The organism is Nonomuraea sp. NPDC049400, from assembly GCF_044466425.1.
In the GTDB taxonomy this organism is placed as follows: Bacteria; Actinomycetota; Actinomycetes; order Streptosporangiales; family Streptosporangiaceae; genus Nonomuraea.
On sequence record NZ_JBITMP010000011.1, the window covers coordinates 112,510 to 225,429 of the forward strand.

Consider the following 112,920-nt stretch of genomic DNA (forward strand, 5'->3'; position numbering starts at 1 on the left):
AGATCGGGCTCGTCGGCCGCAACGGCGCGGGCAAGACGACCCTGACCAAGGTGCTGGCGGGCGAGGGCCTGCCCGCGGCAGGCTCCGTCACCACCACCGGCAGCGTGGGCTACCTCCCTCAGGACCCGCGCACCGGTGACCTGCAGGTGCTCGCCCGCGACCGCATCCTGTCGGCGCGCGGCCTCGACGAGGTGCTGCGCAAGCTGCGCGAGGCCGAGCTCGGCATGTCCTCCGCCGACGACCGCACGCGGGAGAAGGCGGTCAAGCGGTACGGCAGGCTCGAGGACCAGATGCACGTCCTGGGCGGATACGCGGCCGAGGCCGAGGCGGCCTCCATCGCCTCCAGCCTCGGACTGCCGGATCGCGTGCTCTCGCAGCCGTTGCAAACGCTTTCCGGGGGTCAGCGCCGGCGCGTGGAATTGGCGCGAATTCTTTTCAGCGGGGCGGAAACTCTCCTTCTAGACGAGCCGACAAACCACCTAGATGCCGACTCAATCGGGTGGCTTCGTGATTTTTTGCGATCCCATCAAGGTGGGTTGGTGATCATCAGCCACGATGTCGGTCTTCTTGAAGCGACGGTCAACAAGGTCCTGCACCTCGACGCCAACCGTTCGGTGATCGATCACTACAACGTCGGCTGGAAGGCGTACCTCGCCCAGCGCGAGACCGACGAGAAGCGCAGGAAGCGCGAGCGCGCCAACGCCGAGAAACAGGCGGGTGCGCTGCTCGCGCAGGCCGACAAGATGCGCGCCAAGGCCACCAAGGCCAAGGCCGCCCAGGACATGATGCGGCGTGCGCACCGGTTGCTGTCGGGCACCGAAGAAGAGCGTAAAAGCGACAAAGTGGCGCGGCTGCGCTTCCCTGAGCCGCAGCCGTGCGGGCGCACCCCGCTCACGGCCGAGGGGCTGTCCAAGTCGTACGGCTCGCTGGAGGTCTTCACCGACGTCAGCGTGGCCATCGACCGAGGTCACCGGGTCGTCATCCTGGGCCTGAACGGCGCGGGGAAGACCACGCTGCTGCGCCTGCTCGGCGGCATCGAGAAGGCCGACACGGGCGAGGTCCGTCCCGGTCACGGCCTCAAGATCGGCTACTACGCCCAGGAGCACGAGACCCTCGACCCCGGCCGCACTTTGCTGGAGAACATGCAGTCGGCGGGCGGCCAGTTCACCGACACCGAGCTGCGCAAGGTGCTCGGCTCGTTCCTGTTCACGGGCGACGACGTCGACAAGCCCGCGGGGGTGCTGTCGGGTGGCGAGAAGACCCGGCTGGCACTGGCGATCCTGGTGCTCTCGAGCGCCAATGTCCTCCTTCTCGACGAGCCCACGAACAACCTCGATCCGGTCAGCCGGGAGCAAGTTCTCAATGCTCTGAGGTCGTATTCAGGAGCAATCGTCCTAGTCACACATGACGAGGGTGCCGTTGACGCCCTGTCACCGGATAGGGTGATCTTGCTACCTGACGGAACTGAAGACGCATGGAGCGACGAATTTTCCGATCTTGTGGCACTTGCCTGATCTTAATTTGAGTGGGTACGGATCTTTTCCCGTGGAGTAGGTAGCCGATCCCGCTGAAATGACTGATCATGGCGGAGTAACGCTGCGGAAGTCCGGCACTACAGGAGGTACTCGTGGCCGAGACACTGAAGAAGGGCACCCGGGTCACCGGGGCCGACCGGGAAAAACTGGCCGGCGATCTCAAGAAGCGCTACGCCGCGGGTGAGAGCATCCGCGCCCTGGCCGCTTCGACCGGTCGGTCTTACGGGTTCATCCACCGCATCCTGAGCGAGTCCGGTGTGACTCTGCGCGGGCGCGGCGGGGCGACCCGAGGCAAGTCCAAGCGCTGACGGCCGCCTCGGAACGTGCGACCGCAGCCGCCCGTCCCAAGTCAGCCACCCGTCGCGCCCGGGCCAGAACGATGTTCTGTAGGCTCGGGCGCGACGGTCAGCTTTCTGGTCGCGCACTCCTTGCGCGGCCAGGACTGAAGGGAGCGGGCGATGGCGGAAGCGCAGGCGCGACAGCGCGGGGGGTATGCGGATGAGGTCTCCGTTGCGGCGGAGAGCGGAGTCCGCTTCGAGGTGGACGGTGAGATAGCGACGATCACGCTGGACCGGCCGGAAAAGCGGAACGCGCAGACGTTCGCGACATGGTCGGCGCTGGCTCGGATCGGCGAGAGCCTGCCCGAGCAGGTGCGCGTAGTCGTCGTGAAAGGTGAGGGACCGTCCTTCTCGGCAGGGATCGACCTGCGAATGTTCACATCTGAGGGGGTGCCCGGACAGGGCTCGTTCGGCGCGGCGGCCAAGAGCGACGACGCAACCTTCGAGCAGCGCATCCGGCAGGCACAGGCGGGTTTCCTGTGGCTGCGCCGCCCGGAGATCGTTTCCATCGCCGCAGTGCAGGGGCACGCGATCGGTGCGGGGTTCCAGCTCGCGCTCGCCTGTGATCTGCGGCTCGTGGCCGATGATGTTTCCTTCTGCATGAAAGAGCCCGCACTGGGCCTGGTGCCCGACCTGACGGGGACGAAGCCCCTGGTCGAGCTGGTGGGACTGGCCAAGGCGATCGACATCTGCCTGACCGCCAGGACCGTGCACGCGGACGAGGCCATGCGCATCGGCCTCGCCGAGCAAGTGGTCGCCGGGGGCGACCTGGATCAAGCGGTACGAGACAAGATCGCGCAGCTGCTGGCCGTGAACCGGGATGCGGCGGTTGCGACGAAGCGACTCCTCCAGGGGGCGCGCGGTCGCACCCTGGAGGAGCAGAGCATCGCCGAGGGCCTTGAACAGGCGGCCCGCATCAAGGCCCTCTTCGGCTGACCCGGATCGGGGTGTCCCGGACCCGCCGTCGTGGCTTCCGTCCCTCGGGGTTTGAGAAAGGGGGATGGGGCAGAGGCGGGGTCGCCGGGGGCTCGGCGCCGGACGGTCGCACGCCGCTGTGGTGGCGTCCGGCCCATTGGGCGCGCCAGGGACGGGAGGGCGCGGCGGTGGGCGGTTTCGCGGTGAGCGGACGGGGGAATCGCCAGGCGCGGTGGCGGCGCTGACTCCGGGGGAGAGGGGATCCCCCATATGACGATGATGGGAGGGGGCTTCGGCCCCCACGTGATGGCGTCGCTGCGGCGCGACGGCTCGGTGACCAAGCAGCGGCTGCGCCCCGGCACGGTCCGGCGCATCGCGCGCTACGCCGGCCCGTACCGCACGCATATCGCCGCGTTCCTGCTGCTCGTCGTGGCCGGCGCGGTGATCGTGATCGCCAACCCGCTGCTGATGAAGGCGATCATCGACGACGGCATCCTGGCCGGGCGGCCGGGCGTCGTGGTCTGGCTGGCCGTGACGATCGCCGCGCTGGCGCTGGTGGACGCCGGGCTGACGCTGGTGCAGCGGTGGTTCTCGGCACGCATCGGCGAGGGCCTGATCTACGACCTGCGCACCGAGGTGTTCGACCACGTGCAGCGCATGCCGGTCGCGTTCTTCATGAGAGCCCAGACCGGCGCGCTGGTCAGCAGGCTCAACACCGACGTGATCGGCGCGCAGCGGGCGCTGACGAGCACCCTGTCGTCCGTGGTCTCCAACGTGGTCAGCCTGGTGCTCGTGCTGGGCGCGATGCTCGCGCTGTCGTGGCAGGTGACGCTGGTCGCGCTGGTGCTGCTGCCGATCTTCATCGTGCCGGCCAAGTTCGTCGGGCGGCGCATGTCGGCGCTGACCCGCGAGCAGATGCAGCTCGACGCCGAGATGAGCTCGGTGACCACCGAGCGGTTCAACGTGGCCGGCGCCATGGTCGCCAAGCTCTACGGCCGCCCGGAGGACGACGCCGAGGTGTTCGGCAGCAGGGCCGCCAGGGTGCGCGACGTGGGCGTGACGGTCGGCATGTACGGCACCGTGTTCAGGGTCGCGCTCGGGCTCGTTGCCGCGCTGGCCACGGCCCTGGTGTACGGCATCGGCGGCGTGCTGTCGGTCTCCGGCGTCTTCGAGCTGGGCACGCTGGTGGCCCTGGCCGCCCTCCTGATGCGCCTGTACGGCCCGCTCACGTCCCTGTCCAACATGCACGTCGACGTGATGACCGCCCTCGTGAGCTTCGACCGGGTCTTCGAGATCCTCGACCTCAAGCCCATGGTGGCGGAGAAGCCCGGCGCCACGGCGATCCCCGGCGGGCCCGTGACCATCGAGTTCGACGACGTGCGCTTCCGCTACCCGGCCGCTGAGGAGGTCTCGCTGGCCTCCCTGGAGTCGGTGGCCAGGCAGGACACCGGCCCGTCATACCCGGTGCTCAAGGGCATCTCGTTCACGGCCGCGCCCGGCCGGCTCGTCGCCCTGGTCGGCCACTCGGGCGCGGGCAAGACCACCATCACGTCACTGGTGTCCCGCCTGTACGACGTCAACGAGGGCACGGTCCGGATCAACGGGCTCGACGTGCGCGAGGCCACCCTCGACTCCCTGCGCGACACCGTGGGAGTGGTCATGCAGGACGCTCATCTCTTCCATGACACGATCGGGGCCAACCTCCGGTACGCCAGACCTGGGGCCACAGATGAGGAGATCTGGGAGGCTCTCAGGGCCGCGCAGATCGGCGACCTCGTGGAGAGCCTGCCCGACCAGCTCGAGACGGTCGTCGGCGACCGCGGCTACCGCCTGTCCGGTGGCGAGAAGCAGCGCCTCGCGCTGGCCAGGCTGCTGCTCAAGGCGCCCCGCGTGGTCGTGCTCGACGAGGCCACCGCCCACCTCGACTCGGAGTCGGAGGCGGCCGTGCAGGTGGCGCTGAAGACGGCGCTGGAGGGCCGCACCTCGCTGGTGATCGCGCACCGGCTCTCCACGATCAGGGAGGCCGACGAGATCCTCGTGATCCACGAGGGCCGCGTCGCCGAGCGCGGACGCCACGAGGAGCTGCTGGCCCGCGGCGGCCTCTACGCCGAGCTCTACCGCACGCAGTTCAATTCTTCTGGTAGCCCAGCCGCTTGAGCTCCTCCCTGGCCACCTTCTCCACCAGTTCCAGGTCGGCCGGCCTGAGCTTGGTGCGCCAGGCGCCGACCTTGGGGACGCCGGTGTCGTACAGGACCACCTTGGACACCCGCGTCTCCAGGAACTCCGCCAGCGTGGCCACCGACTGCGCCGGCTTCTGCACCAGGTCCTCGTAGCGCAGCGTCAGGAGCTGCTCCTCTGGCAGCGTCCGGCGCAGCTCGGCGCTCAGGCGCACGGCGCTGCGCCAGCGCAGCGCGCTCTTGCCCGCCGCCGGCATGCCCTTCCACCGGTCCAGGTGCTCGTCCTTGTTGACGCCGAGGAACGCGTTGGGGAACTCGGTCTCCTCCGACAACATCGCCGGCTTGAACCAGGCCAGGCACGCGGGATCGCCGAGCATGCCGGCCACCACGTCCCTGCCGTCGCGGATGAGCTGTACGAACCGCGCGTCGGGAAAGGCCTGGAGCAGCACGGGAGCGCTGTAGATCAGGTCGGGGCTGCCGTCGCCGAACCTGGTGATCTCGTTCGTGGACACGCAGGGGCCGGTCCCCGTGACGCCGCCCGCATCCCTGCACGACTCGGCGCACCACCCGCAGGATCCGGGCAGCACCTGCCATGACTCGGCGAGCGCGTCACGCATGACGCGCACGGCGCCTGAGGTCTGGCCGATGGACGGCTTGCGGGCGAAGGCGTACACCACGTGCGCCACGCTCGCGCGGCCCATCGTCACGTGGAAACCAGGAGATCGTTTCAGGGCGCGGGCGAGCAGGTCCGTGCCGGAGTGCGGCGCTCCGACCAGGAAGACCGGCCGGCGGACCTTGATGCCGTTGACAACGAGTATGTGGGGCGGAAGTCGCATACTGGACCACAAGTGTGACACCGTTTTCCACGTGGATGAGCCAATCGTTTCCCCCCGAACGAGCCAACCGAGGAGTTGATCGATGCGACCCGGTGACACCGTCGCGGTCGTCTCGCCGTCGGGCCCGCCCAACGCGGTGCTGCTCAGGCGCGGCGTCGAGCGACTGGAGGGCCTCGGGCTGAAGGTCGTGACCGGCGCGCACGCGCTCGACCGCCAGCGGCTCGACTACCTGGCGGGCGACGACGCCGCCAGGGCCGCCGACCTGCAGGCCGCCTGGTGCGACCCGGCCGTCTCCGCGGTGTTCTGCTGCAGGGGCGGGTACGGCGCCGCCAGGCTCCTGGACCTGCTCGACTGGAACGCCATGCGGGCGGCGGGGCCCAAGGTCCTCATCGGGTCGAGCGACATCACGGCGCTGCACAACGCCTTCGCCGCCGAGCTGGGCGTGGCCACGCTGCACGGGCCGATGCCGGCCTGCGACATCCTGGCCGGCGAGCAGGGGCCCGAGCCGCGCAGCTGGCAGAGCCTGCAGGCGGCGCTGTCCGGCGCGCAGGAGCCGGTCCAGGGCGAGCGGGTGCTGGTGAAGGGGCGGGCCGAGGGCGTGCTCGCCGGCGGCAACCTGTCGCTGCTCGCCTCGATGTGCGGCACGCGGTGGCAGCCGTCGTTCGCGGGGAAGCTCGCGTTCCTTGAGGACATCGGGGAGGAGCCGTACCGGATCGACCGCATGCTCACCCAGCTCCTGCAGGCGGGGGCGCTCGACGGGGTGCGCGGGATCGCGCTGGGCTCGTGGGTGGACTGCGGCGACCCGTACGCGGTGCTCGAAGACCGGCTCGGCGGGCTCGGGGTTCCCGTGCTGGCCGGACTGCCGGTGGGGCACGGGTCACCGCAGATGAGTGTGTGGCTGGGGAGACTTGGGGTTATCGATACCGAATCGTGCTCCCTAGCTGCCATTGTCGGTGATGGGGAGCAGGCAAGGTAGAAGGGACGAATCCGACAGAAAGGGACATGGCGCGTGAGCTTTTTCAGGCGACACCGAGAGCCCTCACGCCGGCCGGTCGAGGACGTCGATCTCGACTCGCTGCTCGCGCTCGTCGCCGAATCCCTCGGATACTCCTTCGAATTCGCCCGTGACGGCGGCTCCGTGACGCTCAGGGGCGACATGGAGCTGGTCGTCAGGCTCACGGGGCTGCGCCGCGAGGCGGGGCGCAGGGCCAGGGAGGACTGGCCCATGCTGGTCTCCGAGCACCTCTCGCACGCCGTGGCGACCGCGGGGGAGCGGCTGGACGTCTGCGACCTGGAACAGGCCGGGCCGCTGATCCGGACCCGCGTCGAGGCCGTGGACGAGGTGGCCGACCTGACCCGCGTGGTGGGCCGCCACCTCAGCGCCGACCTGGTGGAGCTGCTGTTCGTGGGCTCGCGCGCCGTACGGCCCGAGCAGGCCGGGTGCTGGCCGGTGCCCACCGCGCAGGCGCTCGAACTGGCCGTCGCGAACGTCCGCCGCGAGGAGCGGCTGGAGGTCGAGTCCATCGAGCTGTCGGGCACGCCGGTGACCCGGCTGACCGCCATGACCCCGTCGGCCGCCACTCATCTGCGGTGGCTGGGCGACTACGTTCCCGTTCCCGCCGACGGGGTGCTCGTGGTGCTGCCCGACCCGTACACGCTGCTCGTGCACCCGGTGGACGGGATCGGCGTGGTACGCGCCATCGAGCGGCTGCGGATCCACGCGGCGCGCACGGGCGGGCTCAGCTCGCAGGTGTACTGGTGGCACGAGGGGCGGCTGACGCACATCAAGGCCGACATCGTCGCGCAGCAGGGCCAGACCCGGCTCGTGGTGACGCCCCCGCCGGAGTTCGCCCGCGTCCTGGCGCGCCTCGCCGTCTGAAGGCTGCGGTCCCGCGCGCCGTCCGGCGTGCGCGCGAGACCGGGCGGCCGGGATCAGGGCTGGGTCACGTAGTCGCGCAGGTGGATCGCCGTGAGCGAGGTGCCGTCGGCGACCAGCTCGCCGGGGGTGCCGGAGAAGACCACCTGGCCGCCGTCGTGACCGGCTCCAGGGCCGAGGTCGATGATCCAGTCGGCGTGGGCCATGACGGCCTGGTGGTGCTCGATCACGATGACCGTGTTGCCGTCGTCCACCAGGCGGTCGAGCAGCGCCAGGAGCTGGTCCACGTCCGCAAGGTGCAGGCCCGTGGTGGGCTCGTCCAGCACGTACGTGGTGCCGTTCTTGGCCATGTGGATGGCGAGCTTGAGCCGCTGCCGCTCACCGCCCGACAGCGTGGTGAGCGGCTGGCCCAGGCCCAGGTAGCCGAGCCCGACCGCGGCCAGGCGGTCGAGGATCGTGCGGGCCTGCCGTTCGGTGAAGAACTCGCGGGCCTCGGCCACCGGCATGGCGAGCACCTCGCTGATGTCCTTGCCGCGCAGCTGGTACGTCAGCACCTCCGGCGTGAACCGCTTGCCCTCGCACTGCTCGCACACCGAGGCCACCCCGGCCATCATCGCCAGATCCGTGTAGATCAGGCCGATGCCCTTGCACGCCGGGCAGGCGCCCTCGGAATTGGCGCTGAACAGGCCCGGCTTGACCCCGTTGGCCTTGGCGAACGCCGCGCGGACCGGGTCGAGCAGCCCGGTGTAGGTGGCCGGGTTGCTCCTGCGCGAGCCGCGGATCGGCGACTGGTCGGCCACGACCACGCCCTCGCGGCCCGCGACGTATCCGTGGATCAGCGAGCTCTTGCCCGAGCCGGCCACGCCGGTGACCACGGTGAGCACGCCGAGCGGGATGTCCACGCGCACGTCGCGCAGGTTGTGCAGCGTGGCGCCCTCGATCGGCAGGTGCCCGGACGGCTCCCGGAACTTCTCCCGCAGGTGCACCCGGTGGCCGAGGTAGCGACCGGTCAGCGTGTCAGAGGCGCGCAGCCCGTCCAGGTCGCCCGCGTAGCAGATCCGTCCCCCGGCCGTGCCCGCGCCAGGACCCAGGTCGACCACGTGGTCGGCGATCTCGATCAGCTCCGGCTTGTGCTCGACCACGAGCACCGTGTTGCCCTTGTCGCGGAGCTGGAGCAGCAGGTTGTTCATCCGCTGGATGTCGTGGGGGTGCAGCCCGGCGGTCGGCTCGTCGAAGACGTAGGTGACGTCGGTGAGGCTGGAGTTGAGGTGCCGCACCATCTTCACCCGCTGCGCCTCGCCGCCCGACAGCGTGCCGGACTCCCGGTCCAGGCTCAGGTATCCGAGACCGATCTCCACCAGCGAGTCCAGCGTCGACAGCAGTCCCTCCAGCACCGGGCCGACCGCTGGGTTGCCGATGCCGCGGACGAAGCCGGCCAGGTCGTTGATCTGCATGGCCGCGCACTCGGCGATGTTGACCCCCTCGATCCTGGCCGAGCGGGCGGCCTCGTTGAGGCGGGAGCCGCCGCAGGAGGGGCATACGGTCAGTTTGATCGCCCGCTCGGCGAACGCCCGCGCCGCCGGCTGCATCGACTCCAGGTCCTTGCCGAGGTAGGTCCGCCTGACCTTGCTTGCCAGCCCCTCGTAGGTGAAGTTGTTGGTGCCGTACTTGAGTTTGACGGGCGGCTTGTGGAGGAAGTCCGCCCACTGCTCGGGGGTGAAGTCCTTCAGCTTGACGGCGGGGTCGTACAGGCCGGAGCCGGCCATGACCTGCCACTGCCAGCTGTCCACGGGGAACCCCGGGACCTTGATCGCCCCTTCGTTCAGCGACAGCTCTCTGTCGACCAGCGCGTCCACGTCGATCTCTGACGCCTTGCCCAGCCCCTCGCACTGCGGGCACATGCCCTCGGCCCGGTTGAAGCTGAAGGCGTAGGCGGGGCCGACGTAGGGCTCGCCGATCCGGCTGAACATGATCCGCAGCATGGTGTGGGCGTCGGTGGCGGTGCCCACGGTGGAGCGGGGGTTGGCGCCCATCCGCTCCTGGTCCACGATGATCGCCGCGCTGAGGTTGTGCAGCGCGTCGATGTCGGGGCGGGCCAGGCTCGGCATGAACGACTGGATGAACGCCGTGTAGGTCTCGTCGATCAGCCGGCGCGACTCCGCGGCGATCGTGTCGAAGACGAGCGAGGACTTGCCGGAGCCGGACACTCCGGTGAACACGGTGAGGCGGCGCTTGGGGAGGTCGAGGGAGACGCCCTTGAGGTTGTTCTCCCTGGCGCCGCGGACCTGGATGAGGTCGTGGCTGTCGGCGGCGGTGTGATCGCGGTGCTGAACGGTGCTGGCCTGGCGGCTGGAGACGGCCACGGAACCCTTCCTCGTCTGAATTTTCCTGCCGTACGGGGGAAAGCCGGGACAGCCTACAACCCGTCCCGGACATTTCTGCGGTTCCGTACATCGTACCGTACAGCATACGGTGCAAATTCAGGCCGACAGGGGATTGACGTGCCGATGGTGCAGTCCGATCACGGGGATCTCGTGGAGACTGCCCGAGTACAGGAACTGCGTCATGCCGATGAGCAGCCGCCGCACGTCGTCCTGCGGCCGCACGACCAGGCGGATGAACTGGCTCGTCGTGCCCAGCTTGTTGCCGCACTCGCGGACGTACACGCCGTGCTCGGTGAGCAGGTGGTCGCGCAGCGGCACCCCGTCGTACCCGGGCGGCAGCTTGATCAGCAGGAAGTTGCCCTGCGAGGCGAACACCGACAGCCCCGGCATGGTGCTGAGCTGCTGGAACATGGCCCGCCTGTCGTGGCTGACCCGCCTGAGGCTGTCCTGGTACTCGGCCATGAACTGCCGCATCATGAACACCACGACCTCGGCGAACGAGTTCAGGTTCCACTTGGGCAGGGCGTCGCGCACGCGGGCGGCCAGCGCCGGGTTGGCGACCAGGTAGCCGAAGCGGATGCCGTGCAGGCCGAAGTTCTTGCCCAGGCTGCGCAGCACGATCACGTTCGGCCGGACCGCCGCCTCCGCCGCCAGCCCCGGGTACGGCTCGGCGTCCACGAAGTCGCCGAACGACTCGTCGACGATCACCAGGTCTAGGTCGATCAGCTCGTCGAGCAGGCGCAGGACCTCGTGCTTGGGCAGGTAGCCGCCGTCGGGGTTGTTGGGGTTGCAGATCACCGCCACCCGGGAGCCGCGCATCCGGATGAACGAGACATAGTCGCTCACGTCCAGCGCGAAGTTGCGGCTCTCCAGCAACGGGTACATGTCCACCCGCTTGCCCGTCTCCAGCGGCTGGTCGGTCCAGCGGCCGAAGGTGGGGATGGGCACCGCCAGGCTCTCGCGCACCAGCAGGTGGTCGATCCAGGTGATCAGCTCGGTCGACCCGTTGCCCATGGCGACCGTCTTGGGGTTGAGCCCGAGCGTGGCGCAGAGCTCCTCGGTGATCGTGCCCGCGTCGCTCGGATAGAACTTGAGGATCGTCTCCAGGTTTCTCCCGAGATGCTCAAATATGTCCGGAGTCGGAAAGTATGGGTTACACGGAATGCAGAAGTCGACCGGTGCGCGCTCTCCCGACGAGGCGCGCATCAGTGAGAAGTACGACGGGCTGTGCGCCTGTGCCCGCAAGAGGCTGAGCTCCACGACACCTCCATGGAACATGTCCGATGTGTGTAGGTACGCGCCGTCGCAGAGGCCGGTTCATGATGTTGTACGGGTGTCCCGCGGCCCGTCGTCCCGCGCCTGCCGCCTGCGCAAGGTGACGATCGCGATGTCGTCGCGCGGGTCCGTCCCGGTGAAGGCCCGCACGTCGGCGCCGAGCGCCTGGGCGAGCCTGCAGGGCGGGTCGGGCGCCCACGCGCGCAGGCGCTCGGCCAGCGGGTAGAACTCGCCCGCGGGGTCGCGGGCCTCGGTGACGCCGTCGGTGCACAGCACCAGCGTCGCGCCCGGCGGGAACACGAACCGCGTGCTGGTCCGCGGCTCCGTGGTCAGCGCGGCCACGCCGAGCGGCACGGACGGCTCCCCGAGGTTCACCTGCCGCGCGACGCCGCCGTGGATCATGTAGGGGGCGATGTGCCCGCAGTCCACCGCTTCGGCCTCCAGCCCCGTGCCGATGTCGAGCAGCAGGGCGGTGACCAGGCGCTCCGGCTCCCCGGTGGTGGCGGCGAACGTGTTCTGTCTGACCACGGAGTTCTCCAGCGCTTCGACGACGCCGTTCAGGGTCTCCTCGCGGTAGGCGGCCTCCCTGAACGACCCCAGCACCGCCAGCGCGGTCCCGATCGCGGGCAGCCCCTTGCCCTGCACGTCGGCGATGAGCACCCGGGTGCCGCGCGGGGAGACGGCGACCTCGTACATGTCGCCGCCCACCATCGGCTCCTCCTGCACCGGCTGGTAGAGGCCGTCGACGACCACGTCGGCGGTGCCCAGTGGCAGCGGGCGCACGATCAGCCGCTGCAGCACGGAGGCCGCCGAGCGCAGCCGGCGCACCTCCTCCTCGCGCCGCACGCGGTAGCGGCAGCCGATCACGGCCAGCGCCCCGAACACGGCGGTGAATGCGCCCGCCAGCAGGTTGTCGTCCAGTTCGCCGCCCAGGTAGGTGGTGATCCCGGCCGCCGTCAGGACCACCCACACCGACGCGAGGACCGTCTGCCGCACTGTGCCCAGCCCGGCGACGATCGCGGGGAGGAAGATCAGCAGCGGGAACAGCCGCACCGCCGTCCCCGTAAAGACGTCCAGCGCGGCCACCGTCGCGGTGATGACGACCAGCCCGGCGGCGAAAACGGGCGTGGAGAGATAGGGCCCTTCGCATCTCCCGCCTTCCGTCACGAGTCCTTCATCCCCCCGCCGGGGAAAAGCGTAACGACCCTTTTCTGGAGTGGCTGGGAGAAATCGTGAGGTGACGGCTGCATGGGCTCTGTGCAGGGACGATAGGGGATGAAGATGGACTTTTTATTTCTCATCTAGATCTCATTGACAAGCAAAAAAGATCTTGTAAGCATTTGAAGTCAAGCGTGCTGCGCGTTAATTCCATTATTCGTGCCGGGGGAGTGCCGCTGATGGAGCTGATCGTCGTACCGCCGCTCACCGACTTCACCACCGAGGTCGTTCCACCCTCCGGGGCCGAGGTGCTCGACCTCAACGAACGGATCGTCGAACGCCTCGCCGACCCCTCCCGTCTCACGGCCGCCGCGCAGCGGCTCGACGGCGGGCCGCTCGCCGCGCTGCCCGAGCTGGCGGCGGCGGCCGTCCTGGAGCGCAAGGCGTTCGACGACGCCCACCTCAGAGCGGTGGGCACGGCGCTGCGGCTGGCCGCCGACCCCGCCGTCCGGCTCGGCATCGACGACCTGGAGCTGGCCGAGGGGAGCATGCAGAGCAGCAGGGACGTGCTCGGGGCGGCCGGGCGGTGCGAGCTGTTCCGTCCCGAGCTCGAGCTGGCCATGGACGCGGCGAGGGGGCGGCGGGCGCACGTCGTGGTTGACGGCCTCCGGCAGCTTCCCGCGGCGTTCGCGCTGGTGGGCGTCTTGGGAGCGGCATGGGTGACGTTGTGCGGGCGGCTGGTGGCCGAGCAGGGCGCGGCGCTGCGGCGCGTGCCCGAGCTGGCCGGGGCCGAGCTGCTGGCCTGGTCGCCGGAGCGGGTCATCCGCCCCCTGTGGTACGACGCCGCGCCGACCGAGCGGGTGCGCCCGCGGCATCGCCACGACACCGCGCCGACCGAGCGGGTGCGCCCGCGGCATTGCCCGGATGCCGCGCCCGCCGAGGAGGCGCGCTTGTGCGACGCCCCGGACACCCAGCCGGGGAAGCGTGTGCGCTGGGTGACCGGGGCGTACCCCCCTCCCGCGAGCGGGCCGTGGGCCGGCCGGCTGGACGCGACGAGGGCGGCCGCGTTCTCCCGGGACGCGCTGGCCCGCTGCCGCGGCCTGACGATCATCGTGACGCGGATCGACTTCCTGGCCGCCGTGACCGGGCTGAACGGCGTGACCGTCGACCTGCGGCGGCTGCTGGCCGGGATCCCGCCCGGCGTGCCGGTGACGTGCGAGCTGGTGCTCGGCGCGCCGGGCATGGCCGCGGGCGTCGTCGGGGAGTCCGTGGAGCTGCTGGCGGAGGGCGCGGGCGGGGTCCGGCTCGCCGGGCTGCGGCCGTACCGGATGGCGATCCGCTCGCAGTGGGCCGGGCAGAGCGTGCGCTTCCCGCCGGCCGCCGGGAACGACCTGGCCAGGTGGATCGAGTTCGACGCGCCGGACACCATGCGGGCGTACGAGGTCACGGCCATGATCAGAGAATGGCTGCGGCGGCTCCCGGGGCTGCCGGCCGGCCGGCTCGCCGCCTGTTCAGTCGCCGTCCCGGGGACCGCTCCCGCCTGCGCGCCCGTCTCCCGGCCGGCGGCCGACGTCCCGCACGCCCTCGACGGCCTGCCCGAGCGCGCCCGCACGGAGCTGACCGCGGGGCCGGCCAGGGCGGGAGTGCTCATGGGGCGCGGGTGAGCCGCTCCCGGCGCCCGCGGGCCCCCTGACGCAGACCGGGCCGCCCGCCGGAGCCCGAAAATGGTTTGCCCCGGCCCACGACGGGCTGCTGTACTCCCTGCAGCAGCCCATCGATGGAGGAGGTCCCGCCATGCGGACAGCGCTCATGTCCACCCAGCGCAGAGACACCTCCTATCCAAAGGGCATGACGCTTCTTGAGACCGTTCGACCAGGGCATTCCACCGCATAGCACCTCCGTCCTGCGCCTGCTGCGCCCAGGCCCCCGCCCCGCCGCCGCGCTCGTCGCGGCCATCGCCGCCGCCACCGCCCTGCCGCTGGCGGCGCCCCAGATCACCCGCCGCTTCGTCGACGACGCCATCGCCGGAGCGAGCACCAGACACCTGACTCTGAGCGCCCTCGGCTACCTCGCGCTCGCCGTCGCGGGCCAGGCCGCCAGGATGGTCACCGCGTGGCTGGCCAGCCGCCTCGCCTGGGACGGCACCAACCGCCTGCGCGAGCGCCTCGCGCAGCACGCGCTCGGCCTGGACCTGGCCTTCCACGGCCGGCACACGCCCGGCGAGATGATCGAGCGCGTGGACGGCGACGTGGTGGCCGTGGCCGACTTCGTCGTCGCGTTCCTCATGGACGTCGTGGCCAGCGTGCTGCTCCTGGCCGGGGTGCTGGTCATCGTGTTCGGCGTCGACTGGCGCATCGGCTGCGCGCTGCTGGCGTACTGCCTGCTCATCGGGTTCGGGATGGCCCGCGCGCAGCGGCTGGCCGTGCCCGCCGCGGCCCGGTCGCGAGCGGCGAGCGCCAAGCTGTTCGGCATGCTCGAGGAGCGGCTGGCCGGCGCCGAGGACCTCAGGGCCAACGGCGCCGGCGAGCACACCGTGCGCCGCTTCCACCAGGTCAGCGCCGCCCTCTTCCGCGCCGAGGTCAAGGACGCGCGCGTCGGGACCACGCTGCTGGCCGGCACGTCGGTGGCGTTCGCGGCAGGCACCGCCATCATGCTCGGCCTCGCCGCCTGGACCCTGAAGTCGGGCACGCTCACGATCGGCACCGCCGTGCTGATCTTCCAGTACACGCTGATGGTACGGACGCCGTTCGAGCGGCTCATCGACCAGATCAGGCAGTACCAGGCGGCGCTGGCCGGCCTCGCCCGCATCGGCGCCCTGCTGGCCGAGCGGCGCACGCTGCCCGAGGGCACCCGCCCGCTGCCGGAGCAAGGCCCGCTCGGCCTGCGCCTGGACGGCGTCGGCTTCGCCTATCCGGACGACGACGAGCAGGTGCTGTCCGGCGTCACCCTCACGCTGGCCCCCGGCGAGACGCTCGGAGTGGTGGGGCGCACGGGGAGCGGCAAGACCACGCTCGCCCGCCTGGTGCTGCGCCTGTACGACCCGGCAGAGGGCGTCGTGCGGGCCGGCGGGCTGGACCTGCGCGAGGCGGACCCGGCCTCACTCAGACGGCGGATCTGCGCGGTCACCCAGGACGTGCAGCTCTTCGACGCGAGCCTGCGGGACAACCTGACGCTCTTCCGGCCCTCGCCGGGGGACGACGTGCTGCGCGAGGTGCTCCACGGCGTCGGGCTCGGCGACTGGCTGGCCACGCTGCCCGACGGGCTCGGCACCCGCTTGACGGGCGTGTCGGCGGGTGAGGCGCAGCTCATCGCGTTCGCCCGCGCGTTCCTGGCCGACCCCGGGCTCGTCGTGCTGGACGAGGCCTCCAGCAGGCTCGACCCGGCCACCGAACGCCGCATCGAGGCAAGCATCGACCGCCTGCTCCGGGGCAGGACCGGCGTGATCATCGCGCACCGCCTGTCCTCGCTCTCGCGCGTGGACAAGATCGCCGTACTCGACCAGGGCAAGGTCGTCGAGTACGGCCGCCGCGCCGACCTCGCCGCCGACCCCGGCAGCAGGTTCGGGCGCCTGCTCGACCTGGCGGGGGTGAGCCGGTGAAGCCGGTGATGCTGGTGGCCACCCGGCTGGCCACGTTCGACTTCCGCCGTTACCTCGTCGGCGCCCTGCTGTGGCTGCCGGTCCACGTCATCCCGCTCGCGGGCGGGCTCGTCCTGCAACGGATCTTCGACGGGCTCCACGGCGACCTCGGCTGGGCGCTGTGGTTGTGCGCGGCGTTCGTGGGCGTGGAGGTCGCACGGGGGCTGATGATCGTCATCGCGTGGACGTACGGCGTCTACTGGTGGGCCGCCGCGGCCACCCTCCTGCGGGCCAACGTGCTGCGCTCCCTCCTCACCTCGCGCGGCCCGGCGGCGGCGCGGCTGCCGCATTCGTCCGGCGAGTCGCTCGCCCGGCTGCGGGACGACGTGGCCGACGCGGTCGACTTCACCGACGAGAGCGTCAGCCTGGCCGGCACGACGCTCTTCGCCGCCGCCGCGCTGACGATCATGGCCCATGTCGATCCCGTGATCACGCTGGTGCTGGTCCTGCCGATGGTCGCGATCGGCGTGCTGAGCCGGGTCATGCGGCAGGCCATCGCGCGGCTGCACCAGCGGGCCAGGACGCTCGGCGCGGCCGTCACGGCGTACGTGGGCGAGATCTTCGGCGGCGTGCTCGCGATCAAGACCGCGGGAGCGGAGGTGGCGGCGCTGGAGCGGCTGCGCGAGCACAACCGGCGGCGGCGCGCCGCCGCCGTCAAGGACCGACTGGCCACCGACCTGCTGGACGCCGCCACGGGCACCACCGTGGAGCTCAGCATCGGGCTCGTGCTGCTCCTTGCCGCGCCCGCGATGCGCGGCGGCGAGTTCACGGTGGGCGATCTCGCGCTGTTCACCAGCTACATCGGCTGGCTGACGGCGCTGCCCCGGACGATCGGCACGGTTCTCTACCGCCTGCCGCAGGCCGCGGTCGCCACGGAGCGGCTCACCCGGCTCATGGCGCCACACGAGAGCGCCGGCGACCTGTCGCGGGGCGCGGACGTCTGGCTGCGCGGCGACCCGCCGGCCGTCTCCCGGGTGCCGCGGCACGAGGACCCGCTGCGGGTTCTGGAAGTGCGCGGGCTGAGCGCGCGCGGAGTGCGGGGGATCGACCTGCGTGTCGAGCGCGGCTCGTTCACGGTCGTCACCGGCGCGGTCGGCTCGGGCAAGACCACCCTGGTCCGCGCCCTGCTCGGCCTGATCCCGCTGGAGGAGGGCGTGATCTCGTGGAACGGCACGCCCATCGGCGATCCGGGCACGTTCCTCGTCCCGAGCCGGGCGGCGTACGCGAGCCAGGTCCCGAGGCTGTTCTCCGCGACCCTGCGGGAGAACCTGCTGCTCGGCCTGCCCGCGACCGACGGCGACATCGGGCGGGCGCTGGAACGGGCGGCGTTCGAGCCGGACCTGGCCGCGATGCCCGACGGGCTCGACACGGTGGTCGGGCCGCGCGGCGTGCGGCTGTCCGGCGGCCAGGTGCAGCGGGCCACCGCGGCCCGCGCGCTGGTACGCGACCCGGACCTGCTCGTCGTGGACGACCTGTCGTCCGCGCTCGACGGCGAGACCGAGCGGCTCCTGTGGGACAGGATCGCCGGTCACGGCACCCTGCTCGTCGTCTCCCACCGGCAGGCCGCGCTCGAACGCGCCGACCAGATCGTCGTCCTCGACCGCGGCCGCCTCGCCGGGCGCGGCCGGCTCGACGAGCTGCTGGAGAGCTGCCCCGAGATGCGGCGGCTGTGGAGCGCGGAACGCATCGCCGAGGCCGAGGAGCGGACGGGCGGCCGGCTGAAGTGAGCCGCGCGGGCACGCAGGGCCGGGGGACGGGCAGGTTCCTAGATCGGGCACCATGGAATCTGTGACAGTGACACGACTGGCCGAGCTGGTCGCAGGGGGAGGCGTGGCCGTGCTCAGCGGGGCAGGCCTGTCCACCGAGTCCGGCATTCCCGACTACCGGGGGCCGACGGGCCGGGCCCGGCGCGCGGAGCCGATGACGTACCAGCGCTTCGTCGGCAGCGCGCAGGCCCGGCAGCGATACTGGGCGCGCAGCCACGTCGGCTGGCGGCAGATCGGCCAGGCCCGGCCCAACGCCGGCCACCGGGCCGTGGCCGAGCTGGAGCGGCGCGGGCTGATCGCCGGCATCGTCACCCAGAACGTCGACGGCCTGCACCAGGCGGCCGGGGCCCGGCGGGTGATCGAGCTGCACGGCGGGCTCGACCGGGTCGTCTGTCTGTCATGCCGGGAGCGCACGCCCCGCGCCGAGCTGGAGCGGCGGCTGCGCGCCGCCAACCCCGGCTGGGAGGCCAGCGGCCGGATCAATCCCGACGGCGACGCCGTGCTCACCGACGAGCAGGTCGCCGGGTTCAAGCTGGTCGACTGCGCGGCGTGCGGCGGGCTGCTCAAACCCGACGTGGTCTTCTTCGGCGAGAACGTCCCCCGCCCCCGCGTGGACGAGTGCTTCGCCGTGGTGGCGGGGGCGCGGACGCTGCTGGTGCTGGGGTCGTCGTTGACGGTCAAGTCGGGGCTGCGGTTCGTCACCAAGGCCGCCGTGCTCGGCATCCCGATCGCCATCGTCAACCAGGGCCCGACCGGCGGCGACGCCGACGCCTGTCTCACCCTGGACGCCCCGCTCGGCGCGACGCTGACCGACCTCGCCGCGCGGCTCACCGGCCGGCTCGCGGCACAATAGGGCGCATGCCTCGTACATGTCCGTGCGGCCTGCCCGCCTCCTACCAGGACTGCTGCGGCAGGCTCCACCGGGGCGCGGCGGCCGCCGCCACCGCCGAGCAGCTCATGCGGTCGAGGTTCAGCGCGTTCGGGGTGGGCGACGCGGCCTACCTGCTGCGGACCTGGCACCCCGCCGCGCGGCCCGCCTCAGTCGACCTCGACAGGAAGGTGCGCTGGGTACGCCTGGAGGTGCTGGAGACGACCGGCGGCAGCGTCGTGCACACCGAGGGCACGGTCCGCTTCCGCGCCCACTACGTCGACCGCGGGCGCCCCGGCGAGCTGGAGGAGAACAGCCGTTTCGTGCGTTTCGAGGGGCGCTGGGTCTACTCGGGCGCGATGTGACCTTCCCGGTCGCCTGCCGTCACGGCTTGCGGGCGACGCCGCCGAGCACGGTGTGATGGGCGAGGCCGGGCTTGGCGCGGTCGCCGGCGCCCGGCCGCCATTCCGGCAGCGGCACCAGGCCCGGCTCCAGCAGCTCCAGGCCGTCGAAACACGCGAGGATCTCCGCACGCGTGCGCCACCGGCCCGTCCCGAGGCTCTCGTGGAAGAGCTTCTCGGCCGCGTACGCCTGGCCGGACGCCTCAGCATGGTCCGCGGGATTGTGGAAGTGGGAGACGGCCAGGTAACTGCCGGACGGGAGGCGTTCCATCAGGCGGGCCACGATCCCGGACGGGTCCTCGTGGTCGGCCAGGTGGTGCAGGACGCCGAGCATCAGCAGCCCGACGGGCTCGCCGAGGTCGATGAGGCGCCTGGTCTCCGGATCGTCGATGATCGCCTCCGGCTCCCTGGCGTCGCCCTCGACGATCGCCGTGCGGTCGTCCACGGCCAGCAGCGCGCGGCCGTGGACCAGCACGATCGGGTCGTGGTCGACGTAGACGACCCTCGAGCCGGGGGCGGCGGACCGGGCGACCTCGTGCACGTTGTCCTGTGCGGGCAGGCCCACGCCGATGTCCAGGAACTGCCTGACGCCCGCCTGCGCCGCCAGGAACCGGACCACCCGGGTGAGGAACTCCCTGTTCGCCAGCGCCGCCTGCGGGGCGTCGGGCATGATCTCGAGCACGCGCAGCGCCAGCCGGCGGTCCGCCTCGTAGTTGTCCTTGCCGCCGAGCATGAAGCCGTAGACGCGGGAGGTGCTGGGTCTGGAGGTGTCGACTTCCCGGGGCGCACGCTTCTGCCGGCGGTCGGCCATGGGCGGCTCCTTCGGGTACGCACTGTGCCGCTGAGGTGGCTGACAGCGATCATACTGAGTGGCTGATCAGATTTCCTCATTAGTCGTAAATTTCGGTCAGGAAAATCTGTCAAGGCAGCGCCCGGCGAACCGGGCCGGACACCAAGGAAAGGACAAGATCCATTCCGGTTGGCGTCTGGGAAGGGGTGTCGCCCTCCCCTCGGGGTGATCGCGGGCGCTACTCGTGTGCCTATGCAAATATTGCGCTCACGGCACACGGCGGTAGCCGCTACCGCTCTGCCGTTCATGCTCATGTCCGTGGCACTGGCGACGCCCGCCGCTGCCGCGCCCACCGAGCCACCCCCGGAGGCGACCGCCTTCACCCAGGTGTACGGGCTCGGGTTCGTACAGCAGCAAACGATCAGCGGCGCTCGTCCCTCCGGCGACCGTTCCTGGTTCCAGGTCAGCCCCTGCCCGAGCCGCGACTCCCTGCTGCTGAACGGGTTCGCGCTCATGAAGGTGGAGGGGTGTGGCGACGTCTTCGGGCAGAAGTCCGGCGCCTACTCCGGATACGGCATGTACGACACGGACGCCGGCTACGCGACGGGAAGCGCGTGCAGCACCGAAGTCCTGTGCGCCTTCCCGTCGGCCGAGTCAGCCCCGGCCCCGGAGCCCGCGTCCGCTGCCGGATGTGGCCTGTCCAGCACGGCCGACGCGTGCGGCGCGTGCGACACGTGCGCGGCCGTCGACGCGCCCGCCGTGGACGACGAGTTCGCCACCCAGACGAGCAGCGTCGCGATCGAGCCCGCGGCGCCGGCGATCGACACGGAACCGGCCAAGTCCGCGATCCCGGCCAAGCCGGTCGTGGCGGTCAAGCCGATCGCCCCGATCAAGCCGATCGCGCCGGCCAAGCCGATCGCGCCGGCCAAGCCGATCGCCCCGGCCAAGCCAGCCATTCCGGCTGAGCCGGCCAAGCCGGCCGTCGCCGACGAGCACTGTGTGCCGTCGGTCACCGCGGGCGAAGGCAAGTCGGCGGGCACGCCGGCCAAGCCCGCCGTCCCCGCCCAGCCGGCTGCGCCGGCGAAGCCTGTCGTGCTGGTCAAGCCGGCTGTGCCGGCCAAGCCTGTCGCGGCGGTCAAGCCCGCCGCGCCGGCCCAGACGGTCGTGCTGACGAAGACTTCCACGAACAAGCCGTCGACCGTGTCGGCGAAGCCCAGGACGGCGGAGACCAAGATCACCACGAAGGTCAACCGCGAGAAGCCGACGGTCGCGCGGTCCGCTGGGCACCGCCCGGCGTGCGCGGTCCGGCGGGCCAACCATCACTCCTGCTGAGCGCGGGCGGACATCTTGAGCGGCCGGGGCATCGCCCCGGCCGCTCGCTTTTCACCGAGGCTCTGCCGCGATGACCGTGACCGCGCCGGGCGCGACGGTGACCGGCCCCTCGTGTCGTACGCCGTCGAACACGCTCGTCCCGCTCACCCCCTCGACCGTCACCGGCTCGTCGCCGTGGTTGATCAGGAAGACGTGATCGCCCCGGCGGACCAGCTCCAGGGTGTCGGGCAGGCCGCGGGGCCGGGACACGTTCGCGTGGTCGAGCACCTGCCCGAGCAGCTCACGCAGGCCCTCCACCGGGGCGGTGGCGAGGTACCAGGCGGTGCCCGCGCCGAGGTCGTGGCGGGTGAAGGCGGGGTGCCCCGCGTCGGGTCCCGTGGCGAAGTCGCGTACGGCGACCGCGCCGGCCGGGCGGACCCGCTCGGACCAGACGCGGGCCGTGCCGCCGCCGTCGCCGCCGGTCAGCGCCACCGTCTCGTGCTCGCGCAGCGGATGGAACTCCTCGATCGACAGTCCCAGCAGCTCGCGCAGCGCGCCCGGGTGGGCGCCCGGGTGGATGGTGTCGCACTCGTCCACGATGCCGGAGAAGTACGACACGAGTAGCGTGCCGCCCGCCTCCACGTACCGGTGGAGGTTCTTGGCGGACGCCTCGGTCAGCAGGTACGAGCTGGGCGCCACCACCACCCGATATCCCGAAATATCGGCGGAAGGGTGGACGAAGTCCACCGTCACGTGCTCCCGCCACAGCGCCTCGTAAAAGGCGTCCACCCGTTCCCTGAACGTCAGATCGACCGAGGGCCGCCAGTCCAGCTCCAGCGCCCAGTACGACTCCCAGTCCCAGACCACCGCGACCTCGGCCCGCACCCGGCTCCCCTGAAGGTCGGCGAGCTTGCGCAGGTCGGCGCCCAGCCGGACCACCTCGCGCCACTGCTCGGAGCCGGTCCCCGCGTGCGGCACCATCCCCGAGTGGAACTTCTCGGCCCCGAAGCGCGAGGCCCTGAACTGGAAGAACAGCACGCTGTCGGAGCCGCGGGCCACGTGCGCGAGGCTGTTGCGGCGCATCTCGCCGGGCCGTTTGGCGATGTTGCGCGGCTGCCAGTTCACCGCGCCCGCCGAGTGTTCCATGAGCATCCACGGCGCGCCGCCCGCCACCGAGCGGGCGAGGTCGGCGGACATGGCCAGGTCGATGTGGTTGTCCGGCCGCTCGGCCTTCAGGTAGTGGTCGTTGGCGATCACGTCCAGCTCGCGGGCCCACTGCCACAGGTCGGCGGACTTGCAGTTCACGGTGCCCGCGAAGTTCGTGGTCACGGGGATGCCGGGGGTGAGCTCGCGCAGGATGTCGCGCTGGAGCGCGTAGTGCTCGCGGTGCTGGCCGTCGCTGAAGCGGGCGTAGTCGAGGCGCTGCGCCGGGTTGACGACCGTGTGGTTGGCGCGGGGCGCGTCGATCTCCGCCCAGTCGGTGTAGGTCTGGCCCCAGAACGTGGCGCCCCAGGCGGCGTTCAATGCTGAAATATCGCGATATCGGGTGCGGAGCCATTCGCGCCAGGCCGCCACGCTGTGTTCGCAGTAGCACTCGCCGAGCGGCGCCCCGTATTCGTTGTGCACGTGCCACATGACCACGGCCGGATGCCCGCGGTAGTGCTCGCCCAGCGCGCGCACCAGCCGCGCGGTCGCCTCGCGGAAGGCCGGGGCGCTGGAGCAGGCGCTCTGCCTGCCGCCGAACCCGATCCGCGTCCCCTCCCTGGTCACCGGCAGCACGTCGGGATGTCTCCGGATGAACCACGCGGGCGGAGCCGCGGTCGGCGTGGCCAGGTCCACCGCGACCCCGGCCGCGTGCAGCCGGTCCACGATCTCGTCCAGCCAGCCGAACTCGTAGCGCCCCTCCGCGGGCTCCATCAGGGCCCAGGAGAACATGCCCAGGCTGACCAGGTTCACCCCGGCCTCGCGCATGAGGGCCACGTCCTCCTCCAGGACCTCGCGTGGCCACTGCTCCGGGTTGTAGTCGCCGCCAAAGGCGATACCGGCAGGACGCTCCGGGTACATCCATCCCCCTTGAAGAAGCTCTGTGAACGTGCACAGTAGCGTGCACCCGGCATCCACCGGAAGCCACGGCTGACCTCGCCCGAGAGCGGCTGATTAACGAGACCATAACGCCCCTTGACGTGCGTTTCATGGGTGTTTCAGTCTGTGCACGTTCACAGAACCTTCTGGAGGTACGCATGCGCGCCAACCGCCTTGGAGCCGCCCTGGCCGTCGTCCTGACGGCCACCCTCGCGAGCTGCGGGTCCGGCGAACCCGCCGAGAGCACCGAGGCGGCGCAGAGCCCCACGGCCGCCGCGAAGGGACCGGTCAAGCTGACGTACTGGACCTGGGCCCCCAACATGGACAAGATCGCCGCGGTCTGGAACCAGGCGCACCCGGACATCCAGGTCACAGTCAGCAAGCAGGCGGGGGGTGACGACGCCTCGGCCAAGTTCCTCACCGCGGCCAAGGCGGGCAACCCGCCGGACCTGGTGCAGGCCGAGTACCAGCACCTCCCGTCGTTCGTGGCCGCCGACGCGGTGGCCGACCTCAAGGCCGAGACCGCCTCGGCCAAGGGCGAGTTCTCCCAGGGCCTGTGGAGCCTGGTCACGCTGGGCACGGAGGGCGTGTACGGGATCCCGCAGGACAGCGGCCCGATGATGCTCTTCTACCGCAAGGACCTGTTCGACAAGCACGGCCTCGCGGTCCCCAAGACCTGGCAGGAGTACGCCGACGCCGCGCGAGCCCTGCGCAAGAAGGACCCGAAGGCCTACCTCGGCACGTTCTCCAGCAAGGATCCGGGAGCGTTCACGGGCCTGGCGCAGCAGGCCGGTGCGCAGTGGTGGTCGATCAGCGGCGAGTCGTGGAAGGTCAACGTCGCCGACGAGCCCACCAGGAAGGTCGCCGACTACTGGGGCGGCCTGGTCAAGGAGGGCGTCATCGACGACATGCCGTACTTCACCCCCGAGTGGAACAAGGCCCTCAACGACGGCAAGCTGCTGACCTGGCCGTCGGCGATCTGGGCGCCGGGCGTGCTGGCGACCAACGCGCCCAAGGCCAAGGGCAAGTGGGCCGTCGCCCCGCTCCCGCAGTGGAACGCGGGCGAGAGCTTCAGCGGCTTCTGGGGCGGTTCGTCCACGGCCGTGTCCGCCAAGACGCCCAACAAGGCCGCCGCCGTGCAGTTCGCCACCTGGCTCAACACCGACCCCGCGGCCCTGGACCTGCTGGTCAAGGAGGCCGCGATCTACCCGGCCGCCACCAAGGCCCAGTCGTCGCTCGGCCAGGCGCCCGACTACTTCGCCAACCAGCCCGACTTCTGGCAGCAGGCCGCCGCCGTCTCAGCCGTCGCGCGCGGCTTCACCTTCGGCCCGAACATCGGCGTGACGTACAACGCCTTCAAGGACAACTTCGACAAGGCTGTGCAGAACAAGACGTCGTTCTCCGACGCGGTGCAGGCCATGCAGGACGCCACGGTCGCCGACATGCGTAAGTCCGGCTTCCAGATCGCCTCATGAAGCAGTCCGCGAGGGGGGCGTGGCCGTACCTGTTCCTGACCCCCGCGATCGTGCTGTTCACGGTCTTCCTGGCCGTGCCCATCGGCTACACGGTCTGGCTGGCGATGCGGCGGACCAAGGTGTCCGGGCTCGGGCTGGGCAGGGGCGCGCGGAAGGAGGTCTTCGTCGGCTTCGACAACTTCTCCGCCGCCCTGTCCGACCCGGAGCTGTGGAACGGGTGGCTGCGCGTGCTCGGCTACGGCGCGCTGGTGCTGGTCGTGATGCTCGGGCTGGCGCTGCTGTTCGCACTGCTGCTGGACTCGGCGCGGGTGCGGCTGGCCAGGTTCTCGCGAATCGCGATCTTCCTGCCGTACGCGGTGCCGGGCGTGGCCGCCACGCTGCTGTGGGGCTTCCTCTACCTGCCCTCGCTCAGCCCCATCAGGGACGTCCTGGACATCGACTTCCTCGGGGCGAGCACCGTCACGTACTCCATGGCGAACGTGGCGGTGTGGGGCGGCGTCGGCTTCAACATGCTCGTGCTCTACACGACGCTCCGCGCCATCCCGCGCGACCTGTACGAGGCCGCGCGGCTGGACGGCGCCTCCGAACTCCAGATCGCGGTACGCGTGAAGATCCCGATCCTGACTCCGGCGATCATCCTCACCACCGTGTTCTCGATCATCGCGACGGTCCAGGTGTTCACCGAGCCCACCACGCTGCGGCCGCTGAGCAACACGATCAGCTCCACGTGGAGCCCGCTCATGAAGGTCTACCGCGACGCGTTCGTCACCGGCGACCTGTACTCGGCCGCCGCCACCTCGATCGTCATCGCGGCGATCTCGCTCGTCCTGTCGTTCGGGTTCCTGCGCGTGGTCCGCAACCGCGCCTTCGGGGAGGGTTGATGGCCACCGCACACCGCAGGTCGGTCGGGCGCACGCCGTGGGGAGTGGCGCCGACCGGGCTGCTCCTGCTCGGCGCGATCTACTGCCTGTTCCCGGTGCTCTGGGTGTTCATCGCGGCGACCAAGTCGCCGGGTGAGCTGTTCAGCACCTCGACGCTCGCCTTCGGCACCGGCTTCGTCGACAACGTGACCCAGCTGTTCGCCTACCGGGACGGGGTGTTCTGGCTCTGGGCGGCCAACACGCTGATCTACGCGGGCGGCGGCGCGCTGCTGTCGACCGCGGTCTCGGCGATCTCGGGGTACGCGCTGGCGAAGTTCCGCTTCCCCGGCCGCAACCTGATCTTCAACCTGCTCATCGGCGGCATCCTCGTGCCCGCCGTGGTGCTGGCGATCCCGCAGTACCTGCTCTTCACCAAGGTCGGGCTGGCCGACACCTACTGGGCCGTCCTGCTGCCGCAGATCCTGCACCCGTACAGCATCTATCTGGCCCGCATCTACGCCACCGCGGCCATCCCCGACTCGCTGCTGGAGGCGGGGCGGATCGACGGGGCGAGCGAGTGGCGGCTGATGTACCGGGTGGCGGTGCCGCTGATGGTGCCCGGCATGGTGACGATCTTCCTGTTCCAGTTCGTGGCGATCTGGAACAACTTCCTGCTGCCGTTCATCATGCTCGGCGACGACGGCAAGTTCCCCCTCACGGTCGGCCTCTTCACGCTGCTGCAGTCCGGGGCCAACCAGCCCTCCCTCTACAACCTGATCCTCACCGGAGCGTTCCTGTCGCTCATTCCCTTGATCGCGCTCTTCCTCACCATGCAGCGATACTGGAAGACCGATCTTTCCTCCGGAGCTGTGAAATGAAGCGCCCCACGATCCACGACGTCGCCGCCGCCGCGGGCGTGTCCCGCGGCACGGTGTCCCGGCTCCTCAACGGCGACAAGTACGTCAGCCCGGCGGCGCGCGTGGCCATCGAGCGGGCCATCTCCGAGACCGGCTACGTGGTCAACCGGGCCGCACGCAGCCTCGTCACCCAGCGCACGGGCTCGGTCGTGATGGTGCTGTCGGAGCCGCACGAGAAGCTGTTCGAGGACCCCAACTACAGCACCACCATCCGGGTCGCCATCAGGATGCTGGCCGAGCGGGACATGTCGCTGGTGATGATGCTGGCGGGCGACGAGGGCGACCGCGAGCGCGTGGTCCGCTACGTCCGCGGCGGACACGCCGACGGAGTGCTGCTGATGTCGACGCACGCCGGCGACCCGTTCATCGACGCCCTGCAGTCGGGACCGCCCGCGGTCTCCTGCGGCGCGGTCATCGGCCGCGAGAGCGTCATCCCGCACGCCGCCGCCGACGAGCGCCTGGGCGGCCGCCAGATGACCGAGTACTTCGTGGGCCAGGGCCGCAAGCGCATCGCCATGATCACCGGCCCGATGGACACGCCCGGCGGCATCCAGCGCCTCGAGGGCTTCGCCGACGTGCTGGGCCGCAAGGCGACCAAGAAGCTGATCGCGCACGGGGACTGGACGCAGGCCAGCGGCGAGCGCGCGATGACCGAGCTGCTCGCCCGCACGCCGGACATCGACGCCGTCTTCGTGGCCTCCGACCTGATGGCCGCCGGCGCCCTGGCCGCCCTGCGCGCCGCGGGACGCAGGGTGCCGGAGGACGTGGCGGTGGGCGGCTTCGACGACTCGTCGGTGGCGCTCTCGACGCACCCGCCGCTGACCACGATCCGCCAGCCGCTGGCGGAGGTGGCGCAGGCGACGGTACGCCTGCTGCTCGCGCTCATCGACGGCGCGGAGCACGTGGACCCGGTGATACTGCCCACGGAGCTGGTGATCCGCGAATCCACCTGATCTCATGTCCCTATGGCGATCAACGAACTGAGCCCGGACGAGCTGCTCACCACCACCCGCAGCGTGCGCAAGCGCCTCGACCTCACCCGCCCCGTGTCCATGGACCTGGTGCGCGAGTGCTTGGAGGTCGCCCTCCAGGCGCCCACCGGCGGCAACCGGCAGGGCTGGCACTGGCTCGTGGTCACCGACCCCGAGCTGCGCAGGGCGATCGGCGACTACTACGGCCGCTCGCTGCGGACCTATTACGAGTCCGGCGCCTCCGCCGCATCGCTGTTCCAGGACGACCAGGTCAGGGCGGCGCAGCAGCAGCGGGTCTCGGACAGCTCCGCCTACCTGGGCGAGCACATGGGCGACGTGCCGGTGCTGGTGATCGGCTGCATCACGCTGCCGGGCGGCGGGCTGCCGGAAGGCAGTCAGGCAGGGCTGTGGGGGTCGTTGCTGCCCGCCGCCTGGAGCTACATGCTCGCCGCCCGGGCTCGCGGGCTCGGCACGGCGTGGACGACGCTGCACCTGGCGTACGAGAGCGAGATCGCCGAGCTGCTCGGCATCCCGGACGACGTCCGCCAGGGCGTGCTCATCCCGACCGCCCACTACCTCGGCGAGACGTTCAAGCCCGCGCGGCGGCAGCCGCTCGACGAGGTGCTGCACGTTGATCGCTGGTAGGCGCACAGCCCGCATCCCGCATGATGAAATGTCCGTGTAAATCGGGGATGCGAATGAGGATCATGGGCCTATTCACCTGACCGAGGAGCCGACAGTGCCCCAGAACGAGCAGGAGCGCGCGCCTCGCGGGATCGACACGACCAAGCCCAGTGTCTCCCGCGTCTACGACTACATGCTCGGCGGCAAGGACAACTATGAGATCGACCGCCAGGTGGCCGCGGCCGTGCTGAAGATCGCGCCCGACGCGCCGGAGGCGGGCAGGGCCAACCGGGAGTTCCTGCGGCGCACGGTCCACCACCTGACGGCGGAGGCGGGCATCCGCCAGTTCCTGGACATCGGCTCGGGCCTGCCGACGCAGGGCAACGTGCACGAGATCGCCCAGGCGGTCGCCCCGCAGTCGAGGGTCGTCTACGTGGACCACGACCCGATCGTGCTCGTGCACGGCCGCGCCTTGTTGGCCGTGGACGCGTCCACCACGATCGTCGAGGCCGACGCCCGCGAGCCGGAGAAGATCCTCGACGACCGGAAGACGCGCTCCCTGATCGACTTCGACAAGCCGGTCGGGCTGCTGATGTTCGGGATCCTGCACCACCTGGCCGACGACGAGGATCCGGCCGGCATCCTGGCCAGGCTCGTGGCGCCGCTCGCCGCGGGCAGCCACGTGGTGATCTCACACTTCCACAACCCCGGCGACGCCCACCCCGAGGTGTCGGCGCAGGCGTACGAGGCGGAGAGGATCTTCAACGAGCACCTCGGCACCGGCCGGTGGCGCACCCGCAAGGAGATCCTCGCCTATTTCGACGGCCTCGAACTGCTGGAGCCCGGCCTGGTGCCGCTGCCCGAGTGGCGCCCGGGCCCGGACGACCGCGCCACGCCGGGCATCACGTACCACACCTTCGTCGGGGGCGTGGGCCGCAAACCCTAGCCGGGCAGCTTGCCGGAGGCGACCACGTCGCGATACCAGTGGGCGCTGTCCTTCCAGGTGCGCTCGAGCGTGCCCGGCTCCACGCGGATGATGCCGAACCGCTTGGCGTACCCGTGCGCCCACTCGAAGTTGTCCATGAGCGACCAGAGGAAGTAGCCGCGCACGTCCACCCCGGCCGAGATGGCCTCGGCCACGGCGGTCAGGTGCCGGCGCAGGTAGTCGACGCGCCGCTCGTCGTGGATCCGCCCGTCGGGCGTCACGACGTCGGCGAACGCGGCGCCGTTCTCGGTGATCATGGTGGGCATGGCGGGGTAGTCGCGGTGCAGCCGCAGGAGCAGCTCGGTCAGGCCGGTCTCGTCGATGTTCCAGCCCATCTCGGTGTACGGCCCCGGCTGCTGGACGAACTCGACGTCCTCGCACGCGATCCACGGTGACGCGGCCCCGTCCTGGTGCCCGTCGGCGGTCGCCCGGTCGGAGGTCCCGTCCCACTGGCGTACCAGCGTGGGGTTGTAGTAGTTGACCCCCAGCACGTCCAGCGGCTGGCCCGCGGTGGCCTCGTCGCCGTCGCGCACGAACGACCAGTCGGTCACCGACGCGGTGTCGGCGATGAGGTCGCGCGGGTAGGCGCCCTCGAGCATGGGGCCGAGGAAGGCCCGGTTGGCCACCGCGTCCACGCGCCGCACCGCGTCGGCGTCCTGCTCGGACATGCCGCGCACGTGGTGCAGGTTGAGCGTGACCGACATCTGGGCGGTCGGGGCGGCGACCGCGCGCAGGGCCTGGACGGCCAGGCCGTGACCGAGGTTCAGGTGGTGCACGGCGGCCAGCGCGGCGGCGGGCTCGGTCCGTCCGGGGGCGTGCACGCCGGAGGCGTAGCCGAGGTAGGCCGAGCACCACGGCTCGTTCAGGGTGATCCAGGTGCGGACGCGGTCGCCGATCGTCTCGCCCATGAGAGCCGCGTACTCGGCGAAGCGGTAGGCGGTGTCGCGGTTGGGCCAGCCGCCCGCGTCCTCCAGCTCCTGCGGCAGGTCCCAGTGGTAGAGGGTGGCGACGGGGGCGATCCCGCGGGCGAGCAGCCCGTCCACCAGCCGCTCGTAGAAGTCCAGCCCCGGCCGGTTGGCCGTGCCGTTCGGGCGGACGCGCGGCCAGGAGACGGAGAACCGGTACGCGCCCACGCCCAGGGCGGCCAGGATGTCCAGGTCCTCCTCCAGCCGGTGGTAGTGGTCGCAGGCCACGTCGCCGGTGTCGCCGCCCGCCACCAGTCCCGGCGTGTGGGAGAAGGTGTCCCAGATCGACGGGCCGCGGCCGTCCTCGTTCCAGGCGCCCTCCACCTGGTAGGCGGCGGTGGCGGTGCCCCACAGGAAGTTCTCGGGGAAGGTGGGCATGGTGCTCCTTACAAATCCTTACAGGGTGATCTCGATGTCGTCGCCCTGGGTGGTCTCCGTCGCCTGGTGGTCTCCGAAGATCCGCAGGCTCCAGGTCGCGGGCGCGCCCGCGACGCGGCGGGCCCTGACGCGCCCGCCCGTGCGGGACACCTCGAAGACGGCTGCGGCGCTTCCGTCCAGGGCGGGCACGGTGACGGTGCGGCGGGCGCCGTCGGGGAGCCGGTAGGCGTTCAGGGTGACGCCGTCGGCGTAGTCGTAGTCGGGCCGGTCCTCGCGGGCGCCCGTCGGCACGACCGCGCCGGGCCGCACCAGCAGCGGCAGGCTGTCGAACCCGTGCCGCTCGGTACGCCACCCGGGCCCGCTCACGCTCTCCCCGCCGAGCAGCGGCGTCCAGATCCCCTCAGGGACGTAGTACGAAATTTCGCCGTCGGCCGACATGACGGGCGCCACCAGCAGGTCGGGCCCGAGCATGTACTGGGCGTCCAGGTAGTCGCAGCCCCGATCCCCGGGGAACTCCAGCCGCATGGCCCGCATCACCGGCAGCCCGTCCGTGGTCGCCTCGACCGCGGCGCCGTACAGGTACGGCATGAGCCGCGCCTTCAGCCGCGTGAACGAGCGCAGCACGTCCACCGACTCCTCGTCGAACAGCCACGGCACCCGGTACGAGCTGCTCCCGTGCAACCGGCTGTGCGACGACAGCAGCCCGAAGGCCACCCACCGCTTGAACACGGCCGGGTCGGGCCGCCCCTCGAACCCGCCGATGTCGTGGCTCCAGAACCCGAACCCGGCCATCCCCAACGACAGCCCGCCCCGCAGCGACTCGGCCATCGCGTCGAACGTCGACTCGCAGTCGCCGCCCCAGTGCACCGGCAGCCGCTGCCCGCCCACCGTGGCCGACCGGGCGAACAGCACGGGCGCGCCCCGCTCGGCCAGCACCTGGTGCACGGTCTCGTTGTAGAGCAGCGTGTAGTAGTTGTGCATGCGCTCGGGGTCGGACCCGTCGGCGTAGACGACGTCGGTGGGGATGCGCTCGCCGAAGTCGGTCTTGAACGCGTCCACCCCCATGCCGAGCAGCCCGCGCAGCTTGCCCGCGTACCACTGCCTCGCGGCGGGGGAGGTGAAGTCCACCAGCGCCCGCCCTGCCTGCCAGTGGTCGTCCTGCCAGACGCTCCCGTCGGGGCGGCGCAGCAGGTGACCGGCCGCCGCCCCCTCGTCGAACAGCTTCGACGCCTGCCCGATGTACGGGTTGATCCACAGGCAGACGCGCAGCCCGCGCTCCTTGAGCCGCCGGATCATGCCCTCGGGGTCGGGGAACACCTCCGGGTCCCACTCGAAGTCGCACCACCGGTACGGGCGCATCCAGAAGCAGTCGAAGTGGAACACGCTGAGCGGCAGGTCCCGCTCGGCCATCCCGTCCACGAACGACGTCACCGTCGCCTCGTCGTAGTCGGTGGTGAACGAGGTGGACAACCACAGCCCGAACGACCAGGCGGGCGGCAGCGCGGGGCGGCCGGTCAGCGCGGTGTAGCGGCGCAGGATGTCCTTCGGCGTGGGCCCGTGGATGACGAGGTACTCCAGGTCGTGGCCCTCGACGCTGAACTGCACCCGCGACACCGACTCCGAGCCGACCTCGAACGACACGCGCCCGGGATGGTTGATGAACACGCCGTAGCCGCGGTTGGTGAGGTAGAAGGGGACGTTCTTGTAGGCCAGGTCGCTGCTGGTGCCGCCGTCGTCGTTCCAGATGTCGACGGACTGCCCGTTGCGCACGAGGGGGCCGAACCGCTCGCCCAGCCCGTACACGAGCTCTCCGGCGCCGAGGCGGAGCTGCTCGACCAGGTAGTGCCGCTGCTCGGCGTCGTGCATGACGCCGAGGCTCTTGCCGCCGCTGCGGGTCAGCTCGCGCCCGCCCGCGCTGAAGGTCATCTCCCACGGCGCGTCCCTGCGCACCCGCACGGTGAGCGCGCCGCTGGTCAGGCTCGCCTGCTCGCCGTCCACGGCGATGTCCACCTCCGGCGCGTCGTCGCGCACCTGGAAGGCGGGGGCGGCGGGGACGGATCCGGCGAAGTGCACCGTACGGACGCGGATCACGTCCGGCATCGGGGACGACAGGTCCACCCGCAGCACCGGGCCGTCGATCGTGTATCCCCGGTGGGTGATTGGCCTGGCCGGGGCCAGGATCCGCAGCGAGGCGGCGTCCGCGGTCACGTCGTGCGCCTGCGCCGCGTAGCCGGCCCGCACCCCGGGACGCAGCCGCCAGTAGCCGTCCTTGAACTTCATGCCGCTCCTTGCACGAGGGCCGCCACGGCCTGCGATGCCAGTGTGATGTGACTGTCCACGGCGGATCCGGTCAGCAGGTCCCTCGCCGGGTGGGGGAGCGGCACCCGCGCCGTCTCCGTGCCGTGGTTGAGCAGGAACAGGACGTCGCCGCGGCGTACCGCCTCGACACCGCGCGGCAGCTCCGGCAGCACCCCGCGCACGCCCGCGTCGGCCAGCACGCGTTCGGCCAGCTCGCCGAGCGCGTCGGGCTCCGGCATCGTCGCGACGTACCAGGCGACGCCCTCCCCGGAGCGGTGCCGCAGCACCGCGGGGCCGCCGTCGGCGAACTCGGCCACCGTCTCGGCGCCCTCCGGGTTGATCAGCTCGGTCCAGGTGTGCGCGGCGAACTCCGCCCCGCCGGCCCACCGGCAGCGTACAGGGCCGTCCACGGGCCGCCACTCCTCGCCGGACGCGCCGAGCACCTCGCGCAGCGGCGCGGGAAACCGCCCGGTACGCACGTTCGCCCGCGGGTCCACGATCCCCGAGAACGGGCCCACGACCAGCACCCCGCCGCCGCGGACGTAGGCGGTCAAGGACGCGGCGTCCGCGTCGCCGATCAGGAAGAGGTTCGGGACCACGACCAGGGCGTAGCCGCCGAGCTCGGCCGACGGGGGCACCAGGTCCACGCTCACCCCGCGTTCCCAGAACGGCAGGTAGTAGGAGAAGAGCTGGTCGGTCGCGTTGAGCCGGTCGCTCGGCCGGCCGCGCTCCTCCAGCGCCCACCAGCTCGGCCAGTCGAACACCATCGCCACCCGCGCCGGCACCGGCTCTCCGGCCACCTCGCTCAGCTCGCGCAGCTCCCGGCCGTGCGCGCGGACCTCGGCGTGCAGGCGGGTGTCCGGGCCCGCGTGCGGGACCATCGCGGAATGGAAGCGCTCGGCGCCGAACCGGGAGGCCCGCCACTGGAAGTAGCACAGCCCGTCCGCGCCCCGGGCGACCGCCTGCAGCGACTCCAGCCTGAGCCGGCCGGGCGGCTTGGGCGGATTGTGCGGGCGCCAGTTGACCGCGCCCGTGGACTGCTCCATCAGCAACCACGGCCTGCCCTTCGCGAGGCCGCGCATGAGGTCATGGGTGAGCGCGGTGCGGGCGGGCGCGAGCGGGTCGGCCGGGTCGGGGTAGTGGTCGTTGGAGACGATGTCCTCCTCCTGAGCCCACGACCAGTAGTCGACCGGTTTGAAGAGACCCATGAAGTTGGTGGTGATCGGGATGTCCGGGGTCCGCTCGCGCAGGACGTCGCGCTCCGCGCGGAAGTGGGCGAGCAGGGCGTCGGAGCAGAAGCGCCAGAAGTCCAGCTGCTGCGACGGGTTGACGATGTAGGGGGCGCGGCGCGGGGTGACGATCTCGGCCCAGTCGCTGTAGTGCTGGCTCCAGAACGTGGTGCCCCATGCCTCGTTGAGCGTGTCCAGGTCGCCGTAGCGCTCCTTCAGCCAGGCGCGGAACGCCTTGGCGGACTCCTCGCAGTGGCAGACCTGGCCGTACTCGTTGCCGACGTGCCACAGGGCGAGGGCCGGGTGGCCCGCGTACCGCTCGGCCAGGTCCTCGACCAGGGCCAGCGCGCGCTCCCGGTAGACGGGCGACGACGGGCAGAACTGGTTGCGGGAGCCGTACCAGAGGCGATGCCCCGACTCGTCGACCGGCAGTGTCTCCGGCCAGCGGTGCCCCAGCCACGGGGGCGGGGAGGCGGTGGGCGTGGCCAGGTCCACCGCGATCCCGGCCGCGCCGAGCAGGTCGAGCACCCGGTCCAGCCAGGCGAAGTCCCTCTTGCCCGGCTCGGGCTCGAGCCGCGCCCAGCTGAAGACGCCGACCGTGACGAGGTTGACCCCGGCCGCGCTCATTAACTCGACGTCTTCCCTCCACACGTGCTCCGGCCACTGCTCGGGGTTGTAGTCGCCGCCGAACAGCAGGCCGCGCCCGGCGGTGAGCGTGTGCATGCCGAGTGTCACGATCTAACTCCTTCACGCGCTGGTCCGGAGCTGTCGCCGATCACCAGGCGGCAGGGCAGCAGCCGGTGCTGGGGCGGCCCGTCGCCCGCCAGCCGGTCGATGAGCATGCGCGCGCCGAGCCCGCCCAGCTCGGCGCTCGGCGGCTCCAGGGTGGTGAGCCGGGGGTGGAACATCTCGGCGACCCCCGCCGAGGACAGCACCAGCAGCAACGTCAGGTCCTCGGGGATCCGCCAGCCGCGCGCCGCCACGGCCGCGATCACGCCGGCCGCCGCGTGGTCGTCCATCACCGCCAGCGCCGTCACGTCCGGATGCGCCGCGACCAGCCGTTCGAACGCCTGCCTGCCCTCCTCGGCCGAGCCCGGCCGGAAGTCGTCCACGTAGCCGATCCCGGCCGCGCGGGCGGCCTCGGCGAACTCCGCCCCGGCCCGGGTCGCGGGACCGTACTGTGCCGCGTACGCGTCGGCGGAGAGGTTGAAGAAGGCCAGTTTGCGGTGCCCGAGCCCGGCCACGTGCGCCACGGCCTGCCTGGCGGTGGCCGCGAAGTCGATGTCGGCGTGGTCGATCGAGCCCGGGTCGCGGGTCCGCCCGATCATGCTGAACGGGACCCCCGCCTCCATGAGGAAGTCCGTGCGCTCGTCGTCCAGCCCGACCTCCATCAGCAGCACGCCGTCCACCAGCCCGAGGCCGGTGAGGTGGCGCAGCTCCTCGACCGGGTCGGCGTGCTCGGGGGAGAGCAGCAGGTGGTAGCCCAGCTCCCGGGCCGCCTCGGCGGCGCCGGTGGCGAACTGCATCTCGGTCAGCCCGAAGCCGCTGCGCGGGGCGGGGTAGAGCAGGGCGAGGATGCGGGTGCGCTTGCTCTGCAGGCCGCGGGCCAGCAGGCTCGGGCGGTAGCCGAGGTCGGCCGCGGCCTGCTCGATGCGCCGCCTCGTGGCCGCCGACACCGGCCGGGTGCCGTTGAGCGCGGCGGACACGGTGCTGACCGCGACCCCCGCCCGCTCGGCCACGTCACGTATCGAAGACATCCCCCTGCCGATTCCCTGGATCGAAACGTTTCGCACAACCTAGGGTCCCGTTTGCGGGGCTGTCAATGGGGTGAAATCGGGCGTCCCAAACCCCCTCAGACGGATCTCACGGCGGGGGAGCGGTGGACTGGCGCTGGATCAGCTGGATCGGCCCGGCCAGCACCTCGGCCACCGTGTCGTCCGGCTTCAGGCTGGCCAGCAGGCTCACGCCGCGGCGGCCCAGCTCGCCCAGCGGCATGCGCACCGTCGTGAGCGCGGGGTGGAGGTAGCTGGCCAGCTCGAGGTCGTGCACGGCGACGATGGAGACGTCCCGGGGGATCTCCAGCCCGGCCGAGCGCACGCCCTCCATCGCCCCGATCGCCGAGGCCACGTTGGCCACGAACACCGCCGTCGGCCGCTCGGGAGCGGCCAGCAGCCGGGCCATCGCCGCCGCCCCGCCCGCCGGCGTGTAGTCGGCCGCCACGATCGGCCCCTCCGGCAGGCCCGCCTCGCGCATCGCCGCCGAGTACCCCGCCGACCTGCGCGTGGCCGTGTCGGCGCGGGACGGGCCCGCGAGGTGGGCGATGCGGCGGTGGCCGAGGCGGACGAGGTGCTCGACCGCCAGCGCGGCGGCCCCCGCGTCGTCGAGGATGACGTACCGCTTGACGCTCCTGCTGCGGTTGTTGAGCATGATCCACGGAATGGCGGCCCGGTCGAGCTGGCTGATGAGCCCCGGCTCGACCCCGGTGCCGGCCAGCAGCAGGCCGTCGATGCGGCCCTGCCCGATCCGGTCCATGTAGTCGCCCAGCGCGGCGCTCGACGCGCTGCCGGTGACCAGCACGTACCCCTCGGCGGCCGCCTCCGCCTCCGCGCCCTTGATGATCTCCGCGTAGACGGGGTTGGCGAAGTCGGGGATGAACAGCCCGAACATGTGCGCCCGGGCCGTGCGCAGGCTCCGCGCGGCCGCGTTGGGCCGGTAGCCGAGCTCCTCGATCGCCGCCAGCACCCGCTCACGCGTCTCCGGCCGGATGTTGAGCGTGGGGTCCTTGTTGATGACGCGGGAGACGACGGCCCGGTCGACCTTCGCGACGGCGGCGACGTCGGTCAGCGTGACCCGGGAGCTCTTCATGCGGGCGATCCTGTCCGCACGCTCTCGCCCGTGTCCATCGAGCGATAAAGGGCGTCGAGCAGGCGCAGCGTGCCGAGGTTGTCCGCGCCGGACGTCTCCGGCTCGCCGCCCTCCGCGACGGCCCGCAGCAGCGACCCCATCGGCCCGGCGACCGCGTCAGGCAGCCAGCGCCGGGTCACCGGGTACGGCAGCCAGCCGTCCGTGGGCAGCGCCCGGCTGTTCACGGACAGGGTGTCGGGGCGGCCGTGCGGATAGTCGTACAGCAGGCCGAGCGTGCCCTTGATCGCGCCTTGCGTGCCGTCGATGCGGAAGGAGGCCTCCTGGTCGCCCGTGCGGTTCTCGTGCGTCACGTGGACGAGTGCCCGCACCTCGCCCGGGTACACCAGCGTGCTCATCGTCCGCGTCTCGCCCTTGGCGAGCTGCCCCGGCGTGCGGCTGCCGGTGCAGAAGACGAGCTCCGGCTCGCCCAGGATCGAGCGGATCGCGTCCAGGTAGTGGATGGAGTGGTAGACGATCTCCAGCCGGTCGGTGGTGACGAGCCAGTCCCAGGCGCTCCAGTCGGTCAGGATGTTCACGGTGAACGTCATCGCCGTCGGCTCGCCGATCCAGCCCGCGCGCACCATGGCGCGGGCGGCGGCGATGCCCTCGTCGAAGCGGAGCTGCTGGTTGACCGCAACCTTCAGGCCGCTGCCCGCGGCCAGGTCGACGATGCCCCGCCCGGTCGCGACGTCCGGCGCGAACGGCTTCTGGCACAGCAGGTGCTTGCCCGCCGCCAGCGCCGCCCGCGCGATGCCGGGCTGCGCCCGCGGCGCGACGGCGATGTCCACGACGGCCACGCGCTCGTCGGCCAGCAGCTCCTCCAGAGACGCGTAGGTCCTGGGCACCCCGTGGCGGCGTGCCACCTCCGCGGCGCGGGCGGCGTCCAGGTCGTACAGGCCGGTCACCTCCAGCCCGGCCTGCCGGTAGGCGGGCAGGTGGGCCACGTCCACGATCGCGCCCGCGCCGACGACGGCGACGGGCAGCCGGTGCCCGGTCGGGATGGTCAGGTCGGCCGCGGCGGCGATGGGCGCGAACACGTCGATCACGCGGCGCCCCCATGGGTCCTGGTCACAGTGCCTCCTGCAGGCCGTAGAAGCGGGTCGCGGTGCCGCCGAGCACGGCCGCCCGATCGGCGGGCGACAGCCCCGAGAGCACGGCGTTCGTCTCCCGCCACACCTTGGCGTAGTCGCCGGCGAGCAGCGCCACCGGCCAGTCGCCGCCGAACATCAGCCGCTGCGGGCCGAACAGCTCGAGCGCGTGCTCCACGTAGGGCCGCAGGTCCTCGCCCGTCCAGGTCTGCGGGTCGGCCGCCGTGTTCAGCCCGGACACCTTCGCATGCACCCCGGGACACTCGGCCGCGCGGGCCAGCAGCGACGCCCAGGGCTCCCAGCCCTTCTCCTTGATCGGCGGCTTGGCGAGGTGGTCGATCACCATCCGCAGCCCCGGCACCCGTTCGGCCAGCACCGGCACGTGCTCCAGGTGCCGCGGCAGCACGGCGACCACGTCGAACGGCAGCCCCGCCGCGGCCAGCAGCCCGAGCCCCTCGATGACCGGGTCCTGGAGCACCCAGTCGGGGTCGGGCTCGTCGTGGATGAGGTGCCGCACTCCCGCGAACCTGGGATGGCGCCGATACCGCTCCAGCGCCCCGGCCGCCTCCTCGGGCCGGTGCAGCGGCACCCACCCGACCACCGCGCCGACGAAGTCGTGCGCGTCGGCCTGCGCGAGCATGGCGTCGGTGTCGGCGTAGGAGTCCATCGACTGCACCAGGACCGTGCGGTCGACCCTCGCCGCCGCGAGCTGCGGGATCAGCTCCTCCGGCTCGAAGGTGCGGTGGATCGGCCCGTGCTCCGGCGTCAGCCACGGGTACGAGCCCGTCTCCAGGTTCCAGAAGTGCTGGTGGGCGTCGACGACGGTCATCCAGCCTCCTCCCTGATCAATCGTTTGAGCGTGCACATATCAGAGCACGTGCGGCGGTTGCACGAGCTCCAGCGTGATGTCGTCGGGGTCGAGGAAGTAGCAGGCGTAACCGCCCTCGTTCACGCCCGCGGTGATCGCCTCGGGCGGGTTGACGAAGCGCACCCCCGCAGCCGACAGCCGGGCGTGCTCGGCGCGGGCGTCCTCGACGGTGAGCGCCAGATGGGCCGCGCCCGGCAGGTGGCGTGCCGGGTCACGGGCCTGATCACTGGGGGCGCCCCTCGGGCGTACGTACTCGACCAGCTCCAGGTCGTGCGTGGAGACGCCGCGCGGCTGGCCGGGCACGGCGAGCTGGGCCACGCGCAGCACGGCGTCGGGGTAGCCGACGAGCCTTCGGGTGTAGTCGTTGTCCTGCTCCTGCCGGTGCACCAGCGTGAACCCGAGCAGGTCGCGGTAGAACGCCACGGACCTGTCGAGGTCGGCGACCGTGAAGGAGAAGTGCCAGACGCCTCTCATGCTCCGATCAACCGCCTGACTTCTTCCGAGATGCGCGCGGCGTCCGGGACCAGGGCCTGCGCGAGGACGGGCGCGGCGGGCATCCGCACGTCGGGGGCGCCGATCCTGACCGGCGGCGCGGCCAGCGGCACTCCGGCTCCCGCGACGCGGGCGACGACCTCGGCGCCGAAGCCGCCGGTGAGGTTCGCCTCGTGGACGACCGCCAGCCTGCGGGTGCGGCGCGCGCTCTCGATCACCGCCCCGGTGTCGAACGGGTTGAGCCACGGCGTCTCCAGCACCTCGGCCTCGACCCCCTCGCGGGCCAGGGCGGCGGCCGCCTCCAGCACCCGGTGCGTCATCGCGCCCCAGGTGACGACGGTGACGTCGGAGCCCGCGCGGCGGGTGCGCGCCCCGCCCATCGGCTGGACGGGGCCGTCCGTCCTGACCGGCTCCTTCGGTCCGGCGTACAGCGTGCGGTTCTCCACCACCAGCACCGGGTCGTCGCAGTGCACGGCCGTCACCAGCAGGTCGTAGGCGTCCTGCGGCGTGCTCGGCATGCCCACCCGCAGCCCCGGCACGTGCAGGAACAGCGCCTCCAGGCACTGCGAGTGCTGCGCGCACGCGCCCGGCGCGTTGCCCTGCTGGGTGCGGATGGTCAGCGGGGCCCGCAGCCGGCCGCCCGACACGTACCGGACGTTGGCCGCCTGGTTGACGATCTGGTCCAGCGCCACCAGGGAGAAGTCGGCCCACATGATCTCGACGATCGGGCGGCGGCCCATCATCGCCGCGCCCACCGCGCTGCCGAGGATCGCCGACTCGCTGATCGGGGTGTCGAACACGCGGTCGCCGTACTGCTTGCGCAGCCCCCTGGTGACGCCGAACACGCCGCCGGGCACGGCGACGTCCTCGCCGTACACCAGGGTCTCGGGCAGCTCCTCCATGAGCCGGTGCAGGGCCGCGTTCACGGCCTCGCCGTAGGACAGTTCACGCATACAGGTGCTCCCTCGCGGTGGCGGGGTCGGCGGGCGGCGCGGCGAGCGCGGCAGCGGCGGCGGACTCCGTCTCGGCGCGCGCCCTGCGCTCCACCGCGTCCACCTCGGCGGCGGGCACCCCATCGGCCAGCAGGCCCGCGCGCAGGCGGGCGATCGGCTCGCGCCGCCTGATCCGCTCCAGCTCGCCGGGCTGCCGGTACGTCTCCGCGTCGCCGATGTAGTGGCCGGCCAGGCGCTCGGTCATGCACTCCAGCAGCGTCGGCCCGCCGCCCTCGCGGGCCACCTCCAGCGCGTCGCGCATGTGGAAGCGCACGGCCTCGGCGTCGTTGCCGTCGATCCGGTGCCCGGGCATCCCGTACGCCGCCGCGCGGTCGGCCAGGCGCGGGTTGCGTACCATGTCGGCGATCGGGGTCAGCTCGGAGTAGCGGTTGTTCTCGCAGACGAACACCACGGGCAGGGAGTACGCGGCGGCGAAGTTCATCGCCTCGTGCACCGCGCCCTGGTTCATCGCGCCGTCGCCGAAGACGCTGACGGCGACCCGGTTGGAGCCGTCGAAGCGGCCCGCCAGCGCCGCGCCGCACGCGATCGGCGCGCCCGCGCCCACGATCGAGTTCTCGCCGTGGAAGCCGTGGTCGGCGGCGGTGAAGTACGCCGAGCCGCCCCTGCCGCCGTTCACGCCGCTCGCCCGGCCCATCAGCTCGGCGAACAGCGGCTGCGCCGGCACGCCCCTGGCCAGCGCCCAGCCGTGCCCGCGGTAGGTGGCGAACAGCGCGTCGTGCGGTTCCAGCACGTCGCACGCGCCGACCGGGACGGCCTCCTGCCCGATGCACAGGTGGACAGACCCCACGATCGGTCCCTCCAGGCGCAGCTCGCGCACCTTCTCCTCGAACGCGCGGATCCGCCACATGGCCAGCAGGTCCGCGAGCCGTCTCTCACTCATCGCCGCTCCAGGCCTCCAGTGCCGCGGCGCAGATCGCCTTGGCGTCGCCGACGTAGGACTCGGGCGGGATGGGCAGTGTGCCCAGGCTCGCGAGGTCCTCGGGCCCCGCCACGTCCCGCAGCGCGTCCGCCAGCGCCCGCCCGCGCTCGCGTGCCTCGTGCGCCGCCTTGTAGACCAGGTCGTGCGCCCGCTCCCGGCCCAGCGCCGGGGCCAGGCGCATCATGTACGCCTCCGCCATGATCAGGCCGCCCTCCGCGCCCAGGTTGGCCCGCATGGCCTCCGGGTAGACCCGCAGCCCGGCGGCGACCTCGGCGGCCGTGGCCAGCGCGCCCGCGGCCAGCTCGGCCAGGAGCGGCACCACGTACCACTCGACCTGCCACTCGCCGGCGGCCCGCTCGTGCCCGGCCTCCATCGCGCGGAACAGGCCCGAGCTGAGCGCCCCCGCGGTGCCCGACATGCCGATGACGGCCTCGCAGCCGATCGGGTTGGCCTTCTGCGGCATCGTGGACGACGCACCCCGGTGGTGGCCGCCCGCCTCGCGCACCTCGCCGACCTCGGTCCTGGACAGGTCCACGACCTCGCGGGCGAAGCGCGCCGCCGTGGCCGCCAGGCTCGCGCAGGTCACGCCGAACTCGGCGACGCCGTCCCTGGCCACGTGCCACGGCACCTCGGTGGCCCGCAGGCCGAGCGTGCCGGCGACGCGCTCGCGTACGCGCCTGGCCTGCTCGCCCATGGCGGCGGACGTGCCGCCCGCGCCGAACAGCGACACGACCCGCACCTGCCGCCCCGCGTCGCCCACCCGGTCGCGCTGGCGCGCCAGCTCGGCCAGCAGCACCGCCAGCTTCGCCCCGAACGTCGTGGGCACCGCCTGCTGGGCGTGCGTGCGCGCGGCGATGACGGTGCCCGCGTGCTCGGACACCAGCCGGGCGAGCGCGTCGCCGAACGAGCCGAGCAGCGCTCCCAGGTGGTCGAGGGCCTCGCCCATCTGCAGGGCCAGGCCGGTGTCCATGATGTCCTGCGTGGTCGCGCCGTAGTGGACGCGGCCGTCGGGGCCCTCGGGGAGCGCGGCGGCGATCATCCGCACCAGGGGCAGGATGGGGTAGCCCACGTTGGCGGCCTCCGACCACAGGCGCTGGAGGTCGATGTTCCCGAGCACGCAGGCCGTCTCGATGGCCTGGGCGTCGGCCTCGGTGATGACGCCCGTCTCGGCCTGGGCGCGGGCCAGCGCGGCCTCCGTGCGCAGCCAGGCCAGCACGGTCCGCTCGGCCGAGAAGATCCCGGCCATGGCGCCGTCGCCGAACAGCTCGGGCAGCAGCTTGAACGTCTGGCGCACGGTCAGTTCATCTCCAGTCCGCCGTCGACGTTCAGCGCCTGGCCCGTCACGAACGACGCCAGGTCGCTGGCCAGGAACAGCACCGCGGACGCGACCTCCTCCGGTAGGCCGGGGCGGCGCAGCGGGGAGCGCTCGCTGACCTCCTTCAGGTAGGTCTCGCCCGCGTCGGGGCCGAACCGCCTGTCGCGGTCGGCGATGATCTCGTCCCACATGGGGGTGAGGAAAACGCCGGGGCAGACGGCGTTCACCCGTACCGGGGCGAGCGCCTCGGCGGCCGACTTCGTCAGGGAGAGCAGGGCCGTCTTGGTGGCCGAGTAGTGGGCGGCGTTGGGCCGGCCCGAGCGGGCGGCGACCGAGGCCAGGGTCACGATCGAGCCGCCGCCCCGCTCGGCCATCCGGCGCCCGACGGCCTGGGTGAGCCAGAACGTGGCGTTGAGGTTGACGTCCACGATCCGCAGCCACTCGCCGGGCTCGATGTCGAGCAGCGGGGTGGTGCGCATGATCCCGGCGCAGTTCACCAGCACGTCGAACCGGTCTCGCGCGCTCGCCAGCGCGCTCACCTGGGCCCTGTCGGTGAGGTCGGCCGCGCGTGCCTCGGCGCCCAGCGCGGCGGCCGCCCCGGCCAGTCGCGGGCCCTCCAGGTCGGAGAGCACGACCTCCGCTCCGGCCTCGGCCAGCGCGCGGGCGCACGCCGAGCCGAGACCGCCGGCGCCACCCGTGACGAGCGCCGTCCGCCCGCTCAGGTCGATCGTGACAGCCATCCCCGATGGACTCCCTTCGGTCAAACGATTGACCAGACCATAACCCGTCCCCACAAACCGGACAAGAGGGAGATCAAGCTCAGTCCCAGCCGAGCTCTTCGTAGAAGGCGTCGCGGGCGCGCCCGAACGAGGCGCGATCCAGCACCGCGCCCCGATGAGGCCCCTCCGTGACGGGCTCGTCGTGCATGCGGGCGGGCAGCTCGTCGGGGCCGCCGGCCTCCCGCGCCGCGTACGCGCGCATCGCGTCGAGCCGTGCCTGACCGGCCGCCAGCAGGTCGTCCAGGGTGAACTCCGCCCCGTGGACGGCGGTGACCAGGGCGGTCAGGCGGTCGATGGTCAGCGGGCGGGTGGGGGAGGAGGCGAAGACACACAGGTTCAGCGCGTCGAGCCCGCTCCACAGCCGCAGCAGCCGGGCGCTGCGCCGCCCCCGCTCGGCGTCGAGCTCGGCGACCGGGGCGGGCTCTGCCCCGATCCGCCGGGCCTCGCCGAAGCTGTAGGCCAGCCCGGCGACGGGGTCGAAGTCGAGGTCGTGCTCCAGCGCGTCGTAGCGCGGCCCGCCCGGCGCGATGGCGTACCCGAGGCCGATGCCGGGCTGGATGCGGGGGTCGAAGCAGGGCAGCTCGGCGCCCTTGACGGTCATCGCGTACGGGGCGGCGCCGGGACCCAGCCTGGCCGCCGCCCGCGCCGCGCCCTCGGCGAGCAGGTCGCCCATGGCGCCGGTGCGCGCCGCGACGTCCCTGATGAGCCCGGGCAGCGCCGCCGCGTCGCCGAACGCGGGCCCGCCGGGCAGCAGGCCGCGCTCGGCGCACTCCATGGCGAACGCCAGCGTCCCGCCGAGGGAGACCGGGTCGAGGCCGAGGTCGTTGCAGAGGGCGTTCGCGCCGAGCACGGCGTCGAGGTCGTCGATCCCGAGGTTCCACCCGAGCGACAGGAACGCCTCCTGCCCCAGCCCGCCGGACCTCCGCTCCGCGGCGCCCGGAGGCGCGTACACCTTGAGGCAGTCGTTCGGGCAGCCGGGGCAGGCGCCGGTGGTCGCCACCGCCCGGCCGTCGTAGTCCCGCGCCTCGGGGACCCGCAGCCCGGACGCGCCGGACACCGAGAAGTTCCGCACCGACGCGTACCCGGGGGCGGGCGGCTCCCCGACCCATCCGGCGAACCCCGGCAGCCCCGCCTGGAGCGCCGCGAGCGGGTTGGTGGTCAGCGCGTCCCGGTAGTAGGCGGCCAGCCGGGCGACAGCCTCGGGATCGGCCACCTCCGCGGGCGCGTCGCCTGCGCACACGATGGCCTTGAGGTTCTTGGCCCCGAAGACCGCGCCGATCCCGTACCGCCCGGCGGCGTAGGCGTGGTCGGTGACCACGCTCGCGTACCGGACGAGGTTCTCCCCGGCAGGTCCGATCGCCGCGACGTGCGCCGCCTGGCCGTGCACGGCACGCAGCGCGTCCGTCGTCGCGGCCGTGCCCAGCCCCCGCAGCCCGGCGGCATCGTGCAAGGACACCTCGCCGCCCTGGACGAGCAGATAGGACAGCCGCTCGGCACGGCCGGCGACGGCCAGCGCCTTGGCGCCCGCCCCGCGCAGCCCCGCCGCGAAAGGCCCGAGCGCGTGCGTCTCACCGGCCACCCCGGTCAGCGGGGACTTGGCCAGGAACACCGCCTTGGCCAGCCCGGGAGCCGCCGTCCCGCCCAGCGTCCCGGCCGCCACGTACAACAGGGCTCGCGGGTCGTACGGATCGAGCCCGGCGGGCGTGCGCTCGGCCATCAGCCGCAGCCCGAGTATCGACCCGCCGAAATGCCCGGCAGAGCGATGCTCTTTCTCCACGTTTCCGCTGGTCAGATCCACGATGAACGGCACGCTCAAGCCTCCTGGACTCGATAAGGGGATCAGGAGCGGACAACATCACATATCACCTTGCGGGCGCAAGTTTTGCCGCAACGTAAACCGCCACTGCCTGCCGGTCCGGCTCCGCCAGACCAGGGATTTGCTGCCATGGATGACATGGCGCTCACTCAGCCGCTTACCCGCCGCGACGCGGCCCGGCTCCTCGGAGCCGCCGTGGTCGTCGCCGCCGCACCCGCAGCGCGGACCGCTCGCCGGGCGGACGTCGACGCCCTGCTCGGGCAGCTGACGCTGGAGGAGAAGATCTCGCTGCTGCACGGCGCCAAGGACCCGGCCGCCAAGGGCCAGGCGGGCTACCTGCCCGGCGTGCCCCGCCTCGGCATCCCCGAGTTGCGCCTGGCCGACGGGCCGGCCGGGGTCCGGGTCACGGCGCGCGCCACCGCCCTGCCGGCCCCGATCGCGCTCGCCTCGACCTTCGCCCCCGACCTGGCCGGCCGGTTCGGCGCGGTCATCGGCCGGGAGGGCCGGGCACTGGGCATGGACGTGCTGCTGTCGCCCATGACCAACATCGTCCGGGTGCCGCAGGCGGGCAGGAACTTCGAGACGCTCGGCGAGGACCCGCTGCTGGCCGCCGTGATGGTCGCCGCCGAGGTGCGCGGCATCCAGGGCGAGGGCCTCATCGCCACGGCCAAGCACTACGCCGCCAACAACTTCGAGCACGACCGCACGACCGTCGACGCCCAGGTGGACGAGCGGACCCTGCGCGAGATCTACCTGCCGGCCTTCGAAGCGGCCGTGCAGGCGGGTGTGGGCGCGGTCATGGCCGCCTACAACCGCGTCAACGGCGTGTACGCCGCCCAGCACCCGCACCTGCTGACCGGGATCCTGCGCGAGGAGTGGCGTTTCGACGGCTGGGTGATGTCCGACTGGTCCGCCACGCACAGCGGCGCGCCCGCCGTCACCGCCGGGCTCGACATGGAGATGCCATCCGGCGTGCACTTCGCCGGCCTCGCCGCCGCCGTGACCTCGGGGCGGCTGCCCGAGTCCGCGGTGGACGCCGCGGTCCGCCGCGTTCTCGTCCAGCTCGACCGGTTCGGCCTGCTCGGCGGCGACAGGCCGCGCCCTTCCCCGGACCCGGCGGCGGGCGCCCGCACCGCGCGGGAGATCGCCCTGGCAGGCGCGGTCCTGCTGCGCAACGAGGGCGACCTGCTGCCGCTCGGCCGCGCCGACCTGGCCGACCTCGCCGTCATCGGCCCCACCGCGGCCAGCCCGCTGGCCGGCGGCGGAGGCAGCGCCCGGGTGATCGCCGCCGGCGCGGACAGCCCGCTGAACGCTCTGCGCCGGCAAGCCGGGACGGGCAGCCGCATCCGCTGGGCGACCGGCGTGGACCTGGAGGGCGTCCCGGTGCCCGCCTCCGCCCTTTCCCTGCGGCGTGCCCGGAAGGGCGGCACGCCGCGGCCCGCCGACCGGATCGACCACACCGGCGCGAACGCCCTGCCCGCCGGCTCCTCGTGGACGTGGACCGGCACGCTCACCGCGCCCGCGACCGGCGACTACGACCTGCGCGTCCAGGGCGCCGGCGGCGTGCCCGCGTTCAACGGCTCGATCTCGCTGACCGTCGACGGCGTCAGGATCGGCTCGGTCGGCGCCCTCATCGGCGGCAACAGCAGCCTCATCGCGACCTCCGGCGGCCTGACCAACGCCGGCGGCGTCGTCCGCCTGAAGTCCGGCCGGCCCACGCCGATCGCCGTCGCGGCCACCGGCGCGGCAGGCACGCCGCTGCAGGTCAGGCTGGCCTGGATCACCCCGCAGCGCCGCCAGGAGGCGCTGCGGGAGGCCGCCGCCCTGGCGGGGCAGTCGCGGGCGGCCCTCGTGTTCGCCTTCAACGAGGGCACCGAGGGCGCCGACCGCGAGAGCCTCGCCCTCCCGAAGGACCAGGACCCGGTCATCGAGGCCGTCGCCGCCGCCAACCCCCGCACCGCCGTGGTGCTCAACACCGGCGACCCGGTGCTCATGCCCTGGGTGGAGCGCGTGCGGTCGATCCTGCAAATGTGGTACCCGGGCCAGGAGGGCGGCGACGCCACCGCCACGCTCCTGCTCGGCGGCGCCGTGCCCGGCGGCAGGCTGCCGGTGACCTTCCCGCGGCGGGCGGAGGACGCGCCCACCGCGGCGGCCGAGCGCTACCCGGGCACGGGCGGCGTCGCCGTCTACAGCGAGGGCGTCCTCGTCGGCTACCGGCACTACGACGCCAACGACGTCGAGCCGCTCTTCCCCTTCGGCCACGGCCTGTCCTACACCCGCTTCCAGTACGGCGACCTGTCGGTGCGGGCCGCGAGCGGCGGGCTGAGCGTGTCCTTCACCCTCACGAACACCGGCCGCCGCGCGGGCGTGGAGGTGGCCCAGGTCTACCTCGGCCCGCCGCCCGCGCCGCCGGTCCCGATGCCGCCGCGGGCGCTGGCCGGGTTCGCCAGGGTGCGGCTGTCGCCGGGCGAGCGGCGCCGCGTCACCGTGCCGGTGGCCAGGCGCGCGCTGCAGTACTGGTCGGACGGCCGATGGGTGCTCGCGGGCGGCCGCCGTACGGTCCACGTGGGGTCGTCCTCCAGGGACCTGCGCCTACGCCAGGAGGTCATGGTTCGATGACGCGCCTCACGACAGCTTCTCGAAGAAGAACTCGTGCTTCAGGAACGACGTGTCGTACTCGTGCCCGGGATACGGCGGGATGAGCTGGGACGCCTGGAACAGCCGCCAGCCGTCCCGCAGCGCATCCACCCCGGTCTCGTACGGCGGCTCGTCCCCGTCGCCCGCCGTCGGGTCGGTACGCCCCGTGCCGTCGTAGCGCGACCAGCCCACCACGGGGGCGTCGAGCGCGGAGGTGGCCAGGTAGAGAACGAGCACCTGCTGCTTCATGCGACCCTCCCGGGGCGGTTGTTCACGCGAGTCGTCCAGTACTCGATGTCGAACGAGGGATCGTTGGTCATGGCCCGCCACAACCGCACCCGGTTGTGCACCTCAAGCCGCCCGGTCGCCTGCTCGTACCAGGGGAAACGCCGTCCCAGCTCGGCCACCACGGCGGGATCGTCCAGGTCGGAGGTGTCCCAGAGCCGCACCTGCGGCACGGTCGGGTTGAAGCGGATCTTGAACATGTAGCGCCGGACGGAGCTGTCGTTGCGCCGCCCGCCGTGCCAGATGCCGTGGTGGAGCAGCATCACGGTCCCGGCCGGGCAGGTCAGCCGGGTCTGGCCGCGCAGGTTCTGGTAGCGGCCGGTGTCGCTCTCGTTGGTCCGGCGCAGATGGCTGCCCGGCACCACGAGGGTGCCGCCCATGTCCGCGGTCACCTCGCGCGGGTAGTACATGAGCTGCACGTCGAACGCGTCCATGCGGGTGTCGATGATGGCGTCGGCGTGCAGCGGCTGCGCGTGGCCCTCGCGCGGCTCCCGCACGTGCACGGCGTGGTGGTCGACGGTCGGATCCGGGCCGACGAGCGAGCGCAGGGCGCCCGCGACGGCCGGCAGCCCGATCAGCCGGCGGGCGAAGGACCCCTCAGGGAAGGCCCGGGCGGCAGGAGTTCCGTAGGGCGAGTGCGGGATGCCCGCCTCCAGCACGTCGATCGCCTGATCGTTGAGCTCGTCCGGCACGACCCCGTCGAGCCGCAGGTAGCCGGCGGCCACGAATCCGGCGACCTGTACGGAGGTCAGCAAAGTGGTTCGCATGCCTCGAAACTAGAATCGGACATCAGCCGTGTCGTGGGTTGTAATCATCAACTACTGGTCCATTCTCCCCGGCTGGTGTAGACAAGGCGCTGTGCGGCAGGTGGAGATCGCGCTCTCCGAGCCGCCCGCGGTGGCGGGGGCGGGGGTGGGCGTGCACGGTGTGGTCAGTCCGCACGACGTGTTCCGGCTGCCCGACCTCTGGCAGCTCCACCTGTACGGGTACGCCGCCGAACTGGTGCTCGAGGGCACCACGCACGCGATCAAGCCCGGCCACGTGAGCCTGATCCCGCCCGGCGCGGAGGTGCACTACCACTACCGGGGCCGGTCAGAGCACCTGTACGCGCACTTCAGGCTGCCCGGCGTGGACGAGCGGCGGGTCGTCGCCGTCATGCGGGACGCGGGGGACCAGGCGCCGCTCATCGCCGCCTCGCTGCGGCAGGCCATCGCGGCCGTCCCCGACACCAGGGCGCGGGCGTCGGCGGAGGTGTGGACGGTGCTGTGGCGGGTGGCGAACCTGCCCGTGGCCGGCAGCGCGCACGCCGTCGTGGCGGCCGCCATGGCGCACATCGACGCGGACCTCGCCGCGCCGCTGACCGTCCCCGGCATCGCCCGCGCGGCCGGCGTGTCGCACAACCACCTCACCCGGCTGTTCCGCGCCCAGACGGGACACACCGTGGTGGCCTACATCCGCCGCAGGAGGATGTCGCGCGCGCTGCACCTGCTGCGCGAGTCGACCCTCGCGATCCCCGCGATAGCGGCGGCGGTGGGGATCCCGGACCTGCAGGCGTTCAACAAGGCGTGCCGGCGCGAGCTGGGCGCCTCACCCCGGGCCCTGCGCGCGGGCAGGCCCGCCGCCTGACCCCGCGGCCCACCGGCCTGACGAGAGATGCCGCAGTTACGCGTGTGTGAGGCGCAGCACGGGCGGCGGAACCGGGTAGGTTGGCCGACCATGGAGGAACGCCAGGACAACCACGCCCGCCCCGCCCGTACGACGCGCGCCGTGGCCGCAGTGGCGCTCGCGGCCCTGTTCGGCGCGGCGGCCTGCGGCGAGCTGGCCCCGCAGTCGGCAGCCCAGTCCGCGGCGGGCCGGCAGACCTCGCCGGCCCCGCCCACGCCCACACCGACCGTCCAGGCCGCGAGCGAGACGCTCCCCGCCCCCGGCGAGCCGATCCCCCAGGACGCCGCCGGGCTGGCCGCCGCGCTGAAGCGGACCAGCGCCGCGCTCGACGCCGCCATCGACGCCTGGCCCAAGACCGGCAAGCCGCCGCAGAACGTCGAGCTTCTGGCCCTCCACGAGCAGCGCATCTACCGCTACGCCGCCCGCCACCCCAAGCTCGCCGCGCAGGCCTTCGCCCGCCTCCCGGCCCCGCTGGCCGCCGAGGCCAAGGACAACACGGCCGCCATCCGCGGGCTGCTCTCCCTGGCCCACCCGGTCAAGCCGTCGGCCACGTTCAAGGTCCAGGCTCCCCGGCCCGCGGCCGAGCTGCTCGGCCACTTCAAGAAGGCCGAGCGCCGGTTCGGGGTGGAGTGGGAGGTGCTGGCGGCGGTGATGTTCGCGGAGACCAAGTTCGGCCGGGTGAAGTCGGACAGCCACACCGGCGCCCAGGGCCCGATGCAGTTCATGCCCGGGACGTGGAAGGCGTACGGCATGGGCGGCGACGTGCAGGACCCGCGCGACGCCGTCATGGCCGCCGCCAACTACCTGCGTGCCTCCGGCGCGCCGCGGGACTACCGGCGGGCGCTGTACGCCTACAACCACTCCCAGGCGTACGTGAACGCGATCCTGCTGCACGCCCGCCAGATCAAGCGGGACCCGCGCAACTACTACGCGTACTACAACTGGCAGGTGTTCGTGATCACCACGGCCGGCGAGCGCCGCCTCACCGGCCCGTAGCCGGGGGCCTACGACAGCGCGCGGGCGGCGTGGATCAGCGGCACGTGGCTGAAGGCCTGCGGGAAATTGCCGACCAGCCGTCCGTAGCGCGGGTCGTACTCCTCGGCCAGCAGGCCCACGTCATTGCGCAGCGCCAGCAGCCGCTCGAACAGGTCCTTGGCCTCCTCCTTGCGACCCTGCATCGCCATCACCTCCACCAGCCAGAAACTGCACGCCAGGAAGGCGCCCTCCCCGCCCGGCAGGCCGTCCACGTCGTTGTCGGCCGCCAGCGGGTAGCGCAGCACGAACCCGTCCGACATGAGCTCCTTCTCGATGGCCGCGACGGTCCCCACCATCCGCGGGTCGTCGGCCGGCAGGAAACCGACGACGGGCATCATCAGCAGTGCCGCGTCCAGCTCCGACGACCCGTACGACTGGGTGAAGGTGTTGCGCCGCGCGTCGAACCCCTTGGAGCAGATCTCGGCGTGAATGGCGTCCCGCAACCTCCGCCATTCCGCCACCGGCCCGGTCCGCCCGAACCGCTCGACGTATTTGACCGCCCGGTCCATCGCCGCCCAGCACATCACCTTCGAGTGCACGAAATGCCGGCGCGGCCCCCGCACCTCCCACAGCCCCTCGTCCGGCTCGTCCCAGTGGTCGGCCACGTAGTCGAGGAGCTGCCGCTGAATGGTCCACGCCCGGTCGTCGGCGGACAGGCCGCGGGTGCGCGAGACGTAGAGGCAGTTCATCACCTCGCCGTACACGTCGAGCTGGAGCTGCTTGACCGCCTCGTTCCCGATGCGCACGGGGCGGGAGTCCTCGTAGCCGTCGAGCCAGTCCAGGCGCAGCTCCGGCAGGCGGCGCTCGCCCGCGACCCCGTACATGATCTGCAGGTCCTGGGGCCGCCCGGCGATGGCCCGCAGCAGCCACGAACGCCAGTCCGCGGCCTCCTCCAGGTAGCCGGAGCTGATCAGCGCGTCGAGCGTCATGGTCGCGTCCCGCAGCCAGCAGAACCGGTAGTCCCAGTTGCGCACCCCGCCCAGGTCCTCGGGCAGGGACGTGGTGGGCGCGGCGACGATGCCGCCGGTCGGGGAGTAGGTCAGGCCCTTCAGCGTGATCAGCGACCGGACCACGGCCTCCCGGTACGGGCCCTCGTAGGTGCATCGGGACACCCACTCCGCCCACATGGCCTCGCTCTCGCGGAGCTGGGTGTCGGCGTCGATCTCCCGCGGCATCGGCTCGTGCGACGGGTGCCAGGTGAAGACGAACGGCATCCGCTCGCCCTCCTTCACCGTGAACGTGGCCCGGTGCGCGTAGTCGCCGCCCTTCAGCGGCACGGGGGAGTGCAGCCACGCCGAGTCGGGCCCGCCGATGGCCTGCAGGTGGCCGTTGCTGCGGCGCACCCACGGCACGATCCTGCCGTAGTCGAAGCGCACCCTGAGCTGCGTGGAGACCTCCACGCTCCCGGAGACGCCCTCGACGATGCGCACGACGTCGGGGTTCCGGTCGCGCGGCGGCATGAAGTCGATCACGCGGACCGTGCCCGTCGGGGTGTCCCACTCGCTCTCCAGGATGAGCGTGTCGGGGCGGTAACGACGCCGCGTGGCCGGCCGCCGGCCCGTGGGCCCGAGCCACCAGTGCCCGTTGCGCTCGCTGCCGAGCAGCGCCGCGAAGCACGACGGCGAGTCGAACCTGGGCAGGCAGAGCCAGTCGATGGATCCGTCTCTGCCGACCAGCGCCGCGGACTGCATGTCTCCGATCAGGGCGTAATCCTCGATCCGCATGCCTTGACGTTACTCGCGCTTGGGGTGATCCGTGACCGGGTTCGATCATGTCGCGTCATGCCCGGCCCGGTCACGGTGATCACGTCAAGGGGAACCAGCGGGTGAACAGCTGGGTCAGCGGGCCGATGGCCAGCGCGAACACCAGGGTCCCCACGCCCACGGTGCCGCCGAGCAGCCACCCGGCGGCCAGCACGGTGATCTCGATGAGGAACCGCGCGAGCCGTACCGACAGGCCGAGGCGCACCAGCCCGGTCATGATGCCGTCGCGCGGACCCGGACCCATCCCGGCGCCGATGTAGAGCACGGTGGCCAGAGCGATGGCGACCACGCCGAGCACCACGTACAGGGCCTGGACGGCCAGGTGCGACGGGATGGGCAGCAGGAAGATCGCGGCGTCCGCGAACAGGCCCAGGAAGAGGACGTTGCTGACGGTCCCGAGCCCGGGCTTCTGCTTCAGCGGGATCCACAGCAGCATCACCAGCGCGCCGATCCCGATGATGACGGTCCCGATGGACAGGCCCATCTTGACGGCCAGTCCCTGGTGGAACACGTCCCACGGGTCGTTGCCCCGCCCGGACTCCACCTGGAGGCCGATGCCGGTGCCGTACAGCGCGAGCCCGGCGTACAACCTGACGAGACGGGCGGGGAGGGAACTGGCCCTGGGCATGGTCGCTTCACTCATAGTGGCCCCAGAGTGGCATCCATCCGATTTGCCAAAACAGGGCCAATCACGAAAAGTGGCCTTCATGAGGCACTTGTCGGCGACTCAGGTGGCGCGGCTCGTCGAGATCGATCCGGCGGCGCGCCCGTACTACCGCGCGCTCGCCGACGGCGTGCGCGCCCGCATCATGGACGGCCAGATCCCGGTACGCGTACGCATGCCCGCCGAACGCCACCTCGCCGAGACGCTCAAGGTCAGCCGCACCACCGTGACCTCGGCGTACGACCTGCTGCGCGAGCGCGGCTACCTGGAGAGCCGCCAGGGTTCAGGCAGCTGGACCGCCCTGCCCGACCCGGCCACCACGGCGGACAACCCGTGGCTCGGCACCGACGGCGACGGCCTCGCCCAGATCCAGTGCGCCGCCCCGCCCGCGCCGACCGCCCTGCGGCAGGCGGTGCTGGAGGCGGTGGAGGACCTGCCGAGGTACGGCATGGGCAACGGCTACGACCCCATGGGCCTGCCGGTGCTCAGGGAGCGCATCGCCGCCCGCTACACCGCCAGGGGACTGGCCACCAGGCCGGAGCAGATCCTCGTCACGACCGGCTCCCAGCACGCCATCCAGCTCGTGCTCGGCCTGCTCGTCGGCGCGGGCGACCCGGTGCTCGTGGAGTCGCCGACGTACCCGCACGCCATCGACGCGGCCCGGCAGCGCGGCGCGCGGATCGTCCCGGTGGGCATCTCGCACGAGGGCTGGCAGGCCGACCTGGTGGCCGGGGCCATGCGCCAGTCGGGGGTGCGGCTGGCGTACCTCATGCCCGACTTCCAGAACCCGACGGGCGCCCTCATGGACGACGCCACCCGCGCCGCCATCGTGGGTGCGGCCCGGCGCGCCGACACGGTGCTGCTGGTGGACGAGACGTGGTCGGAGCTGGTGCTGGACGAGGTGCCGCGGACGTCGCCCATGGCGGCGTTCGACACCGACAGCCGCGTGATCAGCGTCGGCTCGGCCTCCAAGCTGTGGTGGGGCGGGCTGCGCATCGGCTGGGTGCGCACCACTGCCGCGCTGGTGCGGCGGCTGGCCATGTCCCGCGCCGCCGTGGACATCGCCAGCCCGGTGCTGGAGCAGCTCGTGGTGGCGCGGCTGTTCGACCGGCTGGAGGAGACGCGGGCCGAGCGCCGCCGCACGCTGCGCGCCGCACGCGACGCGCTGGTGTCGGGGCTGCGCGAGCAGCTGCCGGAGTGGACGTTCACGGTGCCGCGCGGCGGCGGCACCCTGTGGGTGCGCCTGGACGGCCCCGGCGCCACCCCGCTCGCGGAGGCGGCGGCCCACCACGGGGTACGCCTCGCGCCCGGCCCCTGGTTCGGCCTCGAGGGCACCCTGGAGAACTACCTCCGCCTGCCCTTCACCCAGCCGCCCCAGGTCCTGGCCGACGTGGTCACCCGCATCCGCGCCGCCCGCGACCACGGCCCCACCGGCATCCCGCGCCCGTCGGAGGCGCTCATCGCGATGGTGTGAGGGGGCAGACCGCGCGGGTCACTCGCCGGTGCCCCTGGCCAGCGGGGCGCGCCACTTGCGGCGCATGGCCGCGATCCGCAGCCCGAACGCCAGCACCGCCGCCGCCAGCGTGGCCGGCCACCCGTGCAGCCCGTGCGAGGCCAGCGCGGCCATCGCCCCCGAGCCCAGCATGGCGGGCACCGCGTAGAGCTGCCGGTCGTAGAGCAGGGTCGGGATCTCGCCGGCCAGCACGTCGCGCAGCATTCCTCCGCCCACGCCCGTCATGACCCCCAGCAGGGCGGCGTGCAGCGGGCTGAGGCCGTACTCCAGGGCCTTCTGCGTCCCCACCGCGCTGAACAGCCCGAGCCCCGCCGCGTCCAGCACCAGGATGACCGGCATCACCCGGGCCACGTGCGGGTGCCAGAAGAAGACGATCACCGTCGCCACCAGCGGCACCAGCACGTATCCGAGGCTCTGGAAGGCGGCGGGCCGGACGTTGAGTATCAGGTCGCGTACGACGCCGCCGCCCAGGGCGGTGATCTCCGCCAGCACCCCCATTCCGACCACGTCGAGCCGCTTGCGCACCCCCATGAGCGCCCCCGTCAGGGCGAAGACGAAGATGCCGACGAGATCGAGAAGCTCAGTCACACTGGGAATGTCTATCGCATGGCCGGTTCGTGGTGCTCGGCCATCATCACCCGCAGCTGCCGCGTGAACATGAACAGCGCGAGCCCCGCCACGACCGCCATCGACGCCAGCACCAGGTAGTACGCCGGATCGGACAGCACGCGACCGAGCCGCCCGGTCTGCCCGCCGATCGCGTCGCCCACCGAGAACGCGATGAACCAGACCCCGAGCATCTGGCTCTTGAACGCCTCAGGCGCCAGCTTCGTCGTCACCGACAATCCGACCGGGCTCAGCGACAGCTCCCCGAACACCTGGATGAGGTAGACGAGCACCAGCCACCACACCGACACCCGCCCGTCGCCTGCCAGGGCGGCCGCGACCGCCATGACCACGAAGCTCAGCCCCACCATGACCAGCGCGAACGCGAACTTCTGCGGGGTGCTCACCCGCGTCCCGAGCTTGACCCACAGCGCCGCGAACACCGGCACGAAGATCATGATGAACAGCGGGTTGAACGCCTGCGTGGTGGCCGGTGTGATCGCGATGCCGAAGAGCGACAGATCGGTGTGGTCCCTGGCGAAGAACAGCAGCTTGCTCGGCGCCAGGTCGTAGATCATCCAGAAGATGGACGCGGCCGCGAACAGCCAGATGTACGCCTTCATCCGGATCCGTTCGTCCTCGGTGAGGTCGTGGCTGCCGAGCATGATGTAGGCGAAGTACCCCACGGTCACGAGCACGATGACCACGGTGATCGCCACGGTGAGCCGGTCGATCGTGAGCGTGCCGGTCGCCGCCCAGGCGGCCAGGGCGATCGCCGGCACCGCCACGCCGAGTGCCACCAGGCGGCCGAGCCGGCCGTGCTCCACGCCGGGCGGCGGCTCGCCGATCCCCTGCAGGTCGCGGCCGCCCCGGACGTACTGGATCAGGCCGAGCGCCATCCCGACGGCGGCGGCGCTGAACGCCAGGTGCCACCGGTCGCCGCCGGCGAGCCAGCCGACCACGATGGGCGCGACGAAGGCGCCGATGTTGATGCTGAGGTAGAACAGCGAGAATCCGGCGTCCCTGCGCCCGTCGTCCCCCTCCGGGTAGAGCCTGCCGACCATGGCGGACATGTTCGGCTTGAGCAGGCCGGTGCCGCTGACGATCAACAGCAGGCCGAGCCAGATGAAGAGCGGCGACGTCACGGGAACGGCCATGCTGACGTGCCCGAGCAGGATGAGCGACCCGCCCAGGAACACCGACCTGCGCGCCCCCAGGATCCGGTCCGCGATCCAGCCTCCGGGCAGCGCGACCAGGTAGATGAGCGCTCCATAGACGCCCACGACCGCCTGCGCCGTCTCGTCGGGCAGGCCGAGGCCCTGCTGGGCGGGTGAGGCCGCCATGAAGGTGGCGAGAATCGCCCGCAGTCCGTACCAGCTGAACCGCTCCCACATTTCGGTGCCGAACAGCGTGGCCAGGGCACGTGGATGCCCAAAGAACGTTTTGTCCCGCATTCGTTCCCCCTGTACGAATTTGGCACGATTACTTTACGTGATCGACGTAAGTGTTTTTCCTCGAGCTCTTGCCGCTCTTCTGCGCGTGTGGTGCGATGCAGGCCACTCACGCAAGTGAACACTGACTGGAGGCGGGTGCCATGGCCGAAGTCCTCGAAGTCCGGGCCGAGATCGAGCGGGAGATCGCCGGCCGTACCGTCTGCGGGCAGCTCAGGCACGCCGCCGAGCAGCACCCGGACGCGCCCGCGTACTCCGACCCGGAAGGCGACGGCTGGGCCACGCTGACCTACGCGCAGGCACGCCAGAGGGTCCTGGAGATCGCCGCGGGCTTCGCCGCCCTGGGGCTGCTGCCCGGCGAGTCGGTGGCGCTGATGATGGTCAACCGGAGCGAGCACGTGCTCGCCGACCTCGGCGCGGTGCACGCGGGCGGCGTGGGGTGCACGGTCTACTCGACGTTCGCGCCGGAGCAGATCGCGTTCGTGGCGGGGGACGTGGGCGCCAGGTACGCGGTGCTGGGCGGTCCCGCCGAGCTGGCCCGCTGGCAGCCGGTGCTGGACCGCCTCGACGGCCTCCGCAAGATCATCATGCTTGAGGGGGCGCCTGCCGGCGATCGGTTCATGGCCTGGCAGGACTTCCTGGAACTGGGCCGCGCCCGGCTGGCCGTCGACCCGGGCGAGGTCGAGACCCGCTGGCGCGCGGTCACCTCCGGCGACGTGCTCACCGTGCTCTACACCTCCGGCACGACCGGCACGCCCAAGGGCGTGCCCCTCACGCACGCGAACGTCTTATACGAGGTCGCCGCCACTGACCGCATGGCCGAGCTGCCCGTCCTCGGCACGCAGGTCTCCTACCTCACGTACGCGCACATCGCCGAGCGGATCCTCAGCCTCTACCTGCCCCTGGTCAAGGTCTCCCACGTGCACTTCTGCACCGACCTGGCCAACCTGGGCGCGACGCTGGGACAGGTCAGGCCGATGATGTTCTTCGGGGTGCCGCGGGTGTGGGAGAAGATGATGGCCCGCCTGCTCGCCGTGCTCGCCACCCAGCCCGAGGAGCAGCAGGCCGCCGTACGCCAGGCCATGCAGGCGGGCGCCGCGTACGTGGAGGCGGGCCAGTACGGCCGGACGATCACCCCCGAGATCCAGGCCGCCTACGACCGGGCCGACGCCGCACTGCTGTCGGTGATCCGCGGCATGATCGGATTCGACCGCGCCGAGTGGACCGCCACCGGCGCCGCGCCGCTGCCCGCCGAGGTGCAGCACTTCTTCGCCGGGCTCGGGCTCAAGGTCATCGACGTGTACGGCATGACGGAGACGACCGGCGCGTTCACCGGCAACGGCCCCTCCTGCTACCGCCTGGGCACGGTCGGCAGGGCCGAGCCGGGCGTCGAGATCCGCATCGCCGAGGACGGCGAGATCCTCACCCGCAGCCCACTCAACACCCGCGGCTACCTCAACCGCCGAGAGGCCTCCGCCGACCTGCTCGACGCCGACGGCTGGCTGCACACCGGCGACATCGGCACGGTCGACGAGGACGGCTTCTACCGGGTGATCGACCGCAAGAAGGAGCTGATCATCACCTCCGGCGGCGAGAACATCTCCCCGGCCGAGATCGAGAACCACCTCAAGGAGCACATGCTCATCGGCCAGGCCCTCGCGTACGGCGACAACCGGCCGCACCCGGTGGCCGTGCTGACGCTGGACGGGGAGGTGGCGCCGGGCTGGGCACAGGCGCGCGGCATCGCCTTCGCCTCGCTCGCCGAGCTGGCCGGGCATCCGGAGGTGCTCAAGGAGGTGGAGGCCGCGGTCGAGGCCGCCAACGCGAAGCTGGCCAGGGTGCAGCAGGTGAAGAAGTGGGCCCTGCTGGGCGTCGAGTGGACGGCCGAGACGGAGGAGCTCACCCCGAGCCTGAAGCTCAAGAGGCGGGTCATCCACGCCAAATACGCGGACATCATCGAGGGTCTCTATGGTGGTCCGCGTTCAGCGGGCCGCCACAGGTAGCGGAATCCGCACCTATGGGGGGGCCGCGTGGGGGGTGCCGACTGATCCTGGCTTTGCCATTCGTGGCGTGTGTCGAGGTCCTGGCCATTACCGGGTGGTTCCTACCGTCTCGATCATGATCAGAAGCCTTCTTCTCGTCTCGCTCGCGGCGGGGCCGCTCACCATGCCCGCGTCCCCGCCCGAGACCGAGCTCGCCATCCGCGCCATCACGGTACGTCCCGAGGAGCCCGTGGTGGGGGCGTACGACTCCATCCGCCTGGTGATCGACGTGGTCGCCATGGGGGCGAAGGGCAAGGACGGCGTCACCGTGAAGGTCGAGCCCGGCGCCCCGCCCGGACCCGTACTGGCCGACAAGCTGCCCGACGAGCCGCCGGCGCCGTCCCCGGCCCCCACCCCGAGCGCGACCCCGTCCGCCGTGCTCGCTCCCGAGGCGAATGACCAGCCCGTGGGGGCGGTGCGGCTCGCCCCGTCACTGGCGCTGCACGCCACGGGCGCACTCCAGGCGGCACCGGCCGGCGGCTGGGAGACCTGGCGCTTCCTGCCCGACAAGAGGCTGAACCGCTACTACCCGACCGGCACGTGGACGATCACCGCCACCGCCAAGGGGGCGCACGGCGCGACGGTCACCGAATACGCCTCGTTCCAGCTCAGGCGCGCCACCAAGCTCACGTCGGTGATGGCGGAGAAGGCCGGGCGCTCCGAGGGGGTACGCCTGAGCGGCTCGCTGAGGCGGGTGGATCCGCGCGGCTACACCGGGTACGGTCCGTTCGCCAAACAGCCGCTGGAGATCCTGTGGCGCCCGGACGAGTCCTCCGGCTGGGAGAAGGCGGGACAGACGACGACGGACGCCTCCGGCGCCTTCGAGACGACGGTCACGGACCGCACGGACGGCCTCTGGCGCGTCCGCTACCTCGGAACGGGACACTACGCATCAGACCTCTCTAAGTCCCAACAAATTACGCAATAGCCGAAATATGGCCGTTGGTGTGGTCTTAAACCGTCGTTGCGGGATTGTGATCTTCTTTATCGCAACTTTTCCTTACCCTTACGCGTCATTGGCGTTGACGTGCCCCGACTCGGGGGGCGCGTTCCAGACGGGGAAGGAAATTCGATTTGAAGATGCGACGCCTAGCCGCCGGCCTGGCGGTTGCCGCCCTGGGCGCGACGATGGTGGCCACCGCCGCCTCGCCCGCTCTCGCGGACCCGGGCCTGGACCCGGATGCCGCGGGCTACACCAGCCTGCGGTTCGACGCGAACCCCGAGCCCGCATGGCGTGGCCGGCCCATCAACCTCGAGGGCAAGCTCTCCGTGCAGTGTGACGAGGACTACATCAGCGGCCTCGTCTCGGTGCACCACGCCGACTACTGCAAGGACGAGGAGCGCTGGCACCGCCTGGGCTGGAAGCGGATCGTGATCCTCTTCCGGCCCGACGGCAGCGGCCGCTGGGAGTACGTGGACACGGTCAGGACCAGCGGCAGCGGCTACTTCTCGACCAGGGTGCCCGCCGAGACGTCCGGTACGTTCCGCGCGGTCTTCAACGGCTCCCGCTGGCTCTCCCCCGCGGAGGGCAAGGACTGGGTGCGGGTCGTCGGCCACCGCCACTGACCACATTCGAGAAACGCCCGGCCACTCTCCGGCCGGGCGTTTCCCATGCGAAGGCCCTGTCCAGTACGAGGTCTAGTACGAGACGGCGACCTGGACACGGTGGTGTGCGGGCCGCTCCACCTCGTCCACCACCGCCACCGCCAGGTCGGCGAACGACAGCGGCGGCTCCAGGGCAGGCACCTGCCCGCCGCCGATCCGGTAGCGCCCGGTCCTGGACGCCGAGTCGTCGAGGAACACGGGCGGCGGCGCCAGCACCACCCAGTCGAGCTCCGCCCCCTCGAACACCGCCAGCTCCGCCGCGTGCCCCAGCGAGAACGCCCGGGCGTCGGCAGGGAAGTCCGGCGTGTCCACGAGCCGGACCCCGGGCGAGACCTCCAGCAGGCTCCCGATCCCGAGCGCCACCAGCCTGGACACCCCGGCCCGAGCCAGCCCGCCGGTCAGGGCCCGGGCCGCGGCCGTGTAGAACTCCTCCGACGGCATGTCCATCCGGGCCGCCGCCTGGACGGCCGCATCGTGCCCCGCGGCCGCTTCCGCCACGCCGCCGAGGTCGGTGACGTCCCCGGCGACCACGCGCACCCTCGCGCCCGGCGAATCCACGAGTGCCGGGTATTTCGCGGGATCCCGCACCACGGCCGTCACCTCGTGCCCCCGCCCGGCCGCCTCCGCGACCACCCGCCTCCCGGCCCGCCCGCCGGCGCCGAAAACCACGATCTTGCTCACTCTCACCACACTCCCTCCGCGTGCCGGACTCCCCGGCCACGCGCAGACGGTAAATGGCGAGATGTCGCTTTCCGCAACGATAGTCACCCCACCGCAGGCAGCGGGGGTTCGCGCTTATGGTGGGTCGCGTTCAGCGGCCCGCCACAAGTAGCGGAGTCTGCACTTATGGTGGGTCGCGTTCAGCGGCCCGCCACAAGTAGCGGAGTCTGCACTTAGGATGCCGACATGGCCGAGCCACTCGATCCGGACATGTTCGCCGGATGCCCGCCGGTAGTCGCGCCGGTCCGCATCGGCGACAAGTGGACCGCGAAGATCATCCGCTGCCTGGAGCTGGCCCCGCGGCGCTTCACCGAGCTCCAGGCGACGCTGCGCGGCATCACCCCGAAGGTCCTCACCGAGTCCCTGCGCGCCATGGAGCGCGACGGCCTGCTCACCCGCACCGCGTACGACGAGATCCCGCCGCGCGTGGAGTACGAGCTGACCGAGCTCGGCCGCAGCCTCATCGAGCCGATGAACGCGGGCTGCGAGTGGTCGAGGCGGCACCTGGCCGAGATGATGCACGCCCGGGAGGCCTGGCACGAGGCCGCGCGGTAGGCGGCACCCGCCGCCGCGTGCCCGGGCTGTCCGGTGTGGAATCGATCTATGGGCCGATGCGTTACTCGTGCGAGGAAGGGCGATTTTGAGGGCCGCCCGACGGGCGTCGTAGTCTGGCCCTCTGGCGAACGAACAGGAGGTGACGCCCCGTGTTGCGAGACTCGTTCGGACGGGTGGCGACGGATCTGCGGGTGTCCCTCACGGACAAGTGCAACCTGCGCTGCACGTACTGCATGCCGCCGGAGGGCCTCGACTGGCTCCCCAACGCGCAGCTCCTCACCGCCGACGAGATCGTCCGCCTCGTGACCATAGGCGTCGAACGCCTGGGCATCACCGAGGTGCGCTACACCGGTGGCGAGCCCCTCATCCGGCGCGAACTGGTCGACATCGTCGCCCGCACCACCGCGCTGACCCCCAGGCCGCAGGTCTCGCTGACCACCAACGGCATCGGGCTGGCCCGGCTCGCCGAGCCGCTGGCCGCCGCCGGGCTGGACCGGGTCAACGTCTCGCTCGACACGCTCGACCCCGACACGTTCAAGCGGCTCGCCCACCGCGACAGGCACGCCGACGTGATCGCCGGGCTGGCCGCCGCCTCCGACGCCGGCCTGCGCCCCGTCAAGGTGAACTCGGTCCTCATGCGCGGCCTCAACGACCAGGAGGCGGTGCCGCTGCTGCGGTGGTGCCTCGAGCAGGGGTACGAGCTGCGCTTCATCGAGCAGATGCCCCTCGACGCCCAGCACGGCTGGACCCGCGAGGGCATGGTCACCGCCGACGAGATCCTCGAGCGGCTGTCGGCCGCGTTCGACCTCACGGCCGACGACCTGGAGGAGCGCGGCAGCGCGCCGGCCGAGCGGTTCCTCGTGGACGGGGGGCCTGACCGGGTCGGCGTGATCGGCTCGGTGACGCGGCCGTTCTGCGGGTCGTGCGACCGGGTCCGCCTCACGGCCGACGGGCAGGTGCGCAACTGCCTGTTCGCCACCGAGGAGTCCGACCTGAAGACGGCCATGCGCGACGGGGCCTCCGACGAGGAGCTGGCCGCGCGGTGGATCGCCGCCGTCGCGCGCAAGCGCGCCGGGCACGGCATCGACGACCCGTCCTTCCTCCAGCCGTCCCGGCCGATGTCCGCCATCGGCGGCTAGCGACGTGGCGGCCTCGGCGCCCGGACCGGTGCCCTTCGACGCGGTGATCCTGGCCGGGGGAGAGGCGCGCCGGCTGGGCGGGGCCGACAAGCCCGGCCTCACGGTGGGCGGCAGGTCCCTGGTCGAGCACGTCGTGGCGGCCGTGTCCGGCGCGGGGAAGACCGTCGTGGTCGGCCCGGAACGCCCGATCCCCGGCGTGCTGTTCGCCAGGGAGGACCCGCCCAGGAGCGGCCCGGTTCCCGCGCTGGCCGCCGGGCTGGAGGAGGTTACCGCGCCCTGGGTGGTGCTCCTCGCGGGCGACCTCCCGTTCATGACGGCCGCCCACGTGACGGCCCTCCTGGACGCCGTGGCACGGACGCCCGACGTTGAGGCGCCCCGCGGGGTCGTGATGGTGGACGACGGCGGGCGGGAGCAGTGGCTGGCCGGGGCGTGGCCGGCGGCCCCGCTCAAGGCGGCCCTGGCCGCCTACCCGGGACGCTCGCTCAAGGGGCTGCTCGGCCCGCTGGCCGCCGTCCGGCTGGCGCTGCCCGGCAGGCCGTGGTTCGACTGCGACACAATGGACGACCTGGAGGAGGCTCGCATGAACGTGCTCAACGAATGGACCGTCCTGGCCTGCAAGGAGCTGGGCATCGACCCGGCTCGGGTGGACCGCGACCTGATTCTCGACCTGACCAAGGAGGTCGCCCACGGCGTCGCCAGGCCGGCCGCGCCCCTGACGGCGTACCTGCTCGGCCTGGCCCAGGGCGCCGGCACCGCCCCCGACGACGCCGTGGCGAAACTGATCACATTGGCGAAGAACTGGGGACAGGCCACGGCCGAGACGCTGACAGACAGCTGAGACTCGAACGAACTCTTGAAGTCAAGATCGCTCCCGCCTGAAGATTTCCTGTGAATAACGGGGCGGGTGGGAGCGAAAACGATTTCGGGAAAGCGGCCCTACCGACCGGCCCGGCGGCCGTCGCGCTGATCAATAGTCTGGAGAAAAGGCGACGCCGGGTGGTTACGGGGGCAAACCACCCGGCGTCGCGTCATCGGCGTTCCGACGGGGGCCCGGAACGCCGGCACCAGCACTCCGACGGGGGACCGGAGCGCTATGGCTAAAGCGTACACCTACAACCCATGGGATGCGTCAAGACTTAGTCACGACCCGATCTCGCGTCGATGCAGCGGTATCTCGGTTTGGTTAGCTTCAGGCGACTGAAAGGTAGGCGGAGGGGTGCCCTTCCCCCTCTCATTGGCCCCGATTACGGCTATGTATGGCAAAAAGACGGCGCCGGCGATGAAGAGCAGCCGGTACGGCCACGGCACCGGCAGCACGACGGCCAGGATCAGGCAGAGCGTCCGGATGCCCATCTTGATGAGGTAGCCGATCTCGCGCTTGCGGATGTCGGCCGTCAGGGACGGTTCGGCGTCCGTGACCTGGTGAACGACTGGTCTCTTACGCCATCCCTTCATGTCTTCCACGGTAGACCCAGTGGGAGGAGGGCGCGAAAGCGCCCCGGCTCGGGGAAGGGGTCATGCGATCATGGCCTTCGAGTAAGGAGGATGTGGAGATGACGGATCGTACGTACCGGGTCACCGAGATCGTGGGCACGTCCAAGGACAGCGTCGACCAGGCCATCCGCAACGGCATCAAGCGGGCCTCCCAGACGCTGCGCCACCTCGACTGGTTCGAGGTGACGGAGATCCGCGGCTATCTCGACGCGGGGGAGGTCGCGCACTTCCAGGTCGGCATGAAGGTGGGCTTCCGCCTCGAGGACGCCTGACCCGCTGCGCCTCTCCGCGGCCCTGTGACGGCCCTGGAGGCGCCTGTGACGCATCGAGGGTCAAATCCCCCGTGCGGCGGCTCAGTGAGCGCCAGGGGGACGACTGGCCGGCGCGGGGGACGGCGGACGGACGCACGCAGGCCCGCCGGAGGGCCAAAAGGGGCGCCCGCCCGAGGTGACGACACGGGCGGGCGCGGCCGGAAAAGGGGTGTCAGCTGGCCTGGCTGACTGTGGACATGTTGAAGTCGGGCACCCGGACCGGCGGCATGACGGTGCGCTGGAAGTAGTCGTTCCACTCCCGCGGCAGTGTGCGCTCGGCCGCCCCCACCTCGGTGAGCCGCCCGAGCAGGTCCACCGGGCTCTCGTTGAAGCGGAAGTTGTTGACCTCGCCCACGACCTCACCGTGCTCCACCAGGTAGACCCCGTCGCGGGTCAGCCCGGTCACCAGCAGCGTCTGGGGGTCGACCTCGCGGATATACCACAGACAGGTGACGAGCAGCCCGTGCTGCGTCGAGGCGATCATGTCCTCAAGCGACCCGCCGCCCCCAGGCCCCGACATGATCAGGTTGCCGATCCCCGGCGTGACCGCCAGCCCGCTCAGCTCCGCCGAGTAGCGGGTCTGCAGCAGCGACGCCAGCGTGCCGTCCTTGATCCAGTCGGTCGGCCCCAGCGGCAGCCCGTTGTCGAACACCGAGCTCTCCCTGCTGGAGGCGTGCGCCGTCACGAACGGCGAACACGCGATGCCCGCCGCCCCCGGATCGCTGGACAGCGTGACAGGAAGCGTGCCCAGCCGTTCGCCCACCCGGGTGCCCCCGCCGGGCTTGGAGAACACCGAACGCCCGTCGAGCGCGTCCCTCGCCCCGGCCGACCAGAACAGGTAGATCATCAGGTCGGCCACCGCGCTGGGCGGCAGCAGCGTCTCGTAGCGCCCCGCCGGCAGGTCCACCCGGGTCTTGGCCCACTCCAGCCGCTGGGCCAGGGAGGAGCCGAGCGCCGCGACGTCGACGTCGGTGAAGTCCTGCGTGGACACGCCCGTCCACGCCGAGCGCTTCAGGTCGGCGGACTTGGCGTTGAGCTCCAGCCGCCCGGTCGGCTGGTCGTGGCGCAGCCGCAGGCCCGTGGAAGTGCCGAGGAACGTCGAGGTCAGCGAGTGCTCCGCGAACCCGTACAGCTTCCTGCCGCCGGCCTCGGCCGCCGCGAACGCGTCGCCGAGCGCCGGCGCGAACGCCTCGAACACCCCGATGTCGGTCGGCTCGACAGACGAGCCCCAGTGCGGCGACTCCGGCACGCCCTCGACGAGCGGGCGGGCGTCCTCGGCGGGCTGGGCGTCCCGCGCCGCCGCGTCGGCCGCCGCCACCACGTCCGCGAGCTGCTCATCGCGTACGACCGAGCGCGACACGGCCCCGACGCTCTCGCCGGCGATCGAGATCACGGTCACCCGCGAGGAGCGGGCCACGCCGTTCGTGGTGAGCGTGTTGCCCGCGAAGCGCAGGTTGGCCGTGGAGCCCTCGTCCACGAGCACGATGCAGTCGTCGTTCGCCGAGAGCTCCAGGGCCTTCTCGACCATCTCCTGAGGCGTCACTTCCCGCCCTCCTGAACGGTGTTGAGGATCCGCACGCCCCTGAACAGCGCCGAGGGGCAGCCGTGGCTGACCGGCGCGACCTGGCCCGGCTGGCCCTTGCCGCAGTTGAACGCGCCGCCGAGCACGTATGTCTCAGGCCCGCCGACGGCCTCCATCGACCACCAGAAGTCCGTCGTGGTCGCCTGATAGGCGAAGTCCCTGACCTGCCCGGCCAGCTTGCCGTGGGAGATCTTGTACGCCCGCTGCCCGGTGAACTGGAAGTTGTAGCGCTGCATGTCGATCGACCAGCTCTTGTCGCCGACGATGTAGATGCCCCGCTCCACGCCCGCGATCAGCTCGTCGGTCGAAGGGCCGCCCGGCGCCGGCGCCAGCGACACGTTGGCCATGCGCTGGATCGGCATGTGGCCGGGCGAGTCGGCGAACGCGCAACCGTTGGAGCGCCCGAGCCCCTTCATCAGCGCCATCCGGCGGTCGAGCTGGTAGCCGACCAGGATGCCGTCCCTGATGATGTCGAAGCTCTGCCCCTGCACGCCCTCGTCGTCGTAGCCGATCGTGGACAGGCCGTGCGTGACCGTCCTGTCGCCGGTCACGTTCATCAGCGGCGAGCCGTACACCAGCTCGCCGAGCTGGTCGAACGTGGCGAAGCTGGTGCCCGCGTACGCCGCCTCGTAGCCCAGCGCCCGGTCCAGCTCGGTGGCGTGGCCGATCGACTCGTGGATCGTCAGCCACAGGTTGGACGGGTCGACGACCAGGTCGTAGTCGCCCGCCTCGACCGAGGGCGCCGCGATCTTCTCCGCCAGCAGCTCAGGCAGCCTGGCCAGCTCGCCCTGCCAGTCCCAGCCCGTGCCCGTCAGATATTCGTAGCCGCGCCCGACCGGCGGGGCGAGGGTCGACATGTCGTCGAAGCCGCTCTCGTGCGCCTTCATCGCGTTGAGCTTGGGATGCACCCGCACCCGCTGCTGCGTGGTCACCGTGCCGGCCGTGTCGGCGTAGAACTTCTGCTCCTTGACCTGCAGCAGCCGCGCCGACACGTGGTCGGCGCCCTTCATCAGCCCGGCCGACCAGTCGGCCAGCAGGCTCACCTTGTCGGCCGGGGCCACATCGAACGGGTCGACGTCGTACGACGACACCCACACCGCCTCGGCGTGCACCGGCTCGGGCGCCAGCTCGATGGGCTCCCTGTTGATCGGGGCGCTCACCTCGGCCACCCGCACCGCCTGCTCGGCCACCGCCGCGGCCGCCTCCGGCGTCAGATGGATGCCCGCGGCGAACCCCCACGTGCCCCCCTTGACCACGCGCACGGCGTAGCCCAGGTCGTCGGCGTCCATGGCGCCTTCGAGCCGGGCATCATAGAGGCTGAGCGTCTCGGCTCTGACGCGTTCCAAACGGAAGTCGGCGTGCTCGGCGCCGAGGTCACGAGCGCGTTGCAAGGCGGCGTCCGCGAGCTGCCGCAGTGGCAGCTCCAGGAAGTCGGGATCGATCTGGCGCATGTCCACGATCCTATCCCTGCGATCTTGTCTGACCCGGACAACCGGATACCCGCCGGTAGGAGATACCGTCAGATGCCATGGCACGCTCTGTACTCGTCACCGGGGGCAATCGCGGCATAGGCCTCGCGATCGCCCGTGAACTCGCCGCGGCCGGCGACGCCGTCGCGGTCACCTACCGATCCGGGGAGCCGCCCGAGGGCCTGTTCGGCGTGCGCTGCGACGTCACCAGCATGGCTGACGTCGAGGCCGCGTTCGACAAGGTCGAGGCGGAGCAGGGCCCGGTCGAGGTCCTGGTCTCCAACGCGGGCATCACCCAAGACACGCTGCTGGCGATGATGAAGGAAGATGCCTTCACCAACGTCATCGACGCCAACCTGACCGGCGCGTACCGCGTCGCCAAGCGGGCCATCCGCCCGATGATGAAGCTCAAGCGCGGCCGGATCATCCTCATCTCCTCCGTGGTCGGCCTGTCCGGCCAGGCCGGACAGGCCAACTACGCCGCCTCCAAGGCCGGGCTGGTCGGCTTCGCCCGCTCCCTGGCCCGCGAGTACGGCTCGCGCAACATCACGGTCAACGTGGTCTCGCCCGGCTTCGTCCAGACCGACATGACGGCCGACCTCGACCACGAGGCGATCGTCTCCCAGATCCCCCTCGGGCGGCAGGCGGCGCCCGCGGAGGTGGCACGCGTCGTACGCTTCCTGGCCGGCGACGACGCCTCTTACATCACCGGGGCCGTGATCCCGGTCGACGGCGGACTCGGAATGGGGCACTGACATGGGAATTCTCGAAGGCAAGCGGATCCTCGTGACCGGCGTGCTCACCGACTCCTCGATCGCGTTCGCGGTGGCCAAGCTGGCCCAGGAGGAGGGCGCCACGGTGGTCCTCACCGGGTTCGGCCGCCTGAGCCTGGTGGAGCGCATCGCCAAGCGCCTGCCCAGCCCGGCGCCGGTGCTGGAGCTCGACGTCCAGAACACCGAGCACCTCGACACGCTCGCGGCGCGGGTGGGCGAGCACGTGGACGGCCTCGACGGGGTGGTCCACTCGATCGGCTTCGCCCCGCAGACGGCGCTCGGCGGCAACTTCCTCAACACCTCGTGGGAGGACGTCGCCACGGCCCTGCACGTGTCCACCTACTCGTTCAAGTCGCTGGCGGTGGCCTGCCTGCCCCTGATGAAGGAGGGCGGGGCGGTCGTCGGCCTAGACTTCGACGCCTCCAAGGCGTGGCCGGTCTACGACTGGATGGGCGTGGCCAAGGCGGGCCTGGAGTCGTGCAGCCGCTACCTCGCCCGTGACCTCGCCCAGCACAACATCCGCGTCAACCTGGTGGCGGCCGGCCCGCTGCGCACGATGGCGGCCAAGTCGATCCCGGGCTTCAAGGAGTTCGAGGACAGCTGGCCGGAGAAGGCCCCGCTGGGCTGGGACCTGACGGACACGGCCCCGACGGCCAAGGCCTGCCTGGCACTCCTGTCCGACTGGTTCCCGGCCACGACCGGCGAAATCGTCCACGTGGACGGCGGCGTCCACGCCATCGGCGCCTGACGCCCGGCACTCTCGGGCATCGCCCCGGCACGGTTTCCGGCTGACGTCACCCGACTCTGGCGCCCCAAGGGGCCAGGGTGCTCAATGGGAGGTTCGGCGCCATTGAGCACCGTTCCCGGTGCTCCTTGGCGCGCCGCGTCGGCGGCCCCCGGGGTCAGGCCAGGCGGTGGCGGCCGTTGTTGGCGCGGCCCGGTTCGAAGGGGATCGATTCCGTCGGCTCCGTGCGGTGCCGCCGTTGCTGGACGATCCGCGTGGCCAGCACCGCCGACGCCAGCAGCGCGATCGTCAGCACCGTCCCCAGCACGTCCGAGGCAGGCGGGCTGGGCCGAACCACCCGCTGGTCCTGCATCGGCACCGTCAGCTCATGAGCGAACGGATTGGGCCACAGCAGATCCACCCGGGGCTCGTCCGTGTCCACCGTCTTCTCCTCGGAGACCGGCCGCCCCGTGTCCACGAGCTCCGGCCGCTGTTCCGGCGGTGTGGGCGGCGTCGTGGGCAGGGACTCCACGCCCCACTCCCTGGGCCGCGACGTGCGGCCGGGGGAAGGCGAGGGCGTGGGCGACAGCCGCTCCACCGTGCCCTGGTCCTGGCACGCCAGCACCGGCAGGCACACGCCGTCCAGCGCGCTGTCCAGCCCCGTGGGGGAGGGGGAGGGGGTGTGTGAGGACTTGGTGCCCGGTGAGGACTTGGTGGTCGGCACCGCTTCCCCGACGCGGCCGAGCACCTCGCCGGTGGTGTCGTCGACGCCGTCGGTGACCTTGTCGGTCGTCCCGCCCGACAGGGTGTCGACCGTGTTGGTGATCCCGTTCACCACGTCGCACAGCGTGTTGGTCACCCCGGAGAGCAGGCCCCCGCCGCGCGTGCAGTCCTGAGGCGCGGCTGAGGCGGCAGGCGCCGCCACTGGGACGGCCACCAGCGCCACCGCGAGGACTCCAGCCGAGATCGCGGTCCTGCTCCCCATCCATCCCCTCCTGCGTCGCTTCCAGGGGAAATCTTTATGGACATCGCACATGGGACGCAGGCGTTTGCCGGGTAAAGTTGCGATTCGGTATCGACTAGTGATACGCGAGAGAGCCTCTCGTTCCAGGGGCGAGTGGTCAGTCGAGTGACGACACGTCATCGAGGGCCTCGCGGATCTCTATGGGCAGCACCACGTCCTCGGCCGGCAAGGCCCCAGTGAGCTGCGCGTGTGTACGGGCCCCGACGATGGCCGAGGCGATCCCCGGCTGGTCGCGTACCCAGGACAGGGCGACCGCCAGCGGCGACACGCCGAGCCCGTCGGCGGCGGTCATGACCGACTCGACGACCCGGCGGCTGCGCTCGTCCAGGTAAGGCCGGACGAAGTCGGCGAAGTGCGGGGTCGCGGCCCGGGAGTCGGCGGGGATGCCGGTGCGGTACTTCCCGGTGAGCACCCCGCGGCCCAGCGGCGACCAGGCCAGCACGCCCACGCCCAGGTGGGCGGCGGCGGGCAGCAGCTCGCGCTCGGGCTCGCGGGCCAGCAGCGAGTATTCGACCTGCGCCGAGGTGATCGGGATGCGGCCGGGGATGGTGCGCTGGGTGACCGCGGCCGCGGCCAGCTGCCAGCCGGTGTAGTCGCACACGCCGGCGTAGACGGCGCGACCGGAGGAGACGATCGCGTCGAGCGCGGCCAGGGTCTCATCCAGCGGCACCTCGGCGTCGTACGTGTGCAGCTGCCACAGGTCGACGTAGTCGAGCCCGAGCCGGTTGAGCGACTCGTCGACCGCGGCGATCAGGTGGCGCCTGGAGGCGTCGCGCGGCCTGCGGCCCGACGGCGTCACCACGGCCTTCGTGGAGATGACCAGCTCCGAGCGCGGCACGGAGTCGCGCAGCATCCGCCCCAGCAGCCGCTCGGCGTCGCCGCCGGTGTAGACGTCGGCCGTGTCGACGAGGTTGCCCCCAGCCGCCAGGAACGTGCGGAGCTGGGCGGCCGCCTCCTCCGCGTCGGTGTCACGCCCCCAGGTCATCGTGCCGAGCCCCAGCCGGGACACCGACAGCCCGCTGTGGCCGACATAGCGCTGCTCCATGATCCCGCCAGGGTACCAACAACAAACCTGCTCAGCGGGCTGCCGCTCCACTGTCGTTCGTGGTCAGCGCGGGGGCGGCAGCCCGTCTCGGTCATTGGCCGTACAGCTGGATGAAACGTGGTGATAGCCGCCTGCGACACTTACCGGATGACCACGCTGCTTCTGGCCCGGCATGGGCTGACGGACCTCACCGGCCCGGTGCTGGCCGGGCGAACCCCGGGAGTGCATCTGAGCGAGGCCGGCCGGGCGCAGGCGGCGGCACTTGCCGCCCGCGTCGCGGGCGTCAGGCTCGACGCCATCGTCTCCAGCCCGCTCGAACGCTGCCAGGAAACGGCCCAGGCCGTGGCCGAGGGGCGCGAGCTGGACGTGCAGACCGACGACCGTTTCATCGAGTGCGGGTACGGCGGCTGGACCGGGCGGCCGCTGAAGGAACTCGCCAAGGAGCCGTTGTGGCAGGTGGTGCAGGCGCACCCGAGCGCGGCGACATTTCCGGAAGGGGAGTCGCTGGCCGGAATGCAACATCGGGCCGTCTCGGCGATCAGGGAGTGGAATCAACGCCTCGGGGAGAAGGCTGTCTACCTGGTTTGCAGCCACGGCGACGTGATCAAGGCGATCGTCGCGGACGCTCTCGGGCTCCATCTCGATCACTTTCAGCGGATAACAGCTGATCCCGCGGCCATCACCGTCGTTCGCTATGCCCCCCTGCGCCCCTTTGTTCTCAGGCTTAACGATATGGGGGAATTGAGGCTTCCCGAGGATTCGGAGGAGAAAGACGGGGGAGAAAACATCACCGGGAGCGATGCCGCCGTCGGTGGCGGACCCGGAACCACGTAAGGTCAGCGTATGCCGGTCTTCGACTACGACCCACCAGAGAGGTTCGTCGCCGGTGCCTTGGGGCAGCCGGGCGCGCGGGCCTTTTTTCTGCAGGCCAGGGCCGAGGGCAGACTGACCACGGTGGCGCTGGAGAAACTGCAGGTCGCCGCGCTCGCGGGCAGGCTGGACGAGCTGCTCGACGAGGTGCTGCGGCTCAGCGGAGGCACCGCGCACGTCCCCGCGCTGGCCCCCGCCGACCTGACCGACGACGCGCCTCTCGAGACCCCGGTCGCGGAGGACTTCCGCGTGGGCACGATGGCGCTGGCCTGGGACTCGGAGAAGTCCCAGGTGGTGATAGAGGCGCAGGAGGTCGTCGACGAGGACGACGTCGACGGCCCGGACCCGGCGGTGCTGCGTGTGCGCATCAGCCCGGGAGCCGCCCGCGCCTTCACCCAGCGGGCACTCAAGATCGTCGCGTCGGGCCGACCGCCGTGCCCTCTGTGCGGACAGCCACTCGACGCCACCGGGCACGTCTGCGTGCGTCTCAACGGATACCGCGGGGGTGAGGCGGCTTCATGACCGCTCCTGAGAGCGAACCGGCCATCAAGCCGTCCCGACAACAGCCGTCCATAAAAGACGATGAGGCTCTCGCGCTGCTCCGCGACGGCCGCCTGGAGGTGGCAGGACGGCTCGTCGAGGCCACCAACATGACGCTGTACTGCTCGGTCAAGCTTGGCTCCCGCTCGGCCGCGTGCGTCTACAAGCCGGTACGCGGTGAGCGCCCGCTCTGGGACTTCCCCGACGGCACCCTCGCCGCCCGTGAAGTGGCCGCGTTCGAGGTGTCGCAGGCCACCAGCTGGAACATCGTGCCGCCCACGGTCTACCGCGAGGGCCCCTTCGGTCCCGGCATGGTGCAGCTGTGGATCGACACCGAGCGGGAGATCGACCTCACGCGACTGGTCAAGAGCCGCAACCCGCTGGTGCGCCGGATGGCGGTGTTCGACGCGGTGGTCAACAACGCCGACCGCAAGGGCGGGCACCTGCTGCCCCTGCCCACGGGGCACGTCTACGGGGTCGACCACGGGGTCTGCTTCTCCGTCGAGGACAAACTCCGTACCGTGCTCTGGCAATGGCGTGGCAAGCCCCTCGCGCGTGAGGCGGTGGCCGTGCTGGCCAAGCTCGAACGCGACATCGAGTCGGGCTCGCTCGGGCGCAGGCTGCGCGAACTCCTGACGCTGGAGGAGGTGGAGGCCACCTGGCGGCGGGTCCGCCGGCTGCTCGACACGGGTGTCCACCCGTACCCGTCGGAAGGATGGCCCGCGATCCCCTGGCCCCCGATCTAAGCGCTCATTGCCCGTTTATTACCCTTTGCGCCATGTGCACGCTGATCGTGAGAACCGGGCGGCCGCTGACCCTCATGGGCGTGCGGGACGAGTACACCGATCGCCCATGGGAGGGACCGGGGGAGCACTGGCCGGAATACCCGGGCGTGATCGGCGGGCGCGACCTCAAGGCCGGCGGCACCTGGCTGGCCGTCAACCCCTCGGCCCGCCGCGCCGCCGCACTGCTCAACGGGCGCGGCAAGCAGGCCGAGGAGACGACCAGGATCTCCCGGGGAGACCTGGCGCTGCGGGCCGCGTACACCGGACAGGCGCCCGGCGGCGACCTCACCCGCTACGACCCGTTCCACCTGGTGCTCGCCGAGCCGGCGCGCGTCCGCCTGTTCAGCTGGGACGGCGACCGGCTGACCGTCACCGGCCTGACCGAGGGCACCAGCATGGTCGTGAACACGGGGCTCGACCCGGCGGACGCGCGGGTGGCCGCGTACCTGCCCAGGTTCGAGAGCGAGCCGTGGGGCGAGCTGATCAAGGCGGAGCCGTCCGCCGACCCTGCCGCGCTCATCGTCCGGCACGAGTTGCCCGACGGCCGGATCTTCGCCTCCCTGTCGGTGATGGAGGTCACACTCGCGCAGGACGCGGTGACGTACGACTTCGCAGACCTGACCGCTGATCGGGACGGATAGGCTCAAACACATGAGATCGTGGGCTGCCCAGAACGTTCCAAAGCTCCCAGGTGAGAGCATTCCGCTGAGTCTCTACGACACGTCGGCCAGGCAGGTGAGGCAGACCGATCCGGGGCCGACCGCCAGGATCTACGTCTGCGGCATCACCCCCTACGACGCCACCCACCTCGGCCACGCCAACACCTACCACGCCTTCGATCTCGTCGGGCGGATGTGGCGCGACGCGGGCCACGAGGTCCACTACACGCAGAACGCCACCGACGTGGACGACCCGCTGCTTGAGCGGGCCGCGCAGACCGGCGTCGACTGGCGTGACCTCGCCGAGCGGGAGATCGAGCTGTTCCGCGGCGACATGGAGGCGCTGCGGATCCTGCCGCCCCGCGAGTACGTCGGCGTCACCGAGGTCGTCGGCCGGGTCGCCGACCTGATCGCCAAGCTGTCGGCCAAGGGCGTCACCTACGTCCTCGACGGCGACGTCTACTTCAGCGTGTCCGACGCGCCCAAGTTCGGCCAAGTGTCCGGCTACGACGAGGCCGAGATGACGGCCATGTTCGCCGAGCGCGGAGGCGACCCCGGCAGGGCGGGCAAGCGGCACCCGCTCGACTGGCTGCTGTGGCGGGCCGAGCGGCCCGGCGAGCCGGCCTGGGAGTCCCGGCTGGGCAGGGGCCGCCCCGGCTGGCACATCGAGTGCACCGCGATCGCCGTCGACAGCCTGGGCTCCGGCTTCGACGTGGCGGGTGGCGGCTCCGACCTGATCTTCCCGCACCACGAGTGCGGCGCCTCCGAGGGCCACGCGCTCACGGGCGAATGGCCGTTCGCCAAGTTCTACACGCACGCCGGCATGGTGGCGCTCGACGGCGAGAAGATGTCCAAGTCCAAGGGCAACCTGGTGTTCGTGTCCAAGCTGCGGCTGGCGCACGACCCGATGGCGGTCCGGCTCGTGCTGCTGGCCCACCACTACCGCGCGGACTGGGAGTACGTCCCGTCGCTGATCGCCGACGCCGAGCGCCGGCTGGCGACGTGGCGCTCGGCGGTCGCGCTGTCCTCGGGGCCGCGCGCCGACGACCTGCTGGCCACGGTGCGTGCCCGGCTGGCCGACGACCTCGACTCGCCGGGCGCCCTGGCCGCCATAGACGCCTGGGCGGCCGAGGCCCTCACCGCCGGCGGCCCCGACCCCGACGCCCCCGGGCTGGTCCGCGACCTCGCGGACGCCCTCCTGGGCGTCGCGTTGTGACGGTCGTCGTGCGTGGGGCCGCGCTCTGACGGTGCTTTGGGGGCCGCGCCGGAAAGGGACGCACTGGCCCCCATCTCGCCGACGCGGCGCGCGCGAGGGCAGTGGCGGCTAGAGCGACGCCTGGCGCAGGCCGGGCGCGTCCCTCAGAGCCCGGCGGCCGGCGAGGGCCTCGTCGTAGCGGTGCCAGATCAGCTCCGCCACGTCCGGGTCCGCGCCCAGCGGGTCGCTCACCAGCCCGGCCCCCGCAGCCGCCAGCCGCCCGTGGAAGAACCCGGGCGCGAGGACGTACGAGGCGATGGCCACGCGGGCGGCCGGGGTCGAGCCGAGCCGTTCCATGGCCTCATCGAGTGACGGCGACCCGGCCGAGGCGAAGGCGGCCGTGACCGGACGCGCAAGGCGTACGGCCAGCAATTGGGCGGCGGCGCGGACGTCGGCCAGCGCCGACGGGTCGGAGGAGCCGGCGGCGCCCAGGATCACGGCGTCCGTGGAGCGCAGGCCGGCCCGGGCCAGCTTGCGCGCCAGCGCCGACGTCAGCAGCCGGTGCGGTCCCAGCCAGCCGGCCACCACGGCGTCGGGACGGCACGCGGCGATGACCTCGGGCAGGTCGATGTGGACGTGGTAGCCGCCCGCCAGCAGCAGCGGCACCACGACCACCGGGCCGCGGAGCGCGGTCAGCACGTCGGACAGCAGGGGGGAGCTGATCTCGAGGTAGCTCAGCTCGACGCGCTGCCCGGGACGGGCTCTGCGGACCGTCTCCGCCAGGGCCGACAGGGTCTGCTCCCCGGCCGCGCTGCGCGTGCCGTGCGCGGCCAGGACGAGTGCGGGCCGGACAGGCCCGGCGAGCGAGTCACGGGGGGTCAAAGGCCCGCCTCGTACAGGCAGGCGAGGCGGTAGCCGCGCTTGACCACCGTCTCCACGATCCCGCTCGGCCCGAGCGCGCGCCGCAGCCGCGTGATCGCCATCTCCACCGCGTGCTCGGCCGACTCGCGCGCGACGCTGCCCGGCAGCACGGTACGCAGCTCGGTGCGGGACACCACGTGGCCCGGCTTGTCCGCCAGGCGCTTGAGCACCGCCATCGGGGCCGGGGGCAGCGGGCGCAGCTCCCCGTTCACCACCACGGCGTGACCGCGGATCTCCAGCCGGTGGTCGCCGGCCACGAGCCGGGTGACGCCGTGTTCGGGCAGGTGCCGGGCCAGCGCGCGGGCCAGCGCGCCGAGGCGCGAGCGCTCCGGCTGCAGGGTCGGCACGCCGCGCGAGGTCAGCGGCTCCGCCGTGACAGGCCCCACGCAGGCGGCCACGACCTTCCCGCTGAACGCCGCCAGCAGCGTCTCCTCCAGCCCCTCGGCGCGAGCCGCCCCCAGCATGGCGTGGACGGCGGGCGCGCTGGTGAAGGCGACCGCGTCCACCGAGCCGGAGATGGTCTGGCTGATCAGGCGGCGCAGCGGCGAGATGTCGCGGTACGGCAGCCACCGGTAGACCGGGATCTCGATCACTTCGGCCCCCGCCTGGCGCAGGTCGGTCACGAAGTCGCTGAGCGGCTCGCCGTGCTGCTGCACCGCGATGCGCCGTCCGCGCAGGTCCTGGGCGAGGAGGTACTGCTTGACCTCCTCGCACGACTCCGTGGCGGGCGTCCAGTGGTCGTTCAGCCCGGCGGCGCGCACCGCTCCCCTGGCCTTGGGGCCGCGGGTCAGCAGGCGCGAGTTGGCCAGGTGCTCGCCCAGGTCGGCCGACAGTCCCCAGCCCTCCGCGGCGGCCATCCAGCCGCGGAACCCGACGCCGGTGGTGACCACCACGTCGTCGAGCGGCCCTGCCAGGCTCTCCCGGGTCGCGGCGAGCAGGTCGGCGTCCTCGGCCAGGGGGACCAGCCGGATCGCGGGGGCGCTGACCACGCGGGCGCCGCGCCGCTCCAGCAGCGCGCCGAACTCCTCGCGGCGCCTCGTCGCGGTCACTCCGACCGTGAAGCCCGCCAGGGCATCGGGCGCCGTCTCCGGGGAAGAGCCGCCCTCAAGGGCAAGCACACTCATGCCGGCACCTCCAGGTAGTCGGTGATGCCTGGCCAGGCCCCGAGCACCCGGCCAGGCATCACAGGCACGTGTGACGCAAGTGAGATCACCCTCCGATACTGCTTTGGGGTGGTTTCGCCCACGGGTCTCTTCTGTTACCGCTGTGCTACATGGCAGAAGCTTGGGGATTGGCGAGGGGCGGTCGCGGGAAGCGTTCACCGTGACGACGCCGCCTATCGGGGAGTTGCGGGTGACGGTCCGGCCTATTCGCATGTTCGATGATCCGGTGCTCCGCTCGGTCGCGGCGCCGGTCCATGACTTCGACCGCGAGCTGCGGCTGCTGGTGAAATCGCTGACCGCCACCATGCGCGCGGGCGCGGGCCGGGCGGGCCTGGCGGCGCCGCAGATCGGGGAGCCGGTACGGGTGGTGGTCTACTCGTACGACGGCAAGTCCGGCCATCTGGTCAATCCCCGCCTGGAGCTTTCGGAGCGGCGGGTCACCGCCGACGAGGCGTGCCTGTCGGCGCCTGGGGTGTGGTGGCCACTGGAGCGTTCCTACGCGGTCACGGCGCGTGGCCGCGACATGTTCGGCAAGCCTGTGACGGTGCGCGCCCTGGGGGTGCTGGCCCGGGTGCTGCAGCATGAGGTCGACCATCTCGACGGCGTGCTGTTCAGCGACCGCCTCGAGGCGGCCGAGCGCGAACGCTTTCTCGCCGAGGCCCTGCCGACCTGAGTCACCTGTGGTGCGCCGGCGTCAGGCTCAGCTCTCGGCGCTGGGCGGCGTCGGTGCCGCCCCACACGCCGTACGCCTGCCTGGTGGCCAGCGCGTACTCCAGGCACGGCTCGCGAACGGGGCAGCCGGCGCACACATGTTTGGCCTGCTCGACCTGGGACTGGCTCGGCCCTTCCACGGAGATCGGGAAGAACAATTCCGGGTCCAAGTCGAGGCAGGCGGCCCTGCGGGTCCAGTCGAGCATCATCATGACCTTGGCGCCTACCCACCCGATCAGCTCTCATACCTCGGCCAGGAGCCGATCCCAGTCCGACAGGAACCTGCCGAGCCCGTAGCGGGCCAGCGCCGCCGCCCGCGCGGCCTTGCCCGCCTGCGCGGCGCGCTCCGGGTCCGCCACGAACGCGTGCAGCGCGTCGGCCAGCACGTTCACCTTCGTGGACAGCACGCCGGCCTCCTGCGGCACGGCCTCGATCGCCTCGGTCGCGGCCAGCGCGACCACCGGCAGGCCCAGGGTCATGGCCTCGATGAGGGCGAGTCCCAGCGAGGTCCACCGGTAGGGGTGCAGGTAGACCCGGCGCCGGGCCAGCTCGGCGTGCATGACGTGCTGCGGCAGGTCCTCATGGGTGCCGTACGGCAGCCCGTCCACCTTCATCCCGAACACGTCCAGCGGCACCCGTTCGGCGAAGCGCGGCAGCAGATCGGTCCCGGCGACCCTGGTGCGGCGTACCGGCTCGTTGACCACCACGCCCGCCCTGGGCAGCTCGCCCGTGTACAGGTGGCCGGGGTCGGGGACGCCGTGCTCGACGACGCGGGTGCGCGCCCGGCCGTTGTCCCAGTACAGCTCGTTGAAGTGGGTGACGTGCACCAGCGTGATGTCGCTCTGGTCGGCCAGCGGGTGCCGGGTGCGCGGCACGTCGCCCGCCGGGGTGTTGTGCTCCACGTACACACCGGGCACGTCGCGGCCGAGCCATTCGCGGGCCAGATCGGGCTCGTGCGGGCGCTGGTAGACGGCCACGTCTATGGGCTCATGGCGGAGCCGGTCGAAGGGCACCTCGCGGGCGGTGCCGGGCCAGTCGAACGTCTGGGCGCGTCCCCGGCCGTCGGGACCACGGCCGGGGACGAGCGGAAGGACGTATTCGTGGCCGCCCCTGATGAAGGCGCTGGTCCACGAGCCGTGTACGTGCCAGATGAGGATCCTCACCAGCGGCTCCAGCCCAGAGCCCGGGCCCACGGCGCCGAGGCGGCCGGCACGGGGCCCTCCGCGTCGCTCAGCACGCGCTCCACGACGTCGGTCAGGTCGTCCGCGACCTCGGCGGCCTGATCGATCTCCTCGCGTCGCGTCTGCTGGGTCGGCACCAGGATGCCCCTGGCTCCGGCGGCCCTGGCCGCCTCCATGTCCCTGCCGATGTCGCCCACGACCACGCAGTCGCGGGGGCTGACGTCCAGGATGGCAGCGGCCCTGATCACGAGCCCGGGCGCGGGCTTGCGGCAGGTGCAGCCGTCGGCGTCGTCGTGCACGCAGATCGCCCACGCGTCGAACGGGCCGAGCAGCTCCTCCACCTTGGCGTTCACCTGGTCCATCTGGTCCGCCGACAGCAGGCCCTTGGCCACGCCCGACTGGTTGGTGACCACGGCCACCGGCACGTCGGCGCGTCTGAGCCTGGCCACCGCCTCCATCGCGCCCGGCATGGGCTCGACGAGGTCCGGGTCGCCGTTGTACGGCACGTCCCTGATCAAGGTTCCGTCCCGGTCGAAGAGCACGGCGCCGGGACGTCGCTTTTCGAACACCTTTCACCTCCGTCGCGTGTCCGCCAGCTACCCGGCGCCTGACCCCGCAAACAACTACTCAGAGTGACGAATCCCAGGCGGTTACGCCTGTTTGCGCACCTCCTCGGCCTGGGGGATGTTTGGGCGTCGCTTCTCTCGGTAGCGGTTCTCGACATCTTCTGGGGGAGGAAAGATGAGGTTTCTCGGCATCAACGCGATCTTCCATGACCCGGCCGCCGCCCTGGTGGCCGACGGGAGGATCGTGGCCGCGGCGGAGGAGGAACGCTTCAGCCGCCGCAAACACGGCAAGCGGCCGCTGGCGTTCTCCGCGTGGGAGCTGCCCGAGCTGGCCGCCGCCTGGTGCCTGCGCGAAGCCGGGCTCTCCCCGGAGGACATCGACGCCGTCGCCTACTCCTACGACCCGTCGCTGGTCGTGCAGCGGCCGGAGGGCGACTGGGAGGACCTGCGCACGAAGTACGCCGTGCGCGCCCCGGCGTTCCTGGCCACGGCGCTGCCCGGGCTGGACCCCGGCCAGGTGACGTACGTGCCGCACCACGTGGCGCACGCCGCGTCGGCGGGGCTGGCCTCGCCGTGGCGGGACTGCGCGGTGCTGGTGTGCGACGGGCGGGGCGAGAACGTCTCGCACCTGGCTGGCCGCTACCGGGGCGGCGAGCTGGAGGTGCTGGCCACCCAGGAGCTGCCGCACTCGCTCGGCCTGATGTACGAGGACGTCACCCAGCACCTGGGCTTCCTGCGCTCCAGCGACGAGTACAAGGTCATGGCGATGGCCTCCTACGGCCGCCCGCGGCACCTGGAGGCGCTGCGCGAGGTGATCTACACGACCGGGGACGGCGGGTTCCGCGTCGAGCCGGTCGACTGGAACGGCTACGCCAAGGCGCTGCGCAAGGGCGCGCCCTGGACCTCCGACCACGCCGACCTGGCCGCCAGCGTGCAGGTCCGGCTGGAGGAGGTGCTGCTGGAGCTGGTGCGCTGGCTGCACGAGCGCACCGGCGAGCGGCGGCTCGCGCTGGCCGGCGGCGTGGCGCTGAACTGCGTGGCCAACACGCGGCTCCTGGACGAGGGGCCGTTCGACGAGGTGTGGGTGCAACCGGCGGCCGGCGACTCGGGCACCGCGCTGGGCGGAGCGCTCCATCTCGCGCAGGTCCACGGCGAGCCGGCCGGGCCCATGCCGGGCGCGGCGCTCGGGCGCGGCTTCACCGACGAGGAGCTGGGCGCCTGGCTGGACGTGGCCCGCGTGCCGCACACCCGCCCCGCCGACCTGGCCGCCGCGGTGGCCGCCGAGCTGGCCGCCGACAAGATCGTGGCCTGGTTCCAGGGACGGTCGGAGTACGGGCCGCGGGCGCTCGGGCAGCGGTCGCTGCTGGCCCATCCCGGGCACGCGCACAACACCGAGCGGCTGAACGACGTCAAGGGGCGCGAGCAGTTCAGGCCCGTCGCGCCGATGGTGCTGGAGTCGCGGGCCGCCGAGATCTTCGGGCGCGGGCCGGTGCCCTCGCCGTACATGCTGTTCGTCCACGACGTGCACCCCGGCTGGGCGCCGCGCATCCCGGCGGTGGTGCACGTGGACGGGACCGCGCGCATCCAGACCGTCTCGCCCGGCGCCCAGCCGCTGATGGCGCGGGTGCTGAGCGAGTTCGAGGCGCGCACGGGGCTGCCCGTGGTGGTCAACACGAGCCTCAACACCGCCGGGCGGCCCATGGTCGACGAGCCGCGTGACGCGCTGGAGTGCTTCGGGTCCGCGCCGGTGGACGTGCTCGCCCTGGGGCCGTACCTGGTGCGGCGCGGGGAGGTGTTCGCGGCGTGATCACCGTGGTGATCCCCACGGTCGGACGGCCCACGCTGCGTGACACGCTGGCGGGCCTCGGCTCCGGCGTGCCGGTGATCGTGGTCGACGACACGCCCGCCTCCGACCTGTCCCTGCCCGATCACATAGGACCCGTACAGATCGTCCGGTCCGGCGGGCGCGGGCCCGCGGCGGCGCGCAACGCCGGGTGGCGGGCCGCGCAGACGCCGTGGGTCGTGTTCCTGGACGACGACGTGGTCCCGTCGCCCGGATGGGCCGAGGCGGTCTGGAAGGACCTGGTCGACCTGCCCGACGACGTGGCCGGCAGCCAGGGGCGCATCGAGGTGCCGCTGCCGGCCGACCGACGGCCCACCGACGCCGAGCGGAACACCGCCGGGCTCGCCGGCGCGCTGTGGGTGACCGCGGACATGGCCTACCGGCGGGCGGTGCTGGAGTCGGCCGGGGGGTTCGACGAGCGCTTCCCCCGGGCGTACCGGGAGGACGCCGACCTGGCGCTGCGCGTGTCGCGGGCGGGGCACCGGCTCGTCAAGGGCTCCAGGGTGACGACGCATCCGGTGCGCGCGGACGGCTTCTGGGCGAGCGTGCGCTTCCAGCGGGGCAACGCCGACGACGCGCTCATGCGCCGCCTGCACGGGCCCGGCTGGCGCACCGCCATCGGAGGTGGGCGCGGCCGCCTGCCCGTCCACACGGCCGCCACGGCCGCCGGTCTCGCCGCACTGACCCTGGCCACGGCCGCCGCCCTCCGCACCCGCGAGCGCTCCGGCGGTGCGGGGGTACGGGTGCCGGCCGCGGTGGCGGGTGCCGTGTGGGCCGCGATGACCGCCGAGTTCGCGTGGCGGCGCATCGCGCCGGGACCGCGTACCCCACGGGAAATGTGGCGGATGGTCGTCACCAGCGTCGTGATCCCGCCGGTCGCCTGCGCGCACCGGCTGCGGGGGGAATGGAGGGCGCGGCGATGAGCGGTCGCATGCCAGGAACGCTGTGCGGTCCGAGGCGGTGCAATACGGTGGGCGCCGCCACGCGCGGGCCTGCCGCCGAAGCCGTGCGCGAGCCCGCCACGGCGGCGTCCGCCCAGCCGCAGCGGCGCCGGGACGCCCAGGACCGGGGCCGGGTGCTGGTGGCGCGGCTGGACGACGTGGGCGACGTGCTGCTGGCCGGACCGGCCGTCAGGGCCGTGCGCACGCTGGCCCGCGAGCTCGTCTTCCTGGCAGGACCGAACGGCAGGCAGGCCGCCGAGCTGCTGCCCGGCGTGGACCAGGTCATCGAGTGGCGGGCCCCGTGGATCGACCACACCCCGCCGCCCGTCAGCAAAGGACAGGTCGCCGACCTGATCGCCAAGCTCGCAGACGTGGACGAGGCGGTGATCCTCACCTCGTTCCACCAGTCGGCGCTCCCGCTGGCGCTCCTGCTCCGGCTGGCCGGGGTCCGCAGGATCACCGCCATCAGCAACGACTACCCCGGCTCGCTCCTGGACGTCCGGCACGTCGTGGACGAGAGCGTCGACGTGCCGGAGGCCGAGCGGATGCTGTCGGTCGCCAGGGCGGCGGGCTTCGAACTGCCGAAGGGCGATGACGGCAAACTCGCTGTTCAGCAGCCATTGCCGGATATAGGCCAAGAAATGGGGCACTTGCTCAGCGTCGGCGCCGACGCCGGCAAAGGCGCGTATGTCGTGGTGCACCCCGGGACCTCGGCCCCCGCGCGGACCTGGCCGGCCGACCGGCATCGGCAGACCGTGCGGGAGCTGGTCGAGGACGGGCACCGGGTCGTCGTGACCGGCACAGAACGTGACCTCACCGCCTACGTGGCCGGCGACCTCGCGGCCGACCTCGGCGGCGTGACCACTTTCGCCCAACTGGCCGCCGTGATCGAGCGTGCCGGCGTGCTCGTGGCGGGCAACACCGGCCCCGCGCACCTGGCCGCGGCGGTCGGGACGCCGGTCGTGAGCCTGTTCGCCCCCGTCGTTCCCGCAGTGCGGTGGGCCCCGTACGGGGTGCCCGCGGTGCTGCTCGGCGACCAAGAGGCGCCCTGCCGCGGAAGCAGGGCGCGCATCTGCCCGGTACCCGGACACCCGTGCCTGTCCCACGTGACAAGTGAGCAGGTGGTCAAGGCAGTGAGGGAGCTGGTCCAGTGAAGGTCGATCTCATCTCCGAGCACGCGGATCCGCTGGCGGCGATCGGCGGCGTCGACGCGGGCGGCCAGAACGTCCACGTCGCCGCGCTGGCGCTCGCGCTGGCCGGCCGCGGGCACACGATCGTCGTCCACACCCGGCGCTCATCGGAGCGGCAACCCGAGTCGGTGACCATGGCGCCCGGCGTCACGGTCGAGTACGTCCCGGCAGGTCCCCCGGCCCCCGTCCCCAAAGACGAGCTGCCCCCGTACATGACGGAGTTCACCGAGCGCCTGGCCGAGCGCTGGGCCGCGAGCCCGCCGGACGTCGCGCACGCGCACTTCTGGATGAGCGGGCAGGCCGCGCTGCAGGCGGCGGAAGGCGTGCCGGTGGTGCAGACGTTCCACGCCCTCGGCACGGTCAAGCGGCGCTGGCAGGGCGACGCGGACACCAGCCCCGAGCACCGGATCCCCACCGAGTGCGAGATCGGCAAGCACGCCGACGCCGTCCTGGCGACCTGCGGCGACGAGGTGAACGAGCTGCGCGCGATGGGCATCCCCGAGCAGCGCGTCACGGTCGTGCCGTGCGGGGTGGACCTGCGGGCGTTCTGCCCAGAAGGGCCGATTGCGCCGCGCAATGCGGGCAAGCTGATCCTCTGCATCGGCAGGATGGTGCCGCGCAAGGGCGTCGACACCGTGATCAGGGCGCTGCGCCAGGTATCCGGCGCCGAACTGGTGATCGCGGGCGGCAGCCAGGACGACGACGAGGCGGTCAGGCTGCGCGAGCTGGCGCAGGCGTACGGGCTCGAACGCCGGGTGCACGTGATCGGCAGCGTGCCGCGCGAGCACGTCCCGGCGCTGATGCGCTCGGCCGACGTCGTGGTGACGGTGCCGTGGTACGAGCCGTTCGGCATGGTGCCGGTCGAGGCGATGGCGTGCGGCGTACCTGTCGTGGCCTCGGCGGTCGGCGGGCACCTGGACACGGTCGCCGGCTGCGGCGTGCTGGTGCCGCCGCGCCGCCCGCGCGCCCTGGCCAGGGCGCTGCGCGACCTGCTCGGCGACCCGGACAAGCGGGCGGCGCTCGGCGCGGCCGGGGCGCGCAGGGCCCGCGAGAGGTACGGCTGGCCGCGCGTGGCCGAACTGACCGAGGCCGTGTACACGCAGGTGATCGATGGCAAGGTATGCCGCCTGGCCGCCCTGGGGGGTTGATCGTGGACGCACATCTGGAAAAGCTCTGGACGACCCTGGAGAAGGTCGATGACCAGGCGGTCACCGTCCGGGCCTGGGGCGGGAAACTGGCCGGCGTGCTGTCCGCCGGGGGCAGGCTGCTGGCCTGCGGCAACGGCGGCTCCGCCGCGGAGGCGCAGCACCTGACGGCCGAGCTGGTCGGCAGGTTCAGGGCGGACAGGCAGCCGTACGCGGCGATCCCGCTGCACGCCGACGGGTCGTCGCTGACGGCGATCGCCAACGACTTCGGCGCCGAGCAGGTCTACGCCCGCCAGGTGCGCGCCCACGGCAGGCCCGGCGACGTGCTGCTGTGCCTGTCCACCAGCGGCACCAGCCCGAACGTGCTGGCCGCGGCCAGGGCGGCGCAGGAGTGCGGCATCCTCGCCTGGGCCATGACCGGGCCCGCGCCGAACCCGCTGGCCGACCTGTGCGACGAGGCGGTCGCCGTGCCGGGGGAGGAGACGGCGACGGTGCAGGAGGTGCACCTCGCCCTGATCCACCTGCTGTGCGACGCGGTCGAGGAGGCACTATGACGGCGGCTCCGAACCCGGGCCCGCTCGTCGTCATCGGGGACACGCTGCTGGACGTGGACGTCGAGGGCGACGCCGAGCGGCTCTGCCCGGAGGCGCCGGTCCCGGTGGTGGACGTCTCCGCCGAGCAGGCCCGCCCCGGCGGAGCCGGGCTGGCGGCGCTGCTGGCCGCCCGCGACGGCGCGGACGTCGTGCTGATCACGGCGATCGGCGACGACCCCGACGGCCGCCGCCTGTGCGGCCTGCTGTCGGAGGAGGTCGACCTGGTACGCCTGCCGCTGCGCGGCGGCACCGTGCGCAAGACCAGGGTCAGGGCGCGCGGCCAGACCCTGCTCCGGCTGGACTCCGGCGACGGCACGGCCAGGTACGCCCCCACGGAGGAGGCCGTGCGGGCCGTCGGGCAGGCGGGCGCGGTGCTGGTCTCCGACTACGGCAGGGGCGTGGCCAGGATGGCCCGCGAGCTGCTGCGCGACACCGGCGTGCCGGTGGTGTGGGACCCGCACCCCAAAGGCGCCCATCCCATGCCCGGGTGCGCGCTGCTCACGCCGAGCGAGGCGGAGGCCAAGGTGCTGTGCCGGTCCGGCTACCACGGCCCGGACCAGGCGGCCCGCCGCCTGGTGCGGGAGCTGCAGGCCGGGGCGGTGGCCGTCACGACCGGCGAGCGCGGGGCCGCGCTGGCCGTCAAGGGCGGCCCGCTCACCCAGGTCCCGCCGCCGGTCCTGGCCGGTAACCGGGACGCGTGCGGCGCTGGCGACCGGCTCGCCTCCGCCGCCGCGCTCGCGCTGCGCGACGGCAGCGGCGTCCAGGAGGCGGTCATCATCGGCGTCGGCGAGGCGTCGCGCTTCGTGGAGCGCGGCGGGTCCGCCGGCGTGAAGGTCCAGGAGCAGCGGCTCGGCGACCGGCCGCGCACGGCGGTGGAGGTGGCCAGGCTCACCCGCGCGTACGGCGGCCGCCTGATCGCCACCGGCGGCTGCTTCGACCTGCTGCACGCCGGGCACGTGAGCCTGCTGCGGCGGGCCAGGGCGCTCGGCGACGCGCTCGTCGTCTGCGTCAACTCCGACACGTCGGTGCGCAGGCTGAAGGGCCCGTCCAGGCCGATCGTGGACGTGCGCGACCGGGTCGAGGTGCTGCGGGCGCTGGGCTGCGTGGACGCGGTGCTGGTGTTCGACGAGGACACCCCGGCGCGCGCCATCGAACTGCTACGTCCCGACGTGTGGGTGAAGGGCGGCGACTACGAGGGGGAAGTGCTGCCCGAATCCAAGGTCCTGGCCGCGCTCGGCGCGGAGACCGTCGTGCTGAGCACGCTGCCGGGGCGTTCGACAACGAATCTGATCAGGGAGATCCAATGAACATATTGATCACCGGGGGAGCCTCCGGGCTGGGCCTGGCCACCGCCGAAGCCGTGGAGAAGGAGGGCTGGCGGGCGCTGGTCGTCGACAAGCGCCCGCCCGGCCAGCACTTCGAGCACGTCACAGCCGACCTCGCCGACAGAGGGGAGGCCGAGCGGGCGGTACGCGAGCTGGCCGAGCGGGCCGGCGGGCTGGACGGCGTGGTGACGGCCGCGGGCATCGACGCCTGCGGGCGGCTGGAGGACGTGGCCGCCGACGACTGGGAGCGGGTCATCCGGGTCAACCTGCTCGGCACGGCCTCGGTCGTGCGGGCGGCGCTGCCGTACCTCAAGCACACCCGCGGCAAGATCGTCACCTGCGCGTCCACGCTCGGGCTGCGGCCGCTCAGCGACGCCTCGGCGTACTCGGCGTCGAAGTTCGGCGTCGTCGGCTTCACCAGGGCCCTCGCCGTCGAGCTGCGCGGCGAGGTCGGCGTGACGCTGCTCGTCCCGGGCGGCATGCGCACGCCCTTCTTCGACGGCCGGCCGGAACAGTACAAACCCGGCCCGGAGGCCGGGCTGAACGATCCGGCCGACGTCGCCCAGACCGTGGTCTTCGCGCTGCGGCAGCCGGCCGGATGCGAGGTGAGAGAGCTCGTCGTCTGCCCGTCCACGGAGACGTCATGGCCCTAGAACTCCTCGCGCTGCGCGGGCTCGGCCTGGGCGACCTGCTCACGGCCGTGCCCGCGCTGCGGGCGCTGCGCCAGGCCTTTCCCCGGCACCGCATCACGCTGGCCGCGCCGCGGTCGCTGGCGGCCCTGCTGCCGCTGACCGCCGCCGTGGACGACCAGGTCGACGTGTCGGGCCCGGGACCGGTGCCGTTCGAGCGGCCCGACATCGCGGTGAACCTGCACGGCAAAGGACCGCAGAGCATCGAGGCGCTGCGGCGCACGGACCCGGGCCGGTTGATCAGCTTCGGCACGGGGCCGCCGTACTCGGAGGGCGTGCACGAGGTGCGGCGCTGGTGCGGGCTGCTGGAGTGGCACGGCATCGCCGCCGACCCCGGGGACCTGACGCTCGGCATCTCCGACCGTACGGGGCCCGCGATCGTGCATCCGGGCGCTGCCTATCCCGCGCGGCGCTGGCCGCCCGAGCGGTTCGCCGAGGTGGCGGTGGCACTCGAAGACGTGGTCGTCACGGGGAACGCCGAGGAGGTGCCGCTGGCCAGGAAGGTCGCCGAGCTGGCGGGGCTGCCGCCGGAGCGGATGCTGGCCGGGCGCACCGGGCTGGCGGACCTGATCGACCTGGTGAGCAGGGCGCGGCTGGTGGTCTGCGGGGACACCGGCGTCGCGCATCTGGCGACGGCGTTCTGCGTGCCGTCGGTGGTGCTGTTCGGGCCGGTGTCACCCGCTTTGTGGGGGCCGCCGCCCGGCTGGCGCCACGTGGCGCTGTGGGCGGGCAGGAACGGGGATCCGCACGGGCAACGGCCCGACCCCGGCCTGCTGAAGATCGAGGTTTCCGAAGTCGTCGACGCTGTCTTGGAGGTCACGTCATGAGGGCTCTGGTCACCGGGGGCGCCGGGTTCCTCGGCTCCTACCTGTGCGAGCGGCTGCTGGAGGAGGGTGCGGAGGTCATCTGCATGGACAGCTTCCTCACCGGCGGCCCGCGCAACGTCGAGCACCTGATCGACCGGCCCGAGTTCCGGATCATCGAGTGCGACCTGACCGGGTACGTGCACGTGCCGGACCGGCTGGATCTCGTCCTGCACTTCGCCTCGGCCGCCTCGCCGGCCGACTACCTGCGCTACCCGATCGAGACCCTGCGGGTCGGCAGCGTCGGCACGCTGCACGCGCTCGGGCTGGCCAGGGAGAAGGGCGCCAGGTTCATCCTGGCCTCCACCAGCGAGGTGTACGGCGATCCGCTCGAGCATCCGCAGCGCGAGACGTACTGGGGCAACGTCAACCCGGTCGGCCCGCGCAGCGTCTACGACGAGGCCAAGCGCTTCGCCGAGTCCCTGACCACCGCCTACCGGCACTCGCGCGGCACCGACACCGGGATCGTGCGCATCTTCAACACCTACGGGCCGCGCATGCGCCCGTTCGACGGCCGGGCGATCCCGACGTTCATCAGGCAGTCGTTGAAAGGCGAGCCCATCACGATCACCGGCGACGGCTCGCAGACGCGCTCCATCTGCTACGTCGAGGACACCGTCTCCGGGATCCTGGCCATGGCCCGCAGCGACTTCGCCGGGCCCGTCAACATCGGCAACCCGGCCGAGCTGACCATGTTCGAGCTGGCCACGATGATCCGGGACCTGGCCGGGTCGTCGTCGGAGATCGAGTTCATCGACCGCCCGGCCGACGATCCCCGGGTCCGCCGCCCCGACACCGCGCTGGCGGCCGATCGGCTCGGCTGGCAGGCGCGGGTGCCCGCGGAGGAGGGGCTGCGCCGCACCATCGAGTGGTTCGCGGCCGAGCTCGCCACCGCCGAGCAGCTCGAGCAGCTCCAGGTCTGAGCATGCCGCGGACCGCCATGGTCGTCACGGACATGCTCAACCCCTACCAGCACCGGGACGCCGAGCAACTGCAGCAGGGCGTCGAGCCGATCGTGCCCCGCCTGGCCGAGCTGATCGGCCGGGCGCGGAAACGGGACGACGTGGACCTGATCTACGTCAACGACAACTACGGTGACTTCGCCGCGACCCGGGACGACCTCGTGGCACGGGCACTCGAAGGGGCCCGCCCCGACCTGATCGAGCCGATCGTGCCACCCGCCGACTGCGCGTTCCTGCCCAAGGTGCGCCACAGCGCGTTCTTCGGGACGTCGCTGGAGTACCTGCTGAGACAGCGGGACGTGCGCACGGTGCTGCTGGCCGGGCAGGTCACCGAGCAGTGCGTCCTGTACAGCGCGCTGGACGCCTACATCCGGGAGTTCTCGATCATGGTGCCGCCCGATTGTGTCGCGGCGATCCACGAGGACCTGGGCCGGGCGGCGCTGCGCATGATGGAGCGCAACATGTCGGCCGAGATCGTCCAGGCCCGCGACTGCCTGGCTCAGCGCTCGTTACCCGCGCGCAGCCAGGCGAGGTAGTCGGCGACCGCCCGCTCGGTGTCGTACGCGGGCTCGTACCCCGTGTCCTCGCGCAGCCGGGTGGTGTCGAGCCAGAAGCCGGGCGCCGCGGGGTCACGGCCCTCGGGGAGGTCGGCGCGGGCATCGGGGACCAGCTTCCTGATCGCCGCGACGACCTCGCCGTTGGTCGTCAGCCTCCCTGAGGCCACGTTGTACGTGCGATGCGCCAGCCGGTCGGCGAGCTGGAGCAGCGCGATCGCGCGGCCGCAGTCCTTCACGTAACACATGTCGATGCCGTCGCCCAGGTGCGCGCCGGCGCGCAGCGTGGACAGGTCGGGCTCGGCGCCCCGGGCGGCGGCGTGCACGAGCTGGGGCGCGGCGAAGAACGGCGACGGGGTGTGGCCGAGCGGGCCCCAGATGGCGGCGATGCGGTAGTTGACCACGTCGAGGCCCATGGCTCCCGCGAGATGGTCGCCGAGCAGCTCGCCGATCTTCTTGAACGCCGGGATCGGATGGCCGGCCGTCATCGGCAGCGGCACGTCCTCCTTGAGCGCGCCCTCGCCGGGCACGCCGCCGTACACGCCGATCGTGCTGGCCACGCCGACCCGCGCCACCTGCCACTCGCTCGCGGCGCGGAACACGTTCATGAGGCTGCGCACGGCCTGCTCCGCGCCCTCCAGCGGCTGGTACGCGCCCGGCGGCCACGGGACCGAGCCGGCGAGGTGCACGATGCCGGTGATCTCGTGGCGCTTGCCGAGCTCAAGGAGCGACGACTCCTCGGTGAGGTCGGCCTGCTCGACGACGACGGGCTCGCCGGCGAACGCCTCGGGCACCACGGCGGGCCTGCGCTGGACGAGCAGGCAGGACTCGCCGAGGTCGAGCAGGGCTCGGGTGGTGTGCGTGCCGATGAAGCCCAGCCCGCCGGTGATCAGAATCATGGTCAGCTCCACAAATCATCAGTGCTACTGACGATCAGTCTATCCCTAGAAGAGGTAGTGGAGAATCACGTTGCCTTTCCGCGACAAGGCCGCGCTGGGCGCGGACAGGCGGGTCAACAGGCGCAGGGCCGAGGGAACTCGGCGACCTCGGGCTCCCGCGTCATCAGGATCTCCTTGACGAGCTTCAGCTTGGGGTGCCAGCGTTCGGGCTCCCTGGGGTCGTCGAGGCCGGGGAACTTGGAGACCTCCACGATCTTCTTGGCGACGGCGGCGTGCTTCTGGGCCCAGACGGCGAACTTGCTGTAGCCGTTGAAGGGCAGGGCCTCCAGCCACGCGGGGTCCAGGATGTCTGCGCCGATGTCGTGGGGCCTGGCGCGCTCCGGCAGCAGCCGCTGACGTGCGGTGACGAACTCGGGGAAGTCGACGTCGTGCCAGTCGGCGGTGGGTGGCGGGGCGATGCGAAGCGCCCGGCTGTCCAGCCCGTCCCCGCCTGACGCCTCGCGGGCCGGGGCGTCAGGCGGGGACGGGCTCCAGCCGCAGCTCGCGCACGATCTCCTCGGCGCTGGCGTCGAGCGACGGGCCCGCGTCGCCGCCGATGAACATCTCGATGTAGGCCCGGTGGAAGCAGCCCGCGATCAGCAGCCGCGCACTCGCCTCCGGGTCCACGTCCGGGCCCACCCGGCCCAGCTCCTTCTCGGCCGCCAGGTACGCGGCCAGCGGGGCGGCCTCGGTGCTCGGCCCGAGGCCCGTGTCCCGGATGGCCTCGCGGAAGCGGACCGTCACATTGGGGGAGGTGAAGGCGGGCAGGGCCGCGCTCTGTACGTCGATGTAGTACTCGATACCTGCTCGCGCGACGGGGAGAAGATTGTCCGCCACGCACCCTTTACCGATGCGGTGGGAAAGATCGTGAAGAATGCTCAGCCAGAGCGGGAGCCGGTCCTGCAGTAGTGCGAGGAAGTAGTCCACGGAGCCGCCGGGGCGGTCATCCCGGAGGGAGACGGCCATCTCGAGAACGCGGCGCCGGGTGTCCTGACTTCTTTGGTACGGGTCTACATGGGAAGTCGCCATGGCGTGCCTAACGTGCGCGGTCGGTTGAGCAGGCATCACGGCGCGAAGCCGAGTTTTCAGGACTTCTCGTCGGAATCCGGAGTCCCGACTTGGGACAAATCTTGTTGGCCCCGATTATTACTCGAAATCCCGAAAAAATGGCGGTTTTTGTTTCTGAGGGTTAGCTGTCAGTGTCCCTGTCTCTGCGCCTCAGGTAACGCTCGAACTCGGCCGCGATCGCGTCGCCGCTGGCCTCGGGCAGCTCGGCGGCGTCCTTGCGCTCCTCGAGCTCCTTGACGTACTCGGCCACCTCGCTGTCCTGGGAGGCCAGCTCGTCGACGCCGCGCTCCCACGCGCGGGCCTCCTCGTCGAGGTCGCCCAGGGGCATCGGGATCTCCAGCACGTCCTCCAGGCGGCGCAGCAGCGCGAGCGTCGCCTTCGGGTTGGGCGGCTGGGCGACGTAGTGCGGCACCGACGCCCACAACGAGATGGCGTCGAGCCCCGCCTCGCCGAACGCGTGCTGCAGCACCCCGACGATCCCCGTCGGGCCCTCGTAGCGGCTCAGCTCGAGGTTCGTCGAGCGGGCGAGCGCCGCGTCCGTCGCACCCCCGAGGATGGGCACGGGACGGGTGTGGGGCGAGTCGTTGAGCAGCGCGCCCAGCATCACGGCCAGCTCCACGCCCAGCTCGCGGCAGATCTCGATGATGTCGGCGCAGAACGAGCGCCAGCGCATGTTGGGCTCGATGCCGCGCAGCAGCACGACGTCGCGCTCCAGACCCAGCGGTCGGGCGCGCAGCAGCCGCGTCGTCGGCCACACGATGGACCGCGTCAGCCCGTCGCCCGTCTCCACCACGGGCCGGGTCACCTGGAAGTCGTAGTAGTCGTCGGGGTCGAGCGCGATCAGCGGCTCGGCCTTCCAGGCCGACTCGAGATGGGCGATCACACCGCTGGAAGCCTCGCCCGCGTCGTTCCACCCCTCGAACGCGGCTATGAGCACCGGGTCAACGAGCTCGGGGAGCCCTTCGAGCTCTATCACGTGTCGCCTCCTCTCTTCACCGTCCCGCTTAGCCTATGCGGTCGGGGGGAGTCAGCGTCACCGATCTCCCCGTGAACCCGGGCCTCGTCTTCCCGGCGCACGCGCGAGCCGCGCATTCGCCGTGCCGCCTTCGTCCCCCGGCGAAGGCCCCGGCACACCCGCCGCCCGGCGCGCGTCCGCATCGCGGGGTGAGCACCCAGTGCGCCTCCTCGCACACCCACCGTCCAACCCGCGTCCGCATCGCGGGGTGAGCACCCAGTGCGCCTCCTCGCACACCCACCGTCCGGCGCGCGTCAGCGTCACGAGGTGAGCACCCGTTGCGCCTCCTCGCGCGTGCGCGGGCGCCAGCGTCTCAAGAGGTGCGAGGGGAGCCCAGGGGTGCGGTCAGCGGCCGCCGTCCGTGGTGTGGACGATCAGCACGTCGCAGGAGGCGCGGTGGGAGACGGCGGACGGCACGGACCCGAGCAGCCGCCCCGCCAGGCTGTTGAGCCCGCGGTTGCCCACCACGAGCAGGTCGGCGCGGTGCCTGGCGGCCAGCGAGACGAGCACGTCCACGGCGTCGCCCTGCTCGGCCGCCAGCACGATGTCGGAGGCGCCCGCCGCCGCGGCGTGCCCGCGCGCCGCGCGCAGGGCGTCGTCGGCGGGCGTGGAGCCGCTCACCTTGTACGCCAGCTCGCCCAGCCGTTCGGCGGCCGCGGCGCGCTCGCTCTCCCGCATGGGCAGGTACGCGCAGGCCAGCACGAGGGTGGCGCCGGTCGCCGCGGCCAGGGACGCCGCCGCGGAGACGGCGCGGAAGGAGGAGGCCGAGCCGTCGGTGCCGACGACGACGGTGCGGTAGGCCATGGAGCCCCCCAATTGGACGCGATGTCAATTGATGGTGAGTACGATAGCGTCGGCGGCCACGCGGGCCCCGTCCAGGGTGCCCGAGCCGCGCGCGAGTGGCGCTCGAGGCGCACCCGATAAGCTCTACCCCATGAGCATCTCCTCGTCCTTCCGCGAAGTGTTGTCCCAGCGCGTCATCGTGGCCGACGGGGCGATGGGCACGATGCTCCAGGCCCAGGACCCGACGCTCGACGACTTCCACGGTCACGAGGGCTGCAACGAGGTGCTCAACGTCACCAGGCCCGACATCGTGCGCGGCGTCCACGACGCCTACTTCGCCGTCGGCGTCGACTGCGTCGAGACCAACACGTTCGGCGCCAACCTCGCCGCGCTCGGCGAGTACGACATCTCCGACCGCGTCTTCGAATACTCCGAGGCGGGCGCCAGGATCGCCCGCGAGGCCGCCGACCACTGGTCCACGCCCGACCAGCCGCGCTTCGTCCTCGGCTCCATGGGCCCCGGCACCAAGCTCCCCACCCTCGGCCACCTGCCGTACGCGAGGCTGCGCGACGCCTACCGCGACAACGCGGCGGGCCTGATCGCGGGCGGCGCCGACGCGCTGATCATCGAGACCTGCCAGGACCTGCTCCAGGTCAAGGCCGCCGTCGTCGGCGCCAGGCGGGCCATCGAAGACTCCGGGCGCGACATCCCGATCATCGCGCAGGTGACCATCGAGACCAACGGCGCCATGCTCCTCGGCTCCGAGATCGGCGCCGCGCTGACCGCGATCGAGCCGCTCGGCGTCGACATCATGGGCCTCAACTGCGCGACCGGCCCCGCCGAGATGAGCGAGCACCTGCGCTACCTCGCCCGCCACTCGCGGCTCAAGCTCTCCTGCATGCCCAACGCCGGCCTGCCGGTGCTGACGGCCGACGGCGCGTACTATCCGCTGAGCGCGCAGGAGCTGGCCGACGCGCACGGCACGTTCACCCGCGACTACGGCCTGTCGCTGGTCGGCGGCTGCTGCGGCACCACGCCCGAGCACCTGCGCCAGGTGGTCGAGCGGGTGCGCGGCAAGGAGGTTCCGGCGCGCCGGCCGCATCCCGAGCCGGGCGCGTCCTCGCTCTACCAGACCGTGCCGTTCCGGCAGGACACCTCCTACCTGGCCATCGGCGAGCGCTGCAACACCAACGGCTCCAAGGCCTTCCGCGAGGCCATGCTGGAGGGCCGCTGGGACGACTGCGTCGAGACGGCCCGCGAGCAGGCCCGCGACGGCGCCCACCTGCTCGACCTGTGCGTCGACTACGTCGGCCGCGACGGCGTGGCCGACATGAAGGAGCTGGCGTTCCGGTTCGCCACGGCGTCCACCCTGCCGATCATGCTCGACTCGACCGAGCCCGCGGTGCTGCAGGCCGGGCTCGAGATGCTCGGTGGCCGCGCCGCGGTCAACTCCGTCAACTACGAGGACGGCGACGGCCCCGACTCCCGCTTCCAGAAGATCATGCGCCTCGTGCGCGAGCACGGCTCGGCGGTCGTCGCGCTGACCATCGACGAGGAGGGCCAGGCCCGCACCGCCGAGTGGAAGGTACGCGTGGCCACGCGGCTGATCGAAGACCTGACCGCCAACTGGGGCATGCGGGTCGAGGACATCATCGTCGACTGCCTGACCTTCCCCATCGCCACCGGCCAGGAGGAGACCCGGCGCGACGGCCTGGAGACCATCGAGGCCATCCGCGACCTCAAGCGCCGCTACCCGGGCGTGCAGACCACGCTCGGCCTGTCCAACATCAGCTTCGGCCTCAACCCGGCCGCCCGCATGGTGCTCAACTCGGTCTTCCTCAACGAGTGCGTCAACGCCGGTCTCGACTCCGCCATCGTGCACGCCTCCAAGATCCTGCCGATGGCCCGCATCCCCGACGAGCAGCGCCAGGTCGCGCTCGACATGGTCTACGACCGGCGGCGCGAGGGCTACGACCCGCTGCAGCGGTTCATGGAGCTGTTCGAGGGCGTCGACGCGGCCGTCATGCGCGCGGGCAAGGCCGAGGAGCTGGCCGCGCTGCCGCTGTGGGAGCGGCTCAAGCGGCGCATCATCGACGGCGAGCGCAAGGGCCTGGAGGCCGACCTCGACACCGGTCTCGAGCAGCGCCCGGCCCTTGAGATCATCAACGACGTGCTGCTCGACGGCATGAAGACCGTGGGCGAGCTGTTCGGGTCGGGGCAGATGCAGCTGCCGTTCGTGCTGCAGTCGGCCGAGGTGATGAAGGCCGCCGTCGCCTACCTCGAGCCCCACATGGACCGCGTCGAGGGCGAGACGAAGGGCCGCATCGTGCTGGCCACCGTCAAGGGCGACGTGCACGACATCGGCAAGAACCTCGTCGACATCATCCTGTCCAACAACGGCTACCAGGTGGTCAACCTCGGCATCAAGCAGCCGGTCTCGGCCATCCTGGAGGCCGCCGACGAGCAGAAGGCCGACGTCATCGGCATGTCGGGCCTGCTGGTGAAGTCGACGGTCATCATGAAGGAAAACCTGGAGGAGATGAACTCCAGGGGCCTGTCGGAGAAATACCCCGTGCTGCTCGGCGGCGCCGCGCTCACCCGCGCCTACGTCGAGCAGGACCTGGCCGGGCTGTTCGAGGGCGAGGTGCGGTACGCGCGCGACGCGTTCGAGGGGCTGCGGCTGATGGACGCGTTCATGGCCGTCAAGCGCGGCGAGAAGGGCGCGACGCTGCCGCCGCTGCGCGAGCGGCGTGTGAAGACCGGCGCGGTGCTGCAGCGCACCCCCGTCGAGGAGCTGCCCGCCCGCTCCGACGTGGCCGCCGACAACCCCGTCCCCACGGCGCCCTTCTACGGCGACCGCGTCGTCAAGGGCATCTCACTGGCCGACTACGCCGCCTTCCTCGACGAGCGGGCCCTGTTCCTCGGCCAGTGGGGCCTCAAGCCCACCAGGGGCGGCAGCGGACCCGACTACGAGGAGCTGGTCGAGACCGAAGGGCGGCCCCGGCTGCGCATGTGGCTCGAGCGCATCCAGACCGAGGGCCTGCTGGAGGCGGCCGTCGTCTACGGCCACTTCCCGTGCGTCTCCGAGGGCGACTCGCTGATCATCCTCGACGACAACGGCGGCGAGCGCACCCGCTTCACGTTCCCGCGCCAGCGCCGCGACCGCCACCTGTGCCTGTCCGACTTCTTCCGCGCCAAGGACTCCGGCGAGGTCGACGTGATCGGCTTCCAGGTGGCCACCATGGGCTCGAAGATCTCCGAGGCCACGGCCGAGCTGTTCGCCAAGGACGCCTACCGCGACTACCTCGAGCTGCACGGCCTGTCGGTGCAGCTCACCGAGGCGCTGGCCGAATACTGGCACGCCAGGGTGCGCTCGGAGTGGGGGATCGGCGGCGAGGAGTCGCTCGACGACATGCTCAAGGTCAACATCCAGGGCTGCCGCTACTCGTTCGGCTACCCCGCCTGCCCCAACCTGGAGGACCAGAAGCAGCTGTTCGAGCTGCTCGACCCCGAGCGCATCGGGGTGACCCTGTCGGAGGAGTTCCAGCTCCACCCCGAGCAGGCCACGTCGGCGCTGGTCGCCCACCACCCCGAGGCGAAATACTTCAACGTCTGATCCGCGTCGTGCCGCCCGCCGTTCACCGGCGGGCGGCACGATGGCGGGCACGCACTACGATCGGGGGCAGGTTTGGAAGCGGTCTTCTTCGACATGGACGGGCTGCTGGTCGACAGCGAGCGGGTCTGGCTGGAGATCGAGACCGACGTGATGGCCAGGCTCGGCGCCCAGTGGACGCCCGCCCACCAGGCCCACCTCGTGGGCGGGTCGATGGAGCGCACGGTCGACTACATGCTGGCCGTGTCGGGCTCCGACATGCCCGCCGAGACCGTGCGGGAGTGGATGACCGGCGGGATGGTGCGGCGGCTGTCGGCGGGCGTCCACGTCATGCCCGGAGCCGCTGAGCTGCTCGACGCGCTGCGGGCCGAGAACGTGCCGGTGGGGCTGGTCACCTCGTCGCTGAAGGAGATCGCGGACGCGGTGCTCAAAGGCGTGGGCCGCGACCGGTTCGACGTGGTGGTCACGGCCGACGACGTCGAACGCACCAAGCCGGACCCGGAGCCGTACCTGACGGCCGCGCGGCTGCTGGGGGTGGAGCCGGTGCGTTGCGTGGTGCTGGAGGACTCGCCCAACGGCGTCGCGGCCGCCACCGCGGCGGGCTGCGCGGTGGTGGCGGTCCCGAGCCTGCTGGCCATCGACCCCGCGCCCGGCCGCCTGGTGGTCCCGTCGCTGGAACTGCTCGGCGTCGCCGACCTGCGCGCCCTCATCACGGTCTGAGCCTCGCTCCGCCCGCCACGCGCGCGCCGGAGCACGGCGCCGTCCGCCCTTCCATGTGTGCGCCGGAGCACGGCGCTGTCCCTCCCTTCCATGTGCGACCCGAGACTACGGTGCCGTCCTGCCAGGCGCCGGGAGCGGATGGTGCGAGCCGCGGGAGCGCCGCCACGGGCCGGGTGGCGATCAACAACCCCTAGGGGGCAAGTGGTCCTCGCGGAGGAGGGGTGGGCGGCGTTTCACGTGCCAGGATGGAGATGTAGTCGATACGAGGGGCGGCGTGATGTTCGAACAGATCGCGTGGTTGCCGCTGTGCGCAGGAGTGACCGCGGTGGGCCTGGTGCTCAGTTTCCTGGCCTTCAGGCGCAGGGGAGCGGCCGCCGGCATGCGGATGGCGGCATGGGCGTTGCTGCCGGTGGCGGCCTACCTGACGGGCGCGCTGCAGGCCTTGTGGACCATCGGCGCGACCGCCGTCGGTTTCGTCACCGGGCTGGTGTTCAATCCGCTGGTCTGGGCGGGCGTCGCCGTGACGGGGTTGTCCGTGGTGCTGTTCGTCGTGTCGGGCGTGATCCGCGGCAGAAAGCTCTCGACCGTACGAAAGAAGACCGCCACCGAGGCCCCCGAAATTCAGCCTTCAGCGAACAAATCGCCCACGAAACCACAGCAGCCCGCCGTGGCCGCCAAGCAAAAGCCGAAGAGCGATGACGACTTCTCCGATATCGAAGAACTGCTCAAACGCCGCGGCATCAGCTGAATGCACGGCGAAACCGGCTCTGTCACAGTTCCGAGACGTAAACGGGACGGCTCGTAGACATTCTTCTCAAGATCGATACGAATGAGTTTCTGGTCAATCACAGTTGAGCCACATAGGGCACAGAGGGACTAGTCACACCAGCTCAGGCCATAGATTCTGCCTCCTGGGGCCGCGACACGCGGTTCGCACTCGCATGGGCGCACTACCCTGACCGGGACCGCGCCGACACGGACGATGTCGTCTGGAATCCAGGGGGCTTACTGGCATGACCGCACCGCTCGATGTTCCGGAATCGGCCGTCGAAGCCGGGCCGGAGACCGTTCTTGAGGGGGCGGAGTCTTCAGTCATCCGGGGCCGTTCCCTGGGGCAGATCGCCTGGATGCGCCTCAGGCGCGACCGCATCGCGATGATCGGCGGCATCGTCATCCTGCTGCTCATCCTCGTCGCGATCTTCGCCCCGCTGCTGGTGTCGTGGTTCGGGCACCCGCCGGCGGAGTGGCACCGGGAGAAACTCGATCCCTCCATCGGAGCTCCGCTGGGCTCCTTCGGCGGCATCAGCGGGGACTTCCTGTTCGGCGTGGAGCCGGACACGGGCCGCGACCTGTTCAGCCGCATCCTGTACGGAGCCCGCATCTCGCTGCTGATCGCGTTCTTCGCGACCCTGCTGTGCGTCGTGCTCGGCACGGTGCTCGGGATGATCGCCGGCTTCTTCGGCGGCTGGATCGACACCGTCATCAGCCGGCTCATGGACATCTTCCTGGCCTTCCCGCTGCTGGTGTTCGCGCTGGCGCTGGCCGGCGTCATCCCCGACAAGGCGTTCGGCCTGTCAGGCGACACGCTGAGGATCAGCCTGCTGGTGTTCATCATCGGCTTCTTCAACTGGCCCTATATCGGGCGGATCATTCGCGGCCAGACGCTGTCGCTGCGCGAACGGGAGTTCGTCGACGCCTCCAGGAGCCTGGGGGCGCGCAGCCACACCATCCTGTTCAAGGAGATCCTGCCCAACCTCCTGGCGCCGATCCTGGTCTACTCGACGCTGCTGATCCCCTCGAACATCCTGTTCGAGGCGGCGCTGTCCTTCCTCGGCGTGGGCGTGCGGCCGCCGACCCCCACCTGGGGCGGCATGCTGTCGGATGCCGTACACAACTACCAGGTGGCGCCCAACTTCATGATCTTCCCTGGTCTCGCGATCTTCGTCACCGTGCTGGCGTTCAACCTGCTCGGTGACGGCCTCAGGGATGCCTTCGACCCGAAGGCCCGATAGACCTCGTGATTTTCCGCAAAGTTCTCAACTCCTAGATACAAGGGGTGTGTCAGGTCGATGAAGACAAGATCCAAGGCGTCGGCAGTGGCGATGACCGCCGCTCTCGCCGTGGTCGTGTCCGCGTGTGGCGGCGGCGGCGGCAAGAGCACCGGCGGCGGCGGAAGTGACGACAAGCCCGCCAGCCAGTACAACGCGGGCGTCACGCAGATCATCAACCCGTCGGACAAGACCGGCGGCACCCTCCACATGGGCATGCCGGGCGACTTCGACTCGGTGGACCCGGGCGACCAGTACTACGGCTACGCCTGGAACTTCTCGCGCCTCTACACGCGCGCGCTGACCATGTTCAAGCCGGTGCCGGGCGAGGAGGGCCTGCAGCTCGTCGGCGACCTGGCCGAGGACCTCGGCAAGCCCAGCGACGGCGGCAAGACGTGGACGTACAAGCTGCGCAAGGGCATCAAGTTCGAGGACGGCACCCCCGTCACCTCGAAGGACGTCAAGTACGCCGTGGCCCGCTCGCTGGACAAGGACATCCTGCCCAGCGGCCCGACGTACTTCAACGACTGGCTTGACCTGCAGGGCTACACCGGCCCGTACAAGATGAAGGACAAGCTCGACGACTTCAAGGCCGTCGAGACGCCTGACGACTACACCGTCGTCTTCCACCTGAAGAAGGCTTACGGCGGTTTCGACTACTTCGCCATGCTCCCGCAGACGGCCCCCGTGCCCGCTGCGAAGGACACCGGCTCGAAGTACAAGGAGCACCCGGTCTCGACCGGTCCCTACATGTTCAAGTCGCACGAGCTCACCAAGCGCATCGAGCTCGTGAAGAACCCCAACTGGGACGCGGCCACCGACCCCAACCGCAAGCAGCTCAACGACTCCATCGAGGTGCTGCTCGGCCAGAACGAGGACGACCTCGACCAGCGTCTGCTGTCCGGCAAGATCGACGTCAAGATCAACAGCACCGGTGTCGCGGCCAACGCCCGCAAGACGGTACTGACCGACCCCAAGGTCAAGCAGTACGCCGACTCGGCCCCGATCGACCGGACCTGGTTCACCAACATCAACAGTGACGTCAAGCCGTTCGACAACATCCACTGCCGCAAGGCGGTCATGTACGCGGCCGACCGCTCCGCGATCCAGGGTGCCTACGGCGGCCCCGACGCCGGTGGCGACATCGCGCTCAGCCTCATGCCGGCGAAGATGACCGGCTACCAGAAGATCGACCCGTACGGCGTCGAGGCCAACCCGACCGGCAACGTCGCGAAGGCCAAGGAGGAGCTGGCGGCCTGCGGCCAGCCCAACGGCTTCAGCACCACCATCTCCTACCGCAACGAGCGCGCCGCCGAGAAGCTGACCGCCGAGTCGCTGCAGCAGTCGCTCGGCCGCGTCGGCATCAAGCTGGAGATCAAGGGCTACCCGCAGGGCGACTACTTCAAGCTGTACGCCGGCAAGCCCGACTTCGCCAAGAAGAACGGCCTCGGCCTCATGGTCTACGGCTGGGGCGCCGACTACCCCGAGGGCTTCGGCTTCTTCCAGCAGATCGTCGACAGCCGCGTCATCCGCGACGCCGGCAACACCAACCTGAGCGTCAAGGACCCGAAGATCGACGCGCTCATCGACCAGGCGGCCGCCGAGACCGACGCCACCAAGCGCAACGCCATCTGGGCCGAGGTCGACAAGCAGGTCATGGACTCGGCGTTCATCCTGCCCTACGTCTGGGCGCACGGACTGTTCTACCGGCCGCCGACGCTGAAGAACGTCTTCGTCAGCCAGAACTGGGGCATGTACGAGTACCTCACGCTGGGCACCCAGTAACAGGTCAGGCGACCCCGCCGGACACGTACGTCGAAAGCAGGTGAAGGCTCCGGCGGCCGGGCTCACGAGGCCCGGCCGCCACGGCCGAGATCAGTGTTCACATACATTCTCAGACGGTTGATAGCGGCCGTCATGTTGCTCTTCGTGGTGAGCATCGCGACGTTCGCCATCTTCTTCCTCGTGCCTCGGCTCGCTGGGATGTCCGCTGACGACCTCGCCTCCCGATACGTCGGCAAGGCCGCCAACGAACAGGTCATCCACGACACGGCGATCCGGCTGGGATTCTACGATCCGCTCGTCGTCCAGTACGGCCGGTTCGTGAAGGGCATCTTCGTCGGCGTGGAGCGCAACTACGGCCCTGGGGTCGAGGTGTGCCCGGCGCCCTGCTTCGGCTACTCGTACGTCACCCAGAACCCGGTTCTGCCCGACCTGCTCGACCGCATACCGATCACGCTGTCGCTGGCGCTCGGCGCGGCCGTGGTGTGGGTGGTCTTCGGCGTGGCCACCGGCGTGGTGTCCGCGCTGCGGCGCGGCAGCTTCTTCGACCGCTTCTCCATGGGCATCGCCCTGGCCGGCGTCTCGCTGCCGATCTTCTTCACCGGCATCGTGTCGCTGGCGATCTTCCGAGACCAGCTCGGCCTCGTCGGCGACGTCGCCGACTGGGTCCCGTTCACCGAGGACCCGCTCACCTGGGCCAACAACCTGATGCTGCCCTGGGTCACGCTCGCCTTCCTGTACGCGGCCGGTTATGCCCGGCTCACCAGGGCGGGCATGCTCGAGACCATGTCGGAGGACTACATCCGCACGGCCAGAGCCAAGGGCCTGCCCGAGCGGGCCGTGGTGCTCAAACACGGGCTGAGAGCCACGCTCACCCCGGTGCTGACCATGTTCGGCCTGGACCTGGGCCTGCTGCTCGGCGGCGCGGTGCTGACCGAGAGCACCTTCTCGTTGCCCGGCATCGGCAAGTACGCCAGGGACGCCATCGAACGCAACGACCTTCCCCAGGTGATGGGCGTCACCCTGGTCGCGGCGGCGTTCATCATCGTGGCAAACCTGATCGTCGACCTGCTCTACGCGGTCGTGGACCCGAGGGTGAGGCTGGCGTGAGCAGTTTCCTCGAGGTCAAGGACCTCAAGATCCACTTTCCGACCGACGACGGCCTGGTCAAGTCCGTCGACGGGCTGACGTTCAACCTCGAACGGGGCAAGACGCTCGGCATCGTCGGCGAGTCCGGCTCCGGCAAGTCGGTCACCAGCCTCGGCATCCTCGGCCTGCACAAGGGCAAGGGCGCCAACATCTCCGGCGAGATCTGGCTCGACGGCGAGGAGCTCGTCGGCGCCTCCCAGGAGCACGTGCGCGGGCTGCGCGGCAAGAAGATGGCGATGATCTTCCAGGACCCGCTGTCGTCGATGCACCCGTTCTACACGGTCGGCGACCAGATCATCGAGGCGTACCGCATCCACCACAAGGTCACCAAGGCCGTGGCCAAGAAGCACGCCATCGACATGCTCGGCCGGGTCGGCATCCCCGAGCCGCAGCGGCGCGTCGACTCCTACCCGCACGAGTTCTCCGGCGGCATGCGCCAGCGCGCCATGATCGCCATGGCGTTGTCGTGCGACCCCGAGCTGCTCATCGCCGACGAGCCGACCACCGCGCTCGACGTGACCGTGCAGGCCCAGATCCTCGACCTGATGGTCGAGCTGCAGCGCGAGTTCAACTCCGCGCTGATCATCATCACCCACGACCTGGGCGTGGTGGCCGAGCTGTCCGACGACATCCTGGTCATGTACGGGGGCAAGTGCGTCGAGTACGGCAGCGCCGATGACATCTTCTACCGTCCCGAGCACCCCTACACGTGGGGTCTACTGGGATCGATGCCCCGGCTCGACCGGGAGCCCACCGAGCGGCTGCTGCCGATCAAGGGCTCCCCGCCGTCGCTGATCAACGTGCCGCCGGGCTGCGCCTTCTCACCCCGCTGCCCGTACGCCGAGCGCACCGGGGGCAAGGCGAAGACCGAGGTGCCCGACCTGCTCCAGACCGCGGGCGGCCACCTGGTGCGCTGCCACATGGACAGGACGGAGCGGCGGGAGCTGTGGGAGAACGAGATCAAGCCACTGCTGGAGACTCAGTGACCGAGCCTGACAAGAGCCCCGCGAGCGGCGAGCCGCTGCTTTCCGTACAGGGCATGGAGAAGCACTTCCCTGTCACCAAGGGCCTGCTCAAGCGGCAGGTCGGCGCCGTCAAGGCCGTCGACGGGATCAGCTTCGACGTGTTCAAGGGCGAGACGCTCGGCCTGGTGGGGGAGTCCGGCTGCGGCAAGTCCACCACCGGCCGCCTGGTCACCCGCCTGCTCGAGCCCACCGCCGGCAAGGTGATCTTCGAGGGCCAGGACATCACGCACATGGGGCAGGGCAAGCTCAGGCCGCTCCGCCGCGACATGCAGATGATCTTCCAGGACCCGTACTCGTCGCTCAACCCCCGCCACACGGTCGGCACCATCGTCGGCGCGCCGTTCCGCATCCAGGGCGTGCAGACCGAGCACGGCATCAAGCGGGCCGTCCAGGACATCCTCGCCCTGGTCGGGCTCAACCCCGAGCACTACAACCGCTACCCGCACGAGTTCTCCGGCGGCCAGCGGCAGCGCATCGGCATCGCCCGCACGCTCGCGCTCAAGCCCAAGCTGATCATCGCCGACGAGCCGGTCTCCGCGCTCGACGTCTCCATCCAGGCGCAGGTCGTCAACCTGCTCGAGGACCTGCAGAACGAGCTGGACCTCACCTACGTCGTCATCGCCCACGACCTGTCGGTGGTGCGGCACATCAGCGACCGGGTGGCCGTCATGTACCTGGGCAAGATCGTGGAGATCGCCGACCGTAAGCAGCTCTACGGCTCGCCGATGCACCCGTACACCAACGCCCTGATGTCGGCCGTGCCCGTGCCCGACCCGAGGGCGCGCAAGGGACGCGAGCGCATCCGGCTGACGGGCGACGTGCCCAGCCCGCTCAACCCGCCACCGGCGTGCCGCTTCCACACGCGGTGCTGGAAGGCGCAGGAGATCTGCAAGAAGGTCGAGCCGCCGTTGGAGGAGCTGGCCAGCGGGCACCGCGTCGCCTGCCACTTCCCGGAGAACGTCCCGGAAACCACCGCCAAGGCCTCCTGACCCCGCCTGGGCCCGCCTGGGCTCGTCACCACCCCGTGCGGCCCTCGTGCCACACGGGGTGCGGTCTTTGCGCGTGGGCGGTCCGGAGGAGCGTCTTGGTCAGGAGTAGGTGCCGGGGGTGATCAGCCCGGTCTCGTAGGCCAGCACCACGGCCTGTACGCGGTCCCGCAGCCCCAGCTTGGTCAGCACATTGCCCACGTGCGTCTTGACCGTCGTCTCACTCACCACGAGCTTGGCCGCGATCTCCGCGTTGGACATGCCCTTGGCGATCAGCCTCAGCACCTCCAGCTCCCGCTCGGTCAGCCGGTCGAGCCGCGCGGGGGCGGGCTGCTCGTACGCCGACGGGAGCCGCGTGGCGAACCTGTCGAGCAGCCGCCGCGTCACGCTCGGCGCGACGATCGCGTCTCCGGCCGCCACCACCCGGATCGCCTGCACCAGCTCGTCGGGCGGCACGTCCTTCAGCAGGAACCCGGACGCGCCCGAGCGCAGCGCCTCCACGATGTACTCGTCCAGGTCGAAGGTCGTCAGCACCAGCACCTTGGGCACATGCGCCGTGGGCGCCGCCTCCCGCACGATCCTGCGGGTCGCCTCGATGCCGTCGACCCCGGGCATGCGGATGTCCATCAGGACCACGTCCGGCAGCAGCGCGCGCGTCTGCTCCATCGCGTCCTTGCCGTCGCCGGCCTGGCCCACCACCGTGATGTCGGGCTCGGCCTCCAGAATCAGGCGGAATCCCGTGCGCAGCAGCGGCTGGTCGTCCACCAGCAGCACTCTGATCGTCATTGGCCGTCCTTCAACGGGAACCTCGCCCGCACTTCGAAACCGCCCCCCGGTAGCGGACCGATGCTCAGGATTCCACCATAGAGCGCGACCCGTTCGCGAATTCCCACCAAACCGTGCCCTGGCCGCGAGGACAGCCCGGCCGCGCCCCGCCCGTCGTCCTCCACCCGTACGTCCAGCTCATCGAGGTCGTGGTGGACGGTCACCACGGCCTTCGCCCCCGGTCCCGCGTGCCGCAGGCTGTTCGTCAAACCCTCCTGGACCAGCCGGTAGGCGGCCAGGTCGACGCCGGCGGGCAGCGCCCGCGGCTCGCCCTCCACCAGCAGCCGCGTGGGCAGCCCGGCCTCGCGCATCTGCTCGATCAGCGCCGGCAGGTCCCGCACGCCGGGCTGCGGGCCCAGCTCGGCCCGTGCGTCGGTACGCAGCACGCCGACGATGTTGCGCATCTCGGTCATCGCCATCCGGCCCGTGTGCTCGATCGCCGACAGCGCCTCGCGCGCCAGGTCGGGATCGGAGGCCAGCACCCGGCGCGCCGCGGCGGCCTGCACGGTCATCACGCTGACGTGGTGGGCGACCACGTCGTGCAGCTCGCGGGCGATCCGGGAGCGCTCCTCGGCCCTGGCCGCCCTCGTGTCGGCGGCGTGCGCCCGCTCCAGCCGCTCCGCCCGGTCCTTGAGCTCGTCCAGGTACGCCCGGCGCAACCGCAGGCTCCGGCCCGCCCCCCACACCGCCACCAGCACCATGGCCACCACGACGTGCTCGCTCCAGCTCGCCACCCTGATCGGGCCCGCCGCGGCGCCGAGCGCGTACGTCACCAGCGAGATCACCAGCCCGCCCAGCGCGACCGCCAGCCCGCGGTAGGACGCCACCGAGTAGAGCAGCACCAGGCTGGCCAGCCCCGACACGCCGGTCCCGTACCCCAGCACGGTCAGCAACGTCTCCGGGACCAGCCCCGCGCACATGGCCGCCAGCGGCCACCGCCTGCGCACCGCCACGGGAACGCACGCCAGCACCAGCAGCAGCCCGCCGAGCGGGCCGGGCGCCTGCACGCCGTCGACCGGCAGGCCCTCCGACTGCAGCCGCGCGGGGCTGTAGAGCACGGACAGCGCCACCGACGCCGCGGCCACCACCCCGGCGAGCACCGTGTCGTGGAACGTGGTCCGGTCTATGCGCACCGCTTCACTGTAGGGGCAGGTGAGAGGCCGTAACCTCCTCCCTCGGGAGGATTACCACCCATACGACCCCCCACCTCCGCCGGCCGCCGCCCGTTCCGGCACACGCGCCCGCCCGCACGTAGCTCGGCCGCACGTAGCTCGGCCGCACGTAGCTCGGCCGCACGTAGCCGCAGGTGCCCCGCCCGTCTGCGGCCCGCCGCACGTAGCCCGCCCGTAGCCTGCTGCATGCGCCCGCCCGCACGCTCGCGCACAGTCCCATGGCGGGCGCCGCCATCCTGCGCCGCCAATCCCGGTGTCTCGTGCCAGGGGCGCTCGCCGGGCCCTACGGGAGCGCTCCTCCCCGCCCACTCACGCGCAGGAGACGCGCCAGGGCGGCCCAAGGCGCGGGTTGCCGCGGCCCCCGAGCAGCCGGCGGGTCAGAGCTCGTCGGTGGCCGAGCGGCGGTGGCCGCGTACCGTGTCGCCGGGCTGGCGGTCGGGGACCGGGGGCGGGGTGCCGCCGAACTCCGGGCACAGCGCCTGGTGGTCGCACCAGTCGCACAGCCGGCTCCGGCGCGCCCGCCACTCGCCCGACTCCAGCGACCGCTCGATCGCCGCCCACAACGCCATCACCTTGCGCTCGGTGGCCAGCAGGTCGGCCTCGTCCGGCGCGTAGCGCAGCACCTCGCCCTGGCCGCCCAGATAGACCAGCTGCAGCAGCCGGGGCACCTGGCCGCGCAGCCGCCACAGCACCAGCGCGTAGAACTTCATCTGGAACAGCGCCTTGGCCTCGAAGTCGGGCCCCGGCGCGCTGCCCGTCTTGTAGTCGACCACCCGGACCTCGCCGGTCGGCGCCACGTCGAGCCGGTCGACGTAGCCCCGCAGCATCAGCCCGCCGTCGAGAACCGCCTCCACGTAGAGCTCGCGCTCGGCGGGCTCGAGCCGCGACGGGTCCTCCAGCGTGAAGTAGCGCTCCAGCATGCCGCGCGCCTGCGCCAGCCACTCCGCCTGCTCGGCCTCGTCGGCGAACATCTGCGCGTACTGCGGGTCCTCGGCCAGCAGCCGCTGCCACTGTGGCTCTAACAGCTCCAGCGCCGCCTGGACCGAACGCCGCGGCGCCGGAAGGTCGTAGAGGCGCTCCAGGACCGCGTGCACCACCGTGCCCCGCACCGCCGCCTGCGACGGCTTCTCGGGGAGCTGATCGATCACCCGGAAGCGGTAGAGCAGCGGACATGTCATGAAGTCGCCCGCCCGGGACGGGGAGAGAGCTCCGATGATCACCGGTTCGGTCAACGTCATGCACCGCACTCTAGGTCAAGACCACGACAGAATGGCTTGCGTGAAACGATGATCACTCGATCGGGCGCGTAGCATCAAGGCAGCAACAGCACGTAATGGACGTTCAAGGAGTGCGGTGAGCGAGCAGAGCCCGCGGCAGGAGTTCTCCGGTCTTCGGATGGGGAAGCCGTTCGGCATTCCGGTGTATGTCTCGTGGTCGTGGTTCATCGTCGCGGTGTTCATCACGGTGATGTTCGGCCCGCGCTTCCGGCAGATGCTGCCCGAGCTCGGCAGCACCGCCTCGTACGCGGTGGCGCTGGTGTTCGCGGTGCTCCTGTACGTGTCGGTGCTGCTGCACGAGCTGGCCCACAGCGTGCTGGCCAAGTGGTACGGCCTGCCGGTGCGCCGGATCACCCTCTACCTGCTGGGCGGCGTCTCGGAGATCGAGAAGGAACCGCCCACGCCGGGCAAGGAGTTCCTGGTCGCCGCCGCCGGGCCGGCGCTCTCGCTCGGCCTGGGCGGGCTCGGCCTGGCCGCCGACGTCTACGCGGTCAACAACGGCGGCATCCTCGAGGTGCTCGTCTGGCAGCTGTGGGTGGCCAACCTCATCGTCGGCGTGTTCAACCTGCTGCCCGGGCTGCCGCTGGACGGCGGCAGGATGCTGCGCGCCGGGGTGTGGAAGCTCACCAGGAACCCCGGCTCCGGCACCGTGGTCGCCGCCTGGGGCGGGCGGGTGCTGGCCGTGCTGCTCGTCGTGTTCCCGATCGCGACCGCCCTGCGGAGCGGCCAGGAGATCGATCTCGCGGACCTCATCTGGCCGTTCGTGCTGGCGTCCTTCATCTGGCTCGGCGCCTCGCAGTCGCTGCGCGTGGCCAAGATCCGGGCCAGGATCCCGCAGGTCAACGCGCGTGCCCTGGCTCGCAGGGCCATCCCGGTGACGGCCGAGACGCCGCTGTCCGAGGCGCTGCGCCAGGCCACCGAGCGCGGGGCGGGCGCCATCGTCGTGGTCGACCACGAGGGCCAGCCCATGGCCATCGTCCATGAGGCCGCCGTACAGGCCACCCCGGAGCACCGCCGCCCCTGGGTGAACGCCGGCTCCGTCGCCAAGTCCCTGGAGCCCACCATGGTGCTCAAGGCCGACCTGGCCGGCGAGCCGCTCATCGACGCCATGCGCGAGGCCCCGGGGAGCGAGTACCTGCTCGTGGAGGGCGGCGGGGAGATCTACGGCGTGCTCTCGACGGCAGATGTGAACCGGGTGTTCACCGGCGTCTGATTTGTCCCACTCGTTTAAGCGGCGACCCCGGGCTAGGGTCGTGTCCAGCAGTTTCGGGTGGCCCGGAGCGGACTCCGGCGATTTCTGCGATGCGACGACTGGCCGATAGTGTTCTGTTTCGCCAGACTTGCACAGTTGAGGGGTTTGTTGCGGCCCACCCGGTTCACCGAATCGAGACGAGGGGGCCGCGACCCGGCCTCTTCGTCTGGGTATGCGTATGGCTGGTGGCCAAGCACGGCAGTGCGGGTGCCGTAACATCGCCGGCTTCCGGGGAGGAGATCTGAGTGACCGAGCGCAGCGAGGGCACCGATGAGCGCAGCGCGGTCGTCATGAGGGAGGACGCATGACCGACCAAGGCTTCGGAGTGGTGCGTCCGCTTCCTGGGGACGGGCTGGTCGCCTTCGTGGGCGGATTGCTGCTGGTGTGCGACGCCGGCGAGTCCACCGCCGACGACCTGCTCGACGCGCTGCGCGAGACGGCCGCGTCCGGCGGCGACGGCAGGGCGCTGGCCCGCCGCGCCGCGCAGGTGCTGGCGGCCAACATGGCGGGCGACCCGGCGACGTGCGCGGTCGCGGGCCCCGTGGGCGAGGGAGTGGCCGTCCTGGTCAGCGGCTCGGCCGCGGCCACGATCGCCACCTCCGGCGGCGAGACGCGGCTGGCCGGCAGCGACTCGCTGACCTGGGCCGACCGGCTCATCCCCGGTCCGGTCGAGCGGGTCGAGCTGAGCCTGCCCGGCGCCGGCAGCCCGCATCCCGCGGTCCGCCTGGAAGGCGGCGTGGTGCACGGCGGCGGCCTCGTCGGCGACTTCACCGACCAGCCCTCGGCGCCCGCCCCGTCCAGGCCGCTGACCAGCGAGCTGCCCGCCACCGCCATCCACATCGAGGCCGACCTGATCCAGCCGCCCGCGCCGGTGGAGCGGCCTCCCTACCCGCTGGCCGACCAGCCGCCGGTCGTGCAGGGGACGCCGTCGGGCCCGCAGCCCGCGCCCGTGGAGCAGCCGTCGTTCGGCACGCAGCAAGATCAGCCGCCGTTCGGGACGCCGCAGGACCAGCCGCCGTTCGGGACGCCGCAGGACCAGCCGTCGCCCTTCTTCCCGCCGTCGCAGGAGCAGCCCCCGCCGCTGCCGGAGGGGCAGCAGTTCCCCTCGTACGACGAGCCGCCGCCACTCAACGGCGTCCCCGACCAGCAGGTGTCCCAGCCCATGGGCCCGTCCGACCACTTCGACCAGGCGGCGCCGCCCGTGCTCGGCTCGCCCGACCACTTCGACGCCCCCGCCACGCCGCCGCAGGAGCAGCAGGACCACGGCGACCGGCCCCTGGTCTACGGCGTCGACTGCAAGAACGACCACTTCAACGACCCCCGCTCGCCCTACTGCGCCGTCTGCGGCATCGCGCTGGTCCAGCGCACCCTCGTCCCCTACAAGGGTCCGCGCCCGTCGCTCGGCGTGCTCATCCTCGACGACGGCACCGCGCTGCCGCTGGAGAGCGACTACCTGCTGGGCCGCGACCCCGAGCGGGCGCCCGAGGTGGCCGGCGGCAGCGCCAGGCCCGCCAAGGTGACCAGCCCCGACGGGTCGGTCTCACGCCGCCACCTGCGGGTGGCGCTGGACGGCTGGGACGTCAACCTGGTCGACCTGGGCTCGGTCAACGGCACCCAGATCCAGCCGCCGGGTGACCCCAACTTCTACGACATCCCGCCGAACGAGCCGGTCACCATCGCCCCAGGGACGACGGTCCGGGTCGGCGTCTCCCGCACGCTCCGCTTCGAGCCGCACCGGGGGTAGCGCCCCCGGCGAACGCCCGCGTCCCCGAGCCAGGGACGCGGGCGTTTCCCATGCCCAGCCTGTGCGGTCATGCGGCTCCATGGAGCCCGACGCGACCTCATGCGTGGCCTGTGCGGTCATGCGGGCCCCGTGGAGCCCGGCGCGACCTCATGCCGCCAGGAAATCGCGAGCGCCACGCAGCCGGGTCCGCAGCCGCCGCCGGGTGGCCGTGCAGTCCAGCCGGACCTCGAACGGGCCGGCCAGCCCGGCGTCGGACCGGCGGCCGGGCCGCAGCCGCGCCGCGTCCAGGCCGTCCCGCCGGGCGATGAGCACTCCCAGCTCGTACCGGTTCAGGGCATCGCTCCCCGCGGCGTGCAGCACCCCTGAGAGCCCGCGGACGGCCGTCTCCACGAGCGCCGCGGCGAGGTCGCCGACGTGAACGGGACACTTCACGTCGTCGGTGAACAGCACACCCTGGCCGTGCCCCGTCGCCAGCGAGCGCGCCAGCGACTCGTGCGTCGATCCGCCGTTTCCGACGATCAGCGACGTCCTGACGATCGCCGCGTCCCGCAGGACCGCCCGCACCGCCGTCTCGGCCGCCGCCTTGGCGGCCCCGTACGGGGAGACCGGGTCGGGCACGCACGCCTCGTCATAGCGCGGGGCGGCCCCCGAGAACACGGCGTCGCTCGAGACGTGCACCAGTCGCCCGCCGGTCCGCGACAGGGCCAGGGCGACGTGCGCGGCGCCATCCGCCGTGCTCGCCCAGTCCGCCTTCCGGTACGCCGCGTTGATCGCCACCTCCGGCTGGAACGCCGCCACGGTGGCCGCCACGGCCTCGCGCGAGCGCACGTCCATCGGCAGCCACTCCACCGCGGGAAGTTCCCCGGGCCGGGCGGTCACGTACGTGGCGCCCACCTCATGCCCGGCCGTCACGCACAGCCGTACGAGCTCGCCGCCGAGGAACCCGCTGCCGCCCACAATGAGAACCCTCACGGGCCGCCACGCTACCGGCTGCCGCCCGGTCAGCCCGTCCGGAAGGCCCGTACGCCGCGCAACAACCGCACCGCGGCCTCCAGCCCGCTGGCGGCCTCCAGCGCCCGCCCCGCGGCCGTGGCGAAGCGGCTCAGCAGGTGCTCGTCCGCGTCTCCGAACGCCCGCCCGGCGACCCACACCAACGTGTGGTCGCGCGTCGCCAGCGGCACGGGAGCGGCGAGGAAACCCGGCTCGCCCACCGTCACGTCGTGCGCCAGCCGCACGGCCGCAGGCGACTTCGCGAGCTCCTTCAGCACCCCCGACTCGGCCAGCCACCGGCGCACGCGCAGCGGATCGCCCGCAGGCCCGTGCATGTGGATCGGCTCCGCCTCCAGCCGCAGCGCGTCCACGCGCACGAACCCCGCGTAGGCCGTGCCCGTGACGGCGGCGGCGGCTCTCGCCAGCCGATCGACCAGGTCGGCGGCCTCCAGGCAGGAGCACGAGGAGATGAGTTCACGCATGGCGACAT

Annotated in this window: 103 protein-coding genes (2 of these 103 cut by a window edge); 57 read left to right on the forward strand and 46 right to left on the reverse strand. The window is 71.7% G+C overall.

Annotated features, from left to right (window positions below; all coding sequences use genetic code 11):
* The 4 genes from ACIBVN_RS19210 to ACIBVN_RS19225 form a co-directional block, all read left to right on the forward strand.
* On the forward strand, window positions 1-1,514 hold the 3' portion of the coding sequence (locus ACIBVN_RS19210) for an ABC-F family ATP-binding cassette domain-containing protein (RefSeq protein ID WP_397138039.1). Its footprint begins 85 nt before the window's first position; only the last 1,514 of its 1,599 coding nucleotides appear in the window; its start codon lies beyond the left edge, outside the window; it ends in the stop codon at window positions 1,512-1,514.
* Between the two features lie 113 nt (window positions 1,515-1,627).
* Window positions 1,628-1,843, forward strand: coding sequence for a helix-turn-helix domain-containing protein (locus ACIBVN_RS19215; RefSeq protein ID WP_020547488.1), 216 nt, complete (start codon window positions 1,628-1,630; stop codon window positions 1,841-1,843).
* Window positions 1,844-1,993: 150 nt separating this feature from the next.
* A complete protein-coding gene (locus ACIBVN_RS19220; protein ID WP_397138041.1) occupies window positions 1,994-2,809 on the forward strand; it encodes an enoyl-CoA hydratase/isomerase family protein in 816 nt (271 codons plus the stop codon).
* 249 nt (window positions 2,810-3,058) lie between these two features.
* Window positions 3,059-4,945: an ABC transporter ATP-binding protein gene (locus tag ACIBVN_RS19225; protein WP_397138043.1), complete on the forward strand. Its 1,887-nt coding sequence runs from the start codon at window positions 3,059-3,061 to the stop codon at window positions 4,943-4,945.
* Here ACIBVN_RS19225 and ACIBVN_RS19230 read toward each other — a convergent pair.
* Window positions 4,917-5,801 (reverse strand): sulfotransferase, encoded by an 885-nt coding sequence (locus ACIBVN_RS19230; RefSeq protein ID WP_397138045.1) that lies wholly within the window; start codon window positions 5,799-5,801, stop codon window positions 4,917-4,919. The two genes, ACIBVN_RS19225 and ACIBVN_RS19230, sit on opposite strands and share 29 nt — an antisense overlap.
* 82 nt (window positions 5,802-5,883) lie before the next feature.
* On the opposite strand from ACIBVN_RS19230, the gene ACIBVN_RS19235 reads away from it, so the two are divergent.
* Together ACIBVN_RS19235 and ACIBVN_RS19240 are read left to right on the forward strand one after the other, a co-directional pair.
* Window positions 5,884-6,777 carry an LD-carboxypeptidase gene (locus tag ACIBVN_RS19235; protein WP_397138047.1) on the forward strand — a complete coding sequence of 298 codons (894 nt, stop codon included), beginning with the start codon at window positions 5,884-5,886 and terminating at the stop codon, window positions 6,775-6,777.
* A 33-nt stretch (window positions 6,778-6,810) separates the two neighbouring features.
* Window positions 6,811-7,680, forward strand: coding sequence for a hypothetical protein (locus tag ACIBVN_RS19240; RefSeq protein ID WP_397138049.1), 870 nt, complete (start codon window positions 6,811-6,813; stop codon window positions 7,678-7,680).
* 53 nt (window positions 7,681-7,733) lie between these two features.
* Here ACIBVN_RS19240 and ACIBVN_RS19245 read toward each other — a convergent pair whose 3' ends face one another.
* The 3 genes from ACIBVN_RS19245 to ACIBVN_RS19255 form a co-directional block, all read right to left on the reverse strand.
* Window positions 7,734-10,040: an ATP-binding cassette domain-containing protein gene (locus ACIBVN_RS19245; RefSeq protein ID WP_397138051.1), complete on the reverse strand. Its 2,307-nt coding sequence runs from the start codon at window positions 10,038-10,040 to the stop codon at window positions 7,734-7,736.
* A 117-nt stretch (window positions 10,041-10,157) separates the two neighbouring features.
* Window positions 10,158-11,321, reverse strand: a complete 1,164-nt coding sequence (locus ACIBVN_RS19250; RefSeq protein ID WP_397138053.1) for a pyridoxal phosphate-dependent aminotransferase — start codon at window positions 11,319-11,321, stop codon at window positions 10,158-10,160.
* A gap of 57 nt (window positions 11,322-11,378) precedes the next feature.
* Window positions 11,379-12,503 (reverse strand): PP2C family protein-serine/threonine phosphatase, encoded by a 1,125-nt coding sequence (locus tag ACIBVN_RS19255; RefSeq protein WP_397138055.1) that lies wholly within the window; start codon window positions 12,501-12,503, stop codon window positions 11,379-11,381.
* Window positions 12,504-12,733: 230 nt separating this feature from the next.
* Between ACIBVN_RS19255 and ACIBVN_RS19260 the strand changes: the two genes are divergently transcribed.
* From ACIBVN_RS19260 to ACIBVN_RS19280, 5 genes are all read left to right on the forward strand, one after another.
* Window positions 12,734-14,158 (forward strand): hypothetical protein, encoded by a 1,425-nt coding sequence (locus tag ACIBVN_RS19260; protein WP_397138057.1) that lies wholly within the window; start codon window positions 12,734-12,736, stop codon window positions 14,156-14,158.
* A gap of 194 nt (window positions 14,159-14,352) precedes the next feature.
* Window positions 14,353-16,092, forward strand: a complete 1,740-nt coding sequence (locus ACIBVN_RS19265) for an ABC transporter ATP-binding protein (protein WP_397138059.1) — start codon at window positions 14,353-14,355, stop codon at window positions 16,090-16,092.
* A complete protein-coding gene (locus ACIBVN_RS19270; RefSeq protein ID WP_397138061.1) occupies window positions 16,089-17,858 on the forward strand; it encodes an ABC transporter ATP-binding protein in 1,770 nt (589 codons plus the stop codon). Before ACIBVN_RS19265 ends, ACIBVN_RS19270 begins: the two co-directional genes overlap by 4 nt.
* 52 nt (window positions 17,859-17,910) lie before the next feature.
* On the forward strand, window positions 17,911-18,750 hold the full coding sequence (locus ACIBVN_RS19275; RefSeq protein ID WP_397138063.1) for an NAD-dependent protein deacetylase: 840 nt from the start codon (window positions 17,911-17,913) through the stop codon (window positions 18,748-18,750).
* Window positions 18,751-18,755: 5 nt separating this feature from the next.
* On the forward strand, window positions 18,756-19,130 hold the full coding sequence (locus ACIBVN_RS19280; protein ID WP_397138065.1) for a YchJ family protein: 375 nt from the start codon (window positions 18,756-18,758) through the stop codon (window positions 19,128-19,130).
* Between the two features lie 19 nt (window positions 19,131-19,149).
* On the opposite strand, the gene ACIBVN_RS19285 is transcribed toward ACIBVN_RS19280, so the two are convergent.
* A complete protein-coding gene (locus tag ACIBVN_RS19285) occupies window positions 19,150-19,977 on the reverse strand; it encodes an SAM-dependent methyltransferase (RefSeq protein ID WP_397138066.1) in 828 nt (275 codons plus the stop codon).
* 297 nt (window positions 19,978-20,274) lie between these two features.
* Here ACIBVN_RS19285 and ACIBVN_RS19290 point away from each other — a divergent pair, with 297 nt between their 5' ends.
* Complete coding sequence (locus tag ACIBVN_RS19290) at window positions 20,275-21,288, forward strand: hypothetical protein (protein WP_397138068.1); 1,014 nt, start codon at window positions 20,275-20,277, stop codon at window positions 21,286-21,288.
* Window positions 21,289-21,339: 51 nt separating this feature from the next.
* On the opposite strand, the gene ACIBVN_RS19295 is transcribed toward ACIBVN_RS19290, so the two are convergent.
* Window positions 21,340-23,331: a beta-galactosidase gene (locus tag ACIBVN_RS19295; RefSeq protein WP_397138070.1), complete on the reverse strand. Its 1,992-nt coding sequence runs from the start codon at window positions 23,329-23,331 to the stop codon at window positions 21,340-21,342.
* Between the two features lie 176 nt (window positions 23,332-23,507).
* Here ACIBVN_RS19295 and ACIBVN_RS19300 point away from each other — a divergent pair, with 176 nt between their 5' ends.
* From ACIBVN_RS19300 to ACIBVN_RS19325, 6 genes are all read left to right on the forward strand, one after another.
* Window positions 23,508-24,824, forward strand: coding sequence for an ABC transporter substrate-binding protein (locus tag ACIBVN_RS19300; RefSeq protein WP_397138072.1), 1,317 nt, complete (start codon window positions 23,508-23,510; stop codon window positions 24,822-24,824).
* The gene (locus ACIBVN_RS19305; RefSeq protein ID WP_397138074.1) at window positions 24,821-25,705 is read left to right on the forward strand and encodes a carbohydrate ABC transporter permease; all 885 of its coding nucleotides are present in this window, start codon (window positions 24,821-24,823) and stop codon (window positions 25,703-25,705) included. The genes ACIBVN_RS19300 and ACIBVN_RS19305 overlap by 4 nt, the downstream gene beginning before the upstream one ends.
* Window positions 25,705-26,562 (forward strand): carbohydrate ABC transporter permease, encoded by an 858-nt coding sequence (locus ACIBVN_RS19310; protein WP_397138076.1) that lies wholly within the window; start codon window positions 25,705-25,707, stop codon window positions 26,560-26,562. Before ACIBVN_RS19305 ends, ACIBVN_RS19310 begins: the two co-directional genes overlap by 1 nt.
* A complete protein-coding gene (locus ACIBVN_RS19315) occupies window positions 26,559-27,554 on the forward strand; it encodes a LacI family DNA-binding transcriptional regulator (protein WP_397138078.1) in 996 nt (331 codons plus the stop codon). The genes ACIBVN_RS19310 and ACIBVN_RS19315 overlap by 4 nt, the downstream gene beginning before the upstream one ends.
* A gap of 12 nt (window positions 27,555-27,566) precedes the next feature.
* Window positions 27,567-28,217, forward strand: coding sequence for a nitroreductase family protein (locus tag ACIBVN_RS19320; protein WP_397138080.1), 651 nt, complete (start codon window positions 27,567-27,569; stop codon window positions 28,215-28,217).
* 94 nt (window positions 28,218-28,311) lie between these two features.
* On the forward strand, window positions 28,312-29,142 hold the full coding sequence (locus ACIBVN_RS19325; RefSeq protein ID WP_397138082.1) for an SAM-dependent methyltransferase: 831 nt from the start codon (window positions 28,312-28,314) through the stop codon (window positions 29,140-29,142).
* Here the strand turns inward: ACIBVN_RS19325 and ACIBVN_RS19330 are convergent.
* From ACIBVN_RS19330 to ACIBVN_RS19390, 13 genes are all read right to left on the reverse strand, one after another.
* Complete coding sequence (locus tag ACIBVN_RS19330) at window positions 29,139-30,524, reverse strand: GH1 family beta-glucosidase (protein ID WP_397138084.1); 1,386 nt, start codon at window positions 30,522-30,524, stop codon at window positions 29,139-29,141. The genes ACIBVN_RS19325 and ACIBVN_RS19330 overlap by 4 nt on opposite strands.
* Before the next feature lie 18 nt (window positions 30,525-30,542).
* Entirely contained in the window at window positions 30,543-32,804 is a 2,262-nt protein-coding gene (yicI, locus tag ACIBVN_RS19335) for an alpha-xylosidase (protein WP_397138086.1), read from the reverse strand.
* Entirely contained in the window at window positions 32,801-34,786 is a 1,986-nt protein-coding gene (locus ACIBVN_RS19340; RefSeq protein WP_397138088.1) for a beta-galactosidase, read from the reverse strand. The genes yicI and ACIBVN_RS19340 overlap by 4 nt, the downstream gene beginning before the upstream one ends.
* Window positions 34,783-35,808, reverse strand: coding sequence for a LacI family DNA-binding transcriptional regulator (locus ACIBVN_RS19345; protein ID WP_397138090.1), 1,026 nt, complete (start codon window positions 35,806-35,808; stop codon window positions 34,783-34,785). The genes ACIBVN_RS19340 and ACIBVN_RS19345 overlap by 4 nt, the downstream gene beginning before the upstream one ends.
* A 106-nt stretch (window positions 35,809-35,914) precedes the next feature.
* Window positions 35,915-36,916 (reverse strand): LacI family DNA-binding transcriptional regulator, encoded by a 1,002-nt coding sequence (locus ACIBVN_RS19350; protein ID WP_397138092.1) that lies wholly within the window; start codon window positions 36,914-36,916, stop codon window positions 35,915-35,917.
* Window positions 36,913-38,001, reverse strand: coding sequence for a Gfo/Idh/MocA family protein (locus ACIBVN_RS19355; protein ID WP_397138094.1), 1,089 nt, complete (start codon window positions 37,999-38,001; stop codon window positions 36,913-36,915). The genes ACIBVN_RS19350 and ACIBVN_RS19355 overlap by 4 nt, the downstream gene beginning before the upstream one ends.
* Window positions 38,002-38,023: 22 nt before the next feature.
* A complete protein-coding gene (locus ACIBVN_RS19360; RefSeq protein ID WP_397138096.1) occupies window positions 38,024-38,872 on the reverse strand; it encodes an amidohydrolase family protein in 849 nt (282 codons plus the stop codon).
* A gap of 39 nt (window positions 38,873-38,911) precedes the next feature.
* Window positions 38,912-39,385 carry a VOC family protein gene (locus tag ACIBVN_RS19365; protein ID WP_397138098.1) on the reverse strand — a complete coding sequence of 158 codons (474 nt, stop codon included), beginning with the start codon at window positions 39,383-39,385 and terminating at the stop codon, window positions 38,912-38,914.
* Window positions 39,382-40,356: an alpha-ketoacid dehydrogenase subunit beta gene (locus ACIBVN_RS19370; RefSeq protein ID WP_397138100.1), complete on the reverse strand. Its 975-nt coding sequence runs from the start codon at window positions 40,354-40,356 to the stop codon at window positions 39,382-39,384. The genes ACIBVN_RS19365 and ACIBVN_RS19370 overlap by 4 nt, the downstream gene beginning before the upstream one ends.
* Window positions 40,349-41,296, reverse strand: a complete 948-nt coding sequence (locus ACIBVN_RS19375; protein ID WP_397138102.1) for a thiamine pyrophosphate-dependent dehydrogenase E1 component subunit alpha — start codon at window positions 41,294-41,296, stop codon at window positions 40,349-40,351. The genes ACIBVN_RS19370 and ACIBVN_RS19375 overlap by 8 nt, the downstream gene beginning before the upstream one ends.
* Window positions 41,289-42,629 carry an adenylosuccinate lyase family protein gene (locus tag ACIBVN_RS19380; RefSeq protein WP_397138104.1) on the reverse strand — a complete coding sequence of 447 codons (1,341 nt, stop codon included), beginning with the start codon at window positions 42,627-42,629 and terminating at the stop codon, window positions 41,289-41,291. The genes ACIBVN_RS19375 and ACIBVN_RS19380 overlap by 8 nt, the downstream gene beginning before the upstream one ends.
* A gap of 2 nt (window positions 42,630-42,631) precedes the next feature.
* Window positions 42,632-43,390 (reverse strand): SDR family NAD(P)-dependent oxidoreductase, encoded by a 759-nt coding sequence (locus ACIBVN_RS19385; protein WP_397138106.1) that lies wholly within the window; start codon window positions 43,388-43,390, stop codon window positions 42,632-42,634.
* A gap of 79 nt (window positions 43,391-43,469) precedes the next feature.
* A complete protein-coding gene (locus tag ACIBVN_RS19390; RefSeq protein ID WP_397138108.1) occupies window positions 43,470-45,239 on the reverse strand; it encodes an aldehyde ferredoxin oxidoreductase C-terminal domain-containing protein in 1,770 nt (589 codons plus the stop codon).
* Between the two features lie 135 nt (window positions 45,240-45,374).
* On the opposite strand from ACIBVN_RS19390, the gene ACIBVN_RS19395 reads away from it, so the two are divergent.
* Entirely contained in the window at window positions 45,375-47,864 is a 2,490-nt protein-coding gene (locus ACIBVN_RS19395; RefSeq protein ID WP_397138110.1) for a beta-glucosidase, read from the forward strand.
* A 6-nt stretch (window positions 47,865-47,870) separates the two neighbouring features.
* Here ACIBVN_RS19395 and ACIBVN_RS19400 read toward each other — a convergent pair whose 3' ends face one another.
* Window positions 47,871-48,131, reverse strand: coding sequence for a hypothetical protein (locus ACIBVN_RS19400; RefSeq protein WP_349448871.1), 261 nt, complete (start codon window positions 48,129-48,131; stop codon window positions 47,871-47,873).
* Window positions 48,128-48,934, reverse strand: a complete 807-nt coding sequence (locus tag ACIBVN_RS19405) for a phytanoyl-CoA dioxygenase family protein (RefSeq protein WP_397138112.1) — start codon at window positions 48,932-48,934, stop codon at window positions 48,128-48,130. The genes ACIBVN_RS19400 and ACIBVN_RS19405 overlap by 4 nt, the downstream gene beginning before the upstream one ends.
* 91 nt (window positions 48,935-49,025) lie before the next feature.
* On the opposite strand from ACIBVN_RS19405, the gene ACIBVN_RS19410 reads away from it, so the two are divergent.
* A complete protein-coding gene (locus ACIBVN_RS19410; protein ID WP_397138114.1) occupies window positions 49,026-49,793 on the forward strand; it encodes a helix-turn-helix transcriptional regulator in 768 nt (255 codons plus the stop codon).
* A gap of 90 nt (window positions 49,794-49,883) precedes the next feature.
* On the forward strand, window positions 49,884-50,828 hold the full coding sequence (locus ACIBVN_RS19415; protein WP_397138116.1) for a transglycosylase SLT domain-containing protein: 945 nt from the start codon (window positions 49,884-49,886) through the stop codon (window positions 50,826-50,828).
* A gap of 8 nt (window positions 50,829-50,836) precedes the next feature.
* Here the strand turns inward: ACIBVN_RS19415 and ACIBVN_RS19420 are convergent, their stop codons facing one another.
* Both ACIBVN_RS19420 and ACIBVN_RS19425 read right to left on the reverse strand, forming a co-directional pair.
* Window positions 50,837-52,591 (reverse strand): glycoside hydrolase family 15 protein, encoded by a 1,755-nt coding sequence (locus ACIBVN_RS19420; RefSeq protein WP_397138118.1) that lies wholly within the window; start codon window positions 52,589-52,591, stop codon window positions 50,837-50,839.
* A 79-nt stretch (window positions 52,592-52,670) separates the two neighbouring features.
* Window positions 52,671-53,273, reverse strand: a complete 603-nt coding sequence (locus ACIBVN_RS19425) for a YitT family protein (protein WP_397138120.1) — start codon at window positions 53,271-53,273, stop codon at window positions 52,671-52,673.
* A gap of 64 nt (window positions 53,274-53,337) precedes the next feature.
* Between ACIBVN_RS19425 and ACIBVN_RS19430 the strand changes: the two genes are divergently transcribed.
* Complete coding sequence (locus ACIBVN_RS19430) at window positions 53,338-54,768, forward strand: PLP-dependent aminotransferase family protein (protein WP_397138124.1); 1,431 nt, start codon at window positions 53,338-53,340, stop codon at window positions 54,766-54,768.
* Between the two features lie 18 nt (window positions 54,769-54,786).
* Here ACIBVN_RS19430 and ACIBVN_RS19435 read toward each other — a convergent pair whose 3' ends face one another.
* Complete coding sequence (locus ACIBVN_RS19435; protein WP_397138126.1) at window positions 54,787-55,395, reverse strand: trimeric intracellular cation channel family protein; 609 nt, start codon at window positions 55,393-55,395, stop codon at window positions 54,787-54,789.
* Between the two features lie 11 nt (window positions 55,396-55,406).
* A complete protein-coding gene (locus ACIBVN_RS19440) occupies window positions 55,407-56,867 on the reverse strand; it encodes a peptide MFS transporter (protein WP_397138128.1) in 1,461 nt (486 codons plus the stop codon).
* Between the two features lie 140 nt (window positions 56,868-57,007).
* Here ACIBVN_RS19440 and ACIBVN_RS19445 point away from each other — a divergent pair, with 140 nt between their 5' ends.
* From ACIBVN_RS19445 to ACIBVN_RS19455, 3 genes are all read left to right on the forward strand, one after another.
* Window positions 57,008-58,867, forward strand: a complete 1,860-nt coding sequence (locus ACIBVN_RS19445; RefSeq protein WP_397138130.1) for an AMP-dependent synthetase/ligase — start codon at window positions 57,008-57,010, stop codon at window positions 58,865-58,867.
* A gap of 115 nt (window positions 58,868-58,982) precedes the next feature.
* On the forward strand, window positions 58,983-59,834 hold the full coding sequence (locus tag ACIBVN_RS19450; protein ID WP_397138132.1) for a hypothetical protein: 852 nt from the start codon (window positions 58,983-58,985) through the stop codon (window positions 59,832-59,834).
* A 152-nt stretch (window positions 59,835-59,986) separates the two neighbouring features.
* Entirely contained in the window at window positions 59,987-60,472 is a 486-nt protein-coding gene (locus tag ACIBVN_RS19455; protein ID WP_397138134.1) for a hypothetical protein, read from the forward strand.
* A 72-nt stretch (window positions 60,473-60,544) separates the two neighbouring features.
* On the opposite strand, the gene ACIBVN_RS19460 is transcribed toward ACIBVN_RS19455, so the two are convergent.
* Window positions 60,545-61,192 (reverse strand): NAD(P)-dependent oxidoreductase, encoded by a 648-nt coding sequence (locus ACIBVN_RS19460; protein WP_397138136.1) that lies wholly within the window; start codon window positions 61,190-61,192, stop codon window positions 60,545-60,547.
* Window positions 61,193-61,417: 225 nt separating this feature from the next.
* On the opposite strand from ACIBVN_RS19460, the gene ACIBVN_RS19465 reads away from it, so the two are divergent.
* From ACIBVN_RS19465 to ACIBVN_RS19475, 3 genes are all read left to right on the forward strand, one after another.
* On the forward strand, window positions 61,418-61,786 hold the full coding sequence (locus ACIBVN_RS19465) for a winged helix-turn-helix transcriptional regulator (RefSeq protein WP_397138138.1): 369 nt from the start codon (window positions 61,418-61,420) through the stop codon (window positions 61,784-61,786).
* Window positions 61,787-61,935: 149 nt separating this feature from the next.
* On the forward strand, window positions 61,936-62,925 hold the full coding sequence (gene moaA, locus ACIBVN_RS19470) for a GTP 3',8-cyclase MoaA (RefSeq protein WP_397138140.1): 990 nt from the start codon (window positions 61,936-61,938) through the stop codon (window positions 62,923-62,925).
* Between the two features lie 4 nt (window positions 62,926-62,929).
* The gene (locus ACIBVN_RS19475) at window positions 62,930-63,763 is read left to right on the forward strand and encodes an NTP transferase domain-containing protein (RefSeq protein WP_397138142.1); all 834 of its coding nucleotides are present in this window, start codon (window positions 62,930-62,932) and stop codon (window positions 63,761-63,763) included.
* A 302-nt stretch (window positions 63,764-64,065) separates the two neighbouring features.
* Here ACIBVN_RS19475 and ACIBVN_RS19480 read toward each other — a convergent pair whose 3' ends face one another.
* Entirely contained in the window at window positions 64,066-64,380 is a 315-nt protein-coding gene (locus tag ACIBVN_RS19480) for a DUF3099 domain-containing protein (protein ID WP_397138144.1), read from the reverse strand.
* 98 nt (window positions 64,381-64,478) lie between these two features.
* Between ACIBVN_RS19480 and ACIBVN_RS19485 the strand changes: the two genes are divergently transcribed.
* Complete coding sequence (locus tag ACIBVN_RS19485) at window positions 64,479-64,691, forward strand: dodecin (RefSeq protein ID WP_397138146.1); 213 nt, start codon at window positions 64,479-64,481, stop codon at window positions 64,689-64,691.
* Between the two features lie 211 nt (window positions 64,692-64,902).
* Here the strand turns inward: ACIBVN_RS19485 and ACIBVN_RS19490 are convergent, their stop codons facing one another.
* Together ACIBVN_RS19490 and ACIBVN_RS19495 are read right to left on the reverse strand one after the other, a co-directional pair.
* Window positions 64,903-66,273, reverse strand: a complete 1,371-nt coding sequence (locus ACIBVN_RS19490; protein WP_397138148.1) for a metallopeptidase TldD-related protein — start codon at window positions 66,271-66,273, stop codon at window positions 64,903-64,905.
* Window positions 66,270-67,763, reverse strand: coding sequence for a TldD/PmbA family protein (locus tag ACIBVN_RS19495; RefSeq protein ID WP_397138150.1), 1,494 nt, complete (start codon window positions 67,761-67,763; stop codon window positions 66,270-66,272). Before ACIBVN_RS19495 ends, ACIBVN_RS19490 begins: the two co-directional genes overlap by 4 nt.
* Before the next feature lie 77 nt (window positions 67,764-67,840).
* Between ACIBVN_RS19495 and fabG the strand changes: the two genes are divergently transcribed.
* Both fabG and fabI read left to right on the forward strand, forming a co-directional pair.
* Complete coding sequence (fabG, locus tag ACIBVN_RS19500; RefSeq protein WP_397138152.1) at window positions 67,841-68,536, forward strand: 3-oxoacyl-ACP reductase FabG; 696 nt, start codon at window positions 67,841-67,843, stop codon at window positions 68,534-68,536.
* Window position 68,537: 1 nt separating this feature from the next.
* Window positions 68,538-69,302 carry an enoyl-ACP reductase FabI gene (gene fabI, locus ACIBVN_RS19505; RefSeq protein WP_397138154.1) on the forward strand — a complete coding sequence of 255 codons (765 nt, stop codon included), beginning with the start codon at window positions 68,538-68,540 and terminating at the stop codon, window positions 69,300-69,302.
* A gap of 154 nt (window positions 69,303-69,456) precedes the next feature.
* On the opposite strand, the gene ACIBVN_RS19510 is transcribed toward fabI, so the two are convergent.
* Both ACIBVN_RS19510 and ACIBVN_RS19515 read right to left on the reverse strand, forming a co-directional pair.
* Window positions 69,457-70,263: a hypothetical protein gene (locus ACIBVN_RS19510; protein ID WP_397138156.1), complete on the reverse strand. Its 807-nt coding sequence runs from the start codon at window positions 70,261-70,263 to the stop codon at window positions 69,457-69,459.
* Window positions 70,264-70,399: 136 nt separating this feature from the next.
* Entirely contained in the window at window positions 70,400-71,347 is a 948-nt protein-coding gene (locus ACIBVN_RS19515) for an aldo/keto reductase (protein ID WP_397138158.1), read from the reverse strand.
* Window positions 71,348-71,494: 147 nt separating this feature from the next.
* On the opposite strand from ACIBVN_RS19515, the gene ACIBVN_RS19520 reads away from it, so the two are divergent.
* Genes ACIBVN_RS19520 through mshC form a run of 5 tightly spaced genes read left to right on the forward strand, consistent with a single transcriptional unit; the run spans window position 71,495 to window position 75,417 of the window.
* A complete protein-coding gene (locus ACIBVN_RS19520; RefSeq protein ID WP_397138160.1) occupies window positions 71,495-72,181 on the forward strand; it encodes an MSMEG_4193 family putative phosphomutase in 687 nt (228 codons plus the stop codon).
* A 9-nt stretch (window positions 72,182-72,190) separates the two neighbouring features.
* Complete coding sequence (locus ACIBVN_RS19525) at window positions 72,191-72,739, forward strand: DUF3090 domain-containing protein (protein ID WP_397138162.1); 549 nt, start codon at window positions 72,191-72,193, stop codon at window positions 72,737-72,739.
* On the forward strand, window positions 72,736-73,503 hold the full coding sequence (locus ACIBVN_RS19530; protein WP_397138164.1) for an SCO1664 family protein: 768 nt from the start codon (window positions 72,736-72,738) through the stop codon (window positions 73,501-73,503). Before ACIBVN_RS19525 ends, ACIBVN_RS19530 begins: the two co-directional genes overlap by 4 nt.
* A 32-nt stretch (window positions 73,504-73,535) precedes the next feature.
* The gene (locus ACIBVN_RS19535; protein ID WP_397138166.1) at window positions 73,536-74,183 is read left to right on the forward strand and encodes an NRDE family protein; all 648 of its coding nucleotides are present in this window, start codon (window positions 73,536-73,538) and stop codon (window positions 74,181-74,183) included.
* A gap of 10 nt (window positions 74,184-74,193) precedes the next feature.
* Window positions 74,194-75,417, forward strand: coding sequence for a cysteine--1-D-myo-inosityl 2-amino-2-deoxy-alpha-D-glucopyranoside ligase (mshC, locus tag ACIBVN_RS19540; RefSeq protein WP_397138168.1), 1,224 nt, complete (start codon window positions 74,194-74,196; stop codon window positions 75,415-75,417).
* A gap of 108 nt (window positions 75,418-75,525) precedes the next feature.
* Here mshC and ACIBVN_RS19545 read toward each other — a convergent pair whose 3' ends face one another.
* Window positions 75,526-76,278, reverse strand: a complete 753-nt coding sequence (locus tag ACIBVN_RS19545; RefSeq protein ID WP_397138170.1) for a sirohydrochlorin chelatase — start codon at window positions 76,276-76,278, stop codon at window positions 75,526-75,528.
* The gene (locus ACIBVN_RS19550) at window positions 76,275-77,441 is read right to left on the reverse strand and encodes a uroporphyrinogen-III synthase (protein WP_397138172.1); all 1,167 of its coding nucleotides are present in this window, start codon (window positions 77,439-77,441) and stop codon (window positions 76,275-76,277) included. Before ACIBVN_RS19550 ends, ACIBVN_RS19545 begins: the two co-directional genes overlap by 4 nt.
* Window positions 77,442-77,670: 229 nt before the next feature.
* Between ACIBVN_RS19550 and ACIBVN_RS19555 the strand changes: the two genes are divergently transcribed.
* On the forward strand, window positions 77,671-78,153 hold the full coding sequence (locus ACIBVN_RS19555; RefSeq protein ID WP_397138396.1) for a peptide deformylase: 483 nt from the start codon (window positions 77,671-77,673) through the stop codon (window positions 78,151-78,153).
* 1 nt (window position 78,154) lies between these two features.
* Here the strand turns inward: ACIBVN_RS19555 and ACIBVN_RS19560 are convergent, their stop codons facing one another.
* From ACIBVN_RS19560 to ACIBVN_RS19570, 3 genes are read right to left on the reverse strand one after another with little or no spacing between them, the layout of a single operon-like run.
* Window positions 78,155-78,403 carry a WhiB family transcriptional regulator gene (locus tag ACIBVN_RS19560; RefSeq protein WP_397138174.1) on the reverse strand — a complete coding sequence of 83 codons (249 nt, stop codon included), beginning with the start codon at window positions 78,401-78,403 and terminating at the stop codon, window positions 78,155-78,157.
* Window positions 78,404-78,433: 30 nt separating this feature from the next.
* Window positions 78,434-79,354 (reverse strand): glycosyltransferase, encoded by a 921-nt coding sequence (locus ACIBVN_RS19565; RefSeq protein WP_397138176.1) that lies wholly within the window; start codon window positions 79,352-79,354, stop codon window positions 78,434-78,436.
* Window positions 79,351-79,941: a D-glycero-alpha-D-manno-heptose-1,7-bisphosphate 7-phosphatase gene (locus ACIBVN_RS19570; RefSeq protein ID WP_397138178.1), complete on the reverse strand. Its 591-nt coding sequence runs from the start codon at window positions 79,939-79,941 to the stop codon at window positions 79,351-79,353. The genes ACIBVN_RS19565 and ACIBVN_RS19570 overlap by 4 nt, the downstream gene beginning before the upstream one ends.
* Before the next feature lie 172 nt (window positions 79,942-80,113).
* On the opposite strand from ACIBVN_RS19570, the gene ACIBVN_RS19575 reads away from it, so the two are divergent.
* From ACIBVN_RS19575 to ACIBVN_RS19620, 10 genes are all read left to right on the forward strand, one after another.
* Window positions 80,114-81,745, forward strand: coding sequence for a carbamoyltransferase (locus ACIBVN_RS19575; RefSeq protein ID WP_397138179.1), 1,632 nt, complete (start codon window positions 80,114-80,116; stop codon window positions 81,743-81,745).
* Window positions 81,742-82,704: a glycosyltransferase family 2 protein gene (locus ACIBVN_RS19580; RefSeq protein WP_397138180.1), complete on the forward strand. Its 963-nt coding sequence runs from the start codon at window positions 81,742-81,744 to the stop codon at window positions 82,702-82,704. The genes ACIBVN_RS19575 and ACIBVN_RS19580 overlap by 4 nt, the downstream gene beginning before the upstream one ends.
* A gap of 152 nt (window positions 82,705-82,856) precedes the next feature.
* Window positions 82,857-83,876: a glycosyltransferase family 9 protein gene (locus ACIBVN_RS19585; RefSeq protein ID WP_397138398.1), complete on the forward strand. Its 1,020-nt coding sequence runs from the start codon at window positions 82,857-82,859 to the stop codon at window positions 83,874-83,876.
* A complete protein-coding gene (locus ACIBVN_RS19590; RefSeq protein ID WP_397138181.1) occupies window positions 83,873-85,060 on the forward strand; it encodes a glycosyltransferase in 1,188 nt (395 codons plus the stop codon). The genes ACIBVN_RS19585 and ACIBVN_RS19590 overlap by 4 nt, the downstream gene beginning before the upstream one ends.
* Window positions 85,061-85,062: 2 nt before the next feature.
* Window positions 85,063-85,611 (forward strand): SIS domain-containing protein, encoded by a 549-nt coding sequence (locus ACIBVN_RS19595; protein ID WP_397138182.1) that lies wholly within the window; start codon window positions 85,063-85,065, stop codon window positions 85,609-85,611.
* Window positions 85,608-86,957, forward strand: a complete 1,350-nt coding sequence (locus ACIBVN_RS19600) for a PfkB family carbohydrate kinase (protein WP_397138183.1) — start codon at window positions 85,608-85,610, stop codon at window positions 86,955-86,957. The genes ACIBVN_RS19595 and ACIBVN_RS19600 overlap by 4 nt, the downstream gene beginning before the upstream one ends.
* Window positions 86,954-87,628 carry an SDR family oxidoreductase gene (locus ACIBVN_RS19605; RefSeq protein ID WP_397138184.1) on the forward strand — a complete coding sequence of 225 codons (675 nt, stop codon included), beginning with the start codon at window positions 86,954-86,956 and terminating at the stop codon, window positions 87,626-87,628. Before ACIBVN_RS19600 ends, ACIBVN_RS19605 begins: the two co-directional genes overlap by 4 nt.
* Window positions 87,619-88,491, forward strand: a complete 873-nt coding sequence (locus ACIBVN_RS19610; protein ID WP_397138186.1) for a glycosyltransferase family 9 protein — start codon at window positions 87,619-87,621, stop codon at window positions 88,489-88,491. The genes ACIBVN_RS19605 and ACIBVN_RS19610 overlap by 10 nt, the downstream gene beginning before the upstream one ends.
* Entirely contained in the window at window positions 88,488-89,450 is a 963-nt protein-coding gene (locus tag ACIBVN_RS19615; RefSeq protein WP_397138188.1) for a UDP-glucuronic acid decarboxylase family protein, read from the forward strand. Before ACIBVN_RS19610 ends, ACIBVN_RS19615 begins: the two co-directional genes overlap by 4 nt.
* Window positions 89,451-89,452: 2 nt before the next feature.
* A complete protein-coding gene (locus ACIBVN_RS19620; protein ID WP_397138190.1) occupies window positions 89,453-90,025 on the forward strand; it encodes a cysteine hydrolase family protein in 573 nt (190 codons plus the stop codon).
* On the opposite strand, the gene ACIBVN_RS19625 is transcribed toward ACIBVN_RS19620, so the two are convergent.
* The 5 genes from ACIBVN_RS19625 to ACIBVN_RS19645 all read right to left on the reverse strand — a co-directional run bounded on the left by ACIBVN_RS19625 (window position 89,989) and on the right by ACIBVN_RS19645 (window position 93,868).
* Window positions 89,989-90,942, reverse strand: a complete 954-nt coding sequence (locus ACIBVN_RS19625; protein ID WP_397138192.1) for an NAD-dependent epimerase/dehydratase family protein — start codon at window positions 90,940-90,942, stop codon at window positions 89,989-89,991. The genes ACIBVN_RS19620 and ACIBVN_RS19625 overlap by 37 nt on opposite strands.
* 113 nt (window positions 90,943-91,055) lie before the next feature.
* Window positions 91,056-91,193, reverse strand: a complete 138-nt coding sequence (locus ACIBVN_RS19630; RefSeq protein WP_397138194.1) for a hypothetical protein — start codon at window positions 91,191-91,193, stop codon at window positions 91,056-91,058.
* Window positions 91,194-91,455: 262 nt separating this feature from the next.
* A complete protein-coding gene (locus ACIBVN_RS19635) occupies window positions 91,456-91,947 on the reverse strand; it encodes a hypothetical protein (protein ID WP_397138196.1) in 492 nt (163 codons plus the stop codon).
* 223 nt (window positions 91,948-92,170) lie between these two features.
* Window positions 92,171-93,025 (reverse strand): PAC2 family protein, encoded by an 855-nt coding sequence (locus tag ACIBVN_RS19640; protein ID WP_397138198.1) that lies wholly within the window; start codon window positions 93,023-93,025, stop codon window positions 92,171-92,173.
* A gap of 384 nt (window positions 93,026-93,409) precedes the next feature.
* Window positions 93,410-93,868 carry a universal stress protein gene (locus ACIBVN_RS19645; RefSeq protein WP_397138200.1) on the reverse strand — a complete coding sequence of 153 codons (459 nt, stop codon included), beginning with the start codon at window positions 93,866-93,868 and terminating at the stop codon, window positions 93,410-93,412.
* 130 nt (window positions 93,869-93,998) lie between these two features.
* On the opposite strand from ACIBVN_RS19645, the gene metH reads away from it, so the two are divergent.
* The 8 genes from metH (at window position 93,999) to ACIBVN_RS19685 (ending at window position 105,173) form a co-directional block, all read left to right on the forward strand.
* Complete coding sequence (gene metH / locus ACIBVN_RS19650; protein ID WP_397138202.1) at window positions 93,999-97,463, forward strand: methionine synthase; 3,465 nt, start codon at window positions 93,999-94,001, stop codon at window positions 97,461-97,463.
* A gap of 72 nt (window positions 97,464-97,535) precedes the next feature.
* Window positions 97,536-98,180, forward strand: coding sequence for an HAD family hydrolase (locus ACIBVN_RS19655; RefSeq protein WP_397138204.1), 645 nt, complete (start codon window positions 97,536-97,538; stop codon window positions 98,178-98,180).
* Between the two features lie 277 nt (window positions 98,181-98,457).
* Window positions 98,458-98,928 (forward strand): cellulose synthase, encoded by a 471-nt coding sequence (locus tag ACIBVN_RS19660; protein WP_397138206.1) that lies wholly within the window; start codon window positions 98,458-98,460, stop codon window positions 98,926-98,928.
* A gap of 265 nt (window positions 98,929-99,193) precedes the next feature.
* Window positions 99,194-100,192 (forward strand): ABC transporter permease, encoded by a 999-nt coding sequence (locus ACIBVN_RS19665; RefSeq protein WP_397138208.1) that lies wholly within the window; start codon window positions 99,194-99,196, stop codon window positions 100,190-100,192.
* A gap of 57 nt (window positions 100,193-100,249) precedes the next feature.
* Complete coding sequence (locus ACIBVN_RS19670; RefSeq protein ID WP_397138210.1) at window positions 100,250-102,013, forward strand: ABC transporter substrate-binding protein; 1,764 nt, start codon at window positions 100,250-100,252, stop codon at window positions 102,011-102,013.
* 93 nt (window positions 102,014-102,106) lie between these two features.
* Entirely contained in the window at window positions 102,107-103,120 is a 1,014-nt protein-coding gene (locus ACIBVN_RS19675) for an ABC transporter permease (protein WP_397138212.1), read from the forward strand.
* Window positions 103,117-104,145 carry an ABC transporter ATP-binding protein gene (locus ACIBVN_RS19680; protein ID WP_397138214.1) on the forward strand — a complete coding sequence of 343 codons (1,029 nt, stop codon included), beginning with the start codon at window positions 103,117-103,119 and terminating at the stop codon, window positions 104,143-104,145. Before ACIBVN_RS19675 ends, ACIBVN_RS19680 begins: the two co-directional genes overlap by 4 nt.
* A gap of 53 nt (window positions 104,146-104,198) precedes the next feature.
* Entirely contained in the window at window positions 104,199-105,173 is a 975-nt protein-coding gene (locus ACIBVN_RS19685; RefSeq protein ID WP_397138400.1) for an ABC transporter ATP-binding protein, read from the forward strand.
* 99 nt (window positions 105,174-105,272) lie between these two features.
* Here the strand turns inward: ACIBVN_RS19685 and ACIBVN_RS19690 are convergent, their stop codons facing one another.
* From ACIBVN_RS19690 to ACIBVN_RS19700, 3 genes are all read right to left on the reverse strand, one after another.
* Complete coding sequence (locus ACIBVN_RS19690; protein ID WP_344995576.1) at window positions 105,273-105,956, reverse strand: response regulator transcription factor; 684 nt, start codon at window positions 105,954-105,956, stop codon at window positions 105,273-105,275.
* A complete protein-coding gene (locus ACIBVN_RS19695) occupies window positions 105,953-107,128 on the reverse strand; it encodes a sensor histidine kinase (RefSeq protein WP_397138216.1) in 1,176 nt (391 codons plus the stop codon). Before ACIBVN_RS19695 ends, ACIBVN_RS19690 begins: the two co-directional genes overlap by 4 nt.
* Window positions 107,129-107,544: 416 nt before the next feature.
* Window positions 107,545-108,405 carry a RecB family exonuclease gene (locus ACIBVN_RS19700; protein WP_397138218.1) on the reverse strand — a complete coding sequence of 287 codons (861 nt, stop codon included), beginning with the start codon at window positions 108,403-108,405 and terminating at the stop codon, window positions 107,545-107,547.
* Between the two features lie 115 nt (window positions 108,406-108,520).
* On the opposite strand from ACIBVN_RS19700, the gene ACIBVN_RS19705 reads away from it, so the two are divergent.
* Window positions 108,521-109,657 (forward strand): site-2 protease family protein, encoded by a 1,137-nt coding sequence (locus ACIBVN_RS19705; RefSeq protein WP_397138220.1) that lies wholly within the window; start codon window positions 108,521-108,523, stop codon window positions 109,655-109,657.
* A gap of 343 nt (window positions 109,658-110,000) precedes the next feature.
* Entirely contained in the window at window positions 110,001-111,440 is a 1,440-nt protein-coding gene (locus ACIBVN_RS19710; protein ID WP_397138222.1) for an FHA domain-containing protein, read from the forward strand.
* Window positions 111,441-111,587: 147 nt separating this feature from the next.
* Here the strand turns inward: ACIBVN_RS19710 and ACIBVN_RS19715 are convergent, their stop codons facing one another.
* Window positions 111,588-112,412 (reverse strand): SDR family oxidoreductase, encoded by an 825-nt coding sequence (locus tag ACIBVN_RS19715; protein ID WP_397138224.1) that lies wholly within the window; start codon window positions 112,410-112,412, stop codon window positions 111,588-111,590.
* 29 nt (window positions 112,413-112,441) lie between these two features.
* A protein-coding gene (locus ACIBVN_RS19720) for a hypothetical protein (RefSeq protein ID WP_397138226.1) crosses the window boundary here: on the reverse strand, window positions 112,442-112,920 show its 3' portion. Its footprint extends 19 nt past the window's final position; the window shows 479 of its 498 coding nt (coding positions 20-498); the start codon falls outside the window, past its right edge; it ends in the stop codon at window positions 112,442-112,444.

What these genes read in the sequence shown, in the direction of transcription:
- ACIBVN_RS19220 (WP_397138041.1), top strand. Translation starts at nt 1,994, where the DNA reads ATGGCGGAAGCGCAGGCGCGACAGCGCGGGGGGTATGCGGATGAGGTC.
- ACIBVN_RS19225 (WP_397138043.1), top strand. Translation starts at nt 3,059, where the DNA reads ATGACGATGATGGGAGGGGGCTTCGGCCCCCACGTGATGGCGTCGCTG.
- ACIBVN_RS19230 (WP_397138045.1), bottom strand. Translation starts at nt 5,801, where the DNA reads ATGCGACTTCCGCCCCACATACTCGTTGTCAACGGCATCAAGGTCCGC.
- ACIBVN_RS19235 (WP_397138047.1), top strand. Translation starts at nt 5,884, where the DNA reads ATGCGACCCGGTGACACCGTCGCGGTCGTCTCGCCGTCGGGCCCGCCC.
- ACIBVN_RS19260 (WP_397138057.1), top strand. Translation starts at nt 12,734, where the DNA reads ATGGAGCTGATCGTCGTACCGCCGCTCACCGACTTCACCACCGAGGTC.
- ACIBVN_RS19275 (WP_397138063.1), top strand. Translation starts at nt 17,911, where the DNA reads ATGGAATCTGTGACAGTGACACGACTGGCCGAGCTGGTCGCAGGGGGA.
- ACIBVN_RS19280 (WP_397138065.1), top strand. Translation starts at nt 18,756, where the DNA reads ATGCCTCGTACATGTCCGTGCGGCCTGCCCGCCTCCTACCAGGACTGC.
- ACIBVN_RS19285 (WP_397138066.1), bottom strand. Translation starts at nt 19,977, where the DNA reads ATGGCCGACCGCCGGCAGAAGCGTGCGCCCCGGGAAGTCGACACCTCC.
- ACIBVN_RS19295 (WP_397138070.1), bottom strand. Translation starts at nt 23,331, where the DNA reads ATGTACCCGGAGCGTCCTGCCGGTATCGCCTTTGGCGGCGACTACAAC.
- ACIBVN_RS19300 (WP_397138072.1), top strand. Translation starts at nt 23,508, where the DNA reads ATGCGCGCCAACCGCCTTGGAGCCGCCCTGGCCGTCGTCCTGACGGCC.
- ACIBVN_RS19305 (WP_397138074.1), top strand. Translation starts at nt 24,821, where the DNA reads ATGAAGCAGTCCGCGAGGGGGGCGTGGCCGTACCTGTTCCTGACCCCC.
- ACIBVN_RS19310 (WP_397138076.1), top strand. Translation starts at nt 25,705, where the DNA reads ATGGCCACCGCACACCGCAGGTCGGTCGGGCGCACGCCGTGGGGAGTG.
- ACIBVN_RS19315 (WP_397138078.1), top strand. Translation starts at nt 26,559, where the DNA reads ATGAAGCGCCCCACGATCCACGACGTCGCCGCCGCCGCGGGCGTGTCC.
- ACIBVN_RS19320 (WP_397138080.1), top strand. Translation starts at nt 27,567, where the DNA reads ATGGCGATCAACGAACTGAGCCCGGACGAGCTGCTCACCACCACCCGC.
- ACIBVN_RS19330 (WP_397138084.1), bottom strand. Translation starts at nt 30,524, where the DNA reads ATGCCCACCTTCCCCGAGAACTTCCTGTGGGGCACCGCCACCGCCGCC.
- yicI (WP_397138086.1), bottom strand. Translation starts at nt 32,804, where the DNA reads ATGAAGTTCAAGGACGGCTACTGGCGGCTGCGTCCCGGGGTGCGGGCC.
- ACIBVN_RS19345 (WP_397138090.1), bottom strand. Translation starts at nt 35,808, where the DNA reads ATGTCTTCGATACGTGACGTGGCCGAGCGGGCGGGGGTCGCGGTCAGC.
- ACIBVN_RS19350 (WP_397138092.1), bottom strand. Translation starts at nt 36,916, where the DNA reads ATGAAGAGCTCCCGGGTCACGCTGACCGACGTCGCCGCCGTCGCGAAG.
- ACIBVN_RS19360 (WP_397138096.1), bottom strand. Translation starts at nt 38,872, where the DNA reads ATGACCGTCGTCGACGCCCACCAGCACTTCTGGAACCTGGAGACGGGC.
- ACIBVN_RS19365 (WP_397138098.1), bottom strand. Translation starts at nt 39,385, where the DNA reads ATGAGAGGCGTCTGGCACTTCTCCTTCACGGTCGCCGACCTCGACAGG.
- ACIBVN_RS19370 (WP_397138100.1), bottom strand. Translation starts at nt 40,356, where the DNA reads ATGCGTGAACTGTCCTACGGCGAGGCCGTGAACGCGGCCCTGCACCGG.
- ACIBVN_RS19375 (WP_397138102.1), bottom strand. Translation starts at nt 41,296, where the DNA reads ATGAGTGAGAGACGGCTCGCGGACCTGCTGGCCATGTGGCGGATCCGC.
- ACIBVN_RS19385 (WP_397138106.1), bottom strand. Translation starts at nt 43,390, where the DNA reads ATGGCTGTCACGATCGACCTGAGCGGGCGGACGGCGCTCGTCACGGGT.
- ACIBVN_RS19395 (WP_397138110.1), top strand. Translation starts at nt 45,375, where the DNA reads ATGGATGACATGGCGCTCACTCAGCCGCTTACCCGCCGCGACGCGGCC.
- ACIBVN_RS19400 (WP_349448871.1), bottom strand. Translation starts at nt 48,131, where the DNA reads ATGAAGCAGCAGGTGCTCGTTCTCTACCTGGCCACCTCCGCGCTCGAC.
- ACIBVN_RS19405 (WP_397138112.1), bottom strand. Translation starts at nt 48,934, where the DNA reads ATGCGAACCACTTTGCTGACCTCCGTACAGGTCGCCGGATTCGTGGCC.
- ACIBVN_RS19415 (WP_397138116.1), top strand. Translation starts at nt 49,884, where the DNA reads ATGGAGGAACGCCAGGACAACCACGCCCGCCCCGCCCGTACGACGCGC.
- ACIBVN_RS19420 (WP_397138118.1), bottom strand. Translation starts at nt 52,591, where the DNA reads ATGCGGATCGAGGATTACGCCCTGATCGGAGACATGCAGTCCGCGGCG.
- ACIBVN_RS19425 (WP_397138120.1), bottom strand. Translation starts at nt 53,273, where the DNA reads ATGAGTGAAGCGACCATGCCCAGGGCCAGTTCCCTCCCCGCCCGTCTC.
- ACIBVN_RS19430 (WP_397138124.1), top strand. Translation starts at nt 53,338, where the DNA reads ATGAGGCACTTGTCGGCGACTCAGGTGGCGCGGCTCGTCGAGATCGAT.
- ACIBVN_RS19440 (WP_397138128.1), bottom strand. Translation starts at nt 56,867, where the DNA reads ATGCGGGACAAAACGTTCTTTGGGCATCCACGTGCCCTGGCCACGCTG.
- ACIBVN_RS19445 (WP_397138130.1), top strand. Translation starts at nt 57,008, where the DNA reads ATGGCCGAAGTCCTCGAAGTCCGGGCCGAGATCGAGCGGGAGATCGCC.
- ACIBVN_RS19450 (WP_397138132.1), top strand. Translation starts at nt 58,983, where the DNA reads ATGATCAGAAGCCTTCTTCTCGTCTCGCTCGCGGCGGGGCCGCTCACC.
- ACIBVN_RS19455 (WP_397138134.1), top strand. Translation starts at nt 59,987, where the DNA reads ATGCGACGCCTAGCCGCCGGCCTGGCGGTTGCCGCCCTGGGCGCGACG.
- ACIBVN_RS19465 (WP_397138138.1), top strand. Translation starts at nt 61,418, where the DNA reads ATGGCCGAGCCACTCGATCCGGACATGTTCGCCGGATGCCCGCCGGTA.
- ACIBVN_RS19480 (WP_397138144.1), bottom strand. Translation starts at nt 64,380, where the DNA reads ATGAAGGGATGGCGTAAGAGACCAGTCGTTCACCAGGTCACGGACGCC.
- ACIBVN_RS19485 (WP_397138146.1), top strand. Translation starts at nt 64,479, where the DNA reads ATGACGGATCGTACGTACCGGGTCACCGAGATCGTGGGCACGTCCAAG.
- ACIBVN_RS19495 (WP_397138150.1), bottom strand. Translation starts at nt 67,763, where the DNA reads ATGCGCCAGATCGATCCCGACTTCCTGGAGCTGCCACTGCGGCAGCTC.
- fabG (WP_397138152.1), top strand. Translation starts at nt 67,841, where the DNA reads ATGGCACGCTCTGTACTCGTCACCGGGGGCAATCGCGGCATAGGCCTC.
- fabI (WP_397138154.1), top strand. Translation starts at nt 68,538, where the DNA reads ATGGGAATTCTCGAAGGCAAGCGGATCCTCGTGACCGGCGTGCTCACC.
- ACIBVN_RS19510 (WP_397138156.1), bottom strand. Translation starts at nt 70,263, where the DNA reads ATGGGGAGCAGGACCGCGATCTCGGCTGGAGTCCTCGCGGTGGCGCTG.
- ACIBVN_RS19515 (WP_397138158.1), bottom strand. Translation starts at nt 71,347, where the DNA reads ATGGAGCAGCGCTATGTCGGCCACAGCGGGCTGTCGGTGTCCCGGCTG.
- ACIBVN_RS19520 (WP_397138160.1), top strand. Translation starts at nt 71,495, where the DNA reads ATGACCACGCTGCTTCTGGCCCGGCATGGGCTGACGGACCTCACCGGC.
- ACIBVN_RS19525 (WP_397138162.1), top strand. Translation starts at nt 72,191, where the DNA reads ATGCCGGTCTTCGACTACGACCCACCAGAGAGGTTCGTCGCCGGTGCC.
- ACIBVN_RS19530 (WP_397138164.1), top strand. Translation starts at nt 72,736, where the DNA reads ATGACCGCTCCTGAGAGCGAACCGGCCATCAAGCCGTCCCGACAACAG.
- ACIBVN_RS19535 (WP_397138166.1), top strand. Translation starts at nt 73,536, where the DNA reads ATGTGCACGCTGATCGTGAGAACCGGGCGGCCGCTGACCCTCATGGGC.
- mshC (WP_397138168.1), top strand. Translation starts at nt 74,194, where the DNA reads ATGAGATCGTGGGCTGCCCAGAACGTTCCAAAGCTCCCAGGTGAGAGC.
- ACIBVN_RS19550 (WP_397138172.1), bottom strand. Translation starts at nt 77,441, where the DNA reads ATGAGTGTGCTTGCCCTTGAGGGCGGCTCTTCCCCGGAGACGGCGCCC.
- ACIBVN_RS19560 (WP_397138174.1), bottom strand. Translation starts at nt 78,403, where the DNA reads ATGATGATGCTCGACTGGACCCGCAGGGCCGCCTGCCTCGACTTGGAC.
- ACIBVN_RS19575 (WP_397138179.1), top strand. Translation starts at nt 80,114, where the DNA reads ATGAGGTTTCTCGGCATCAACGCGATCTTCCATGACCCGGCCGCCGCC.
- ACIBVN_RS19600 (WP_397138183.1), top strand. Translation starts at nt 85,608, where the DNA reads ATGACGGCGGCTCCGAACCCGGGCCCGCTCGTCGTCATCGGGGACACG.
- ACIBVN_RS19605 (WP_397138184.1), top strand. Translation starts at nt 86,954, where the DNA reads ATGAACATATTGATCACCGGGGGAGCCTCCGGGCTGGGCCTGGCCACC.
- ACIBVN_RS19610 (WP_397138186.1), top strand. Translation starts at nt 87,619, where the DNA reads ATGGCCCTAGAACTCCTCGCGCTGCGCGGGCTCGGCCTGGGCGACCTG.
- ACIBVN_RS19615 (WP_397138188.1), top strand. Translation starts at nt 88,488, where the DNA reads ATGAGGGCTCTGGTCACCGGGGGCGCCGGGTTCCTCGGCTCCTACCTG.
- ACIBVN_RS19620 (WP_397138190.1), top strand. Translation starts at nt 89,453, where the DNA reads ATGCCGCGGACCGCCATGGTCGTCACGGACATGCTCAACCCCTACCAG.
- ACIBVN_RS19625 (WP_397138192.1), bottom strand. Translation starts at nt 90,942, where the DNA reads ATGATTCTGATCACCGGCGGGCTGGGCTTCATCGGCACGCACACCACC.
- ACIBVN_RS19635 (WP_397138196.1), bottom strand. Translation starts at nt 91,947, where the DNA reads ATGGCCGTCTCCCTCCGGGATGACCGCCCCGGCGGCTCCGTGGACTAC.
- ACIBVN_RS19645 (WP_397138200.1), bottom strand. Translation starts at nt 93,868, where the DNA reads ATGGCCTACCGCACCGTCGTCGTCGGCACCGACGGCTCGGCCTCCTCC.
- metH (WP_397138202.1), top strand. Translation starts at nt 93,999, where the DNA reads ATGAGCATCTCCTCGTCCTTCCGCGAAGTGTTGTCCCAGCGCGTCATC.
- ACIBVN_RS19660 (WP_397138206.1), top strand. Translation starts at nt 98,458, where the DNA reads ATGTTCGAACAGATCGCGTGGTTGCCGCTGTGCGCAGGAGTGACCGCG.
- ACIBVN_RS19665 (WP_397138208.1), top strand. Translation starts at nt 99,194, where the DNA reads ATGACCGCACCGCTCGATGTTCCGGAATCGGCCGTCGAAGCCGGGCCG.
- ACIBVN_RS19670 (WP_397138210.1), top strand. Translation starts at nt 100,250, where the DNA reads ATGAAGACAAGATCCAAGGCGTCGGCAGTGGCGATGACCGCCGCTCTC.
- ACIBVN_RS19685 (WP_397138400.1), top strand. Translation starts at nt 104,199, where the DNA reads ATGGAGAAGCACTTCCCTGTCACCAAGGGCCTGCTCAAGCGGCAGGTC.
- ACIBVN_RS19690 (WP_344995576.1), bottom strand. Translation starts at nt 105,956, where the DNA reads ATGACGATCAGAGTGCTGCTGGTGGACGACCAGCCGCTGCTGCGCACG.
- ACIBVN_RS19700 (WP_397138218.1), bottom strand. Translation starts at nt 108,405, where the DNA reads ATGACGTTGACCGAACCGGTGATCATCGGAGCTCTCTCCCCGTCCCGG.
- ACIBVN_RS19710 (WP_397138222.1), top strand. Translation starts at nt 110,001, where the DNA reads ATGACCGACCAAGGCTTCGGAGTGGTGCGTCCGCTTCCTGGGGACGGG.